General features: G+C 60.1%; 111 protein-coding genes, 1 tRNA gene, 3 pseudogenes and 2 riboswitches (2 of these 117 only partly in view). Of the genes and pseudogenes, 48 read left to right on the plus strand and 67 right to left on the minus strand.

Annotated features, from left to right (window positions below; translation table 11 throughout):
• Positions 1-413, minus strand: partial view of a transglutaminase family protein gene (locus tag QO002_RS00255; RefSeq protein ID WP_307225526.1) — the 5' portion only. It extends 532 nt beyond the left edge of the window; the window shows 413 of its 945 coding nt (coding positions 1-413); its start codon is at positions 411-413; its stop codon lies off the left edge, out of view.
• A 370-nt stretch (positions 414-783) separates the two neighbouring features.
• Between QO002_RS00255 and QO002_RS00260 the strand changes: the two genes are divergently transcribed.
• The 3 genes from QO002_RS00260 (at position 784) to ftsZ (ending at position 4,094) form a co-directional block, all read left to right on the plus strand.
• A complete protein-coding gene (locus tag QO002_RS00260; RefSeq protein ID WP_307233039.1) occupies positions 784-1,683 on the plus strand; it encodes a tyrosine recombinase XerC in 900 nt (299 codons plus the stop codon).
• A 103-nt stretch (positions 1,684-1,786) separates the two neighbouring features.
• Complete coding sequence (locus QO002_RS00265; RefSeq protein ID WP_307225528.1) at positions 1,787-2,863, plus strand: TraB/GumN family protein; 1,077 nt, start codon at positions 1,787-1,789, stop codon at positions 2,861-2,863.
• Between the two features lie 202 nt (positions 2,864-3,065).
• Complete coding sequence (gene ftsZ, locus QO002_RS00270) at positions 3,066-4,094, plus strand: cell division protein FtsZ (protein WP_307225531.1); 1,029 nt, start codon at positions 3,066-3,068, stop codon at positions 4,092-4,094.
• Between the two features lie 119 nt (positions 4,095-4,213).
• On the opposite strand, the gene QO002_RS00275 is transcribed toward ftsZ, so the two are convergent.
• The 18 genes from QO002_RS00275 to sdhC all read right to left on the minus strand — a co-directional run bounded on the left by QO002_RS00275 (position 4,214) and on the right by sdhC (position 22,289).
• On the minus strand, positions 4,214-4,525 hold the full coding sequence (locus QO002_RS00275) for an NIPSNAP family protein (protein WP_307225533.1): 312 nt from the start codon (positions 4,523-4,525) through the stop codon (positions 4,214-4,216).
• A gap of 183 nt (positions 4,526-4,708) precedes the next feature.
• Positions 4,709-6,115 carry a dihydrolipoyl dehydrogenase gene (gene lpdA, locus QO002_RS00280; protein ID WP_307225535.1) on the minus strand — a complete coding sequence of 469 codons (1,407 nt, stop codon included), beginning with the start codon at positions 6,113-6,115 and terminating at the stop codon, positions 4,709-4,711.
• 33 nt (positions 6,116-6,148) lie between these two features.
• On the minus strand, positions 6,149-6,901 hold the full coding sequence (locus QO002_RS00285) for an SDR family oxidoreductase (RefSeq protein ID WP_307225537.1): 753 nt from the start codon (positions 6,899-6,901) through the stop codon (positions 6,149-6,151).
• The gene (locus QO002_RS00290) at positions 6,898-7,386 is read right to left on the minus strand and encodes a hypothetical protein (RefSeq protein ID WP_307225539.1); all 489 of its coding nucleotides are present in this window, start codon (positions 7,384-7,386) and stop codon (positions 6,898-6,900) included. The genes QO002_RS00285 and QO002_RS00290 overlap by 4 nt, the downstream gene beginning before the upstream one ends.
• Positions 7,387-7,388: 2 nt before the next feature.
• Positions 7,389-8,030 carry a LysE family translocator gene (locus tag QO002_RS00295; protein WP_307225541.1) on the minus strand — a complete coding sequence of 214 codons (642 nt, stop codon included), beginning with the start codon at positions 8,028-8,030 and terminating at the stop codon, positions 7,389-7,391.
• Positions 8,031-8,066: 36 nt separating this feature from the next.
• Complete coding sequence (locus QO002_RS00300) at positions 8,067-8,480, minus strand: MAPEG family protein (protein WP_307225543.1); 414 nt, start codon at positions 8,478-8,480, stop codon at positions 8,067-8,069.
• A gap of 75 nt (positions 8,481-8,555) precedes the next feature.
• Positions 8,556-9,791: a 2-oxoglutarate dehydrogenase complex dihydrolipoyllysine-residue succinyltransferase gene (gene odhB, locus QO002_RS00305; RefSeq protein ID WP_307225545.1), complete on the minus strand. Its 1,236-nt coding sequence runs from the start codon at positions 9,789-9,791 to the stop codon at positions 8,556-8,558.
• A 58-nt stretch (positions 9,792-9,849) separates the two neighbouring features.
• Positions 9,850-12,846 carry a 2-oxoglutarate dehydrogenase E1 component gene (locus tag QO002_RS00310; RefSeq protein WP_307225547.1) on the minus strand — a complete coding sequence of 999 codons (2,997 nt, stop codon included), beginning with the start codon at positions 12,844-12,846 and terminating at the stop codon, positions 9,850-9,852.
• 153 nt (positions 12,847-12,999) lie between these two features.
• On the minus strand, positions 13,000-13,902 hold the full coding sequence (gene sucD, locus QO002_RS00315) for a succinate--CoA ligase subunit alpha (RefSeq protein ID WP_307225549.1): 903 nt from the start codon (positions 13,900-13,902) through the stop codon (positions 13,000-13,002).
• Between the two features lie 15 nt (positions 13,903-13,917).
• Positions 13,918-15,111 (minus strand): ADP-forming succinate--CoA ligase subunit beta, encoded by a 1,194-nt coding sequence (sucC, locus tag QO002_RS00320; protein WP_307225551.1) that lies wholly within the window; start codon positions 15,109-15,111, stop codon positions 13,918-13,920.
• 46 nt (positions 15,112-15,157) lie between these two features.
• Positions 15,158-16,120 carry a malate dehydrogenase gene (gene mdh / locus QO002_RS00325; protein ID WP_307225553.1) on the minus strand — a complete coding sequence of 321 codons (963 nt, stop codon included), beginning with the start codon at positions 16,118-16,120 and terminating at the stop codon, positions 15,158-15,160.
• Between the two features lie 206 nt (positions 16,121-16,326).
• On the minus strand, positions 16,327-17,475 hold the full coding sequence (zapE, locus tag QO002_RS00330) for a cell division protein ZapE (protein WP_307225555.1): 1,149 nt from the start codon (positions 17,473-17,475) through the stop codon (positions 16,327-16,329).
• Between the two features lie 164 nt (positions 17,476-17,639).
• Entirely contained in the window at positions 17,640-18,191 is a 552-nt protein-coding gene (locus QO002_RS00335) for a protease inhibitor Inh/omp19 family protein (RefSeq protein WP_307225557.1), read from the minus strand.
• Positions 18,192-18,413: 222 nt separating this feature from the next.
• Positions 18,414-19,193: a succinate dehydrogenase iron-sulfur subunit gene (locus QO002_RS00340; RefSeq protein ID WP_307225559.1), complete on the minus strand. Its 780-nt coding sequence runs from the start codon at positions 19,191-19,193 to the stop codon at positions 18,414-18,416.
• A complete protein-coding gene (locus QO002_RS00345) occupies positions 19,186-19,650 on the minus strand; it encodes a DUF3052 domain-containing protein (protein ID WP_307233041.1) in 465 nt (154 codons plus the stop codon). The genes QO002_RS00340 and QO002_RS00345 overlap by 8 nt, the downstream gene beginning before the upstream one ends.
• 2 nt (positions 19,651-19,652) lie before the next feature.
• On the minus strand, positions 19,653-21,497 hold the full coding sequence (sdhA, locus tag QO002_RS00350; protein WP_307225562.1) for a succinate dehydrogenase flavoprotein subunit: 1,845 nt from the start codon (positions 21,495-21,497) through the stop codon (positions 19,653-19,655).
• Between the two features lie 7 nt (positions 21,498-21,504).
• Positions 21,505-21,885 carry a succinate dehydrogenase, hydrophobic membrane anchor protein gene (gene sdhD / locus QO002_RS00355; RefSeq protein WP_307225564.1) on the minus strand — a complete coding sequence of 127 codons (381 nt, stop codon included), beginning with the start codon at positions 21,883-21,885 and terminating at the stop codon, positions 21,505-21,507.
• Positions 21,886-21,896: 11 nt separating this feature from the next.
• Positions 21,897-22,289 (minus strand): succinate dehydrogenase, cytochrome b556 subunit, encoded by a 393-nt coding sequence (sdhC, locus tag QO002_RS00360; protein WP_307225567.1) that lies wholly within the window; start codon positions 22,287-22,289, stop codon positions 21,897-21,899.
• Positions 22,290-22,594: 305 nt separating this feature from the next.
• On the opposite strand from sdhC, the gene QO002_RS00365 reads away from it, so the two are divergent.
• Positions 22,595-23,200: a hypothetical protein gene (locus QO002_RS00365; protein ID WP_307225569.1), complete on the plus strand. Its 606-nt coding sequence runs from the start codon at positions 22,595-22,597 to the stop codon at positions 23,198-23,200.
• Here QO002_RS00365 and QO002_RS00370 read toward each other — a convergent pair.
• From QO002_RS00370 to tsaD, 5 genes are read right to left on the minus strand one after another with little or no spacing between them, the layout of a single operon-like run.
• A complete protein-coding gene (locus tag QO002_RS00370) occupies positions 23,187-23,846 on the minus strand; it encodes a class I SAM-dependent methyltransferase (RefSeq protein ID WP_307225571.1) in 660 nt (219 codons plus the stop codon). The two genes, QO002_RS00365 and QO002_RS00370, sit on opposite strands and share 14 nt — an antisense overlap.
• 15 nt (positions 23,847-23,861) lie before the next feature.
• Positions 23,862-24,293: an EVE domain-containing protein gene (locus QO002_RS00375; RefSeq protein WP_307225573.1), complete on the minus strand. Its 432-nt coding sequence runs from the start codon at positions 24,291-24,293 to the stop codon at positions 23,862-23,864.
• Between the two features lie 7 nt (positions 24,294-24,300).
• Positions 24,301-24,594, minus strand: a complete 294-nt coding sequence (locus QO002_RS00380; RefSeq protein ID WP_307225575.1) for a YciI-like protein — start codon at positions 24,592-24,594, stop codon at positions 24,301-24,303.
• 17 nt (positions 24,595-24,611) lie between these two features.
• The gene (locus tag QO002_RS00385; protein ID WP_307225577.1) at positions 24,612-25,607 is read right to left on the minus strand and encodes an NAD(P)H-dependent glycerol-3-phosphate dehydrogenase; all 996 of its coding nucleotides are present in this window, start codon (positions 25,605-25,607) and stop codon (positions 24,612-24,614) included.
• The gene (gene tsaD, locus QO002_RS00390) at positions 25,608-26,705 is read right to left on the minus strand and encodes a tRNA (adenosine(37)-N6)-threonylcarbamoyltransferase complex transferase subunit TsaD (RefSeq protein WP_307225579.1); all 1,098 of its coding nucleotides are present in this window, start codon (positions 26,703-26,705) and stop codon (positions 25,608-25,610) included. It abuts the gene before it with no gap.
• Positions 26,706-26,790: 85 nt separating this feature from the next.
• Here tsaD and hemC point away from each other — a divergent pair, with 85 nt between their 5' ends.
• The 6 genes from hemC (at position 26,791) to QO002_RS00420 (ending at position 32,761) form a co-directional block, all read left to right on the plus strand.
• Complete coding sequence (gene hemC / locus QO002_RS00395; RefSeq protein ID WP_307225581.1) at positions 26,791-27,720, plus strand: hydroxymethylbilane synthase; 930 nt, start codon at positions 26,791-26,793, stop codon at positions 27,718-27,720.
• Positions 27,721-27,724: 4 nt separating this feature from the next.
• Positions 27,725-28,420 carry a uroporphyrinogen-III synthase gene (locus QO002_RS00400; protein WP_307225583.1) on the plus strand — a complete coding sequence of 232 codons (696 nt, stop codon included), beginning with the start codon at positions 27,725-27,727 and terminating at the stop codon, positions 28,418-28,420.
• Positions 28,421-28,554: 134 nt separating this feature from the next.
• On the plus strand, positions 28,555-29,835 hold the full coding sequence (locus QO002_RS00405) for a COG4223 family protein (RefSeq protein WP_307225585.1): 1,281 nt from the start codon (positions 28,555-28,557) through the stop codon (positions 29,833-29,835).
• Between the two features lie 10 nt (positions 29,836-29,845).
• Positions 29,846-31,519: a heme biosynthesis protein HemY gene (locus QO002_RS00410; protein WP_307225587.1), complete on the plus strand. Its 1,674-nt coding sequence runs from the start codon at positions 29,846-29,848 to the stop codon at positions 31,517-31,519.
• A gap of 8 nt (positions 31,520-31,527) precedes the next feature.
• Positions 31,528-32,013, plus strand: a complete 486-nt coding sequence (locus tag QO002_RS00415; RefSeq protein WP_307225589.1) for a tellurite resistance TerB family protein — start codon at positions 31,528-31,530, stop codon at positions 32,011-32,013.
• A 1-nt stretch (position 32,014) separates the two neighbouring features.
• Complete coding sequence (locus QO002_RS00420) at positions 32,015-32,761, plus strand: glutamine amidotransferase (RefSeq protein ID WP_307225591.1); 747 nt, start codon at positions 32,015-32,017, stop codon at positions 32,759-32,761.
• Positions 32,762-32,766: 5 nt separating this feature from the next.
• Here the strand turns inward: QO002_RS00420 and QO002_RS00425 are convergent, their stop codons facing one another.
• The gene (locus QO002_RS00425) at positions 32,767-34,008 is read right to left on the minus strand and encodes an MFS transporter (RefSeq protein ID WP_307225594.1); all 1,242 of its coding nucleotides are present in this window, start codon (positions 34,006-34,008) and stop codon (positions 32,767-32,769) included.
• Between the two features lie 132 nt (positions 34,009-34,140).
• Between QO002_RS00425 and QO002_RS00430 the strand changes: the two genes are divergently transcribed.
• Positions 34,141-34,437 carry a YggT family protein gene (locus QO002_RS00430; protein ID WP_075291663.1) on the plus strand — a complete coding sequence of 99 codons (297 nt, stop codon included), beginning with the start codon at positions 34,141-34,143 and terminating at the stop codon, positions 34,435-34,437.
• A 91-nt stretch (positions 34,438-34,528) separates the two neighbouring features.
• Here the strand turns inward: QO002_RS00430 and ppa are convergent, their stop codons facing one another.
• Entirely contained in the window at positions 34,529-35,065 is a 537-nt protein-coding gene (gene ppa, locus QO002_RS00435; protein WP_307225598.1) for an inorganic diphosphatase, read from the minus strand.
• A gap of 286 nt (positions 35,066-35,351) precedes the next feature.
• Entirely contained in the window at positions 35,352-35,858 is a 507-nt protein-coding gene (locus QO002_RS00440; protein WP_307225600.1) for a GNAT family N-acetyltransferase, read from the minus strand.
• A 425-nt stretch (positions 35,859-36,283) separates the two neighbouring features.
• Here QO002_RS00440 and QO002_RS00445 point away from each other — a divergent pair, with 425 nt between their 5' ends.
• Positions 36,284-37,150, plus strand: coding sequence for an RNA polymerase factor sigma-32 (locus tag QO002_RS00445; protein WP_307225602.1), 867 nt, complete (start codon positions 36,284-36,286; stop codon positions 37,148-37,150).
• A gap of 47 nt (positions 37,151-37,197) precedes the next feature.
• On the opposite strand, the gene QO002_RS00450 is transcribed toward QO002_RS00445, so the two are convergent.
• The 5 genes from QO002_RS00450 to QO002_RS00470 all read right to left on the minus strand — a co-directional run bounded on the left by QO002_RS00450 (position 37,198) and on the right by QO002_RS00470 (position 44,072).
• Positions 37,198-38,655, minus strand: a complete 1,458-nt coding sequence (locus QO002_RS00450) for a M48 family metalloprotease (protein WP_307233043.1) — start codon at positions 38,653-38,655, stop codon at positions 37,198-37,200.
• Positions 38,656-39,008: 353 nt separating this feature from the next.
• Positions 39,009-39,731, minus strand: coding sequence for a thiamine ABC transporter ATP-binding protein (gene thiQ / locus QO002_RS00455; RefSeq protein ID WP_307225605.1), 723 nt, complete (start codon positions 39,729-39,731; stop codon positions 39,009-39,011).
• On the minus strand, positions 39,721-41,349 hold the full coding sequence (thiP, locus tag QO002_RS00460; protein WP_307225607.1) for a thiamine/thiamine pyrophosphate ABC transporter permease ThiP: 1,629 nt from the start codon (positions 41,347-41,349) through the stop codon (positions 39,721-39,723). The genes thiQ and thiP overlap by 11 nt, the downstream gene beginning before the upstream one ends.
• A gap of 7 nt (positions 41,350-41,356) precedes the next feature.
• Entirely contained in the window at positions 41,357-42,364 is a 1,008-nt protein-coding gene (thiB, locus tag QO002_RS00465) for a thiamine ABC transporter substrate binding subunit (RefSeq protein ID WP_307225609.1), read from the minus strand.
• A gap of 38 nt (positions 42,365-42,402) precedes the next feature.
• A riboswitch (TPP riboswitch) is annotated at positions 42,403-42,514 on the minus strand.
• Between the two features lie 55 nt (positions 42,515-42,569).
• Entirely contained in the window at positions 42,570-44,072 is a 1,503-nt protein-coding gene (locus QO002_RS00470) for an MDR family MFS transporter (protein ID WP_307225611.1), read from the minus strand.
• Positions 44,073-44,196: 124 nt separating this feature from the next.
• On the opposite strand from QO002_RS00470, the gene QO002_RS00475 reads away from it, so the two are divergent.
• From QO002_RS00475 to QO002_RS00500, 6 genes are all read left to right on the plus strand, one after another.
• Positions 44,197-44,712 (plus strand): MarR family winged helix-turn-helix transcriptional regulator, encoded by a 516-nt coding sequence (locus tag QO002_RS00475; RefSeq protein WP_307225613.1) that lies wholly within the window; start codon positions 44,197-44,199, stop codon positions 44,710-44,712.
• A gap of 60 nt (positions 44,713-44,772) precedes the next feature.
• Positions 44,773-45,423 (plus strand): thiamine diphosphokinase, encoded by a 651-nt coding sequence (locus tag QO002_RS00480; RefSeq protein WP_307225616.1) that lies wholly within the window; start codon positions 44,773-44,775, stop codon positions 45,421-45,423.
• A 2-nt stretch (positions 45,424-45,425) separates the two neighbouring features.
• Positions 45,426-47,249, plus strand: a complete 1,824-nt coding sequence (locus QO002_RS00485) for an ABC-F family ATP-binding cassette domain-containing protein (RefSeq protein ID WP_307225618.1) — start codon at positions 45,426-45,428, stop codon at positions 47,247-47,249.
• A 51-nt stretch (positions 47,250-47,300) separates the two neighbouring features.
• Positions 47,301-47,378, plus strand: a riboswitch (SAM riboswitch).
• A 64-nt stretch (positions 47,379-47,442) separates the two neighbouring features.
• Positions 47,443-48,366 carry a homoserine O-acetyltransferase MetA gene (gene metA / locus QO002_RS00490; protein ID WP_307225619.1) on the plus strand — a complete coding sequence of 308 codons (924 nt, stop codon included), beginning with the start codon at positions 47,443-47,445 and terminating at the stop codon, positions 48,364-48,366.
• Between the two features lie 146 nt (positions 48,367-48,512).
• Positions 48,513-49,529, plus strand: a complete 1,017-nt coding sequence (locus QO002_RS00495; RefSeq protein WP_307225621.1) for an aldose epimerase family protein — start codon at positions 48,513-48,515, stop codon at positions 49,527-49,529.
• A gap of 33 nt (positions 49,530-49,562) precedes the next feature.
• Entirely contained in the window at positions 49,563-50,342 is a 780-nt protein-coding gene (locus QO002_RS00500) for an SDR family oxidoreductase (protein ID WP_307225623.1), read from the plus strand.
• Positions 50,343-50,654: 312 nt separating this feature from the next.
• Here the strand turns inward: QO002_RS00500 and QO002_RS00505 are convergent, their stop codons facing one another.
• Positions 50,655-51,053 (minus strand): hypothetical protein, encoded by a 399-nt coding sequence (locus QO002_RS00505; protein WP_307225626.1) that lies wholly within the window; start codon positions 51,051-51,053, stop codon positions 50,655-50,657.
• A 646-nt stretch (positions 51,054-51,699) separates the two neighbouring features.
• On the opposite strand from QO002_RS00505, the gene QO002_RS00510 reads away from it, so the two are divergent.
• A complete protein-coding gene (locus QO002_RS00510) occupies positions 51,700-51,954 on the plus strand; it encodes a hypothetical protein (protein ID WP_307225628.1) in 255 nt (84 codons plus the stop codon).
• A gap of 201 nt (positions 51,955-52,155) precedes the next feature.
• On the opposite strand, the gene QO002_RS00515 is transcribed toward QO002_RS00510, so the two are convergent.
• Complete coding sequence (locus tag QO002_RS00515; protein WP_307225630.1) at positions 52,156-52,635, minus strand: hypothetical protein; 480 nt, start codon at positions 52,633-52,635, stop codon at positions 52,156-52,158.
• 948 nt (positions 52,636-53,583) lie between these two features.
• On the minus strand, positions 53,584-54,471 hold the full coding sequence (locus tag QO002_RS00520) for a LysR family transcriptional regulator (protein ID WP_307225632.1): 888 nt from the start codon (positions 54,469-54,471) through the stop codon (positions 53,584-53,586).
• 159 nt (positions 54,472-54,630) lie between these two features.
• Between QO002_RS00520 and QO002_RS00525 the strand changes: the two genes are divergently transcribed.
• From QO002_RS00525 to QO002_RS30855, 4 genes and pseudogenes are all read left to right on the plus strand, one after another.
• Positions 54,631-55,527, plus strand: coding sequence for a DMT family transporter (locus QO002_RS00525; RefSeq protein WP_307225634.1), 897 nt, complete (start codon positions 54,631-54,633; stop codon positions 55,525-55,527).
• A gap of 467 nt (positions 55,528-55,994) precedes the next feature.
• Complete coding sequence (locus tag QO002_RS00530) at positions 55,995-56,882, plus strand: amino acid ABC transporter substrate-binding protein (RefSeq protein ID WP_307225636.1); 888 nt, start codon at positions 55,995-55,997, stop codon at positions 56,880-56,882.
• A gap of 189 nt (positions 56,883-57,071) precedes the next feature.
• Positions 57,072-57,491: pseudogene (locus tag QO002_RS00535) on the plus strand (ABC transporter permease subunit); the annotation flags it as partial.
• Positions 57,492-57,494: 3 nt separating this feature from the next.
• On the plus strand, positions 57,495-59,642 hold the full coding sequence (locus tag QO002_RS30855; RefSeq protein ID WP_370878432.1) for an aldehyde dehydrogenase family protein: 2,148 nt from the start codon (positions 57,495-57,497) through the stop codon (positions 59,640-59,642).
• Positions 59,643-59,903: 261 nt separating this feature from the next.
• On the opposite strand, the gene QO002_RS00550 is transcribed toward QO002_RS30855, so the two are convergent.
• On the minus strand, positions 59,904-60,665 hold the full coding sequence (locus QO002_RS00550; protein ID WP_307225638.1) for an IclR family transcriptional regulator domain-containing protein: 762 nt from the start codon (positions 60,663-60,665) through the stop codon (positions 59,904-59,906).
• A 135-nt stretch (positions 60,666-60,800) separates the two neighbouring features.
• On the opposite strand from QO002_RS00550, the gene QO002_RS00555 reads away from it, so the two are divergent.
• The 3 genes from QO002_RS00555 to pcaF are packed head-to-tail and all read left to right on the plus strand — an operon-like array spanning position 60,801 to position 63,409.
• Positions 60,801-61,508 (plus strand): 3-oxoacid CoA-transferase subunit A, encoded by a 708-nt coding sequence (locus QO002_RS00555; RefSeq protein WP_307225639.1) that lies wholly within the window; start codon positions 60,801-60,803, stop codon positions 61,506-61,508.
• Positions 61,505-62,194, plus strand: a complete 690-nt coding sequence (locus QO002_RS00560) for a CoA transferase subunit B (RefSeq protein ID WP_307225641.1) — start codon at positions 61,505-61,507, stop codon at positions 62,192-62,194. Before QO002_RS00555 ends, QO002_RS00560 begins: the two co-directional genes overlap by 4 nt.
• A 12-nt stretch (positions 62,195-62,206) precedes the next feature.
• Positions 62,207-63,409, plus strand: coding sequence for a 3-oxoadipyl-CoA thiolase (gene pcaF / locus QO002_RS00565; protein ID WP_307225643.1), 1,203 nt, complete (start codon positions 62,207-62,209; stop codon positions 63,407-63,409).
• A 108-nt stretch (positions 63,410-63,517) separates the two neighbouring features.
• Here the strand turns inward: pcaF and QO002_RS00570 are convergent, their stop codons facing one another.
• The 4 genes and pseudogenes from QO002_RS00570 to QO002_RS00585 form a co-directional block, all read right to left on the minus strand.
• Positions 63,518-64,189 (minus strand): aldo/keto reductase, encoded by a 672-nt coding sequence (locus tag QO002_RS00570; protein WP_307225645.1) that lies wholly within the window; start codon positions 64,187-64,189, stop codon positions 63,518-63,520.
• Between the two features lie 50 nt (positions 64,190-64,239).
• The gene (gene istB, locus QO002_RS00575) at positions 64,240-65,106 is read right to left on the minus strand and encodes an IS21-like element helper ATPase IstB (RefSeq protein ID WP_307225648.1); all 867 of its coding nucleotides are present in this window, start codon (positions 65,104-65,106) and stop codon (positions 64,240-64,242) included.
• Positions 65,103-66,591: pseudogene (istA, locus tag QO002_RS00580) on the minus strand (IS21 family transposase). The gene istB and the pseudogene istA overlap by 4 nt, the downstream one beginning before the upstream one ends.
• Before the next feature lie 323 nt (positions 66,592-66,914).
• Positions 66,915-67,319, minus strand: a complete 405-nt coding sequence (locus QO002_RS00585; RefSeq protein ID WP_307225650.1) for a hypothetical protein — start codon at positions 67,317-67,319, stop codon at positions 66,915-66,917.
• Between QO002_RS00585 and QO002_RS00590 the strand changes: the two genes are divergently transcribed.
• Positions 67,302-68,558 (plus strand): hypothetical protein, encoded by a 1,257-nt coding sequence (locus tag QO002_RS00590; protein ID WP_307225652.1) that lies wholly within the window; start codon positions 67,302-67,304, stop codon positions 68,556-68,558. The two genes, QO002_RS00585 and QO002_RS00590, sit on opposite strands and share 18 nt — an antisense overlap.
• Before the next feature lie 130 nt (positions 68,559-68,688).
• Positions 68,689-68,958 carry a Rap1a family protein gene (locus QO002_RS00595; RefSeq protein WP_307225654.1) on the plus strand — a complete coding sequence of 90 codons (270 nt, stop codon included), beginning with the start codon at positions 68,689-68,691 and terminating at the stop codon, positions 68,956-68,958.
• 132 nt (positions 68,959-69,090) lie between these two features.
• Here QO002_RS00595 and QO002_RS00600 read toward each other — a convergent pair.
• Positions 69,091-69,165, minus strand: a tRNA-Gly gene (locus QO002_RS00600).
• Between the two features lie 243 nt (positions 69,166-69,408).
• Between QO002_RS00600 and QO002_RS00605 the strand changes: the two genes are divergently transcribed.
• From QO002_RS00605 to QO002_RS00620, 4 genes are all read left to right on the plus strand, one after another.
• A complete protein-coding gene (locus QO002_RS00605) occupies positions 69,409-69,918 on the plus strand; it encodes a prolyl-tRNA synthetase associated domain-containing protein (protein WP_307225656.1) in 510 nt (169 codons plus the stop codon).
• Positions 69,919-69,977: 59 nt separating this feature from the next.
• Positions 69,978-70,955: a thioredoxin gene (trxA, locus tag QO002_RS00610; RefSeq protein WP_307225658.1), complete on the plus strand. Its 978-nt coding sequence runs from the start codon at positions 69,978-69,980 to the stop codon at positions 70,953-70,955.
• Between the two features lie 173 nt (positions 70,956-71,128).
• Entirely contained in the window at positions 71,129-71,809 is a 681-nt protein-coding gene (locus tag QO002_RS00615; protein WP_307225659.1) for an LON peptidase substrate-binding domain-containing protein, read from the plus strand.
• A gap of 7 nt (positions 71,810-71,816) precedes the next feature.
• Complete coding sequence (locus QO002_RS00620; protein ID WP_075291682.1) at positions 71,817-72,005, plus strand: Trm112 family protein; 189 nt, start codon at positions 71,817-71,819, stop codon at positions 72,003-72,005.
• A gap of 22 nt (positions 72,006-72,027) precedes the next feature.
• Here QO002_RS00620 and QO002_RS00625 read toward each other — a convergent pair whose 3' ends face one another.
• A complete protein-coding gene (locus QO002_RS00625; RefSeq protein WP_370878433.1) occupies positions 72,028-73,251 on the minus strand; it encodes a ubiquinone biosynthesis hydroxylase in 1,224 nt (407 codons plus the stop codon).
• Between the two features lie 187 nt (positions 73,252-73,438).
• On the opposite strand from QO002_RS00625, the gene tesB reads away from it, so the two are divergent.
• The 7 genes from tesB (at position 73,439) to QO002_RS00660 (ending at position 83,221) form a co-directional block, all read left to right on the plus strand.
• Positions 73,439-74,323 (plus strand): acyl-CoA thioesterase II, encoded by an 885-nt coding sequence (tesB, locus tag QO002_RS00630; RefSeq protein WP_307225663.1) that lies wholly within the window; start codon positions 73,439-73,441, stop codon positions 74,321-74,323.
• Between the two features lie 223 nt (positions 74,324-74,546).
• Positions 74,547-74,897 (plus strand): P-II family nitrogen regulator, encoded by a 351-nt coding sequence (locus tag QO002_RS00635; protein ID WP_075291685.1) that lies wholly within the window; start codon positions 74,547-74,549, stop codon positions 74,895-74,897.
• A 27-nt stretch (positions 74,898-74,924) separates the two neighbouring features.
• Positions 74,925-76,295, plus strand: a complete 1,371-nt coding sequence (locus QO002_RS00640; RefSeq protein WP_307225664.1) for an ammonium transporter — start codon at positions 74,925-74,927, stop codon at positions 76,293-76,295.
• A gap of 227 nt (positions 76,296-76,522) precedes the next feature.
• Positions 76,523-79,171 (plus strand): FtsK/SpoIIIE family DNA translocase, encoded by a 2,649-nt coding sequence (locus QO002_RS00645; protein ID WP_307225666.1) that lies wholly within the window; start codon positions 76,523-76,525, stop codon positions 79,169-79,171.
• A gap of 138 nt (positions 79,172-79,309) precedes the next feature.
• Positions 79,310-79,969 carry an outer membrane lipoprotein carrier protein LolA gene (locus QO002_RS00650; protein WP_307225668.1) on the plus strand — a complete coding sequence of 220 codons (660 nt, stop codon included), beginning with the start codon at positions 79,310-79,312 and terminating at the stop codon, positions 79,967-79,969.
• A gap of 140 nt (positions 79,970-80,109) precedes the next feature.
• A complete protein-coding gene (locus tag QO002_RS00655; protein WP_307225671.1) occupies positions 80,110-80,916 on the plus strand; it encodes an exodeoxyribonuclease III in 807 nt (268 codons plus the stop codon).
• Positions 80,917-81,100: 184 nt separating this feature from the next.
• Positions 81,101-83,221: a TonB-dependent siderophore receptor gene (locus QO002_RS00660; protein ID WP_307225674.1), complete on the plus strand. Its 2,121-nt coding sequence runs from the start codon at positions 81,101-81,103 to the stop codon at positions 83,219-83,221.
• Positions 83,222-83,245: 24 nt separating this feature from the next.
• Here QO002_RS00660 and QO002_RS00665 read toward each other — a convergent pair whose 3' ends face one another.
• Together QO002_RS00665 and QO002_RS00670 are read right to left on the minus strand one after the other, a co-directional pair.
• On the minus strand, positions 83,246-83,701 hold the full coding sequence (locus QO002_RS00665) for a Crp/Fnr family transcriptional regulator (protein WP_307225676.1): 456 nt from the start codon (positions 83,699-83,701) through the stop codon (positions 83,246-83,248).
• Between the two features lie 15 nt (positions 83,702-83,716).
• Positions 83,717-84,400 (minus strand): response regulator transcription factor, encoded by a 684-nt coding sequence (locus QO002_RS00670; RefSeq protein ID WP_307225679.1) that lies wholly within the window; start codon positions 84,398-84,400, stop codon positions 83,717-83,719.
• 144 nt (positions 84,401-84,544) lie between these two features.
• Between QO002_RS00670 and QO002_RS00675 the strand changes: the two genes are divergently transcribed.
• Positions 84,545-85,099, plus strand: a complete 555-nt coding sequence (locus tag QO002_RS00675; protein WP_307225681.1) for a L,D-transpeptidase family protein — start codon at positions 84,545-84,547, stop codon at positions 85,097-85,099.
• Between the two features lie 67 nt (positions 85,100-85,166).
• Here the strand turns inward: QO002_RS00675 and leuC are convergent, their stop codons facing one another.
• From leuC to QO002_RS00700, 5 genes and pseudogenes are all read right to left on the minus strand, one after another.
• Positions 85,167-86,576, minus strand: coding sequence for a 3-isopropylmalate dehydratase large subunit (gene leuC / locus QO002_RS00680; RefSeq protein WP_307225683.1), 1,410 nt, complete (start codon positions 86,574-86,576; stop codon positions 85,167-85,169).
• A gap of 268 nt (positions 86,577-86,844) precedes the next feature.
• Positions 86,845-86,913: pseudogene (locus tag QO002_RS00685) on the minus strand (BA14K family protein); the annotation flags it as partial.
• A complete protein-coding gene (locus QO002_RS00690) occupies positions 86,914-87,441 on the minus strand; it encodes a BA14K family protein (RefSeq protein ID WP_307225685.1) in 528 nt (175 codons plus the stop codon).
• A gap of 78 nt (positions 87,442-87,519) precedes the next feature.
• A complete protein-coding gene (locus QO002_RS00695; protein ID WP_307225688.1) occupies positions 87,520-88,335 on the minus strand; it encodes an amino acid ABC transporter permease in 816 nt (271 codons plus the stop codon).
• Between the two features lie 10 nt (positions 88,336-88,345).
• Positions 88,346-89,143, minus strand: a complete 798-nt coding sequence (locus QO002_RS00700; protein WP_307225690.1) for a basic amino acid ABC transporter substrate-binding protein — start codon at positions 89,141-89,143, stop codon at positions 88,346-88,348.
• Positions 89,144-89,458: 315 nt separating this feature from the next.
• Here QO002_RS00700 and QO002_RS00705 point away from each other — a divergent pair, with 315 nt between their 5' ends.
• Together QO002_RS00705 and QO002_RS00710 are read left to right on the plus strand one after the other, a co-directional pair.
• Positions 89,459-89,791 carry a hypothetical protein gene (locus tag QO002_RS00705; RefSeq protein ID WP_307225692.1) on the plus strand — a complete coding sequence of 111 codons (333 nt, stop codon included), beginning with the start codon at positions 89,459-89,461 and terminating at the stop codon, positions 89,789-89,791.
• Positions 89,781-90,731, plus strand: coding sequence for a zeta toxin family protein (locus QO002_RS00710; protein WP_307225694.1), 951 nt, complete (start codon positions 89,781-89,783; stop codon positions 90,729-90,731). The genes QO002_RS00705 and QO002_RS00710 overlap by 11 nt, the downstream gene beginning before the upstream one ends.
• Before the next feature lie 619 nt (positions 90,732-91,350).
• On the opposite strand, the gene rplS is transcribed toward QO002_RS00710, so the two are convergent.
• On the minus strand, positions 91,351-91,908 hold the full coding sequence (gene rplS / locus QO002_RS00715) for a 50S ribosomal protein L19 (protein WP_307225696.1): 558 nt from the start codon (positions 91,906-91,908) through the stop codon (positions 91,351-91,353).
• A 291-nt stretch (positions 91,909-92,199) separates the two neighbouring features.
• Here rplS and QO002_RS00720 point away from each other — a divergent pair, with 291 nt between their 5' ends.
• On the plus strand, positions 92,200-92,946 hold the full coding sequence (locus tag QO002_RS00720) for a sulfite exporter TauE/SafE family protein (protein ID WP_307225698.1): 747 nt from the start codon (positions 92,200-92,202) through the stop codon (positions 92,944-92,946).
• Here QO002_RS00720 and trmD read toward each other — a convergent pair.
• From trmD to ffh, 5 genes are all read right to left on the minus strand, one after another.
• Positions 92,928-93,620 carry a tRNA (guanosine(37)-N1)-methyltransferase TrmD gene (gene trmD / locus QO002_RS00725; RefSeq protein WP_307225700.1) on the minus strand — a complete coding sequence of 231 codons (693 nt, stop codon included), beginning with the start codon at positions 93,618-93,620 and terminating at the stop codon, positions 92,928-92,930. The two genes, QO002_RS00720 and trmD, sit on opposite strands and share 19 nt — an antisense overlap.
• A 9-nt stretch (positions 93,621-93,629) precedes the next feature.
• Positions 93,630-94,193: a ribosome maturation factor RimM gene (gene rimM, locus QO002_RS00730; RefSeq protein WP_307225702.1), complete on the minus strand. Its 564-nt coding sequence runs from the start codon at positions 94,191-94,193 to the stop codon at positions 93,630-93,632.
• A gap of 93 nt (positions 94,194-94,286) precedes the next feature.
• Positions 94,287-94,649: a 30S ribosomal protein S16 gene (rpsP, locus tag QO002_RS00735; protein WP_307225704.1), complete on the minus strand. Its 363-nt coding sequence runs from the start codon at positions 94,647-94,649 to the stop codon at positions 94,287-94,289.
• A 64-nt stretch (positions 94,650-94,713) separates the two neighbouring features.
• Positions 94,714-95,016, minus strand: coding sequence for a chorismate mutase (locus QO002_RS00740; protein WP_307225706.1), 303 nt, complete (start codon positions 95,014-95,016; stop codon positions 94,714-94,716).
• A gap of 16 nt (positions 95,017-95,032) precedes the next feature.
• Complete coding sequence (gene ffh / locus QO002_RS00745) at positions 95,033-96,598, minus strand: signal recognition particle protein (protein WP_307225709.1); 1,566 nt, start codon at positions 96,596-96,598, stop codon at positions 95,033-95,035.
• Between the two features lie 331 nt (positions 96,599-96,929).
• On the opposite strand from ffh, the gene QO002_RS00750 reads away from it, so the two are divergent.
• Entirely contained in the window at positions 96,930-97,574 is a 645-nt protein-coding gene (locus tag QO002_RS00750) for a LysE family translocator (protein ID WP_307225711.1), read from the plus strand.
• A 35-nt stretch (positions 97,575-97,609) separates the two neighbouring features.
• On the opposite strand, the gene QO002_RS00755 is transcribed toward QO002_RS00750, so the two are convergent.
• From QO002_RS00755 to QO002_RS00795, 9 genes are all read right to left on the minus strand, one after another.
• On the minus strand, positions 97,610-98,404 hold the full coding sequence (locus QO002_RS00755; RefSeq protein WP_307225713.1) for an ABC transporter ATP-binding protein: 795 nt from the start codon (positions 98,402-98,404) through the stop codon (positions 97,610-97,612).
• Positions 98,401-99,279, minus strand: a complete 879-nt coding sequence (locus QO002_RS00760) for an ABC transporter permease (RefSeq protein ID WP_307225715.1) — start codon at positions 99,277-99,279, stop codon at positions 98,401-98,403. Before QO002_RS00760 ends, QO002_RS00755 begins: the two co-directional genes overlap by 4 nt.
• A 112-nt stretch (positions 99,280-99,391) precedes the next feature.
• Positions 99,392-100,345, minus strand: coding sequence for an ABC transporter substrate-binding protein (locus tag QO002_RS00765; protein WP_307225717.1), 954 nt, complete (start codon positions 100,343-100,345; stop codon positions 99,392-99,394).
• A 92-nt stretch (positions 100,346-100,437) separates the two neighbouring features.
• Complete coding sequence (gene rlmN / locus QO002_RS00770) at positions 100,438-101,673, minus strand: dual-specificity RNA methyltransferase RlmN (protein ID WP_307225719.1); 1,236 nt, start codon at positions 101,671-101,673, stop codon at positions 100,438-100,440.
• A gap of 263 nt (positions 101,674-101,936) precedes the next feature.
• On the minus strand, positions 101,937-102,440 hold the full coding sequence (locus QO002_RS00775; protein WP_307225721.1) for an invasion associated locus B family protein: 504 nt from the start codon (positions 102,438-102,440) through the stop codon (positions 101,937-101,939).
• 423 nt (positions 102,441-102,863) lie between these two features.
• Complete coding sequence (locus tag QO002_RS00780; RefSeq protein WP_307225722.1) at positions 102,864-103,259, minus strand: YkvA family protein; 396 nt, start codon at positions 103,257-103,259, stop codon at positions 102,864-102,866.
• Between the two features lie 46 nt (positions 103,260-103,305).
• A complete protein-coding gene (locus QO002_RS00785) occupies positions 103,306-103,623 on the minus strand; it encodes a 4a-hydroxytetrahydrobiopterin dehydratase (protein ID WP_307225724.1) in 318 nt (105 codons plus the stop codon).
• Positions 103,624-103,701: 78 nt separating this feature from the next.
• Positions 103,702-104,280: an RNA 2',3'-cyclic phosphodiesterase gene (gene thpR / locus QO002_RS00790; protein ID WP_307225726.1), complete on the minus strand. Its 579-nt coding sequence runs from the start codon at positions 104,278-104,280 to the stop codon at positions 103,702-103,704.
• A gap of 120 nt (positions 104,281-104,400) precedes the next feature.
• A complete protein-coding gene (locus QO002_RS00795) occupies positions 104,401-105,045 on the minus strand; it encodes an arylesterase (RefSeq protein ID WP_307225728.1) in 645 nt (214 codons plus the stop codon).
• 84 nt (positions 105,046-105,129) lie between these two features.
• Here QO002_RS00795 and QO002_RS00800 point away from each other — a divergent pair, with 84 nt between their 5' ends.
• From QO002_RS00800 to QO002_RS00815, 4 genes are all read left to right on the plus strand, one after another.
• Entirely contained in the window at positions 105,130-105,837 is a 708-nt protein-coding gene (locus QO002_RS00800) for an ABC transporter ATP-binding protein (protein ID WP_370878528.1), read from the plus strand.
• Positions 105,838-105,848: 11 nt separating this feature from the next.
• Positions 105,849-108,389: an ABC transporter permease gene (locus QO002_RS00805; RefSeq protein WP_307225732.1), complete on the plus strand. Its 2,541-nt coding sequence runs from the start codon at positions 105,849-105,851 to the stop codon at positions 108,387-108,389.
• A 219-nt stretch (positions 108,390-108,608) separates the two neighbouring features.
• A complete protein-coding gene (locus QO002_RS00810) occupies positions 108,609-109,352 on the plus strand; it encodes a Bax inhibitor-1/YccA family protein (RefSeq protein ID WP_307225734.1) in 744 nt (247 codons plus the stop codon).
• 70 nt (positions 109,353-109,422) lie between these two features.
• A complete protein-coding gene (locus QO002_RS00815) occupies positions 109,423-109,980 on the plus strand; it encodes a GNAT family N-acetyltransferase (RefSeq protein ID WP_307225736.1) in 558 nt (185 codons plus the stop codon).
• A 10-nt stretch (positions 109,981-109,990) separates the two neighbouring features.
• Here the strand turns inward: QO002_RS00815 and QO002_RS00820 are convergent, their stop codons facing one another.
• The 3 genes from QO002_RS00820 to acnA all read right to left on the minus strand — a co-directional run.
• Complete coding sequence (locus tag QO002_RS00820) at positions 109,991-110,395, minus strand: DUF2794 domain-containing protein (protein ID WP_307225738.1); 405 nt, start codon at positions 110,393-110,395, stop codon at positions 109,991-109,993.
• Positions 110,396-110,782: 387 nt separating this feature from the next.
• Complete coding sequence (locus QO002_RS00825) at positions 110,783-111,553, minus strand: DUF1223 domain-containing protein (protein WP_307225740.1); 771 nt, start codon at positions 111,551-111,553, stop codon at positions 110,783-110,785.
• A gap of 162 nt (positions 111,554-111,715) precedes the next feature.
• Positions 111,716-113,299: the 3' portion of an aconitate hydratase AcnA gene (gene acnA, locus QO002_RS00830; protein WP_307225742.1), read on the minus strand. It continues 1,107 nt past the right edge of the window; the window shows 1,584 of its 2,691 coding nt (coding positions 1,108-2,691); the start codon falls outside the window, past its right edge — the gene reads right to left on this strand; it ends in the stop codon at positions 111,716-111,718.

The raw sequence follows: 113,299 nt of genomic DNA on the forward strand, positions 1-113,299 counted from the left end.
ATCGTGATGCAATTGCCGCGGCGCGTCGTCAAATAACGTTGCAGCAGCCGGTTCACCGGCTTTTCGCCGAGCGGATCACTGAGATCATATTGAAATGGCCAGTTACCATTCCAGGCGCCGCTCTCGTAGAGATAGCGCTTCAGAGCAATCAGTTTTTCCGAGGGCTCGGCACCATGACCGGCCATGATCTCGATATCAGCTACAATTCGGCCGATTTCTGCAGCCACAAGCTGAGGATTGGAAGACGGATCGAGCATGGAATCGACCGCAAGCTTGACGGCGAGCAGATCGTGCTCAGGCGCAAAAAGCCCCTCAACCCTCCCTCCAAAGACTGGATTTCCGGCCGCCACGGGTTGCATGACGGCGAGAACAGCTCCAAAACAGAGGAATAGCCAGATACGGAACACTCTCATCGTCCACCTGCGGATTTTCAACCATAGGTGTATCTATGAATTCGATTCGGTCAATAGGCAGGCCGCTATTTCATCCCTTCATCCAATTCCCCGATCAACCGCATGATCCCTATTTTCTCCATCGCTGCAGATGAGGTGCTTTTGTGCATGTGCGCAGTGTCGATTTTGAATGCCCGACTCAGCGTGGCAATTGAATGGAACCGTTTGGGCGGCTGGATGGAAACGAAACCGGTTGCCCGACAGCCAGCACAGCAGAAAACAAGAAGGATGTTAGGAAAAGCACAAGGGCTTTGCGTGCAGAGTTCGTATCAACGAATTGTCTCGGAGCACGCCTGTGAACGAACTCCTGATTATCGGCCATCCCGAGTTGATGACCGAGCGGCAGAACTGGCTTGGGGCGCTGGCGCAGGAACGGCGGCTTTCAGCGAAGACCGTCGAGGCCTATGAGCGCGACACGAGGCAATTCCTCACCTTCCTGACTGGACATCTTAGCGGACCGGCAAGGCTTGGCGATATCGAGGCGTTGCGCCCGGCCGATCTGCGCGGCTTTCTCGCCGCCCGCCGCAAGGATGGTGCCGGTGCGCGAACGCTGGGCCGTGGGCTTGCGGGCTTGCGTTCCTTCCTGCGCTATCTGGAGCGCAGGGGGCTCGCCAACGCCGCAGGTGCAAGCGCCATACGTTCCCCAAAACAGCCAAAATCCCTGCCGAAGCCGCTGAGCGATACGGACGCACTGGAAGTGGTGACAGAAGGCGCACAACTGGCTGAGGAGCCCTGGATCGCGGCCCGCAATTCTGCCGTGCTGACCCTGCTCTATGGCTGCGGCCTGCGTATTGCCGAGGCGCTGGACCTGACCGGTAACGACTTTGCCGGCACGCCGACGGCGCTGCGCATTACCGGCAAGGGCGGCAAGACGCGGGTGGTGCCGTTGATTTCCGCGGCGAATGACGTCGTGAACCGCTATCGCGGCCTCTGCCCCTATCATATAGACGGCGATGCCCCTCTGTTTCGCGGCGCCCGCGGCGGCAAGCTGCAGCCGGGCATCATTCAGCGGGAAATGCAGAAACTGCGCGGTGCGCTCGGCCTGCCCGATACGGCGACGCCCCACGCGCTGCGCCACTCCTTTGCGACGCATCTGCTGGCAGGCGGTGGTGACCTGAGGACGATCCAGGAGCTGCTGGGCCATGCAAGCCTGTCGACCACGCAGGTCTATACCGGCGTCGATTCGACCAGGCTTCTCGAAATCTACGATCGCGCGCATCCGCGCGCCTGAACATCCGACGTCGTGATAAGATCGCATTAACCATCTTCGTTAAGCCGGGCGTCAAGGCTTGCGCGATAGGGTCGACTATCCATTTCTCCAGACGGGGCAAGCCATGCCGCATCCCATCGTTTCCTCCGCGCGACAGGCCGCCGAATATCTCGGCGACGCCGTCGTCGCGCTGATCACGACGCTGCATCTGCTGTTTGCCCTGAGCCTGATCGCCGCATTGCTGGCCGTCTCGCAAGCCCTCGCCGCCGATGCAAGCTGCGGCGGGCGCAACCTGGTTGATGAATGGCGGGCCTCCGATCCTGCGCGGCTGGCGGCCGTCGAGAAGGAAGCGGCCGATATTCCAAACGGCAAGGGCATCTTCTGGAAGATCGAGAAGCAGGGCATTGCGCCTTCCTACCTTCTCGGCACCATGCACGTCACCGACCCACGCGTTCTCGCCATGCCGACGGGTGCACCGGAGGCCTATAGGACCGCCGGCATAGTCATCATCGAATCCGACGAGATCGTCGACGAAAAGAAGGCCGCCGCTGCCGTGATGATGCGGCCGGACCTGACCATGTTTGCCGACGGCAAGACGATCGGCGACTTTTTGAACCCGGAAGAAAAGCAGACGCTGGAAACGGGCCTGAAGGAGCGCGGCATTCCACTGGCGCTGGTCTCGAAGATGAAGCCCTGGATGATCGCCAGCTTCGTGGCGCTTCCCGCCTGCGAAATGACTCGCAAGGCAGCCGGCGCTTCCTTTCTCGACAAGCAGCTGGCGGAAGATGCGCTGAAGAACGGCAAGACGCTGAAGGGGCTGGAGACGCTGGTCGAGCAATTGCAGGCAATGGACGCGCTGCCGGCCCAGTTCCACGTGCAGGCGCTGGTCGAAACGCTCGCGCTGGGCGACACGGTGCAGGACGTCATGGAGACCACGACCGAACTTTATCTGCGCGGCGAGATCGGCATGGTGATGCCCATGATGAAGGCCGTTTCAGAACAAAAAGGTCAGGAAACCGATGATGCCGATTTCGAGCAGCGCATCATCACCGACCGCAACCACACTATGGCAATCCGCGCCCCCCCGATCCTCGAGCAGGGCAACGCCTTCATGGCCGTCGGCGCGCTGCATCTGCCGGGGGAGCAGGGCCTGGTCGAGCTTCTGCGCGCTGACGGGTTCACCGTGACGGCGGTCAACTAAAGCCCCTCATAAACCCCTTTCAGCAAGGCACGGGATAAGCATTCCCAATTGTTTTTGGCTGTTCGCAGAGGGCCACCAAAAAAGATCTGCTACTTGCATATGTGCCGCCTCTCTGCCTTTTTGCGGATCTAACCTGCAGGGCAACGCTGATTCGCTTGCGATCGATCAGCCCGCCGCAGCTTTATCCCGAGGGACACGACGAATGAATGTGAAGAAGCCCGATATCTCGGAAATGAGACCGAAGATCACCGTGATCGGCGTCGGCGGTGGTGGCGGCAACGCCATCAACAACATGATCACCGAGGGGCTTCAGGGCGCCGAATTCGTGGTTGCCAACACCGATGCGCAGGCGCTTGCCATGTCGAAGGCGACACGGCTGATCCAGCTCGGCTCGCAAGTGACGCAAGGCCTTGGCGCAGGCTCACTGCCGGAAGTCGGCCGTGCAGCGGCTGAAGAATCGATCGACGAGATCATGGATCACCTCGGCGGCACGCATATGTGTTTCGTCACCGCCGGCATGGGCGGCGGCACGGGTACGGGCGCCGCCCCCGTCATCGCGCAGGCAGCGCGCGCTGCAGGTATCCTCACGGTCGCGGTGGTGACCAAGCCCTTCAGCTTCGAAGGCAAGCGCCGCATGCAGACGGCAGACGAAGGCATCGAGCGCCTGCGTGAAGCGGCCGATACCGTGATCGTCATTCCGAACCAGAACCTTTTCCGCATCGCTGACGCCAAGACCACCTTTGCCGATGCTTTCGTGATCGCCGACCGGGTTCTCTATTCTGGCGTTGGCTGCATCACCGACCTGATCGTCAAGGAAGGCCTGATCAACCTCGACTTCGCCGACGTCAAGTCGGTGATGAAGGGCATGGGCCGAGCCATGATGGGTACCGGCGAAGCGACCGGCGAAGGCCGTGCGCTAAAGGCGGCGGAGGCCGCTATCGCCAATCCGCTGCTCAGCGAAACCTCCATGCGCGGCGCCAAGGGCGTGTTGATCTCGATTTCCGGCGGCATGGACATGACGCTGTTCGAAGTCGACGAAGCCGCAACCCGCATCCGCGAGGAAGTCTATGAAGAAGCCGACATCGTCGTCGGCTCGATCTTCGACCGCAATCTCGATGGCGTCTTCCGCGTCTCGGTCGTTGCGACCGGGCTTGATCCGAACGGCATCGGTGCAGCTACCGGGGCAGCCGTAGAGGCACCGGCAGCAACTCCGACGCGTACGCTGCAGTAAGAATTCGCTCAATCGCGCCGATGAAAACTGGCGCGCGAAAGCACGAGACCTTGAACCCGCTTGCGAAGTTGAACTTTGCGAGCGGGTTTTCTTTATACGACACTACACGTTCTTGAGGCTCATGCCGTGGGCAGAAGGGGCCGCATGAAGCTGCGTTCAAAGCTGATGATGCTGCGATTGCGCTTGTCCAGCTCGTAAGCTGCCACGCATTCCGGGTCCACGGCCATGCGCTGGCGATAATCTTCATAGGCCGCAAGGCTTGGAAAACTGAAAAGCGCCAGAGCTATGTTGTTTGCTCCCTCGCTTGGCAGGAAATAGCCGTGGTGCGTTCCGCCCATGCGGTTCACGATCGGAATCCAGAGCCGGGCATAGTCCTCAAACTCCGCCAATTTGTGGGGATCAATCACATAGCGCAGATAACAGGTGATCATTCAGGGCTGCCTTTCTTCATCGGTCACTGATTGCAAAAGCGTGTAATCCAAGCACAAGCACCCGGACAGACCGCAATCGTGCCATAGGCACGCAGGATCGTGCCAAAATGCTGCTTTGTATCGGCGGCGCAAACAAAAAAGGCGACCGAAGCCGCCCTTTCAGAAACGCAATTCTGCACCAATTTACATATGGATCGGCTTGAAGAAGGTCGCGAGCGCCGCTTCCTTGACGGCTTCCGACATGGTCGGATGTGCGTGGCAGGTGCGGCCGAGGTCTTCGGAGGAGCCGCCGAATTCCATGAGGACGGCAATCTCATGGATCATCTCGCCGGCGCCGAAGCCGACGATGTGGCCTCCGAGAACACGGTCGGTCTCCTTGTCGGCGAGGATCTTTACGAAGCCATCGGTCTGCAGCATGGCGCGGGCGCGGCCATTGGCGGTGAAGGGGAACTTACCGACCTTGTAGGCGATGCCTGCGGCCTTCAGCTCCTCTTCCGTCTTGCCGACGGAGGCGACTTCCGGCTGGGTGTAGACGACCCCCGGAATGACATCGTAGTTCACGTGGCCAGCCTGACCGGCAAGGATTTCGGCAAGGGCGACGCCCTCGTCTTCCGCCTTGTGGGCCAGCATCGGGCCACGTACGACGTCGCCGATCGCGTAGATGCCATCGACATTGGTCTTGAAGTGGCCGTCGATCTCGACGCGACCGCGGTTGTCCAGAGCAACGCCGGCTTCTTCGAGGCCGAGGCCTGCCGTGTAGGGCTTGCGGCCGGTGGCGATGAGCACGACTTCGGCTTCCAGCGTCTGAGCTTCGCCGCCCTTGACCGGCTCATAGGTAACCTTGGCGCCGGCGCCGGACTTTTCGACGCCGGTGACCTTGGCGCCAAGCTTGAAGTCAAAGCCTTGCTTCGCCAGCATGCGCTGGAACTGCTTGGAGACTTCGCCATCCATGCCACCGAGGATCGTGTCGAGATATTCGACGACGGTGACCTTGGCGCCGAGGCGCTGCCAGACCGAGCCGAGTTCGAGGCCGATGACACCGCCGCCGACCACGATCAGGGTTTCCGGAACCTTCTTCAAGGCGATGCCGCCGGTCGACGAGATGATGACCTGCTCGTCGATCTCGACCTGGACGCCGGGGATGCCCGCGACGTCGGAGCCGGTGGCAATGACGATGTTCCTGGTTTCCAGCACCTGCTCGGAGCCGTCTTCGGCCTTCACGGCAACCTTGCCGGCCGACAGGACACGGCCAGTACCCAGGATGCCGTCGATCTTGTTCTTCTTGAACAGGAAGGCAACGCCATCGGTGTTGGACTTCACCGTTGCATCCTTGTGGGCCATCATCTTGTCGAGGTTCAGCTTCGGCGTTGTGACTTCGACGCCGAGGACGTCGATGCCATGGGAAGTGTGGGCAAACACTTCCGACGCGTGCAGCAGTGCCTTGGAGGGAATGCAGCCGATGTTGAGGCAGGTGCCGCCATAGGTGGCGCGCTTTTCGACGACGGCGACCTTCAGGCCGAGCTGGGCTGCCTTGACGGCGCAAACGTAACCACCGGGGCCGGAACCGATTACAACGAGATCATAAGCCATGGGCATGTCCTTCCTTGGGGCGGCTTAGCTTGCCTAGCGGCCGCCGCTGACGTTGAGAATGGCACCCGTTACATAGGATGCCGAAGGCGAAAGTAGGTAGAGAACGGCGTCGGCGACTTCCTGTGCTTCGCCGGGCCGCTGCATCGGAATGCTGGGCGCCATGTCGCGGGCTCGGGTTGGAAGGCCGCCGGAGGCGTGGATTTCGGTATCGATGACCCCGGGGCGCACGGCATTGACGCGGATACCTTCGATGGCCACTTCGCGTGCGAGACCGATGGTGAAGGTATCGATGGCGCCCTTGGCGGCGGCATAGTCGACATACTGTCCGGCAGAACCGAGAAGCGCGGCCATGGACGAGATGTTGACGATCACGCCACCATTGCCGCCCCTGCTCTTCGACATGCGTCGCACGGCCTCTCCGGCGCAGAGGATGGAGCCGGTGACATTGACACGCAGCATGCGGTCGATGCGGGCAAAATCCATCTCGTCGATGCGCTGCGGCGAGCCAACGATGCCGGCATTGTTGACGAGACCATCTAGCCGGCCATAGGTGCTGTCGATCGTGGCAAACATCGCCTCGATATCACCGGGCTGGGCGACATCGCCGACAACCGCGATCGCCTCGCCGCCGGCATTGACGATATCCGCCACGACCGCTTCGGCTGCAGCAGCGTTTGTCGCGTAATTGACGACCACCAGCCAGCCGGCGCGAGCCGCGGAGCGGCAGATGGCGGCGCCGATGCCGCGGCTGCCGCCGGTGACCAGAACAACAGGCTTTTCCGTCATGTCGCGCATCCTTTCAAGCCAAACACATCCCAGGGCGCGACGGTGAGCTTGCCCCAGAGGGCAGAGGCCTTGATCGCGGGGCCGAGATCGGGGAGCAGTAATTGCAGAGCCGCAGCTTTCGTTTCGGCTGGCAGGAGATCAACCTTGCCGGCGGCATCAACGGAATAGATCACGCCCTGCCAGATAACGCAGGCAGCCAGATCATCGCCGGTTACATCGCCCTCCGGGCAATTGTTCATGATCATGCCATTGGCACGCTCCGGATCACCGGAAATCATGACGAAACCTTCAAGCTTCAGGTCCGCCTTGAGGGCTGCGACCTCGAAGCGATTGCTGGTCGTTGCACTCTCCGAATCGACAGGGAGGAAACGCAGCTCATAGGCACCATCTGCATCGCCGTAGACGGCTTTGCTCTGCAGGCAATCGGCCGCCTGCACCCCAAGGGGGGCAAGCGAAAACAGCACTGCCGCGGCAAGACGCTTCATCGTCAGGCCGCCTTTTCCGTTGCGAGCTTGAGGCCGAGCGCAATGAAAACGAGACCGCTGGCGCGGTCGATCCACTGGCTCATGCGCGAGAAGGTCGAGCGCATCTTCGGCGTCGTCATGAACAGGCTGACGCCGACGAACCACAGGATGAGGCAGCATGCCATGACGAGCCCATAGCCGAACTTAACCGGGATCGGCGTATGTGCCGAAACCACCGTCGAAAAGATCGACAGGAAGAAAAACACCGGCTTCGGGTTCAGCGCATTGGCCGCAAAGCCAAGGCCGAAGGCCTTGAGCGCCGACTGCTCCTTGTGGGCGCCTTCAGCATCCGCCGCCGGCACCGTCATGTCCGTCTTGCCAGCCCGAAGAGCCTTGATGCCGATATAGATGAGGTAGGCGACACCGCACCACTTGACGATATTGAAGAGGTAGATCGACTGGGAAATGATCAGCCCGAGACCCAGGATCGTGTACGTCACATGGAACATCAGCGATGTGCCGATGCCGAAGGACGTGATAACAGCGGAGCGACGGCCATGAACGATCGACTGGCGCATGACCATGGCAAGATCTGCACCGGGCGAGACGATCGCGAAGGAGAAGATCGCCATCAGCGAGGCGAGTTCGAAAAGATAGGGATGCATGCAATTACTCCGGCAGGAAGCTCAGCCCGTCTTCTATCAAAAGATAAGCCGCGAAACCATGATCAGCAGGCCAATGAGAGAGCCGACCCAGACCAGCGAGCGGATATAAGGCACGCCGGCGAGATAGAGCGGAATGTAGACCAGACGGCATATGAACCACGTCCATGCGCCGATCAGACCCCAGCCGCTCGGGTCCCCCACCGTCGCCAGGGCCAACGCCAGGCCAACGAAGGCCGGATAGGTCTCGCGGAAATTTGCCGATGCCCTGTCAGCACGCCCGGCGATCTTGCCGGACGGCTGCTGATGGTCGTCACGCGGACCGGCATTCCAGGCCGATCCGAGCTCTATCGTCGCAAGCTGGCCCTGCAGTCCGATATGGAACACCAGCAGCACGACGCTCCATCCAAGAAGCGTCAGGAACGGCGAGCCTGCCAGTGCTGCTGCGTCCATGATCAGGTGTCCCTCAAGCGATTCCAGCAAAAGTGCGAAGCGGTTTTGCGTCCGGAATCGCGTTAAACAAAAAGCCTAGAGATCGAGAACCAGACGTTCCGGATCTTCCAGGCTTTCCTTCACGCGCACCAGGAAGGTCACGGCTTCCTTGCCGTCGACCATGCGGTGATCGTAGGACAGCGCGAGATACATCATCGGACGAATGACGATCTGGCCACCGACAACCACCGGACGGTCCTGGATCTTGTGCATGCCGAGGATGCCCGACTGGGGCGCATTGAGGATCGGGGAGGACATCAGCGAACCGTAGACGCCACCATTGGTGATGGTGAACGTGCCGCCCTGCATGTCGGCCATCGACAGCGTGCCATCGCGGGCAGCCTTGGCGAGACGACCCAGATCCTTCTCGATCTCGGCAACCGTCATCTGGTCGGCGTCACGGATAACGGGAACGACAAGACCCTTGTCGGTGCCGACGGCCATGCCGATGTGGCAGAAGTTCTTGTAGATGATGTCGGTGCCGTCTATCTCGGCGTTGACGGCCGGCAGTTCCTTCAGCGCGTGCGTCACGGCCTTGGTGAAGAAGCCCATGAAGCCGAGCTTTACGCCATGCTTCTTCTCGAAGATGTCCTTGTACTTTGTGCGCAGCGCCATGACGGCCGACATGTCCACCTCGTTGTAGGTGGTCAGCATGGCCGCCGTGTTCTGCGCATCCTTGAGGCGGCGCGCAATCGTCTGGCGAAGACGGGTCATCTTGACCCGCTCTTCACGCGGCGCGTCTTCAGCCGGCGACGGCGCACGGGCGACGACCTTGGCCGGCTCGGAAGCGGCAGGCGTCGAAATGCCCTTGGCAACAGCAGCAATGACATCGCCCTTCAGCACCTGGCCACGCTTGCCGGAGCCATCGACGTCGGAAGCGGAGAGGTTGTTTTCAGCGAGCAGCTTTGCGGCAGCAGGAGCAGCCGGCATTGCGGAAGCGACCTGCGGAGTGGCCGGAGCAACAGCCGGTGCAGAGGCGGCAGGCGCGGCGACCTTCTTTTCGGCAGCCGGCGCCGGAGCGGCAACGCCTGCTCCGCTTGCGGAGATCTGGCCAAGCAGCGCGCCGAGGCCCACCGTTTCGCCGGCAGCGGCGACGATTTCGGCGAGAACACCGGCGGCAGGCGCCGGAACTTCGATCGTCACCTTGTCGGTTTCGAGTTCCAGGATCGGCTCATCGGCCTTGACCGTATCGCCGACCTTCTTGAACCAGGTACCGACGGTGGCTTCGCTGACGGATTCGCCCAGGGTGGGCACGCGGATTTCTGTAGCCATGATTTTAAAGTCCGTTCTTCGGGTATCGGTTTCAACTACGGGGAGAGCGGGAGGCTTTTCAGCCTCCCAGCGCGTCTTCCAGGAATGCCGCGAGCTGCGCGAGGTGCTTCGACATCAGGCCGGTAGCGGGCGATGCCGCGGCCGGACGGCCGGTGTAGCGCACGCGCTGGTACTTGGCGTCGATATGGGCAAGCACCCATTCCAGATAGGGATCGATGAACGACCACGCACCCATGTTCTTCGGCTCTTCCTGGCACCAGACCATCTCCGCATTGCGGAAGCGCGAGAGCTCGTTGATGAGTGCCTTGGCCGGGAACGGATAGAGCTGTTCGACACGCAGCAGGTAGACGTCATCGACGCCGCGCTTTTCACGCTCTTCCAAAAGGTCGTAATAGACCTTGCCGGTGCAGAGCACGACGCGGCGGATTTTGGCATCCTTCTGCAGCTTGATCGGGCCATCCTTGATGACTTCGGCATCATCCCACAGCAGGCGGTGGAACGAGCTTTCGCCGGCCATTTCCGAAAGGCTCGATACGGCGCGCTTGTGGCGCAGCAGCGACTTTGGCGTCATCATGATCAGCGGCTTGCGGAAGTCCCGCTTCATCTGGCGGCGAAGGACATGAAAATAGTTCGCCGGCGTCGTGACGTTGGCAACCTGCATGTTGTCTTCGGCACACATCTGCAGCCAGCGCTCGAGGCGGGCGGAAGAGTGCTCCGGCCCCTGACCTTCGTAGCCATGCGGCAGGAGGCAGACGAGGCCGGACATACGAAGCCACTTGCGTTCACCAGACGAGATGAACTGGTCGAACACGACCTGCGCACCGTTGGCGAAGTCGCCGAACTGGGCTTCCCAGAGGGTCAGCGCATTCGGGCGGGCCAGCGAATAGCCGTATTCGAAACCAAGTACAGCCTCTTCGGACAGCATCGAATTGATGACTTCGTAACGCCCCTGCGTCGGTGAAATATTGGCAAGCGGAATGTAGCGATCTTCGGTCTCCTGATCATAGAGAACCGAATGGCGCTGCGAGAAGGTGCCGCGTTCGCAATCCTGACCGGAAAGCCGGATCTTCGTACCTTCGGCGCAGAGCGTGCCAAAGGCCAAAGCCTCCGCCATCGCCCAGTCGACACCCTCGCCAGAGGTCACCATGCCGGCACGGTTATCCATGAAGCGCTGGATGGTCTTGTGGACGCGGAAGCCTTCGGGAACTTCCGACAGCTTGCGGCCGATTTCCTTCAGGCTCTTCATCGGCACCGAGGTCTTGCCGCGGCGCTGTTCGTCCTGATTGTCGGCGGCACGCAGGCCTGACCAGGCACCGTCCAGCCAGTCGGCCTTGTTGGGCTTGTAGGACTGGCCGGCCTCGAATTCCTGCTCCAGGTGGGCGCGCCAATCGGCCTTCATCTTTTCAAGGTCGCCGTCGGTGATCAGTCCTTCGGCAATCAGGCGCTCTCCGTAGACCTGCACGACCGGCTTGTGAGCGCGGATGACCTTGTACATCTTCGGCTGCGTGAATGACGGCTCATCGCCTTCGTTGTGGCCGAAGCGGCGGTAGCAGAACATATCGATCACGACCGGCTTGTGGAACTTCATCCGGAATTCGGTCGCGATCTTGGCAGCGTAGACAACCGCTTCCGGGTCATCGCCATTGACGTGGAAGATCGGCGCTTCGATCATCTTGGCGACATCGGACGGATAGGGCGACGACCGTGAGAAGGCCGGATTGGTGGTGAAACCGATCTGGTTGTTGATGATGAAGTGCACGGTGCCGCCAACACGATGGCCGCGCAGACCGGACAAGCCGAGAATTTCCGCGGTAACACCCTGGCCGGCAAACGCCGCATCACCGTGCAACAGCAGCGGCATGACCTTGGAGCGTTCCTTCAAAGGGATAACATCGCCTTCGAAGACAGTCGCCATCTGGTCCTGCTTGGCACGGGCCTTGCCCATGACGACGGGGTTGACGATTTCGAGATGCGACGGATTTGCCGTTAGCGACAGGTGAACCTTGTTACCATCGAATTCGCGGTCGGAAGACGCACCGAGATGGTACTTCACATCGCCCGAACCTTCGACATCATCAGGCGCATAGGAGCCGCCCTTGAACTCGTGGAACACGGCGCGATGCGGCTTGCCCATGACGTTGGTCAGAACGTTCAGACGGCCGCGATGGGCCATGCCGAGGATGACCTCCTTTAGGCCTTCCTGACCACCGCGCTTGATGATCTGCTCCAGCGCCGGGATCAGCGATTCGCCACCATCGAGACCGAAGCGCTTGGTGCCCTTGTACTTGACGTCGATGAACTGCTCGAAGCCTTCGGCCTCAATGAGCTTCGACAGGATGGCCTTCTTGCCTTCAGGTGTGAAGGCGACGCCCTTGTCCGGACCCTCGATGCGCTCCTGTATCCAGCCTTTGATTTCTGGATCGGAGATATGCATGAACTCCACGCCGAGCGTGGAACAATAGGTGCGCTCGAGGAGATCGACGATCTCGCGCAGGGTCGCGTATTCGAGACCGAGCACATTATCCAGGAAAATCGGGCGATCCATGTCTTCCGGACCGAAGCCGTAGTTGGACGGGGAAAGCTCGTGATAATCGTCCACCGGAGCGGCAATGGCAAGCGGGTCGAGCTTGGCATGAAGGTGGCCGCGGGCGCGATAAGCGCGGATCAGCATGATGGCGCGGACGCTGTCGCGGGTCGCCTGGTGGACGTCGGCGGAAGCAACGGCAACGCCGGTTACGGCAGCCTGCTCCTCGGCCTTGGCCTTCACCTTCTTTTCGATGACCTTCTCGACCGTGCCCCAATCGCCGTCGAGCGCGGAAACCAGTTCGCTGCGCTCGGTGACGGGCCAGTTCGGCTTCTTCCAGGAGGCGCCCTTGGCGGCCTTCACGACATCGCCCGGCTCGTCCTGCAGCGCCTTGAAGAAGGACTGCCACTCACCGGAAACCGACGACGAGTCGCTTTCATAGCGCGCATAAAGCTGTTCGATATAGCTGGCGTTCGCTCCGTCGAGGAACGATGTCAGCAGGAATTGTTCGTTGGCTTCTTGCCTTGCCATTGTGTACCGCGGACCTGTCCGTCCGCCTCCTGACTGGTTGGTACCGTCCGGTCCGTCCGGGCGGTTTTGCGCCACAAAAGCGCGAGCATCCGATGCTTAGATGGTGCGAATGAGGCGAAACGACAGTCTCGCCCCATTCGATTTCGTGGTGTCTCAGCCCTTGAGGACTTCGACAAGGGTGGTGCCGAGGCGCGCCGGGGACGGCGACACCTTGATGCCGGCCGCTTCCATGGCCGCGATCTTGGATTCTGCATCGCCCTTGCCGCCGGAAACGACAGCGCCGGCGTGGCCCATGGTGCGGCCCTTCGGAGCCGTACGGCCCGCGATAAAGCCAGCCATCGGCTTCTTGCGGCCCTTTTTGGCCTCGTCGATCAGGAACTGGGCTGCATCTTCTTCAGCCGAGCCGCCGATTTCGCCGATCATGATGATTGACTTGGTTTCGTCGTCGGCGAGGAACAACTCGAGCACGTCGATGAACTCGGTGCCCTTGACCGGGTCGCCGCCGATGCCGACAGCCGTGGTCTGGCCAAGGCCTTCGTTCGAGGTCTGGAACACGGCTTCATAGGTGAGCGTGCCGGAGCGTGAAACGATGCCGACCGAGCCCTTGCGGAAAATCGAGCCCGGCATGATGCCGATCTTGCACTCTTCCGGCGTCAGGACGCCCGGGCAGTTCGGGCCGAGAAGGCGCGACTTGGAGCGATCAAGGCGAGCCTTGACGCGAACCATATCCATGACCGGGATGCCTTCGGTGATGCAGGTAATGAACGGGATCTCGGCTTCGATCGCCTCGATGATCGCATCCGCAGCACCGGCCGGCGGAACATAGATCACGGACGCATCGGCGCCGGTCTTTTCCTTGGCTTCGGCAACGCTTGCGAAGATCGGCAGGGTTTCGCCCTTCGAGCCGGTCCAGGTTTCGCCACCCTTCTTCGGGTGGATGCCGCCGACCATCTGCGTGCCGTAATAGGCAAGCGCCTGCTCGGTGTGGAAAGTACCGGTCTTGCCGGTCAGGCCCTGAACCAGGACCTTGGTGTTCTTGTTGACGAGAATCGACATGAGTAGGTCCTTCAATTAACCGTTGATCGCAGCGACGATCTTCTTGGCAGCGTCGTCCAGATCGTCAGCGGCGGTGATTGCCAGACCCGACTCGTTCAGGATTTTCTTGCCAAGCTCGACATTGGTGCCTTCGAGGCGAACAACGAGCGGAACCTTCAGGCCGACTTCCTGCACGGCTGCGACGACACCTTCCGCGATGACATCGCATTTCATGATACCGCCGAAGATGTTGACGAGAATGCCCTCGACCTTCGGATCGGCCGTGATGATCTTGAAGGCTGCAGCAACCTTCTCCTTGCCGGCGCCGCCGCCGACGTCGCAGAAGTTTGCCGGCTCCTTGCCGTAAAGCTTGATGATGTCCATGGTCGCCATGGCAAGGCCAGCGCCATTGACCATGCAGCCGATGTTGCCGTCGAGCGCCACGTAAGCGAGATCCCACTTGGAGGCCTCGATTTCCTTGGCGTCTTCCTCGGTCTCGTCGCGCAGCGCCTTGACGTCGTCATGACGGAAGATCGCATTGCCGTCGAACGACATCTTGGCGTCGAGAACGCGCAGATGGCCATTCTTCATGACGATCAGCGGGTTGACCTCAAGCAGGGCCATGTCCTTGTCGTTGAAGGCCTTGTAGAGCAGCGGGAAGAGCGACTTCGCGTCTTGGGCAGCAGCACCGGCAAGCTCAAGCGCCTTGGAGATCGCGGCGATATCCGCATCCGTCACGCCGGCTTCCGGATCGATGGCGATGGTGTGGATCTTCTCGGGCGTGTCGTGGGCGACGGCCTCGATGTCCATGCCGCCTTCCGTCGAGACGACGAAGGCAACGCGACCGACGGAACGATCGACCAGCAGCGAGCAATAAAGCTCGCGGTCGATATCGGCACCGTCTTCGATGTAGAGGCGGTTGACCTGCTTTCCGGCTTCGCCGGTCTGCGCGGTCACCAGCGTGTTGCCGAGCATGTCCTTGGCATGGGCCTTGGCTTCCTCGATCGAGAAGGCCAGGCGAACGCCGCCCTTGGCATCCGGGCCGAGTTCCTTGAACTTGCCCTTGCCGCGGCCGCCCGCATGGATCTGGCTCTTGACGACGTAGAGCGGGCCTGGAAGCGACTTTGCCGCAGCTTCTGCCTCATCGGCGGAGAAGATGGCGACACCTTCAGCAACCGGCGCACCAAAGGTCTTCAACAGAGCCTTGGCCTGATATTCATGAATGTTCATGGGAAACTTTCCTGTTTAGGCTGAACGGCGACTATTTGAGGCGCAATTACTTCAGGCTGGGGGCAATGGCGACGCAGGCTTCGCAAAGACCGGCGACGGAGGCGACCGACTTTTCGAAGGCTTCCTGTTCGGCCTTGTTGAATTCGACTTCGATGATGCGCTCGACGCCCCCGGCACCGATGATGGTGGGAACGCCGACATACATGTCCTTGACACCATACTGGCCAGTGAGGTGAGCGGCGCAGGGCAGAACGCGCTTCTTATCCTTGAGGAAGGATTCAGCCATCTCGATCGCTGAGGCGGCCGGTGCGTAATAGGCGGAACCGGTCTTCAGCAGGCCGACGATTTCGGCGCCACCATCACGGGTGCGCTGGATGATTTCTTCGAGGCGCTCCTTGGTGACCCAGCCCATCTTAACCAGATCGGTCAACGGAATGCCGCCGATGGTCGAGTAACGGGCAAGCGGCACCATGGTATCGCCATGGCCGCCGAGCACGAAGGCGGTGACGTCCTGAACGGAAACGTTGAATTCTTGGCTGAGGAAGAGACGGAAACGGGCTGAATCGAGCACGCCGGCCATGCCGACGACCATGTTCTTCGGCAGGCCGGAGAACTTCTGCAGCGCCCAGACCATCGCGTCGAGCGGGTTGGTGATGCAGATGACGAAGGCGTTCGGGGCATATTTCTTGATGCCGGCGCCCACCTGTTCCATGACCTTGAGGTTGATGCCGAGAAGATCGTCGCGGCTCATGCCCGGCTTGCGGGCGACGCCGGCGGTGACGATGCAGACGTCGGCCCCTTCGATGGCGGAATAGTCACTGGCGCCGGTGAGATTGGCATTGAAGCCTTCGACAGGGGACGATTGGGCGATGTCGAGGCCCTTGCCCTGCGGGATACCGTCGGCGATGTCGAACAGAACGATATCGCCCAGTTCCTTGAGGCCGGCGAGATGCGCCAGCGTTCCACCAATCATTCCAGAACCAATGAGTGCGATCTTGTTGCGCGCCATGAAAGTGCTTCCTTTGCGATCAAATCTGACAAGGCCTGAAACGAGGGCGCGTTCTCAAGACGTGCGAGCGCCAAACCTTACGCGGCAAGGACTTAAGACGCAAATTCTAAAATATCAACTAATACTTTCGAGGGGAACGATTTCAATCGGTTAGATCATAAATTTCTTACGTAAACGTAAGAAATTCTGTCGCGATTTTGTCAAAATCACGCCGCGTCGGAGGTGGTGCGCTGCGCGTATTCCTCACTCTGCATCTCGATCAGTCGAGAAACCGTGCGCGCGAATTCGAAACCTTCGGTATCCTTCCTGGCCGTCAGGAGATCCCCCGGGAGAGCCGCAGCCGACGCGAAGAAGCGCGCGCCCTGGTCGTAGATCGTATCGATCAGCAGAATGAAACGCTTGGTTTCATTGCGCCGCTCGGGGCCGAGATGAGGGACATGATCAAGGAAGATAACGCGGTAATGTGACAGGATCGCGAGATAGTCTGCCGCCGCAAGGGGCTTTTCGCAAAGGTCCGAAAACGAAAACCGGGCGCAATCGCCTGCCGCCTGCGGAACCACGATCGTGCGACCCTTGTGCTGGATTTCGGCCGGTGCAACAGCAAGCCCCGCTGTCGCCTGCTTCCAGGAACGATCCATCACCGCATCCGCCTCAGGCCCCATCGGCGCCGACCAGACGGGGAGGCCGGATGTCTTCAGCATGCGATAATCAGTCTGGGTATCGAGCGGCACGATCTCGGCATGGGCGCGCAGAAGATCGATGAAAGGCAGGAAGAGACCGCGATTGAGCCCATCCCGGTAAAGATTGGAGGGCTCGACATTCGATGTCGCCACCAGCACGCAACCGCGAGAGAAGAGCTCACCGAACAGCCGCGACAGGATCATTGCATCGGCAATATCCGTGACCGTGAACTCGTCGAAACACAGAAGGCGCGCCTCGGCAAAAATCGCCGAAGCGACCGGCGGGATCGGATCAGCCTGCTTGGTTTCGCCGTTTTTCAGCTTCTGGCGATGCTGGAAGATGCGATCGTGAACATCGGCCATGAATTCATGGAAATGCGCCCGGCGTTTGCGCTGGATGGCAACCGTCTCGAAGAACAGGTCCATCAGCATGGTCTTGCCACGCCCGACGCCGCCGTAAAGATAAAGGCCCTTGATGGGAACGTGATCCGGGCGGCGCGCAGCAAAGAGCCATCCGAGTGCACTCGACTTGCGCTCGCCGCGGCTCGCCGTAAGATCGCTCGCCAGGCGATCGAGCTTGCGTGCGATCACTTGCTGCGCCGGATCAGAACGCATTGCACCCTCGGCGATCAGCGCTTCGAGTTTTCGCGAGATGCTATCTTCGGAGTTCGGCACGGATGGCCCCGGTTGGTCGCTCTAGAGAATTCAGGTGAAAAAATATTCCCCAAAATGCTCTGTCTCTTTGTTTTCACGCAATGCAGAAGGCAAGACCGCTTCGCATTTTGACTGGAACGGCTCTTGCCGGCGACAAAAAAGCCCGGCTGATACCGGGCTTGGTCTCAGCGGCTGAGGCTCACGGGCTGGCCGCCATTGGTCGAGCCGTCAAAGCGGGCATCGGCGCTCTTGTAAAGGCGGGCGAGCGGATTGCCGTTGCGGTCCTTCAGGATAACCTGCTTGCCGGCCACTTCCCACGAACCCATCTGGGTGAGCTCGCCTGCGCAGCCGCGCGTGCCGCCGCGCGAACCGCTGCCAAGGTTGGTCAGCGTCAGGAACATGTCACAGGAACTGCCGCCATTCGAAACACGCCAGTTGCCGACCATCGATTCTTTGGTCACATCCAGACCTGCGGTTGCCGCAGCGGTATCCGTTGCACCCGGCACGACGCCGCCGACTGCGGCGGTACCGCTCACCGGTGCTGCCGGGAACTGCGAGGAGTTGGCAGCCGCATTGGCTGTTGGATCGGGAAGCTGGCTCGAGGAAACACCGCCAACAGGCTGAGCCTGGAGAGGAGCCGGCTGCGACATGCTGCTATAGTCGTTCATGGATGTCCGCTGACATCCCGTCAGCGCCAGCACCACTGCCAGACCTGCTGCCGCATGGATTACCCGCATGTCGTAACTCCCGATTACCGCTGATTGCGTGCCCGATAGGAATATAGGCGCCATTAACTTAAAACTACCTTTTCAATCAAGCCTAAGCATGAATCTTTGCCTTGATGTGGCGCGATTGAAACGATTCCGGGACGATATCCGGGCAGGCAATTCCTGCAACCACTCGATATGACAACGCCGGGCAAGCCCGGCGTCTGTTTTGATGACAGCAAAAGACGCGGATCAGACCCGGCGCTCGACCATCATCTTCTTGATTTCACCGATCGCCTTGGCAGGGTTCAAACCCTTCGGGCAAGTCTGGGCGCAGTTCATGATCGTGTGGCAACGATAGAGGCGGAAGGGGTCTTCGAGATTGTCGAGACGCTCGCCCTTGGCTTCGTCACGACTGTCGATCAGCCAGCGATAGGCCTGCAGCAGCACGGCAGGACCAAGATAACGGTCGCCATTCCACCAGTAACTGGGGCACGAGGTGGAACAGCAGGCGCAGAGAATGCACTCGTAGAGACCGTCAAGCTTGAGGCGGTCCTCATGGCTCTGCTTCCATTCCTTGGCCGGGGTCGGCGAAACGGTTTTGAGCCAGGGCTCGATCGAGCGATGCTGGGCATAGAAATTCGTGAGATCCGGAACGAGATCCTTGACAACAGGCAAATGCGGCAGCGGATAGACCTTCACCGAACCCTTCACCTCGTCCATGCCCTTGGTGCAGGCGAGCGTGTTGGTACCGTCGATGTTCATGGCACAGGAGCCACAGATGCCTTCGCGACAGGAGCGGCGCAGCGTCAGCGTCGGGTCGATCTTGTTCTTGATGTAGAGCAGCGCATCGAGAACCATCGGACCGCAATCATCGACATCGATATAGAACGTATCGATCGACGGGTTCTTGCCATCGTCCGGGCTCCAGCGGTAGACGCGAAATTCGCGGGTATTGGTGGCCCCGGCCGGCTTCGGCCAGACCTTGCCTTCAGTCATCTGCGAATTCTTGGGGAGAGCGAGTTCAACCATTCGACCTGTCCGTTCTTTCCTTGCGCCGATCCTTGCGGATGACCAGCTTCAGCCCCGACCATACCGGGTCGATCGCTGCGACCTTCACATCCACCAGATCCAGATCGAGGGCCGTCAAGCGCACGACATCCTCGGTCACATCCGTCCTAACCTTCGAAGCTTTCTTCGGCCATGAGACCCAGATCATGCCATCCGGCGTGATCCGGTCCTGCAGCCCGGAGAGCTCGTTCTCAATCTCCGCCCGCACCATCGTGAAGGCATGGATCGCATCATAAGTCTTGCCCGCTGCCCGCATCGCTTCCCAGGACGGGAACCGGTCACAGGCAGCGAAATCGGCCGAAACCACCAGCTCCACCAGACTGTCCGGCAGCGCGATGAAGGCCGCCGTCATTCCAGACTTGAAGCCCAGCTTCTTTGGAAGAGGCGTGCCGGAATATCCCGTCTCCGCCGCTGCCATCATCAATACACGCGTGCCTTCGGCGCGATCTTGTAGGGATCGATGCCCTCGGCAATGAGATCGGTGTGAACCGGGCGGTAGTCGAGGGTCACTTCGCCCGCTTCGTTGACCCAGGACAGCGTATGCTTGCGCCAGTTGACGTCGTCGCGACCGGAAAATGCACCTTGAGTATAGTCCTCGCGGGCGTGGGAGCCGCGGCTCTCCTTGCGAGCTTCGGCGGCGTAGATGGTAGTGATGGCGTTGGCCATCAGGTTTTCCAGCTCCAGCGTCTCGACCAGATCGGAGTTCCAGATCATCGAGCGGTCGGTGACCTTGATATCAGGCAGTTCCTTCCAGATCGCACTCATGCGGCGGCAGCCGTTTTCGAGCGATTCCTGGGTGCGGAACACGGCGGCGTCTTCCTGCATGGTGCGCTGCATCTTCTCGCGCAGAACCGCTGTCGGCGTGCTGCCATTGGCATGACGCAGGCGGTCGAAGCGTTCCATGATCTTGTCGCTTGCCTTTTCGTTGATAGCCGGCACCGGCGACGCGCGATCGATGACCTCGCCGGCGCGGATTGCGGCGGCGCGACCGAAGACCACGAGGTCGATCAGCGAGTTGGAACCGAGACGGTTTGCGCCATGCACCGAGGCGCAGCCGGCTTCACCGACGGCCATCAGGCCGGGGATGATCCGTTCCGGGTTATTGCTGTCGGCATTCAGCACTTCGCCCCAGTAGTTCGTCGGAATGCCGCCCATGTTGTAGTGGACGGTCGGCAGGACCGGGATCGGCTCGCGGGTCACGTCGACACCGGCGAAAATCTTGGCGCTCTCGGAGATGCCCGGCAGGCGCTCGTGCAGCACCTTTGGATCGAGATGGTCGAGATGCAGGTAGATGTGGTCCTTGTTCTTGCCGACGCCACGGCCTTCGCGGATTTCCATCGTCATGCAGCGGGAAACAACGTCACGCGAGGCAAGGTCCTTGGCCGACGGAGCATAGCGCTCCATGAAGCGCTCGCCCTCGGAATTGACGAGATAGCCGCCTTCGCCGCGCGCACCTTCGGTGATGAGACAGCCGGCGCCGTAGATGCCGGTCGGATGGAACTGGACGAACTCCATGTCCTGGAGCGGCAGTCCGGCGCGTGCAATCATGCCACCGCCGTCACCGGTGCAGGTGTGCGCCGAAGTCGCCGAGAAATAGGCGCGGCCGTAACCGCCGGTCGCCAGCACCACCATCTTGGCGGCAAAGCGGTGGATCGTGCCGTCGTCGAGGTTCCAGGCAACGACGCCGGTGCAGCGGCTACCGTCATCCGACATGATGAGGTCAAGCGCGAAATACTCGATGAAGAATTCGGCGTTGTTCTTCAGCGACTGGCCGTAGAGCGTATGCAGGATGGCGTGGCCAGTACGGTCGGCAGCGGCACAGGTGCGCTGAACCGGCGGGCCTTCGCCGTAGTTCTGCATGTGGCCGCCAAACGGGCGCTGGTAGATCTTGCCTTCCTCGTTTCGCGAGAAAGGCACGCCGTAGTGCTCAAGCTCATAGACCGCCTTCGGCGCTTCCATGGCGAGATACTGCATGGCATCGACGTCGCCGAGCCAATCGGAACCTTTGACGGTGTCATAGAGGTGCCATTGCCAGCTGTCAGGGGTCATGTTTTGCAGCGAGGCCGCGATACCGCCCTGCGCTGCAACCGTATGGGAGCGCGTCGGAAACACCTTGGTGATGCAGGCGGTGCGGAAACCCTGTTCGGCCATGCCGAGCGTTGCGCGCAGACCCGCGCCACCGGCGCCAACGACGATCACGTCATAGGAGTGATCGACATACTTGTAGGCTTTGCCGCCAACGGCAGGAGATGTGGTGGTTGCCATTTTTGAATTACCCTGCAAACGCGATCTTCAGGATGGCGAAAAGACAGAGCCCGCCCACCACGATCGCAAAAAACATGTTGAGCATGACGAGCAGCACCTTAAGCGCTTCCCCGTGCACGTAGTCCTCGATGATCACCTGCATGCCGAGCTTCATGTGAATGAGGCCGGACATCACCACCAGCCCCATGATGACAGCAACGAAGGGATTGGAAAGGGCGACAATGACTTCTTCGTAGGGAGAGCCCGCATGGGTCATCACGAACAGAATGAAAAAGATGAGAAGCGGAACGTTGGCGACGGCCGTCACGCGCTGACGCCAGAAATGCTCGGTGCCATCCTTGGCCGAGCCGAGGCCGCGAACCTTGCCAAGGGGAGTGCGCATATCCATGGAATATCCCTTCAGCGGATCGCGTAGCCGACGATCCAGATCAGGAGCGTCAGGACAACCGAGCCAACAGCATTGGCAATGGCGAGCTTGGTGGAAAAATGCTTGTCGTAGCCGTGGCCGAGGTCCCACATGAAGTGGCGCAGGCCGCCAAGCAGATGGTGCACCAGCGCCCAGGTATAACCGAACAGAACGATCTGCCCGATGATGGTGCCGAAGAACCAGCTGACCCATTCATAATAGGCCGGCCCGCTGGCCGCGGCGATCAGCCACCAGGCGACCAGCAGCGTGCCGAAATACAAGGCGGCGCCAGTGATGCGGTGCATGATCGACATGACCATCGTGGGTATCGGCTTATAGATTTGAAGATGCGGCGACAAAGGCCGGCTTTTGGTGACATCCGTCATCGGAACCTCACGGAACAACCGGCTCTCAAATGCCCAAAAACTGGACTAATTTTATCCGGTATTGCACCTGATTGTGCACAATTCAGTTAGCCGACCTTTAATCACCATAATCGTTAACGACAAGTGTGTTTGCACTGCAAAATCATTTTAATCGATTAGAGAAAACAAGGCCTCCGTACACCGGTGGGGCTGGCCGCCCGTTAACGATAGATCGCCTTTTTCCGGGCATTTACGTGACTTTTGCAACGATCTGCCCCAAATTGCCCTTTAAGGATTTGTTAAGAGTTATCCGGAGGGCCGCCCAAATGCGTCCGACTAGTCTCCTGAGTGCGACCAAAGTACTAGCGACCGTCATCGTCCTGATCTTCGGGATGGTTGACCTGGCAGCCGCCCGTGACATCGGGGAGCGCACGATCTACCGGCGTGGCCATTATGATCGCCTTTCCCACTCGCGTCCTGACCACTCGCGCCCGGAATTTTTGAGCAGGAACCGACATCGCTATGACGATCGCCACGATCGGCATAGCGACCGGCGCTTTGCGCATCGTCGTGATCGCCAATGGCGTGCGGATAACCGTCGCGACCGTCGTTACGATCGACCTCGTGAATTTGTTCGCGAATACAGCGGACCGAGAGGTCGGGGTAACGTAACGATCTATGGTGGAGACGGCTTCCCTTCGCCGATCCCAGGCATCGGCACCTATGCAGGCGGCCTTTCGGCCTGGCGTGATCCGGGCAACGGCATCTATTTCAGTAATGAGAATTACGGCAGCTATGGCTATGGCGACGTGAGCATTGACGTCGATCTCGGGGCCTACATGGGTGGGCCGCAGATCCTCGACGTAGACCCTGCCGCAGTCGATAACGCCTGCTCCTACGAGAAGGGTGTCTGCGTCATCAGGCGTCGGTAAGGCCGCCGAAGCGCCAGACAGTCGTGCGCTTGACCTCGCTGTCTTCGAGCGCGCGCGTCACGGGCACCTCGTAGGTTGCAAGTGGCTGCATCAAATCCCGGGGGCAATAGGCGCGTCCGGGATCTCCAACCAGCACCGTACCGCCGTGGACAACGATTTCCGAAAACCACGGGACGAGAACGTCGGCAAAGGCCTTGTCGTAAAAGACGTCGCCGGCCAGCAGCACAGCGCCAGGCTTGACCTCACCCACGATGTCGCGCCCGGTGAAAGCGATATTTGCGCCGTTGAGCTTGGCATTGAGGCGCACGGCCGTCTCGGCCCAGGGATCGATATCGGCCGCAAGCACGGACGCGGCCCCGGACTTTTCCGCGGCAATCCCCACCAGCCCCGACCCGGTGGCAAAGTCGATGACGTCATGGCCGCGCACCACCTCGGGATGATCAAGGATATAGCGGGCCAGCCCCTGCCCGCCCGCCCAGGCAAAGGCCCAGAATGGCGGCGGCAGTCCAATCTCTTCCAGCTCTTCCTCCGTCTTCAGCCAGAGGTCATGCGCCTCACTGGCCAGATGAAGCGCAATCTCCGGCACATGTGGCGGCGCGAGAATGCCGGTATTGGCGAGGATGAAGGTTTCGGGATCGGTTTTCAAAACAAGCTTCCGACGTCAGCGCGGCGGATTTTCAAGACCGCCCATGCGGCAGACTTCGAGATATTCCTCTTCCGTCACCGCCTGTACCGAAAGACGCATCGACGTGACGAGCTGCATCTTTTCGAGCGTCGGGGTCACCTTGATCTCCTTCAGCGACACCGGACGCGGCAGATCACAGACGGCGCGGATATCGACGCAGTCCCAGCGGGCATCTCCGTCGGCTGTCGAATCAGGATGGGAGAGAGCGCAAACCTCGGTGATGCCGACGATCTCTAGCCCTTCGTTCGAATGATAGAAGAAGCCCTTGTCGCCGATCGTCATGGCCCGCATGTTGTTGCGAGCAAGATAGTTGCGCACGCCGGTCCATTCAGTACCAGTCGCGCCGACATCCTTCTGCATCGCCCAGGACCATTTGAACGGTTCGGACTTGTAAAGCCAATATCCCATCCCAGCCTCATGCCTGCGGATTGTTGAAGACCCAGTTCCAGGGCTTGATATCGACTTCGGCGAAGAGGCCGGCCTTGGCATATGGGTCAGCGGCGGCCGTCGTCTTGGCTTCCTCGATCGTATCGAGCTTGAAGACCACGAGACTGCCATTCGGCTTGCCGGCGTCGTCAAGGAAAGGGCCGGCGAAGGCGAGCACGCCCCGGGCGTTGAGATCATTGAGGAAGGCGACGTGCTCGGACCGTGTGTCCATGCGCAGCTGCAGCGAATCGGGCTTGTCCTTGCAGAGAACGGCAAAAAGCATCGGGTTTTCTCCTGAGATTATTCCTGGCGGATGGGGCGGGTCATAAGCTGTTCGAGTGCTGATTTCACGTCCAGCCGACCGTCGATGATCGCGGCAACGGCATGGGTGATCGGCATCTCGATGCCAAGTTCTGCGGCAACGGAAGCGGCGACGGAAGCTGCAAAGGCGCCTTCCACCAGCTCCCCGGTCTCCGTTCGTGCACGGCCTTCGCGGCCGATGGCAATGCCGTAGCGCAGATTGCGCGATTGATGGCTCGTTGCCGTCAACACAAGATCACCGAGGCCCGATAGACCGCGCACCGTTTCGGCATCGCCGCCACGCGCAGCAATGAGGCGCGACATTTCAGCAAGGCCACGGGAGATCAGCGCTGCGCGGGCCGAATCGCCAAGTCCGGCGCCCTCGACGATGCCGCAGGCAATCGCCAGCACGTTTTTCAGCGCACCGCCCAGCTGGACGCCAATGCGATCAGCCGACGGATAAAGCCGGAAGGTGGGGCTGGAGAGCGCTTCCGCAAGATATGCGGCGCGATCCATCGTCTCGGCGGCGACGGCCATCGCGGTCGGCAGCCCCCTGGCAATATCGGCGGCGAAACCCGGCCCGGACAGCACGGCCACATTGTGCAGATGCAGCTCTTCAGCCACGACATCAGTCAGGAGCCGGCCGCTCGATCGCTCAATACCCTTCGCGCAGATCACGACATCGGTGCCGGGACGGATAAACCCGAAGAGCGAGCGGGCCGCCTCGCGCTGCGCCTGCGATGGCATGGCGAAGAGCACGATATCGGCTCCTTCCAGCACGGAAGGATCGATGGAAACCTGAAGCGATTGTGGCAGGTCGATATCCGGCAATGCATCGTCATTGCGCCCGGACGTCTTGATATCGTCTACCACGCTTTCACGTCGCGTGAGGAGCGTCACCGGCACCTTGTCGGATGCCGAGGCGACGGCGGCCAGTGCCGTGCCGAAAGCGCCGGAGCCGACGACAACGATGCCCTTTGGTGTTTCTGCTGTCATCTAGGCTTTTGCTCCCCGTTTTCCCGAGCCGAGCAGGGTTTGCGCCGTCGCATCAAGCGGCCAGCGCGAGCGCGGTGCAACCGCCAGATCGTCCGAAGGCAGGCCGGCTGCCATGCGCTCGGCGCCAGCCCAGGCGATCATGGCGGCGTTGTCGGTGCAGAGCTGAAGCGGCGGCGCGATGAAGCGGAAACCATTGGCATCGCAGAGCGACTGCAAGGTTGTCCTTAGCGCCTGATTGGCTGCAACACCGCCGGCAACGACCAGCGCAGGCTCGCAAGAAAGGTCTGAAAATTCCGTCTTGAAGCGCTGGAGGCCGCGGCCGATGCGATCTTTCAGCGTGCGCGAAATCGCCTTCTGGAAGGAGGCGCAGATATCGGCAATGTCCTGCTCTGTTACCGGTTCGATCGATTGCGCAGCCTGACGCACGGCCGTCTTCAAGCCCGAAAAGGAGAAGTCAAGTCGGGCTTCTCCCACCAGCGGTCTTGGAAAGACGAAGCGATCCGGGTTTCCGCTGCGGGCAGCCCGCTCCACCGCCGGACCGCCGGGATAGGGCAGGCCGAGCAGCTTCGCCGTCTTGTCGAAGGCTTCACCCAGCGCATCGTCGATCGTCGTGCCCCAGCGCTCGTATTCGCCGACGCCGCGCACGAGGATGAGTTGTGTATGGCCGCCCGAGACAAGCAGCATCAGATAGGGAAAGGCGAGACCATCGGTGAGGCGCGCTGTCAGCGCATGACCCTCGAGATGGTTGACGGCATAGAGCGGTTTGCCGGCGGAGCGGGCGATGGCCTTGCCGGTCATCAGGCCGACAAGCAAGCCGCCTATCAGGCCAGGGCCGCTGGTTGCGGCGATCGCATCGATATCCTTCAACGTCTTGCCTGCGCGGGCAAGCGCCTCCTCGATCAGCGTGTCCAGCGCCTCGACATGGGCGCGGGCTGCGATCTCGGGCACGACGCCGCCATAGACGCTGTGCTCTTCCAGCTGGCTCAGCACCACATCGCCGAGGATCTCGCCATGGCCGTCCGCATCGCGCAGCACGACGGAAGCTGCGGTTTCATCGCAGCTCGTTTCGATGCCGAGGATGGTCAGGGGCGCGGACATGGGGGCTCGGATATGAGGGACTCGAATGTTGCGGTCGCGGATAAAGGTGGGTACACGGAACTCCGGTAACAATGGATCGCTGTTGATGCAAACAAAACCTTTCCGGATCGGCACGCGCGGCAGCACGCTGGCGTTGGCGCAGGCCCACGAAACCCGCGACCGGCTGATGGCGGCTCATGGCCTGCCCGGTGACATGTTCGAGATCGTCGTGCTGTCCACGGCCGGCGACCGCATCACCGATCGCTCGCTTTCGGAACTTGGTGGCAAGGGCCTGTTTACGCAGGAAATCGAGGACCAGCTTGCCTCCGGCGATCTCGATTTTGCAGTTCACTCCTCGAAGGACATGCCGACAAAGCTGCCGGACGGCCTGTTTCTGTCAGCCTATCTGCCGCGCGAAGACGTGCGCGATGCGTTTATCGGCCGCACGGCCGGCAAGCTCATGAACCTGCCCGATGGTGCGACAATCGGCTCGTCATCGCTGCGCCGGCAGGCGCTGATCCGTAGGCTTCGACCCGATATCAACGTCATCACATATCGCGGTCTTGTTGAGACGCGGCTGCGCAAGCTTGCCGAAGGTCAGGTGGACGCAACACTGCTCGCCTTTGCCGGCCTGAAGCGGCTCGGCAAGCAGGATGTTCCGACCGAACTGCTGGATGAAGCCGAATTTCCGCCGGCACCGGCGCAGGGCGCGATCTGTGTCGAAAGCCGGATCGGCGACGACAGGATCAACAGCCTGCTCGAAACCATCAACGATATCAGGACCCACGAAGCCGTCACCTGCGAGCGCAGTTTCTTGTCAACGCTCGACGGTTCCTGTCGCACGCCGATTGCCGGCCATGCGGTCTCGGACGGTACGACACTGCGCTTCTTCGGCATGATCCTGACACCGGACGGCAGCCGCTATCACCGGATTTCGGCAGAAGGCAAAGCAAGCGATGCCGCTGCTATCGGCGAAAAGGCGGGCGCGGAAATCCGGGCTGCTGCCGGAGCGGATTTCTTCGCAAGCTGGACTTGAAGCCATGCGCGTCCTTGTCACGCGCCCCGAAACTTCCGCCGCTTCGACGGCGGAGAAGCTCGCAGCGCTTGGCCATCAGGCGCTGCTGCTGCCTTTGGCAAAGCCTGTGCATAACTCCGCCATTGCAGAAATGGCCCTTGCCCAAGAGCCTGGCGCCGTCGCGGTGACAAGTGGCGAAGCGCTGCGTGCTCTGACAGCCGAAAGCATTGAAAGCAATCGGGATATCCCGCTTTTTTGCGTAGGGAATGCAACGGCTCGGGTTGCTAAAGACCTCGGTTTCAGGCGTGTCATTTCCGGTTCGGGAACAGGGCGAGAACTCGCAAAAATCGTCGTCGATGCCAACCCTGGAAACCTGCTCTATCTTGCTGGCAGACCGCGCTCGCAGGATTTCGAGCAGCTTCTGGCGCAAGCCCAAGTCCCGTTTCGCACGGTCGAGATCTATGAGATGATCGCAATCAACCATGACGCCACAGTGATCAACGAACGGCTGCGCCGCGAAAGGCCGGAAGTGATCCTCCTCTATTCCCGCGAGACCGCACGACGATTTTTCGATCTCGCCGATATCGATACCCTCATCGCCTTGAAAGACCTGCGCTTCCTCTGCATGAGCGCCTATGTCGCAGGCGCCGTTCCCGATGGCGTCGGCGAAATCGAAATTGCGGAAGAGCCGAGCGAAAGAGCGCTTATGGCCCTTGTCTGAGACCGCAGTGACCGCTGGAGCCGTGTCATGTCGCGTTGTGGATCAAGGAATTATGCGATTGGGGCTTTTCCTGATCACACTCGGTGACTAGGTTTAACCAGATGGAATGGATGCGATAACCGGAAGAGATGACCATGGGACCCGAAGACCCTCCGCGCCGCTCGAAATCCGAACAGGAGCCGTTGACGATCGATCTGGAAGCAAGCCGCCTCCCCTCCGATGAAACGGTTAAGGCCGGTGCAGAAGAGATCCCTCCGGCTGATGAGCCTGCTGCGGTAGAAAGCGGTGTCGCCAGCGAGGACATATCTTCGAGGATTGCCGAGGAGAATTCTGCGGAAGTGGCCGAGACAATTGAGGCCCCGCGGGCTGATGCAGACACGACCGACGATGCGCGCACGGAGGCAGCCGCAGCCGCCTTTGCCGAGGAGCCCAATCATACCGAATCCTACAATCGACCCACCTTTGACCAACCTGCCCCCCGACCGTCCAATTCCAGCGCACTTGCCGCCGGTATTCTCGGTGGCTTGATCGCTCTGCTCGCTGCTGGTGGCCTGCAATATGCTGGCATTTTCCCGTCGCTCGCTCCGAGCGGCACGGCAACCGATAGCGGGCTCTCGGCAGAAATCGAGGCGATCAAGACGCAACTGGGTCAGTCACCTTCGCCATCCGTCGATCTTGCGCCGCTCGAAAGCCGGCTCGCAGCTTTGGAGAAAGCTTCCACTGGCGACGCTTCGGCGGCCAGCGCCGATGTTTCCGGATTGGAAGCCCAGATCACCAATCTGACAAATGAGCTGACCGGCCTCAAATCCGAACTCGCCGATGCTCGCCAGAGCACGCAGGCCTCTGCGAGTGAACTGGCAAGCCGTCTGGACGCCGCAGAAAAGAAGATCGAAGAGCCGGCAAGCGACGTGCAGCTCGCACGCGCAGTAGCCGTCACTGCGCTCAAGACCGCGATCGACCGCGGCGGACCTTTCCTCGCAGAACTTGATGCGCTGAAGAGCGTATCGGCCGATGATCCGGCCGTCAGCGGTCTCACCGGCGATGCCGCGACGGGTGTTGTCTCGCGCGCCGATCTGGTGCGCGACTTCCCGGATGCCGCCGACAGCATGCTTGCAGCCATCAATGGCACCGACCCCAACCAGGGCGTCTTCGCCCGCCTGATCGACAGTGCCTCCTCGGCGATCCGTGTCCGCCCTGTGGGCAGCGTTGAAGGCACCGGACCGGAAGCGGTGGTTGCCCGCATCGAGAACAAGCTTTCCAATGGCGACCTCAAGGGCGCATCCCTGGAATGGGAGACCTTGCCAGATCAGGCGAAATCCGCCGACAATGGCTTCAAGGCAAAGCTCGACCAGCGCATCCGCGTCGAGGGACTGATCGACAGCGCCGTCTCGGGCGCCATGACGAAGCAGGGCTGAAGGAGACCCCATGATCCGCATTCTTTCCTTCGCCGTCGTCGTTCTGGCTCTCGCAGCCGGCTTCGCCTGGCTTGCCGACCGGCCGGGCGAACTGTCACTGATCTGGCAGGGCCAACGCATCGAGATGAGCCTGATGGTTGCGGCCACCCTGCTCGCTTCACTGATCGCGATCATCCTGATTGCCATCTGGATCGTTCGTGTCGTCTGGCTCTCGCCCCATTCGATCTCCCGCTATTTCCGCGCCCGCAAGCGTGACCGCGGCTATCAAGCGCTGTCGACCGGCCTGATCGCTGCCGGCGCGGGTGATGCCGCGCTTGCGCGCAAGATGACGGCTCGTACCCGCGGCCTGATCAGCGCCGACCAGGAGCCGCTGATCCACCTCTTGGAAGCCCAGACGGCGCTGATCGAGGGCAAGAACGACGATGCCCGCAAGAAATTCGAGCTGATGGCCGATGATCCCGAAACCCGGGAACTGGGCCTGCGCGGCCTCTATCTCGAAGCCAAGCGGCTTGGTGCAAACGAGGCCGCCCGGCAATATGCCGAACGCGCCGCCGACAAGGCACCGCATCTGCCCTGGGCGACGCTGGCGACGCTCGATTATCGCAGCCAGTCCGGGCACTGGGACGAGGCGATCAAGCTCCTCGACCAGAGCCGGGCATCGCACGTCATTGAACGCCACGAGGCCGATCGGAAGAAAGCCGTGTTGCTCACCGCGCGCGCGAAAGACAAGCTCGAATCGGATCCCAAGGGTGCACGCGACGATGCGCTGGCGGCCTTGAAACTCTCTGAAAACCTCATACCTGCCGGACTGATTGCCGCCAAGGCGCTTTTCCGCGAGGACAATCTGCGCAAGGGTGCTTCGATCCTCGAAAAGCTCTGGAAGCACGAGCCGCAGGCTGAGATTGCAAAGCTCTACGTGCGTGCCCGCAGCGGCGATTCCGCCGTCGATCGCCTGAAGCGCGCAAGCAAGCTGGAGGCGATCCGGCCCAACAACGCCGTTTCGCTGGCGGCTGTTGCCGAAAGCGCGCTGGAAGCCCGCGAACTGTCGCTCGCACGCAGCAAGGCCGAGGCCGCGGCCCGTATCCAGCCGACGGAAGGCATCTTCCTGCTGCTCGCAGATATCGAGGAAGCCGATACCGGCGATGACGGCCGCATCCGCCACTGGATGAACCAGGCGCTGAAGAGCCCGCGCGATCCGGCATGGACCGCGGAAGGAATGACCTCTCCCGAATGGCTGCCGGTGTCACCGGTCAGCGGCCGGCTCGATGCCTTCGAATGGAAGATGCCCGTCGCCCAGATCGCAGGCCCGGTCGAGGAACATGCAGAAGAAACGGCAAACGCCGCCATTCGCAGCCTGCCGCCGGTTTCCGCCAAGCAGCAACCGGAATCTGTAAGGCGCACGCCGGAAACGATTGTAAAGGTGGAAACGGTCAAGGAAGAGCCGATCACCCGCACCATCGCCGTGCCGGCACCGAGCGAATCCGTGCTCGTGCCGGAAACGGTGGTCGTCGGGACCACGACCGTCACGACATCGGAGCCGAAATCCGAGAAACCCAAGGCGATGCCGCGCCGGCCGGAAGACGAGGACGCCGCACCTGCCGAACCCTTCTTCGGGCGACCGCCGGATGATCCGGGCGTCCGCGAGGTGCCATCGGCTGAAAAAACCAATTTTCGACTGTTCTAGGAGCTCGTATGTTCGAACGTTTCCGTAGCTTTATTGAAAACCTCGCCGGAAACGGAACAGACAAAATAGCCCCCGACGACCCGCGCATTGCCGTGATGGCGCTCTGCATTCAGGTGATGGAAGCCGATGGTGAAATCCTTGAAAGCGAGCGCCGCAAAGTGCGCACTATGATCAAGGATCACTATGATCTTGACGATGCGGCACTCGACGCCCTGATCGCGGCCGGCGAAAATGCCGAAAGCGAGGCGATCGACTTCTTTCGCTTCACCTCCGAGATCAAAAGGCATTTTTCCGAGGAACAATGCATCGACCTCGTCGGCATGTTGTGGGAGATTGTCTATTCGGACGGCAAGCGCAGCGAGATGGAAGATCACGTCATCTGGCGAATTGCCGATCTTCTCGGGGTTTCCGGGCGGGATCGTGTGCTGAAGCGGCAGGAGGCGGCCGCCAAACTGGATGTTGCGGAGGAGACCACGGCGCAACAGGACGAGTGACATGCTTTTCGACGGTCGGTTGATCGGCAACCCGAAGACAAAGCCGATCCTCATTGTGCTTCACCAGGAGAAATCGAGCCCCGGCCGCGTCGGGCAAATCCTGCTGGAAAAGGGACTGAGCCTCGATATCTGCCGCCCGGTGCGCGGCGATCTCCTGCCCGCCACGCTTGAGCAGCATTCCGGCGCTATCGTCTTCGGCGGTCCCATGAGCGCCAACGACGAGCACGATTTTATCCGCCAGGAGATTGACTGGCTCTCCGTTCCGCTTTCCGAGAACAAGCCTTTCCTCGGCATCTGCCTTGGCGCGCAAATGCTTGTTCGCCATCTCGGCGGCATAGTGGCCCCGCACCAGGAGGGGTGGACGGAGATCGGCTGGTATCCGCTCATCGCCACGGAGCGCGGCAAGGCGCTGATGGACTGGCCGGACATGGTCTACCAGTTCCACCGCGAGGGTTTCAACCTCCCTGATGGTGCAGAACTACTGGCCAAAGGAGATCACTACCCCAACCAGGCCTTCCGCTATGGCGAAAACGCCTGGGGCATCCAGTTTCATGGCGAGCTAACCCGTGCGATGATGCAGCGCTGGGTGGTACACGGAGCGCATCGCTTCGAACTGCCGGGTGCGCAGCTGGGCCAATTTCATCTCGATGGGCGCATGAGCCATGACGCGCCATTGCGCGCCTGGATAGACCGCTTCCTCTCCCACATTTTCCTGCGCAAAGGCGAGCCAATCGCCGCCTGCGCCTGAAAGGCCTACTCTGCGTGTTGCGGTGCGTTGAGTGTATCGATGCGGCGCAGTTGCGGGAAACCGATCGACCATAGAAGCGCGACCAGCAGCGTACCTGCGCCACCGAAGACCACCGCATGCACCGCGCCGAAACCAGACGCCATCATGCCGGCGCGGAACTCGCCAAGCTCGTTCGATGCCCCGACGAAGACCATGTTGACCGCATTGACGCGACCACGCAGCTCGTCCGGTGTCCACAGCGTGATCAGGATCTCGCGGACATAGACGGAGATCATGTCGGCCGCGCCCATGACGACGAGCGCCGCGATAGAAATCCACGGCGTCGCCGAAAGCCCGAAGATGATGGTGCCGAGGCCGAACAGCGCGACACCGATGAACATCAGCACACCGGCGCGGTGGCGGATCGGATGGGCGGCGAGCCAAATGGCCATGCCGACGGCGCCGATGCCGGGTGCTGCCCGAAGCAGACCGAGCCCCCACGGACCGAGATTGAGAACATCACGCGCGAAAACCGGCATGAGCGCCACCGCGCCGCCGAGCAGCACGGCAAAGAGATCGAGCGAGATCGCGCCGAGCACGATCTTTTCCGCCTTGATGTAGCTGAAGCCGGCGGTGATCGTGTTCCAGCTCTGGGCCGCGGCGCTCGTGCGTTGCGCCGGCTTCGGCACGGCAAAGACCATGACAGCACTAGCGGCAAAGAAGCAGAGCGCGACGACGTAAGGAACAGCAGCACCCAGCGCATAGATCAGGCCGCCGGCAACCGGGCCGACGATCATCGCCGTCTGCCAAGACGTCGAATTCCAGGCGATGGCGTTGGGCAGATCTTCGGCCGGCACGAGATTGGGCGCAAGCGACTGGGATGCCGGCGCCAGAAACGCCCTTTCGATGCCGAAGACGACGAGAATGCCGTAGACCGGCCAGGGCGAGAAAGTCCCGGTGAGCGTCAGGATAAGCAGCCCTGCGGCACAAAGCGTGCTGACCATCATGCAGAGAGCCATGATCATGCGGCGATTGTAACGGTCTGCGACCGAGCCGGTAACGAGGATCAGCACCAGCGACGGCAGGAACTGGAAAAGCCCGATCAGGCCCAGATCGAAGGGATCGCGCGTCTGGTCATAGATCTGCCAGCCGACGGAGACGCTGATGATCTGGATGGCGAAATAGGCGAGGAACCGGGCGAAAAAATACCGTCTATAACCCGCATGTCGAAAGGCTGCGAAGCGATGGCCTTGATGGGGCGCTGACATATGCGTTTGCTCCTGGACCGCTGCGAAGACCCAACAGCCGCATTAAACATGTTCGTCGCCCTGCAGTTCGCCGGACTTGCCGGTTTAGTCGCCAATGTCTACATGTCTGTCAATAACGAATTGGAGACTGGCATGCTTGCTGTCATTGGCACCCTGAACTTCATCATCAACATCGCGTGGTTTCTGATCATCGCCTCGGCCATCTTCTCGTGGCTTTACGCGTTCAACGTGATCAACGTGAACAACCAGGCGATCAACATGATCGGGCGCTCCCTCTACCAGCTCACCGAACCGCTTTACCGGCCGATCCGCCGCGTGTTGCCGGACATGGGCGGCGTCGATCTCTCGCCGCTGGTCGTGCTGGTCATCCTGTATTTCATCCAGCTGTTCCTGAACACAACGATCGCGCCGGCTCTGCTCGGGTACTGACCGCCGCAACGCACGCTCAAAACAAAACCTCCGGAACGCTGCCGTTCCGGAGGTTTTTTATATTTGCCTGACGCCGTGTGCGGAGAGAAGCTTACTTCTTGTCCTGCTTGGCGCGCTCGATCGCCTCGACGATGAGCTGACGGGCTACGCCCGCATCCTTCCAGCCAAAGATCTTGACCCACTTGCCGGGCTCCAGATCCTTGTAGTGTTCGAAGAAGTGCTCGATCTGCTGCAGGGTAATTTCCGGCAGGTCCGTGTATTCCTTGACCTTGTCGTAACGCTTGGTCAGGTGATAGTTCGGTACGGCAACGATCTTCTCGTCCTTGCCAGAATTGTCTTCCATCATCATGACGCCGATCGGGCGCACATTGATGACGCAGCCCGGAACCAGCGGACGGGTCGAGGCGATCAGCACGTCGATCGGGTCGCCATCATCGGACAGCGTGTGCGGCACGAAGCCATAATTGCCCGGATAGGTCATTGGCGTGTAGAGGAAGCGATCGACGACCAGCGTACCGGCTTCCTTGTCCATTTCGTACTTGATCGGATGGCCACCGACCGGCACTTCGACGATCACGTTGATATCTTCCGGCGGATTCTTGCCGATGGAAATTGCATCGATGCGCATTGGGGCTCCCCAGCTGTCGTGTTTGGATGGCCAGTCCGATAACGGGAAATCTGCGGCAACGCAACATGACTTTCAGTTGCCGAACCGAGCCGCGGGAAGCATGGAGACCATTAGCGATGAAAATGAGACCGCGTGCGGGATGCCAACGCGCTTGCCCGCAAGATTGCGCCGTCATTTAAATGTGGCCGTCAGACACCTGTCTATCATGGGAATCGCGGCCCAAGAGCGGCCGAACCGGGTCTCTATCTGCCCGAAGAACCGACGAAGTGACGGACTTACCGGATCGTCAGTTCCAGATATAGCCGACCTTTTTCAGATGCTTTTCGCCGAAATCTTCCATGCCTTCGCAGATATCGCGACCACCGGCCATGCGGAAAAACCGATCGGCATGATGGCTGTCTTCGAGGCACCAGACGACAAGGCCCTGGCAGCCCAGCGAACGCAATAAGTTCTTGGCTTCACCGAAGAGAATGCGGCCGAGACCGATGCCCTGATATTCCGGTCTGAGATAAATCTCGTAGACCTCGCCTTCCTGCGGCAGGGAGCGGGCACGGTTGAGACCAAGCGTCGCGTAACCGGCGATAACCCCGGCGACGTCGATAACGAGAAGCGTTGCCGGCCCGCGCGTCGCCTTACGCCACCACGCTTCGTTACGACGGTCCACCATCTGATTGAGCGGGCGATGCGGGATCAGGCCAGCATAGGCTTGCAACCATGACACCCGATGCACATCCGAGATGGCAGCAGCGTCTTTGGGCTCGCCTGGGCGCACCTCGATAGACAATGTTTTCATAGCGCAACTCTAAACCGGTGCCGTGCAAACAGGAATCCCGCGCCAGGCGCGATCACCGTCAACTCACAGACAAGTTCAGACGGCGACCGGTAAAAGTTAACGCAATTTTAACTTTCCCGGCAAGCACCAAAAATTACGGCACACAACAAAGGCGCATCAGAGCCAGCAGCTCGCGAATGCGAAACGGCAAAAAAATTTGCTGAAAGCACACGGAACCTTTTTCGGCCCGAGGCGTTGAGACATGTCCGGTTGCGCGCGTCAGCGCGTCTTTCTATGCCGGATGCGCGTCACAGCCGAACCTTTACGGCTGTCGGTCAACCAGGAAGTAGGGCGTTTCGAGTGCTGGTCAAGCTTCTTTCACGGAAATCAGCCAGTCGGGGGAACCCTATCCCGCCAAGGGGCATGGCCCCGCCATGGAGCAGCCGATGAAAAATTTCTCCGCAGACAGGCGTATGATCAAGATTGCAATGGCCGCTCCCTATCTCGAGCGTCAGGAAGAACAGCAACTTGCACAGGCTTGGAAGGAAAATCACGATCAGGAGGCCCGCAACAAGATTGCGATGTCCCATATGCGGCTGGTCATTTCCATGGCCTCCAAGTTCCGCAATTTCGGTCTTCCGATGAGCGATCTTGTTCAGGAAGGCCACCTTGGCCTTCTTGAGGCCGCCGCCCGTTTCGAGCCAAGCCGCGAGGTCCGGTTCTCAACCTACGCCACCTGGTGGATCCGGGCATCAATGCAGGACTATGTGCTGCGCAACTGGTCGATCGTCCGCGGGGGAACAAGCTCAGCGCAGAAAGCGCTTTTCTTCAATCTCCGCCGCCTGCGCGCCAAACTGGCCCAGGGCGACAAGCACCTGACGGCCCAGGCCGTACATGAGGAGATCGCTACGGCCCTTGGCGTCAGCCTTGCGGACGTGCAGACCATGGATGCCCGGCTTTCCAGTAACGATACCTCGCTTCAGGCGCCGATATCTTCGGGAGATTCCGACAGTGGCGAGCGACTGGACATGCTGGCCTGCAGCGCGCCTCTACCCGATGAGCAGGTTTCGGAAATGATCGACCAGGAGCGCCGCAGCATCTGGCTGCGCCACGCCCTCAGCAAGCTCAACGAACGCGAAATGAAGATCATTCGCGCTCGTCGCCTTTGCGAGGATAGCGCGACACTCGAAGAACTCGGCGTCGATCTCGGTATCTCCAAGGAAAGAGTGCGCCAGATCGAAACGCGCGCATTGGAGAAACTAAAAATTGCCCTGGTCGCCCAGGCCCCTGTGCTGGCAAGCATGCCGCACTGAAGATTTCGCCACTGAAAAAGCCCGCCGATCGGCGGGTTTTTTATGTTCTATTCCGAAATGATTTTCAGCTTGTCACCCGGCTGGATCATCGACGTCATCTGCAGAGCGTTGATCATGCGGAAGAGGTCAAGCTTGCGATCGGTGCCCTGCATGCGGGCGGACAGGGTGGCAAACGTATCCCCGGGCTTTGCCGTGATTATACGGATCCGCAGGGGCTTGAGCGCTGCGATCTCCTGTGGAGTCATTCGCCGGAAGGATGCGCGCAAGGCATCCGCGGTTGGTTCCAGTGAGGCCGCGCCCTTCGGCACCGCCGTCAGGAACCGGTAGATCTGGGTATCGATGCGGATCACGGTGACATCGAAATCCCACCGTTCTGCCGAGGCACGCGCGGTTGCGGCTTCAAGACCATTGATGTCGATCGCCCGGATGGTGTCCGGCTGCAGACCGGTCACCCAGCCGCTCGCGATATAATCGGTGAGGCTGCGATGCTGTGCGTCGGCCACTCCATCGAAGCGGATAGCGACGTCACCGGGTCCGGTCGCCAGAACAGCTTCCGCCTTGTTGTCGATCTGGAAGCCCGTCGGAACATCGAAGCGAATGCCGAGCTTGCCATGCAGGAAGGTCTGGCCCCGCACATAGCCTTCTTGGGGACTGTCACCGTAGAGCAGGCCGTCGATGCCTGCGAGATAGTAGTCGCGGCCCCGATCGCCGACACCTTCAGGCCCGAACGCCCGCGCATGACGGCGGGCAAGATCGACGCGCTGCGGCGCACTGGGATGGCTTGAAAGGAAGTCGAGGCTCTGGTCGGCATCGGGATCGACCGAGGAGAAGCGCGCGTAAGCCGCCATCGAATCGAGGAAGCGGGCCGCAGCATAGGGATCGTAGCCGGCTTCGCCGAGCATGCGAACGCCGATAACGTCGGCTTGCAGTTCCTGATTACGGGAAAAGGCGGCGAGCCGTAGCTTTCCGCGGGCGAGCGCCTGCTTGCCGGCGAGATCGCTGGAAAGGACCTCCGACACGACCCGGCTGGCAATGACCTCGGCCTCTTCCCGCTGTTGGCGCTCGATACCGTGATTGGCGGTAACGTGGGCCATTTCGTGGGAGAGTACGGCCGCGACTTCCGAGGCGTCGTCGGCCAGTGCAAGCAGACCGCGCGTCACATAGAGATAGCCGCCGGGCAATGCAAAGGCGTTGATCGCGGGGGAATTCAGGATGGTGATGCGATAGGACTGGTTCGGATTTTCCGAAACCGCGGTCAGCGCGCCGGCGATGCGGGCCACAAGCCGCTCGGTCTTGGCATCCTTGTATTCGCCGCCATAACTCGCAACGATACGGGGGTGCTCACGGGCGCCCATCTGGGCACGGGGGTCGTTTTTCTGGACTTCATCGACGATCTGGGGTGTCGATGAGGGAGCGACCTGGGGCTCATAGGTCTGTTCGATGACCGACTGGCAGCCGGCCATGAGCGGCAGCAGGAGCAGGGCTACGCAAACGCGCAAGGACATACCGGCGCGCTTCACGGATGATCCTTGATCTGCGCCTGCCCCTGACTTCATCCCTAAGCCTGCTTCCCGTCTTTAAAAATCAGCCCGTAAATCTGTCACGTCCGCGCGGCACACGACAAATTTGTCATACTTTACAGCCGTATAAATAGGCGTGGCATCCATTTCGACAATAGAATTGCTCTAACCTATTCACAGCGCCCATGCCTAGACCAAGCACCGGTCCCACGCCCTAGAATTAGTTGCTCCGTGGTATCACAGCAACGGATGCGCGCATTTGTCGCCCAATCCAGCCGAGGGCTCGCATAGGGTGGCGTTCAAATTGTGGCGGAAGCGGCGGCCGGGACGTGCCCGTTTCATTTTTCCAGAAACCGCGCGATCTCCGCCGGGGCGGCACGCTCGAGAAAGGCCACCTTGGGCTCCTGCACAATGATCGCACCCTGTTCGAGGAAGACGACGCTGTCAGCCAATCGGCGCACATCCTCCGGATGATGCGTTACCAGAAGGATCGTCACCTCCTCGTTGCGCCTGAGATCGAGAATAAGTGCACCCATGCCGGTGCGAAGCGCCGGATCGAGTGCGGCAAAGGGCTCATCGAGAAGCAGGATCGGCCGGCGACGCACCAATGCCCGGGCAAGCGCAATCCGCTGACGCTCGCCGCCGGAGAGCGTGGCCGGCATGCGCTTGGCAAACCCGTCCAGGCCCACCCTCAGCAGGGCCGCGGCAATCCGCGCCTTGTCGGCCACATCAAGCTTGAGGCCGGGATCGATCCCGAGACCGACATTGGTGCCGACGTCGAGATGGGTGAAGAGATTATGATCCTGGAAGATAACACTGACGGGGCGTTCGCCCGGCGCGGTGTCCGTCATGTCGCGTCCAAGGATTACGACGCGACCCCTGTCCGGCCGTTCGAAACCCGCCACGATATTCAGCAGGGTCGACTTGCCCGAACCGGACGCACCCGTCACCGCAACAATCTCACCCCTCTGAAAGGCGCAGGTGAAGGAAAGCCGTGTCTTGCCGAAATCCACCCGGACGCTGTCCAGAAAAATGGCTGGATTGTCGTTCTCAACGGTCATCAACGCGCTCCGATTGCCCCTCTACCGGCGTTCCCGCAATCGTCAGAATGAGGCAAACGAACCCGAGCAGGAGCGCAAGCCCCGCAGCATCCATTGTCCGGTAGCTGCCCATGCGGCTGTAGAGCAGATAGGGCAACGTCACCATATCCTGCGATCCGAACAGCGCGACGGCGCCGAGGTCGCCCAGCGACAGCGCACAGGCGAAAGAAAGCGCCATCAGGATCGGCCGCCGCAACCCCGGCCAATCGACCAGGTGCAGCCGGTTGAAAAACTGCAGGCCGAGGCTCTCCGACAGAACCTCGGTGCGGGCACGGTGGCTGGAGATTGCCGGATCGAGGATGCGGTAGGCGAACGGAAGGGCCATCAAGGCATTGATGACGATCACGATCAGCGGCGCGAAACGCGCTACGTCTCCGAAAGGGCGCAGCAACAGAAACCAGCCTGCACCCAAAACAACAGGTGGTACCAGCAGGATGAGCGAGGAGCCGCCAGCGATGCCGGCGGCAAGACTGCGAGCCCCCCGTCCAGGCCGTCTCGGTCGAAGGGCAGTCTGGCGCGCGAAAACCATGGAGAGTGTGCCGGCAACACAAAGCAGCGCCGACGCAAGAGCGATCGTGGTGCTCGTCACAACAGCGCGTTGGACAACCGGATCTGTCGCTAACCTCAGAAGGTCGGATTGCAGACCTGAGACAACGACTGCGGCCAGCGGCAGGGCAACGAAGCCTGTACAGATCGCGATGCCGAAGCCATCCACAAGGCGTCCGGCAACATCGCGACCGTCGAAGCGCCGAGCACTGCGGCCAAGGGTCACCGATTCCGCCACCCGCGGCGTCAATAGCCGCGCAATCACCAGCAAAAGACCGGTCATCGCGATTTGCAGCAGGCTAAGCGCAATCACCCGCGGCGGATCGAAGTCGAAGCGCAAGGCCTGATAGATCGCCACTTCGATCGTACTTGCAGCAGGGCCGCCTCCGAGCGTCAGAACAAGCGTGAAGCTCGTCGCGCACAGCATGAAGATGAGACCAGCGATGCCCGGGATGAGACCGCGAATGACCGGCCATTCGATGAAGCGGAAGAGATGGAACCGCCGCATGCCGAGATTGACACCGATCAGCCAATATTCACCCGGCAACCGCTCGAGCCCGGCAAGCATCAGCCGGGCCGCGAGCGGCAGGTTGAAGAAGACATGGGCGATCAATATACCGGCCAGACCATAAATGCTGAGCGGCTGTGCGAGACCGATGTCTGCCAGAAGCGAGTTCACGACGCCTTGACGCCCCCACACGCCGATCAGGCCAAGAGCGGCCACCAGAGCCGGGAGACCGAGCGGCAAAGCCAACAGCCGCACGATCCAGATGCGTCCCGGAAAGGTGGACTGGCGAAACAGCGCCAGCGCCAGAGGGATGGCAAACAGGATCGACAATGCAGTGGATAGCAAAGCCTGCAGCAGCGTGAAGCGTGTCACGCGCCAGACATAGGCGTCGAAAATAACCCGGTCGGAGCTGCCACCTATATCAACGGTCAGGAGCGCATAAGCCGCCAGACCGACGAACAATGCGATGCCGCCGAGGATCGAGACCCCGACAGCAAGCGTTATCCGTCGTTCAGGCAGCGCCATGAGTGGCTCAGTTCTGGCTCATGGCCGACAGCCATTCGTCGATCCAGGCCTTGCGGTTTGCCGCGACCTCATCCGGCGACATCAGAAAGGTCTTTTTCGGTGAAACGAGCTTGCTGAAAGCATCAGGCAACGGTTCCTTGCCGGCGGCGACCGGCATCATCCAGTTGGTGGTCGGAATGATCGACTGGAAATCCGGTCCTGTCATGAAGGCGAGGAAGGATTTTGCAAGCTCCGGATCATGAGCACTCTTGGTCATGCCCGCCACTTCGATCTGGATATAGTGACCTTCGGAGAAGGCGGCTGCCTGATAGCGCTCGGTATTTTCCGCGATCACGTGATAGGCGGGCGAGGTCGTGTAGGAGAAGACCATCGGTGCTTCGCCTTTGGTGAAGAGGCCATAGGCCTCCGACCAGCCGGGCGTGACAGTCAGCACGCGGCCCTTGAGCTTCGCCCAGGCGGCAGCGGCCTCATTGCCATAGACCGACTTTACCCAGAGCAGCAGGCCGAGACCGGGCGTGGACGTGCGAGGATCCTCGATGACGATCTTTTCGTTCGGATCGCCTTCCACCAGCTCCTTCAGGCTCTTCGGCGGGTTCTTCACCGTCTCGGTGTCGTAGATGACCGCGAAGTGGGCATAGTCATAGGGTACGAAGACATCGTCGCTGAAGCCGCCAGGCACCTTCGCAGCCGAACCGTCGAGACCGTGTGGCGCAAAATAACCGGTGGCCTTCGCTTCGGTAATCAGGTTGGTGTCGAGGCCGAGCACGATGTCGGCCTTGGACGAGGCGCCTTCGAGCTTCAGGCGCGTGAGAAGTTCGACCCCATCGGCAACGCTGACATAATCGACCTTGCAGGCGCAGGTTTTCTCGAAGGCTTCCGCCACCTTGGCCCCGGGGCCCCATTCGCTGGTGAAGCTCTCATAGGTATAGACGGTGAGCGTCTGGTCGGCAGCCGAAGCGGCCGAGAACGAAAATACGGCTGCGGCCGCCATCAGGGAAAACAGAATTCTGCGCATCAGCGCCTCCTCTTCGATTATGAATGGGAATAGGGCGCTGAAGTGTGCCGTCTAATCCCTCCGCCGGTACAAACCGGATCAGGTTCCGCGGGTTGGCCGAAGCCTCTCAGCCGATGTCCTGGAAGGACAGCGGCACCCCGTTAGAGCGACAGCAGATTTAGACGCGAGCGCGGCCCTTGGCAAGAGCCGCGTTCGGGTAGCTTTGTCAGGCGGCAACCTTCTGGGGCAGGTGAACCGACTTCAGGCAGATGGCGCAGACAAGGCCTGTCAGCGCAATGATGGCTGCTGTCACAAAGAGCGGATGGAAGGCCTGTGTGTAATAGTCGGCAACCATCTGGCGCGATGCCTCCGGCAAGGCGGCAAGTATCTGCGGCGTCATCTTCTCGATCGACTCGAGGCCGGGAATGGCAAAATCCTGACGCGCCAAACCCGCGGCATTCGTCGCCCCGTAGATGGAAATACCGATCGAAGCGCCACCCATGCGTGCCAATGTCACGGAGCCCGTTGCCGCCCCGACATCGCGCTTCGGGGCGCTATTCTGTACGCCGAGCACCGGCACCTGCTGGCCGAGACCGATACCAATGCCGTGCAGGCCCATGATCGCGCCGATCAGGAAGATCGATGTACCCGGCTGCACCTGGCTCATCAGTAGCAATGACAGGATGGCGATTCCGGGGCTAGCGATAGCGAACGGCTTGTAGCGGCCGGTCTTCGAAATCATCCGGCCCGCCGAGATCGATCCGCAAACGATGCCGCCGGTCAGCATCACGAACATCAGGCCGGCAAGCGAAGGCGTGAGCCCCGTCGTAGTCTGCAGGAAAAGGGCAAAATAATTGACAAGCCCGATGCCGATCGCGCCGCTTGCCAGCGAAATGATCAGAAACAGGCTGAAGGTCGAATTGGCAAACAACGGCAGCGGCACCACCGGTTCCGGCGCACGCCGCTCGACGATCACCCAGGCAACAGCACACAGCAGACCGAACGCAATGACGGCAAGGCCGCCCGTCGAGAGCAGCGATCCGAAAAGCTCCGAACCGTCAGCCAGCAGCACGACACTGGTGATCGCACCGGCAAGCAGCAATGCGCCCGCATAATCGATCTTCGGCACCCGCGTCGGGCGGCGATAGGGCAGGAAGACCATCAGGCCAGCGATCACCAGCACACCGATCGGGATATTGACGAGAAAGATCGAGCGCCAGCCGAACAGATCGCTCATAGCGCCGCCGAGCACGGGGCCGATGGCGCCGGACGCCATCAGGACCAAGCTCGAATAACTCTGGTAGCGGGCACGTTCGCGCGGCTCGAACAGATCGGCATTGATCGCGAAGATCGACACCATGATGCCGCCACCGCCCAACCCTTGGAGAACGCGAGCGGCGATCAGCGTGTTCATCGAAACGGCAAAACCGCAGGCGATCGAGCCGACCGTGAAGATCAGGATCGCCGACAGCATCACGTATTTGCGGCCGAAGAGATCCCCCAGCTTGCCGTAGAGCGGCATCACTGCGCAGGTGGCCAGCAGATAGGCCGAGCCCACCCAGCCGAAACGCTCCATCTGGCCGAATTCGCCGACAATGGTAGGCAGTGCGGTGGAGACGATCTGGTTATCGAGCGTCGCCATGAACATCGCCGACATCAGGAAAAGAAAAAGCGTGAGCCGGAGCGCCTTGCTCTCGACGAGCGGCGCGGGCGCGACGTGCATGTCCATGGAAAATATCCTGTTTGACGTTGCGGCGATTTTATGTGCTAATAGCATATAAATGTCAAACGCATATTTATGAACGCGGCATATTGAACTTGGAAGGGGCGGCACGAAGCTGCTATTGTCACGCATGGACAGACTTGAAGCCACCCGGGACCCCCAGACCGATCGTGACCGTATCAGCGGCGCGCTGACCCGTATGCGCATGCTGATCGGGCGGCGCGTCATCGCGCGGCTGGCGCTCGACTCCGTTGCCCCGGGGCTGGAGATATCTCATGTCGACGTACTCGACGTGGTGAGGCGCGCCGATGACGGCCAGGAAGTCACCGTTGGGATCATCGCCGAGAAGCTGCGCATCGATCCTTCCCGCGCGAGCCGGATCGTATCGGAGATGGTAACGCGCGGCGTGCTGCGCCGTGAAGCATCGCAGGCGGATGCGCGCCGCATCGTGCTCGTCGTGACAGAGATAGGTGCCCGGCTCGTGGCCGAGATGCACCGCGTCAAGCAGGCGATCATCGCCGACATCGTTGCCGACTGGTCCGAAGAGGAGATTGAAATCTTTTCCCATCTGTTCGATCGGTTCACGGCTTCCTTCGAGAAGGCTTACGAGGCTCGGCAGAGCGCCGGCATTGAAGCGGCCGAATAGGCCTCGAATCGCGCCGCCGCCCCTTCCCCTGATAATCACTTCGCGCTATGGCCTTGCGCCATGACCGATCAGGCTTTCACGATACTCATGGGCGGGCCTCTTGCCGCCACCGACCGGCTGCTCGGACGCCTGAAGGATACGCGGGTCATCGCGGCCGACGGCGGCATGCGCCACGCGGCCGTTATCGGCATCACGCCTGAACTCTGGGTTGGCGATTTCGACTCGACGTCGGCGGAACTGATCGCAGCGTGGCCGCGGGTTCGCCGCGAGCCCTATCCGCCAGCCAAGAACGAGACAGACGGCGAAATCGCTGTCGAAGCCGCCCTTTCCCGCGGCGCCCGCTCGCTGATTTTTGCCGGCGCACTCGGCGGCGAGCGCAGCGACCATGCCTTCATGCATCTGATCTATGCCGTCAGGCTTGCCGAAACCGGTCTCGCCGTGCACCTGACTTCGGGCGAGGAGGAAGCGACGCCACTTCTGCCGGGGACACTGGACCTCGACCTGGCGAAGGGCAGCCTCTTTTCCATTCTCGGCCTCGATACGCTCGAGGGTCTCTCTATCGAAGGCGCGCGGTATCCGCTCTCGAATTTCCATCTGCCCTTCGGCTCCTCGCGCACGATTTCCAACGTCGCTGAAGGGCCGGTGCGCTTTACCCTTTCCTCCGGCAGGGCAGTCGTTCTTGCCCGCCCCTATGACCTGACGGGAGCCTGACCATGGCGCCACCCATTCTGAAACTCGACGATATCTTCCTCTCCTTCGGTGGCACGCCGCTTTTGGCCGGTGCTGCCCTGCAGGTCGAGCCGGGCGACAAGATCTGCCTTGTCGGGCGCAACGGCTCCGGCAAGTCGACGCTCTTGAAGATCGCCGCAGGTCTTGTCGAAACGCAATCGGGCGAAGTCTTCCGCCATCCCTCCTCCACCGTGCGATACCTTGAGCAGGCACCGGACTTTGCCAGCTATTCGACTGTGCAGGCCTACGCCGAAGCAGGTCTTGGGCCGGGCGACGACCCCTACCGCGTGACCTATCTGCTCTCCCATCTCGGGCTGACAGGCCAGGAAAGTCCCAACGATCTTTCCGGCGGCGAAGCCCGCCGCGCGGCCTTGGCCCGCGTCATGGCGCCGGAGCCCGATATTCTCCTTCTCGACGAACCCACCAACCATCTCGACCTGCCGACGATCGAATGGCTTGAAGGCGAGTTGATCAAGAGCCGCTCGGCGCTCGTGGTCATCTCCCACGACCGGCGTTTCCTCGAAAAGGTCTCCAATTCCACCGTCTGGCTCGATCGCGGCCAGTCACGCCGTCTCAATCAGGGATTTGCCTTCTTCGAAGCCTGGCGCGACAAGGTGCTGGAAGAGGAAGAGATCGAACAGCACAAGCTCGGCAAGGAAATCGAGCGCGAGGAACACTGGCTACGCTACGGCGTGACGGCCCGGCGCAAGCGCAACATGCGCCGCCTTGGCGCGTTGCAGGATTTGCGTGCCAAACATCGCGGCCATAGCGGCCCGCAGGGCTCGGTCCAGGCGACGGTTTCCGACGCCCGCGAATCCGGTAAACTGGTACTCGAGGCAGACCAGATCACCAAATCCTATGGCGAGCGCACCATCGTCGCGCCCTTCTCGATCCGCGTCCATCGCAGCGATTGCATCGGCCTCGTCGGCCCGAACGGCGCCGGCAAGACGACGCTCCTGAAGATGCTGACCGGCCAGATCAAGCCCGACAGCGGTTGGGTCAAGCTCGGCACGAACCTCGAGATCGCCACGCTCGACCAGCGCCGCGAGGACCTGAACCTTGAGGACACGCTGGCCCACTACCTCACGGACGGCCGCGGCGAAAACCTGCTGGTCAACGGCGAGCAGCGCCATGTCACCGGTTATATGAAGGAATTTCTCTTCCAGCCTGAGCAGGCGCGTACACCGATCAAGAACCTTTCCGGTGGCGAGCGCGCCCGGCTGATGCTGGCGCGCATCCTCTCGCGCCCGACCAACCTTTTGATCCTCGACGAACCGACCAACGACCTCGATATCGAGACGCTGGATCTCCTGCAGGAAATCGTCGCCGGCTTTTCCGGCACCGTGATCCTCGTCAGCCACGACCGTGACTTCCTCGATCGCACCGTGACGTCAACGATCGCGCCCGCCAATCCGGATGCACCGGACGGCCGCTGGATTGAATATGCCGGCGGTTATTCCGACATGATGGCCCAGCGCAGGGGCGCCCAGGACGAAAAGCGCAAGGCCGAAAAGGCCGAAAAAGCGCGTTCCGCACCTTCTACCACCGCCGACACCCCGAAAGCAGCAAGAGGCAAGCTCTCCTTCAAGCAGAAATTCGCACTCGAAAACCTGCCGAAGGAAATGGCGAAGGCCGAGGCGGACATCGCCAAACGCGAAACCGAAATGGCCGACCCCAATCTGTTTTCGAAAAATCCGGCCCGGTTTTCCACACTTGCTGCCGAACTGGAGAAACTGCGCGCCTCTGTCACCAAGATGGAAGAGGACTGGCTGGAACTGGAAATGCTGCGAGAGGAGCTGGAGGGTTAAGCCGCTCCAGCGATTTTTCCGGGCATTGCATTTGCCCGGAAGCAGCGCTATTTAAGCATTCGTGGTGATTTGGCCGGCCGGCTTGCAGCCACGTTAAACAAGTCGCTAAAGGGCCGTGGGTGAAGCGGACCGGTTGCGATATTTTTCGTTGCCGGTTTTTTGTTTTCCGGCTCTTGTTCGTCGAGTGAGAACCATGCCCATCAAGATCCCCGATACGCTGCCCGCTTTCGAAACCCTCACCAAAGAGGGCGTGCGGGTGATGACCGAGACGATGGCTATCCGCCAGGATATCCGCCCTCTGCAGATCGGACTCCTGAACCTCATGCCGAACAAGATCAAGACCGAAGTGCAGATGGCGCGCCTCGTCGGCGCCTCGCCACTGCAGGTCGAGTTTTCCCTGATCCGTCTCGGCGGACACAAGGCGAAGAACACGTCCGAAGAGCACCTGCTTGCCTTCTACGAAACCTGGGAAGAGGTGAAGGCGCGCAAGTTCGACGGCCTGATTATCACCGGCGCGCCTGTGGAATTGCTGGATTATGAGGACGTGACCTATTGGGAGGAGATGAAGCAGATCTTCGACTGGACGCACACCAACGTGCACTCGACGCTCAATATCTGCTGGGGTGCGATGGCGGCGATCTATCATTTCCATGAGGTGCCGAAACATGCCTTGAAGGAAAAGGCGTTTGGCGTCTATCGCCACCACAATCTCAATCCGTCATCCGTCTATCTCAGTGGCTTTTCCGATGACTTCCAGATCCCCGTCTCCCGCTGGACAGAGGTTCGCCGCGCCGATATCGAAAAGGTCGACGGCCTGGAAATCCTGATGGAATCGGACGAAATGGGTGTCTGTTTCGTGCATGAGAAAACCTGCAACCGGCTCTACGTCTTCAACCACGTGGAATATGATTCGACCTCGTTGTCTGACGAATACTTCCGTGATGTCGATGCCGGCGTGCCGATCAAGATGCCGTTCAACTACTTCCCGCATAACGATCCAAGCCTGCCGCCGCAGAACCGTTGGCGAAGCCACGCGCATCTGCTTTTCGGCAACTGGATCAACGACATCTACCAGACCACCCCTTATGAGCTTTCAGCTATCGGCAACGACGACTGAACCGACAGAGGGCAGATATGATGCTCATGAACACCCGGAAACGTTGTGGGTGTTCATGAGCCATGAATTGTATGACTTTTTGGTTGCCGCGCCTTCGGAAATGGCGCAGTTTGCGCCAAACGGGTGCCAGGAGGAGACGCAGGGCCGTGGAAGCATTGAATAAAGAATTCGGCCGACTGCCATCCGGCGAGCCTGTCCATCAGCTGACGATCAAGGGTGGCGGCCTGACGGCCCATATCCTGACCTGGGGCGCCGTGATCCAGGATCTGCGCCTTGAAGGCCACGCGGCGCCGCTCGTGCTCGGCTTCGAGCGCTTTGAGGATTACCTCGCCCATTCCCCCTATTTCGGTGCAACGCCCGGCCGCAACGCCAACCGCATCGGCGGCGGACGCTTCAGCATCGATGGCAACGACTACCAGCTTGAATGCAACGAAAAGGGTGTGACCCACCTGCATGGCGGCAGCGACGGCGTCGCCAAGCAGCTCTGGAGCGTGGTTGAGCACGCACCGGATCGCGTCGTTCTCGAAATCGTCGATCCGGAGGGCCGCGCCGGCTATCCCGGCAACTGCGACATCCGCTGCACCTACGAACTCAAGGACGGCGGCGTCCTTAGCGTCAGCTACGCATCGACAACGGACAAGGCCACCATCGCCAATGTCTGCCAGCACAGCTACTTCAATCTCGACGGCGGCCCCGATGCGCTCGACCACGACATCATGATTGCCGCCGGCCACTATCTGCCGACGGACGAACGGCAGGTGCCGACCGGCGACATCCGCCCGGTGGATGGCACCGCCTTCGATCTGCGCAGCATGACCTCAATGCGCCGGCAGATGGAAGGCGACAAGATCGGCTACGACCACAACTTCTGCCTCTCGCCCGCCCGTGGTCCGAAGCGCTCCGTCGCACTGGTGCGCAGCGTCAATTCGGGTGTCGCATTGGAACTTCGCACCACTGAACCGGGCGTGCAGTTTTACACCGGCTTCAAGATGAAAGTGCCGGTGCCGGGGCTTGAAGGCAAGACATATGGCCCCTTTGCCGGCTTTTGCCTGGAAACCCAGATCTGGCCGGATGCCGTCAACCACTCGAATTTCCCTGAAGGCATCCTTCGCCCGGGCGAGACCCTGCTGCAGGAAACGGATTACGTCTTCAGCCGCAGCTAACGGCAAGGCAGCGTCGATCGGGAGGGGATGGATATGGCAGGCACACGGGATAAATCCGCCGGTGGCATCGCGCTGGTGACAGGGGGCGGCACCGGTATCGGGCGGGCCATCACATCGGCCCTTCTGGCACAGGGCTATACGGTGGTCATCGCCGGACGTCGTACCGATATCCTTGATATCGCAGCCGGTGAGCTTGCGTGGGAAAATCCTGAAAGCACCGTGCGGGCCATTGCGGCCAACATCGGTGATCCGCGCTCCGTCGAGGCGCTGTTTGCGAGGATCTCTGCGGAATTCGGCCGGCTCGACTTGCTCGTCAACAATGCCGGCCGAGGGTTACCGGCCGTCCCGATGGAAGATATTTCCTTCGAGGACTGGAACGACATCGTCGCCGTCAACCTGACGGGCGCTTTCCTGTGCACCCAACAGGCAATGCGCATGATGAAGGCACAGACCCCGCGCGGCGGCCGGATCATCAACAACGGCTCGATCTCGGCCTCGACACCCCGCCCGCTCTCAGCGCCGTATACAGCAACCAAACACGCAATCAGCGGCCTCACCAAATCCACCGCCCTCGACGGCCGCCCCTTTGACATCGCCTGCGGCCAGATCGACATCGGCAATGCCGCGACCGACATGACGGCGCGCATGAGCAAGGGCGTGCTGCAGGCCAACGGCGAGACGGCAGCGGAAGCAACCATCCCCGCCCATCTCGTTGCCGACGCGGTCATCTATATGGCCGGACTACCACTGTCAGCTAATGTCCTTACCATGACGGTGATGGCGACACAGATGCCCTATGTGGGTCGGGGATAACCTCCAATATCAGCATCGACATATGAGAAAATCGAACGCGCAGAGATGATGTCCGGTTCGGATTGAACGAGACATCCCTAGATTCTTTTGTTTTCGTTTGCCTTTTCGGAAAACCGGTTCCCACTGTTCCCTGACAAACTCTAGATAACGTATGACCGTTCCAAGTCCGGGTGACCGATAAGGATCAAGACAAACCAGACATTTCTCGCCGTCCCATTTCAGCACTTCTTCCCGACAGTCGGATAAGGAGCCGGGAAGGACCTCGTAAGAGGGCGGGCCGTCGAGTCCAACCAGGGCGGGGCAAAAACGGGCTCAGTTTCCAATTGTGGAAACAGCATGTACCTGCATGTCGTCTCGCACCTCGTAGAACTTGTTTCCATCGGTGTAGATCATATGGCAGGTAGGTTTTTCACCTTTGCTGGTGGAGCACGCCTTGTCGCCCTCGAAAGACAGCTTCGTCTTCACATTGATTTTCTTGCCGTTCACGCTGGCCTTGCCGGTGATGGTCTTTTTTGCCCAACTCCACGTCAGGTTGGCGGTAACAGGAGTGCCCAGATCAAAGATCTCAACTGAAACCGGTTTACTATCGGCGAGTGACTTAAAGTCTTCCATCGAGACTTTTTTGGCATCCTTGGGTAAGTCCATCGCCCAGGCGCTGGAGCACGCTGCTGAGACGAGTAGAAAACAACCGAAGATCACTGTCTTGCGCATGGAAGCCCCCCCGACAACGAAATTTAGCAGTTTCTTGTATCAGTAAATGTGAAGGCGAACTATCTAGCGGGTACCCCCTGAAGGGTGGTGTCAAGCACCACGCCTTCAGCCGAAAGAGGTGGCTACGCTACCTATTCGTGAACAGACCTGATCCTTCCATACGTGCTTTTAGAGTTTGTCAGCGAAAAGTGGAAACCGGTTTTCCCGAAAAGACAAACAGAAACAAAAGAAGTTAGAGGATGTCTGGTTCAATCTGAACCAGACATCCTCTAACTGGCGGCAGATTGGAGGACACCCGAAAATGTCACCCGGCAATTGACTCTCGAAGGTGGTCTATCGATCATTCAAGTATGATCCGCACTACCGACTTCATTGCTGACCTGATCAGGGCCGCGAACGAGGTTGAGAAACTTGGCGCGCCCGAGAAAAGACGTCTGCTTCTGCGGGCCATGCGACGCACGATCTACGACTTGTGCGCATGGCGCGGATGGTGCCGGGCACAATGTTTGCGGACGCTGCTGACCGTATCAGGACGGCTGAAAACAAGCAATCACGTGCTATTGGCGCCGCTCCTGGCGATCAATGTTATAAGCACACTCAAGTTTGTAGCGGACGCAAAGGATGAGATTATCAAGGAGCAACCAAGATGCAAAAAAACCGTGCATTGATTTCCGCCGGAGCCGTTGCTCTTTCGGCCTCGGCAACGGTAGCAGCTCTGATGGCCCATCTTCGACGAATAGGCGCCGTCAGCGAGCAGGCTGAACGTGCAATCTACAAGGATGCATTGCTGATGCTTGAGGAAGGCCAGGCCGACGATGCGAGCGGAGTATTCGCCGCCGCCAGAGAGCTTATCGAAAAGCAATTGGTGATCGACGAGGGTGTGCGAGGTGAAGGAGGATGAGCAAAAACCGTCCATTACCGCACAAGCTGCCACTGTGACCCCCGAACGTTCCCGCAGCAACCCGGATTAAATGTATTCAAATTTGAACGCATCTTCCTGGATCTCGGATATTCCCGACGTCGGAAAAATTTCACCTCGCGTGCGCCTAAAGCTGTCTTCGTGATCCACCTAACGACTATCTTGCCGTGGGATGAAAGCACCCTATGATTCCCAGCAGATGATGTGCAGACCACGGATGTACTGGCTGCGGATCGACACGGAAGGCTGGGTTTTTACCCAGCCTTTCTGTATGCCGATTGTCGCGACATACAGGCCCGCTGGCGAGCGATCGCCAATACGCTGAACAAATGGGGACGCCTGATGTCTGAGAACGAAGTTGTCGTGAAGTCCGGAAGAACGCTGGCTGTCGGTAACGACTTGTGGGAGATAAGAGACAATGGGATGCCCGTTACCTATGTCGACATGCTTACCGAGCTGCGCCATCACAACAACGTTATCTATCTGAGCCTCGGACAGGCGATCATCGACGGGAAGAATGAGCCTATCGTCAACATTACGGCGCGGCATCGCATCGATCTTGGAACCGCGAAAAACCTGCATCGTCTTCTCGGAGAGATGATCGCGGATATCATCAAACCTGACGCTAAATCCCAGGCGAATTAAACGGATGAGGGTGATCATGCTGCACGCTCCGCAGACGCGAAGTACACGTCAAAAGCCTCGGCTTTCGTGACGGGCGACCAACGTCATCAGGCCAGATTGCGCCTTCTGACCGGTTTTCGAAGAACCAGACCAAAGCGCTATCGTATCGGCCAACGGTGATGTCCGCACCGCGGCGGATCGCACAGGGTTACTTACTGTCTTGGAAAACACGGCTGCTGATAGTCTTGTCTTCGAACTCCGTGGCTTTTCGGTACGCGTCGGCGATTCACTGAGGATTCGAAACGGTTGGCCGGAGGCTGGCTTTGGCCACGATCCCATTCCGATGAAGACGTGCGGAGCCATCAGATGGTGAGGATCTCACAGCAATGGACACACCTGGGCGCTGGCCAGGTCTCGGCTGAAGTATCTCCCTCGGCTATTTCCGGTGGAATTGCCGACACCTCGCGCACCAGTCGCGAAGCGACAAACAGAAGCCGTGCGTCGTCACGTCAACGTTTCATCGGCGCAGAGTCGTATTAACCGACACGACAGCCAGCCGACGGTCCAAAAACCTGCCAAAGGTGCAAATCACGATAGACCCGGCCGAAAATAGGCGGAAATGCTGCCAAAACGCACAAAAGCCCCGGCGAACCGAAGCTTGCAGCGTCTTGGAGAAAATGGAGCGGGTGAGGCGATTCGAACGCCCGCCCCCGACCTTGGCAAGCGAGAAATTACGCTGTCGAGGCATTCAAGAAGAATATCGTAAATTTCGTTGCAGTACGTAAGAGTGTTCGTTCTTCCCGGATTCGCAGAATTGGCTGCTCATAACGGGACGATACCGGCCATGGAGGTCGTCATTGCGCCCGCCTGAAAGCAGACATCGTCTTGTAGCGGTGTCACGGCGTCCGTGCGCCAACAGCGGCCTATCTGTCGGCGTCAGAAGAGACCGGGATGCGTCAATCCTTGCTCGTCGTTGCCTCGCGGCCATCAGCCTGCGAGAGCCAAAGTACCATGACGGCCGGTGTCCTTTTCAATCTCGCCGACCAGGCTGTCTAGCGCCGGATTTCTCGATTTCCGTGCGCGGCGGACGACATATGCCAATGCCGGTGGCCGGGGCAACCGGTCAATGACGACATGCATCTCGCCACGGATGTGGCGGTCACTCAACAGCGCAACGCCCATCGCCGCATTGACTGCCGAGATGATTCCGGCGGCACTCGAGCACTCGAAGATGGTTTCGAAAACCGCATCGTCCTGCCCGATCTCGAGCGCCCACTGGCGGTAGAAACACTCGTCGTCGAACGACAGGAACGGAATAGGCCCATCCTGCGGCAGCGCCAGATCCGGATGCTTCACCCAGTGAAGGTCTTCACGATAGAGGACGACGTCGGTCGGGCGTACCTCGTGGCTGAAGATCTGGACGATCGCGGCATCCAGTTCACCGCGTTCGAGCATCGCGCGCAGAACGAGGCTCATGCGAACCTTGGTTCGAACCGAGACATTTGGATGCAGACGCCGAAACCGACCCAGAATGCGGGCGAGGTCCGTACAAGCCGTGTCTTCTGTGAGACCCAGGGTGAGCCGGCCTGCGAGCGGAGTTTTCGAAAGGCTGAGAAGAGCCTCGTCGTGCAGCCCGAGGATGCGGTTGGCGTAGTCAAGCAGGTCTTCTCCCGCTGCCGTGAACATCGGTCCGCCCGACTTGCGGCCAAGCAGCTCGCAGTCCAGACTGACTTCCAGCCTTTTGATTTTGTGGCTTACCGCGGACTGTGAGAGGCCCAGAGCGAGGGCTGCCCGCGTCACGCCGCCATGATGGCGGATTGCCGAAAGCGCACGCAATGCGTCGATCTCGAGGCGCCGGCTGTTGAGTTCGTTCATGGCCATCTCCCTTCGTTCACGTCACGAAGAGCCATACCACAGAACACTCCGATCATGACACTGATCTGCTGAATGTCATGATACCATCGAAATTTGTCATGTGCATACTCGGTGAGACCCGCCTATCGGTAGTCCGAATTGCTGACACCAGAGCACCTTATGACCGACATCCCGCTTGATACCCCCGCGTTGCGCCGCCATCCCTTGTTATGGCCATTGCTCGCCACCCTCCTGATCATCGGATGGAGTTCAGGCTTCGTCGGTATCCGCTATGCAAATCAGGAGGCCAGCGTCATGCTCCTCCTGTTCTGGCGGACGCTGCTTTCAGGCCTGATCCTTCTGCCCTTCGCGTTGCTGATCGGCCCGAAAATATCCATGCGTGCGGTCAGGGACCAGGCCCTGTTCGGCATCATGGCCGTGTTCCTGTATCTGGGAGGCTTCGCGCTGGCGATCGAGCAAAAGGTGCCTACGGGGCTGGTCGCGCTCATCGCTGATCTGTTGCCGCTGGCGATTGCTGCACTTTCACAACCCGTCCTCGGCGAACGGCTGGCTCCGCGGCAATGGCTCGGAACCGCGATTGCCGTCCTCGGGGTTTTAATCGTGTCCTTTGACAGCCTCAGTTTTGGTACGGCCCCTGTGTGGGCGTACGGCCTGACTGTCGGTTCGATGCTGGTATTTGCCGTCGCTTCGGTCCTGCACAGGCAGTGCAAGACGCAGCATATGCCCGTCCACCAGAGCCTTTGCATCCAGACGTTGATGGGCTCGGTACTCTTCGGCCTCTGCGCGTTGACGCAAGGCAGCCTCGCGCCACCCTTGACCCGCGATTTTGCGGTCGGGATAATCTGGCTCGTTTTGATCGCGACGTTCCTCGCCTACGCCGTCTACTACACCAGCCTGCGTCTGTTTCCGGTGGCCAAAGTCAGCGCGGCGATCTACCTCAGTCCTCCCGTGACAATGCTGTGGGCATGGATGCTGTTTTCAGAGCCTTTGACAGTTGCGATGTTCGTGGGGCTGGCGGTGACGCTGGTGGGCGTATGGATGACATCGCGCGAGTAAGTAAGGGCATGTCCCTGCCATTTCACGACATTTAGCATCGTCAGACTTCGCAAGCCATGCGACTGTCGCTGCGCGATGGGATTGGTTCGCTTTGGGCCGACAGCGGAAATGATTTCCGCTTGGCCCCGCCATTTCGGCCCGTCACACCACCTGCTGAAGTTCCTGAAAGTCGTCCGTCCGTGTCGCTAAAGTGGGTCGCGATCTTTCAGATTCGCTTCCTACGCTGTAGCTCTTTGTTTTTGCGCATGTCGTTATCGCAAAACCGCTGCACACTTTTGCGCGACATGCTCTGGTGTGGCCCCGTCCGGAACGCGCCGTCATTGCGGTCATAGGCCCTGACCTGCCATGATGCGAGGCCGCCAAGCGGCGCCAACGTCTCCGCGATTGACAAATGGGGGGCAGCCCATAAGCTGAAGGAACGCCTTAAGATCGGAGATGAGGATCATGCAGGTGCCTAGCAGACACACATGGCCAAGCACATGAGACGGCTACTGCTGGCGGGTCTGGCCTTTTGCCTTTCGGCCTTCTCAGCGGGCGCTGCAACGCTCGATACGATTGGGGAGCGCGGAAGCCTGCGCATCGGCTATATCTCCGACGAAGCGCCGTTTTCGTCCAGCAAGCCAGGAGCCGAACCGGTGGGATACGCCATCGACCTGTGCGACAGGATCGCTGATGAAATCGAGCATCAACTTCCCCAACTGAAGCGCGAATATGTCGAAATGACTCTCGCCCACGGCTTCGATGCGGTGAAGAATGAAGAGATCGACTTGCTTTGCGGTTCTATTACCGTGAATTTGGACAGACGGGAAACCGTCGACTTCTCACAACCTATCTTCCTTACCGGGGCAAGCGCGCTGCTGCGCAAGGATTCACCGAACTACCTGCAGACGCTCTTTCTCGACGGACCTGTGGTTCACACCGTCGGCGGGCGCGCTCCCACGGCTCCCACAAATGTCATCGGTATGCGTGCAAACACCACGACGGCGGCGGCGCTTCGCGAGGCACTTGCAATTCAGGTGTCGAAGACGAAACTCGCCGATTTCAACACGCATGAGGACGGGCTCAAGGCGCTGGAGGATCACAAGATCGATGCTTACATCGCCGATCAGGTACTGCTCATCAGCCTGGCCAAGCGGGCGCGCGATCCGTCCTCTCTCGATGTCGGCGATCGTCTGCTCACACACGAACCCTATGCGATCGCGTTGCGCCGCGACGACGCCGACTTCCGCCTGCTGGCGGACCGCGCGCTGACGGATTTATACCTGTCAGACGATTTTATGCCATTGCTCGAAAAATATTTCGGAGCCGAGGCGGCGATGCTGCACACGCAAATCATCATGCAGCATGTGCCATAGTTAGTGTGAGTCGAGCGGAACCAGCTTGCCTGAAGATTGTTTGCAGGATGCCTGCTTTCCGCCCCAGACGTGCCAAGCCCCGATGCGCCCTTATTTCGGTCGTCGAGGATTCCTCAGAGGCACCCCGAAAGCGGACATCACGGTGAGTTGGCAGCGGTATTTGCGCACAGAGTAGCCCTGCCATTTTCCGACCAATCTACCGCCGCCGCCACCCTCGGTGTCAACGTGGTTGCGACGAAGCGAATTCTGTTTGTTCTTGCCGCCTTCGGGACTGGGATTGCCGGCGCAGTTTGGCTTGCAAGTGCGACGAGCTTCCAGCCGAAGACATATTTTTCAGTCCAATGGACAGCGTACATGATCTTCATGGTGCTGGTGGGCGGGCTCGGCCGCTTCGAAGGGGCAATCCTCGGAGCCGTGATCTTCTTCGCAATCGAAACGGCGTTCGGCGCGATGGGCGTCTGGTATCTCATCGGGCTGGGCCTCGTGGCGCTCTTGTTTTCGCTCTTTCTTCCTCGCGGCCTCTGGGGCGCAGTCGAGGAACGGCTGGGCATTTCGCTTATGCCTGTCGGGTACAGGCTGGAACTCAAAGCTAAGAAAGCAATGGAGTAGGCAATGCTATACGGAAAGACCGTAGTCATCACCGGCGTGTCAGCCGGCATTGGAGCCCGGACGGCGGAACTCGCGGTGTCTCTTGGAGCTGACGTTGTCGGCATCGACCTCAACGAGCCGAAGGTACCAAGTGCCAGCTTCATCAAGGGAAACCTCTCCACGCCCGAAGGTGTCCTCGACGTCGTTCAACAATTGCCAAAGTGCTTCGATGCGCTGCTTAACGTTGCAGGCATATCTGGGACGGTAGGAGCCGAAGCGACACTGGCTGTCAACTTCTATGGGTTACGGGCTCTTTCCGAAGCCGTGGCGCCATCGATCCGCGAGGGCGGAGCGATCGTAAACGTAGCCTCGGTCGCGGGCTACGGTTGGCGCGCCAACCTGGAGCGCGCGAAGGCGATGGTCGGGGTGCCGGGCTTTCCGGACATCAAGGCAGTTATGCAGGAAAACGGCATCCCCGATGAAATAGGGTATCCGCTGTCCAAGGAACTGCTCATCCTCTGGACGCAGAAGGCCGCTCAGCAAGCCCTGTTCAAAGACCGTGGGATCCGGGTGAACGCCGTGAGCCCAGGACCCGTCGAAACGACCATCCTCAAGGAGTTTCGCGCCGTGCTCGGCGATAAGAAGGTCGATTCCGACATAACGCGGGTAGGACGCGCGGCAACGCCATCCGATATCGCGCCGGTCATACTGTTCCTTGCCTCGGACGGTGCCCGCTGGATCAATGGCGCAAACATTTCAAATGATGGCGGCCTCGAAGCCTCCATCAACGCCGAAGTGCTCGACACCGGTAAGATCGCAAGCCGTGCTCCAGCGTCCGGCCTGGACGACGTTAAGGCTGCGGTGTCCGCCGCGGCGGAAGCTTTCCCCGCATGGTCGAAAACCGGCCCTGGCGAGCGCCGAGCCTTACTGTTCAAAGCCGCCGACGTCCTCGCGTCAAAGGCGGACGAATTTGCGAAGATCATGATCGAGGAGACGGGCGGTACCGCTCCCTGGGCTGGCTTCAACACGATGCTCGCCGCCGGGATCCTTCGCGAAGCCGCGAGCATGACGACCCAGATCCAAGGCGAGATCATTCCCTCGGACAAGCCGGGCACTTTGTCTATGGGCGTGCGACAGGCCGCGGGTGTATGCCTGGGCATCGCTCCCTGGAACGCGCCGGTCATTCTCGGCACCCGCGCTATCGCGATGGCGCTCGCTTGTGGCAATACCGTGATTCTCAAGGCGTCGGAGGCCTGCCCAGGACTGCATCTGCTCATCGGCCGCTCGCTCGTCGAAGCGGGCTTTCCCGATGGCGTTGTGAATGTTCTCACGAACGCGCCTCAAGACGCCGCCGAAATCGTGGAGGCCCTGATCGCCGCCCCCGAAGTGCGCCGGGTGAACTTCACAGGCTCCACCAAGGTGGGCCGCATCATCGGCGAACTTTGCGGCCGGCATATCAAACCGGCGCTGCTTGAGCTTGGCGGCAAGGCGCCGTTCATCGTCCTGGACGACGCGGACATCGAAGCTGCAGTGAACGGAGCGATCTTCGGAGCGTTTGCGAACATGGGGCAGATCTGCATGTCGACTGAACGCATCATCGTCGACGAAAAGATTGCAGATGAGTTTGTCGAAAAGCTCGCAGCGCGCGCTCGCAAGCTCCCTGCAGGCGACCCTCGCGGTCACGTCGTCCTTGGCTCGCTCGTTACTCAGGAAGCCGCTGCTAAGATGGAAGAACTGATCGCAGACGGTGTCGGGAAGGGCGCAAAACTGGTTGCCGGCGGCAAGCGCGAAGGATCGGTTGTCGAAGCGACCCTGCTCGATCACGTCAAGCCGGGGATGCGCAGCTTCGAAGAGGAATCATTCGGGCCAGTGAAGCCGATTATCCGCGTGAAGGATGAAGCCGAAGCGATCAGGATAGCCAACGAATCCGAATACGGCCTTTCGTCCTCGGTCTACAGCCGCGACGTACAGCGAGCCATGGCGGTCGCGGAGCAGATCCAGTCCGGAATTTGCCATATAAATGGACCGACCGTGCACGACGAAGCGCAGATGCCGTTCGGCGGTGTGAAGAACTCCGGGTACGGGCGCTTTGGCGGCAAGGCGGCGATCAACGAATTCACGGACCTGCGTTGGATTACCATCGAAGATCCGCACCAACACTATCCGTTCTGAAGCGAGCCGGCTGGAGGTCGTTGGATCTCTGGCCGACTAGAGGATGTCTGGTTCAGATTGAACCAGACATCCTCTAGATTCTTTTGTTTTCGTTTGTTTTTTCGGGAAACCCGGTTTCCATTTTTCCCGGGCAAACTCTAAGCCCATCAATCGATCCTGTCCTGCGTGCCAATCTCCCAGGCGTGAAGCCATCGCGACCCTGTAAAATTCCAATGAAGGGATTGGAGGCGTCGTGCATTCACACAGCTTCCTTTGCCGATGTTATGCGAGAATGCCAGCCAGTTCGTTGCTCACGTCCAGGAGCGGATGGAGAAATCTTCCGACGATTGCGGACATGGGCTCGTCGGAAGCAGGCAGGCCTGTATTGAGGGCCGCCACGACCGAACCGCGCGCGTTCTTCAGTGGTACCGCGATCGAGCGAAGTCCAATTTCGACTTCCTGGTCGACGCATGCGTAGCCCTGGTGACGCACCTTGGCGATCTCCTGTTCGACAGCCTCCGGATCGGTGAGCGTGAACTGGGTCCTGGGCGTCATCGGGAAGCCCTCAAGGAGCGCTCGCGCGTCTCCTCCGGGAAGGCTGGCCAGCAATACCCTTCCCATGGATGTGCAGTATGCGGGAAGCCGGGAGCCGGGCATGAGGGCGATGGACATGACCTTCCTCTGCGCAGCGCGGGCGACGTACACGATTTCGCCTTCGTCGAGAATTGCCACGGAGGTGCTCTGGCCGATCTTCTCCGAGAGCTGGTCAAGCCATGGCTGAACAATACGTGGCAATGGCATGGAGGCCAGGCACCCGGTTCCGAGCCGCAGCACCCGCGGCGTCACGGTAAAGTACTTCCCGTCGTAGGCGCAGTAGCCGTGCTCGAAAAGTGTTAACAGGCATCGGCGCGTAGTCGCTCGGTCCAAACCCGAAATGGATGCAGCCTCAGAAATGCTGAGGCGAGGGGTGTCCGCCGTGAAGGCTTCGATGACACGCAGGCCTTTCGCAAGTCCGCCCATCATGTCGCTCTGCTTCGTTTCCATAGGAGTTCGATCCGCTTTGTGCGATATGTCAACAAAGTATTCATATCGCACAAAATCGTTGCCGTCGATGCTTTCGAGAGGTAGAAGCGCGCAAAGGCTCCGGTCTCGGATCGAGCCTCTCGATGGAGGATTTTCATGGACAAGACGAAGATGAGCACCGCCGCGGCGGTAGAGCAGATCGGCGACGGCGCGACCGTCATGATTGGGGGCTTCGGTGGCTCTGGAGCCCCAATCGAGCTCATTCACGCGCTGATCGACAAGGGTCCCAGGAACCTTACCGTGATCAACAACAACGCGGGTAACGGACGAATTGGCATCGCTGCCATGATTGATGCGGGCATGGTCAAGAAGATGATCTGCTCGTTCCCGCGTTCCTCCGACCCACGCGCTTTCACCGACCGTTATGTCGCAGGCGAGATCGAGCTTGAGCTCGTACCGCAGGGAACGCTTGCAGAGCGCATTCGCGCTGGCGGTGCGGGAATACCGGCATTCTATACACCGACAGGCTACGGGACCGAACTGGCTGAGGGAAAACCGATCGAAGTCTTCGATGGACGCCACTACGTTCAGGAGCGTTGGTTGAAAGCTGACTTCGCCATCGTCAAGGCGCAGCTTGGCGACATCCACGGGAACCTCACCTACAACAAGGCCGGTCGGAATTTTAATCCGCTGATGTGCATGGCGGCCGCCAAGACCTTCGTACAGGTTTCCAGGATCGTGCCCCCGGGTGGCATCGATCCCGAGCAGGTAATCACGCCCGGTATTTTCGTGGACGGCGTGGTCGAAGTCCCAAATCCGCAACAAGAAGAAGACCTTATCCGGGCTGGAGTGGCATACGCATGACCATCGACACGCGCGACGACATCAAACTTTCAAACGCCCAGATTGCATGGCGGGCGGCGCAGGACATTGAGGATGGCGCCTACGTCAACCTTGGTATCGGGTTTCCGGAGATGGTTGCCCGCTATCAGCCTCCAGGCCGCCAGGCGATCTTCCACACGGAAAATGGAATCCTCGACTTTGGCGAGCCGCCAGCAGCAGGTGAAGAGGACTGGGATCTTATCAATGCCGGCAAGCGGGCCGTAACACTGAAACCAGGTGCCGCTTTCTTCCACCATGCGGACAGCTTTGCCATGGTTCGCGGCGGTCATCTCGACGTCGCCATTCTCGGCGCCTATCAGGTAGCCCAGAACGGTGATCTCGCAAATTGGCGCGTTGGCAATAAGGGCGTGCCGGCGGTTGGCGGGGCGATGGACTTGGTCCACGGGGCCAAGCAGGTCTTCGTCATCACCGAACATGTGACCAAGGACGGCAAACCGAAACTCGTCGGCGAATGCACTTTTCCCCTGACGGGCGTCGGCTGCATCACGCGCGTGTACACGAGCCATGCCGTCATCGACATCGTCGATGGGCGTTTCGTCGTGCGCGAGAAGTTGGCCGCAATGACGATGGAGGAACTTCAGGCGATGACTGGCGCGCCGCTCCATGCCGACGGTCTCGTCGTCGATCTCGTCGTTCCACAACTCTGAGAGAACTTTCCCATGAGCGAAGTCTTAATCTGCGACTATATCCGCACGCCGATCGGCCGCTACGGCGGCGCGCTCTCGTCGGTGCGAGCCGACGACCTTGGTGCGGTTCCGCTCAAGGCGCTCATGGCACGCAATGCCAGCGTGGATTGGGAGGCCGTCGATGATGTGATTTTCGGCTGCGCCAACCAGGCAGGGGAAGACAATCGCAACGTTGCGCGGATGTCGCTTCTGCTCGCGGGCCTGCCGGTAAACGTGTCGGGCACGACCATCAACCGCCTCTGCGGATCGGGCATGGATGCGGTGTTGACGGCAGCACGGGCGATCAAGGCGGGCGAGGCCGAGCTTATGATCGCCGGCGGCGTCGAAAGCATGTCCAGAGCGCCATTCGTAATGCCCAAGGCCGATGCCGCTTTCTCCCGAGCTGCGGAGATCTATGACACGACGATCGGCTGGAGGTTCGTCAATAAGTTGATGAAGGCCCAGTATGGCGTCGACTCGATGCCTGAAACCGGGGAAAACGTGGCTGAGGATTTTGGTATCAGCCGTGAGGATCAGGACGCCTTTGCACTGCGCTCCCAGGCCAAGGCAGCGGCTGCGCAGCAGGATGGCCGGCTTGCTCGGGAGATCACGCCCGTCTCGGTCGCGCAACGAAAAGGCGATCCAATCCTCGTGGAGAAGGACGAACATCCCAGAGCAACAACCATGGAAGCTCTAGCGAAACTGCCGACACCGTTCCGCAACGGCGGAACCGTCACGGCTGGCAACGCAAGTGGCGTCAACGATGGCGCGGCTGCACTTCTGCTTGCATCGCCTGAAGCTGCGAAAAAGTATGGTCTCGTGCCGATCGCGCGCGTCGTTGGTGGAGCGACCGCGGGCGTGCCACCGCGGATCATGGGCTTCGGTCCAGCACCGGCCTCAAGGAAGCTGCTTGCGCGCCTGGGATTGTCGCAAAAGGATATCGACATCATCGAGCTCAACGAGGCTTTCGCCTCTCAAGGATTGGCCACGCTGCGTGATCTGGGTATTGCCGATGACGACCCGAGGGTGAATACCAAGGGCGGGGCGATTGCTCTTGGACATCCGCTTGGAATGTCTGGAGCTCGTATCACGGGGACAGCCGCGCTAGAGCTCCAGGCGAACGGTTTGCGGCGGTCTCTGTCCACGATGTGCATCGGCGTCGGCCAGGGCATCGCCGTCGTTCTGGAGCGCGTCTAGGATTTTGGCATTCTGCGCAATCGCGAGCCCATGGCTGTACGTGCTCTACAGCATACGGTTAGTCCGGTTTGTATTCGCGGTGGGCTTCCGGATCTCTTACGGCGTAACTCAACGCGCCGAGTTCGCTCCATACATCCGAAGGCAGGGACGCTTCAGTCCAGTCCAAGGTCTGGAGTATTCGTCGGGGTTGCGAAACGCCCACGACCGTCGACTGTATTCGGGGATCACGAAGCGAGAACTGCAGGCCGCTGCGCCGAGCGGAACAGATTGCTTTGAACAAATTTGCTCGATGCTTCGCACCGGCTCAAGATCTCGCTCGTTGGCCTCTTGATAGGTTAGTCTCTGCACCTGCGAACTTCCCTTTGCAAGGACGCCTCCCGCAAAGGGAGCTGCATTCAGGATTGAGATGCGATTGGCCGACGCAAATTCGAACAGTGCGTCCGCGTTCCGGTTCAACAAGGTGTATCGATTGTGGCTGAGAATAAGATCAAATGGATAATCTTTCACGAGCGAGAGCATTAGATCGACGCGGCCCATCGCAAGACCGACGGCTGTCGCCAATCCTTCCTCTTTCATTTTAAAGAGCGCGTCTAACGCTCCTCCCGGACGTGTCACCTGTTCAATATCTTCCGCGTATTCCGGATCGTGCAGATGCAGGACCTGCACGTGGCCGGGGATACGGCGCGTGCAGCAACCTCCGACCAGTGTCAACGGCGGAGCAAAAGCAGGCCAGTGCGGCGGAGTAAAACCAGGCCAGCGGCAGGGCTGTGTTGCCGACATGGAAATGGCCCCGATCGGGGCCATTTCCATGTCGGCGGCGGTGATTTCGATCAGGGTGTGAGGATTTCGCCGGTATCGGGGTCGACGGTTTGGGTGGCCTGGTTTTGCTCCGCCCCTGATGACGGATTGCGGCGGCGGGCGGCGGACTGTTTCAGCCGGTAGCTGTCACCATTCATGGTTAGGATGCTGACGTGGTGGGTCAGCCTGTCGAGCAACGCACCGGTCAGCCGCTCGGACCCTAGCACCGACGTCCAGTCCTCAAACGGCAGATTGGACGTGACGATCGTCGAGCCGCGTTCGTAGCGTTGCGAGAAGGTCTCGAACAACAGCTCCGCTCCGGTCGATGACAAGGGGACATAGCCGAGTTCATCGATGATCAGCAGTTTTACCGAAGCCAGATCGCGCTGCAGCTTGAGAAGCCGCCGCTCGTCACGCGCCTCCAGGAGCTGACTGACCAACGAGGCTGCAGTGGTGAACGTGACGGTGAAGCCTTTCTGGCAGGCGGCGAGGCCCAGAGCGAGCGCGACATGGGTCTTGCCGGTGCCACTGTTGCCGAGAGCGATGATGTTGTCGCGCCGCAGGATGTATTCGCAACGGGCAAGCTCCAGGACAAGCATCTTGTTCAAGCCGGGTATGGCCGTGAAGTCGAAGGTGTCGAAGCTTTTGACCGCCGGGAAGCGAGCCGCGCGAATGCGCCGTTCGACTGTCCGGCGTTCCCGGTCGATCAGTTCCAATTCAATCAGGCGCAACAGATAGCGGGGATGGTCGACGCCGCTCTCGGCGCATTCCCGTGCTACCTTCTCATACTCGCGCAACACCGTCGGCAGTTTTAATTGCTTGAGATGGTGGGACAGAAGGATTTGCGGGGTTCCACCCGTTGTGCCTGATGGCATCGTGTCGCTTGCTGTGCGGGTCATGCTGCCAACACCGAATAGTCTGCCGCCAAGGTAATCTTCACATCCATCTTCGGCAGATGCGGATAGGCAGCAAGATCAAGTCGGGCTGGACGACGTTCGATACGTGCCAGTGCAATCAGTTTGACCGCATCGAAGCCGGCTGCGCCCAGATGGATCGCTTCGGTCACAGCAAAGGTGACGACGTCCTTTGGCATTGCCTCCAGAAGCCGCAGCACCTGGATGAACTCACGCTTACCCCGATTGCCCATTCGCGCTTCCAGCAAATGGCGCAGATGCTGGAACACCTCCGGCAGGTCCCACCCCTGCAAGGCGGCTGCCTGGTCGCGCGCATTGGGCTTCATCTCGATCAGCGCCAGATAATGCAGCGGATTGGAGACGAATACGCCTTCGCCATAGGACCGTGGGTGGCGTGCGATCTCCTGGCCTCTACACAGGATGACGACCTCCTCGACAAAGCCCTTCACCACAATATCCTGGAAGCCGTAGGCGGTCGGCACTGAATAGTCGTTGGTGCGATAGCGCACCAACGACATTGATGAGACACGACCGGCACGCTTCTCGCAGGGTTCAAGCGGCACGGCCGGGAGGCGGCGCAGTGCCGCGGTATCGGCCACCAGACGTTCACCAATGGTCTCGGTGTGCCGACCGGCGCATTCACTCTGGCGGCCCCGACAACGGTCTTCGAGCATTGCGTTCAACGCCTCGAAGCTTGCCACCTGCGGGATCGGCACCATGAAGTTGGCACGCGAGAACTTCACCAGCCCCTCGACCTTGCCCTTGTCGTTGCCCTTGGCCGGTCGCCCGAACCGGTCCCGGAACAGGTAGTGACTGACGAGTTCGGTGAAGGCACGGGTTCGATCGCGTTTGCCGTCGCCGCAGATTTTGGCCACCGCGATCTTGAGGTTGTCGTAGAGGATCGAAAGCGGCACGCCGCCAAAGAATGCAAAGGCCGAGACATGCCCATCGAGGAATGCCTCCGTCGTCTCGCGCGGATAGGCCTTCACGAAACACGCATCCGACTGCGGGATATCCATGCAGAAGAAATGTATCTTCTGGCGCACACCGCCGATGATGGCGATCGCCTCGCCAAAGTCGACCTGTGCATGTCCCGGCGGATGCGATAGCGGCACGAACGTCTCTCGACCCTTGGATCGGCAAATCCTGACGTAGTCCTTCACCACCGTGTAGCCACCGCCAAAGCCATGTTCGTCACGCAACCGTTCGAATATCCGCTTGGCACTGTGTCGTTGCTTCACCGGCCCGGCCTGATCCGACTGCAAAATCTCATCGATGACTGGAAGCAAACATTCCAAGCTTTGGCTTGCCTACAGGCTTCGTGCGCGTATAGCCCGGTGGAAGCGAGAATCGGCACATCTTCGAAACCGTCTCACGGCTTAAACCGAAGACCCGAGAGGCCTCGCGGCGGCTGTGACCCTCAACGAAAACAAACCGGCGAACGGCGGCGTAACTCTCCACGACAAACATCCCCGGCCGCCCTCAAAAAGAGGACAGCCTACCACTGGCTGGATTTTACTCCACCCCGCCAGGCAATATGCCGGCGTTCACTGGTAGACTTTGTCACCGCCCTGCCCATAATCAGGATGAAAATTGCAACGCAATGAAGAACGCAAAATCGGCGGCGACCGGTCAGGATATCGTGTGGGGACCGGTAACCTCGTCGGAGGAGTCCGATAAAAACAAGTTCAGTGGAAAGGTTACCTATAATTATCACTGCAGTGCTCAAGCATCCTGGGCCCCGATTTACAGCCTCGCAAGAAGTTCGGAGTGTGGAGAGTCGCCGCCAACTCCTAGAAACGAGCAAATGCCGAAATCATGTGGAAGCCGCCGGCCAAGCGACCGAAGACACCGCGCTCGAACCCTACGCCCGCATCGCCGGCGCAGTGATGGGAAATGCAGGCGTCGCGGCGGCACGATCGGCCAGTACGCCAGAAAGCGTTATCAGACGCGCCGTCGGTAACGCCGATGACATCGACTGAGAACGCGCCGTTCAACTGCAAAACAACGGCCGAGGCGTGCGGTTGACCGGCCCCGAGGCGATCACTCAGGCGCAGAACGGTGCGACCGCACTTCCCAACCTGCAGCGCGTTGTGGAAGGCTCTGCGGACGGCCGCGCGAGAACCGCCCCATTCTTCAGCGCACGACCTGGCCAGGTCCACAATGCAGTTGACGAGGTCTTGAACCTGATCGCGCAACAAAGCGACAATCCGTCCTTACTAGGGCAGCGCGCTTCGGAGGCGGCGACGTCGGCAATTCGCGATGTCGAACAAGCCCGCACCGCGGCCGTCAATCCCGCCTACAGAGCCGCCGGCGCTGACCGCGTGCCGGTGGAAGGCGTTCAAGCACTGCTTGACGATATTGCCGCGATGACGGCCGCTGACACGACTGGTGTGCTATCCGGAACGCTCAACGATCTCCGCAATCGTTTGACCGCACGGCCCGCGCAGGCGGGCCGGCCCGCGACCCGTACTCCGGTCATGGGACCGAACGGTCAGATCATCCGCTATAGGCAGACCCCGGCCGTGGACGCCGTCCCCGCGCTACCAAGTACGGATATCGAGAACCTTGACCGGACACGCAAGTATTTCCGCGACCGGATGGACCTGCCACAGATCGGGCAGGATGCGATCACCAAGGAACAGAACGCCGCGGTAACCGGCATGCTTACGCGGCTCGATGACTTGATGACACAGCACAGTTCGAATTTCGCCGCTGGCAAACAGCAGTACGCAGATATCACGCGCGACGTGGTCGAGCCGGTAGCCCTCGGCCCGCTCGGGAAGGTGGCCGCCGCCCAAGAGACGACCGCTGCGGGCAACGCCATCTTGCCAGCCAATCCGCTGACCGGCTCGCGCGACGAGACGATCGACGCGATCACCCGGCTTATGGATCAAGACCCCGCCACGACAACCGGATTGATCCGGCAGAACCTCGCCGATCGTTTCCACAGCGCCGCCACGGACACGCAGGAAGGCGCGAACGAATTCGTCGGCTCGAAATACCACAAGGACATTGCCGGCAATGAGCCCCGCCGCCAGACCCTGGACGCGGCGTTGTCCGCACTGCCCGATCAGCGCGCAGCCACGACGATGCCCGAGCTGCTGGACGTTCTCCAGGCGACCGGCCGACGCAAGCCGATCGGCAGCGCCACAGCGTTCAACAGCGCCTTGCAAAGTGAGTTGGGCACTGGATCGTTGTTAGCGACGCCGTTCCGGACAGGCGCAAAAACCATTTCAAGCTTTGGCACAAATATCGGCAACGCTTTGACGCAGGCGACCCAACGCAACAACATGCGTCAGCTGGCCGATTTATTTACAGACCCCAATTCAGTAGAAATGATACTCTCTGCCATGACCCGCCGGCCGGGCCTGGCGATAGGCGAAACCCTTCGGCGCAGTGGTGCGCAGTCCGGTGCCGCCAGCATTGATCAGTAGGGATCACGCCGGCGTTAACGGGGTCGTCCCATCAAGGGAGACGCAGATGCGATTTAGGATAGCGCTATTCAGCGCATTGACGATGTTCGGAAGCGCGAAGGCTCAAGAGGCCGAAACCCTCGGCTGGTTCATGAAGGGCGCATATGCGGGTGAATTTCAAGCCGCTATGGTTTTCGCCAGCGGTGAAACCCTCGCTTCGTTCAATGTCCTGCTGAAGGATCGCGGCGAACCGCCGCTATATTGTCCACCGCCGGCACTGCAGATCACGCAAGAGCAATATGTCAGCATCCTCGCAAACTACCTGAAGTCATCAGAAACGGCGACGTCGAAAGACGATTATCGCGCCTTTCCGGTCTATGTCAGGGAGGCCTTAAAGGCGACTTTCCCCTGCAAAGCTTGAGTTTAACGCGAAAATTCCGACGCACGATGCTCTAAAAACCGTGCTACCCGCGTGCAACCCAACGTCCTAGACACAGTCTCGTTCGGGGCTGCCAAACGGCAGTTATCTAATTGATTTCGCTGGAAGAAAAAATGGAGCGGGTGAGGCGATTCGAACGCCCGACCCCAACCTTGGCAAGGTTGTGCTCTACCCCTGAGCTACACCCGCTCATCGTCGTCGGCCTGGGGTAGTTGGTGGCCGAAGGTCGCTGCGTTGCGGCGACGGGCGCTATATGGCCCATGGCCTTTTCAAATGCAACAGGGAAAACGCGCATTGGTCGAAAAATTTTGCGGATCGCGCTGCAAGCCCCTGAAAACAGGGCTTTCTTGCTTTCATCAATCCGACAAGATTGAAACCTTCAAGCCTTCGGCGTAAGGACGAAACGCATTTTGAGACGATGAGGAAGCTTTCATGAGCGATATCAAGCCGAAGACCGCTGACGATCTGTTTTCCTTTCTCGACAGTCTCGGGATCGCCCATACGACCAAGCGTCATGCTCCCGTCTTCACCGTCGCCGAATCAGTCTCGCTGCGCGATGAAATTCCAGGCGGCCACACGAAGAACCTGTTCGTGAAGGACAAGAAGGACAATTATTTCCTTCTGACCGTCGAAGAGCACGCAACCGTGGACCTGAAGACGGTGCATCACGTCATCGGCGCGGCGAGCAAGGTTTCCTTCGGCAAGCCTGAGAAGCTGATGGAATATCTCGGCGTCATTCCGGGAGCGGTCACCGCCTTCGGCGTCATCAACGACACCGACAAGAACGTCGCGATCATCATCGACGAGGAGCTGATGCGTGACGAGATCGTTAATTGCCATCCCCTCTCCAATGACGCGACGACATCCATCGCCTCCACGGATCTGCTACGCTTCATCGAGGCGACTGGCCACGCGCCGCTTGTCTTGAAAGTGACAGCCTGACATACGATCTTTGCGGCAGAAAACAGTGAACCGGACCAAATGTCCGTGAGGAGCAGATCATGAGTGGCAGCAACCCCTATCAAGGATCCTTCGGCAGCCAGATGACGGGCCAGGCGACCTACGGGACAAGCGCCGCTCCAACAACGGCAGCGCCCGTCGGCGATCTCATCAAGGACACCACGACAGCCACTTTCGCGCGCGATGTTCTGGAAGCTTCCCGCCAGCAGCCGGTCCTCGTCGATTTCTGGGCCCCCTGGTGCGGCCCCTGCAAGCAGCTGACGCCGATCATCGAGAAGGTGGTGACGGAAGCAGCGGGCCGCGTGAAGCTCGTTAAGATGAACATCGACGACCATCCCTCGATCGCCGGCCAGCTCGGCATCCAGTCCATTCCGGCCGTGATCGCCTTTTCCGGCGGGCGCCCGATCGATGGCTTCATGGGTGCCGTGCCGGAAAGCCAGATCCGCGAATTCATTGACAAGGTCGCCGGTCCGGTGGTCGATGACCACAAGGCCGAGATCGAAGCAGCATTGGGAGATGCCAAGGCATTGTTCGATAGCGGCGATCTCGAAAATGCCGGTGGCCTCTATTCGGCAGTTCTGCAGGCCGACCCGGAAAACGCGACGGCACTTGCAGGCCTTGCCAATTGCCTGATCGCCATGGGCCAGACAGCGGAAGCGCGCCAGGTCCTTTCCGATCTCCCGGAGGCCATGGCGGCAGACGCCGCTGTTGCTGCCGTCTCCAAGAAGCTTGACCAGATCGAGGAAGCCCGCAAGCTCGGCGATCCGCAGGCCCTAGAACAGGCACTTGCCACCAATCCGGACGATCACGAAGCGCGCATGAAGCTCGCCAAGATCCGCAATGTCGAGGGTGATCGCACGGCAGCAGCCGATCATCTTCTGGCGATCATGAAGCGCGACCGGACTTTTGACGACGATGGTGCACGCCGCGAACTTCTGGCGTTCTTCGACGTGTGGGGTGCCATGGATCCTGCCACCCTTGCGGCACGCCGCAAGCTCTCGTCTATCCTGTTTTCGTGATGGCACCCACGTCGCTGTTCCGCTTCTGATGACGGCGATACGATCGTTCCCTTGAGTTTTTGCAAGGCCGCACCATCTTTCCTTGCTCGGACGGCATTGCTGAAGGATGGCCGTCCAGGGCGGCAGAGGAGCCGCGCGATCGGCCGAGCCGAGAGACAACGGGGAACGCACGGATGCAAGTGGGCAATGCACGCTATCTCAAACCGCAGGACCTGCCGGAAGTGCTGCCGGTATTTCCCTTGACGGGCGTGCTGCTGCTTCCAGGCGCGCAACTACCGCTGAATATCTTCGAGCCCCGCTATCTCGCCATGTTCGACGATGCATTGGCCGGCAACCGTTTGATCGGCATGGTGCAGCCATCCTTCGACGACAGCAATCACGAGACAGCCAGCAATCCGCACCAGCCGCTATGCCAGGTCGGTTGCGTCGGCAGGATCACCTCCTTTGCCGAAATGGAGGATGGCCGCTACCTGATTTCGCTGACCGGCATCTGCCGCTTCCGGCTGCTGACCGAAGCTCATCTCGTCAAAGGCTACCGCACCTTCAAGACGGCACCGTTCGCAACTGATCTTTCCCAGGGCGAGGACGACGCGCAGGTCGATCGCGACGCACTCCTTGCCGCCTTCAGGGCCTATCTGGAAGCCAACAAGCTGGAAGCGGACTGGGAGAGCGTGGAGCGGGCGAGCAACCGCACCCTTGTCAATTCCATGGCGATGATGTCACCCTACGGTCCGGCCGAAAAACAGGCTCTTCTGGAAGCGCCGGACCTGAAGACACGCGCTGAAACGCTGATCGCCATTACGGAGATCGTGCTGGCGCGTGACTTCGGCGATATCGGACATCTTCTGCAGTAGAGGCATGATGGAAGACAGAACCAGCCGGGTCGATCCCAAACTGCTCGAACTGCTCGTCTGCCCGCTGACGAAGGGCCGGCTCAGCTACCATGCGGACGCGGGAGAGCTCGTTTCGGAAAAGGCAAGGCTCGCCTACCCGATCCGCGACGGCATTCCCATCATGCTGATTTCCGAAGCCCGCAAGATCGAGGACTGAGCAGGCTTGGAGCCTTCAAAGGTTAGATCGGCTGCCCGCCCAGAAGCTTGGGATCGCGTTCGCTTGCAAGACCCTCGGCCTGGCGAATGAAAAAAGATTTCAGCGCTGGCAGACGATCCACGAGACCAAGTCCAAAGTCGCGCAAGGCCCGGACCGGCGTGATATCGTTCGAGAACAAGCGGTTGAGCACGTCCGTCGTCACGCCCATGCGAAATGTATCGAACCGGCGCCAGCTCTGGTAGCGCTCCAGAACCGCGAGCGAACCGATATCGAGGCCCAGCCGGTCGGCATCCACAATGGTTTCGGCAAGCGCCGCGACATCCTTGAAACCGAGATTGAGGCCCTGGCCGGAAATCGGATGAATGCCGTGCGCTGCATCACCGGCGAGTGCAAAACGCGGCGCGATGAATTCGCGCGCCAGTGTCAGCCCGAGTGGAAACGCCCGCCGCCCGCCGACGACCTTGAGTGTGCCGAGCTTGTGGCCGAAGCGGCGTTCCAGTTCTTCCTCGAAGACAAGATCGTCGCCAGCCACCAGCCGATCGGCATCGGCGGTGCGCTCGGTCCAGACCAGCGAGGAACGGTTGTTGCGCAGCGGCAGCGTCGCGAACGGGCCAGCGGGCAGGAAATGTTCTTCCGCCGTGCCATTGTGTGGACGCTCGTGCTCCACCGTCGTAACGATGCCTGACTGGCCGTAATCGAAATCCACCGTCTTGATGCCGGCTGCGGCCCGCAGCTTCGAGCGCACACCATCGCAGGCGACCAGCAGTCTTGCCTCGATCGGCTGTCCCGCCGCGACATCGACGGCAACGGAGTGATCGCCGCTCTTGAAACCATTGACCGGGGTCGACTGGCGGATATTGACACCAAGACGCTCGGCCTCGCCACGCAAGGCGCCGACCATGACGACATTGGGAACCATATGGGCGAAAGGACGGCCACTCTCGACCGCGTCGCCAGCACCTTCGAACGTCAGAAAAACCGGACGAACCGGATCGGCCGTTTTCGAATCCGTGATGACCATGCGCCTGATGGGTTCGGCCTCCGGCTCGATGTCGCCCCAGACCCCCAAAGCCTCCAGCATCTGCGATGCGGCAGATGCGATCGCGGACGCCCGCTCGTCCTTCTTCCACACCCCTTCGGGGGCTCCATCGACCAGCGTCACGGCCAGATGCGGCGCTGCCGATTTGATCGCCACGGCGAGCGACAGCCCGACATATCCGCCGCCTGCAATCAGCACATCGATCATCCGCCTACTCCCATCGCTCTTGAGCATTTGTTTTTGCCTATATAGAGCATTGATCTGCCCGTTCCTACCGCCTCGACCCTCGAAGCGGGGCCGCGCGCGCCACAAGCGCGCAAAGGTCGCAGGAAAGAATATCTGCGTTTGCCGCCCACGCCATCTGGGCGCCAACGCGATGAAGTGGAGAATAAAGATGTCCGATCCCGCTGGAAATGTCGCTCCGATGGATGTGCTTCTGAAGACGCTCGATCTGGAGAAGCTGGAGGAAAATCTGTTTCGCGGCCTCTCGCCGCAGGTCGGCTGGCAGCGGGTTTTTGGTGGGCAGGTTATCGGTCAGGCATTGGTCGCAGCCCAGCGTACCGTTGACGAAGGCCGCTACGTGCATTCGCTCCACGCCTACTTCATGCGGCCGGGCGATCCGTCCGTCCCCATCATCTACGAGGTCGATCGTATCCGCGACGGCTCAAGCTTTGCCACCCGCAACGTCATTGCCATCCAGCATGGCAAGGCGATCTTCTCGATGTCGGCATCCTTCCAGTATGATGAAGGCGGCTTTGATCATCAAGTCGCAATGCCCGACGTAAAACAGCCGGAGCAATTGCTGGGCGAGCAGGAGATCAAGGCAAAGTTTCTCGTCAACGCACCAGACGCGATCCGGCGCTACTGGGAGCGCCCACGCCCCATCGAGATACGCCCCGTTTCGCTGTCCCACTATTTTTCACGCGACAAGCTCGATCCATCCCAGAACGTCTGGGTGAAGACGGTTGGAAGCGTGCCCGACGAACGCCACATTCAGGCGGCGGTACTCGCTTATATCTCCGATATGACCTTGTTGGACACTGCACTTTACGCCCATGGCACCTACGTGTTCGATCGCAATCTGCAGGTGGCGAGCCTCGATCATTCGATGTGGTTCCACCGCCCGTGTCGCATGGACGACTGGCTGCTTTACACCCAGGACAGCCCCAGTGCGTCTGGCGCGCGAGGCATGACGCGCGGCGGCCTTTTTGACCGCGCGGGGGCGTTGATTGCCTCGGTCGCCCAGGAAGGGTTGATCCGCAAAAAGGCATCTGAATAACTATTAGGCAAATTTTATTTTTTGCTTATTTTTTAGCCGCTTAAATTGACGATTTTTTTACCCTCCGCCGGCCGAAGCTGGCGGAATAGGACTTTTTCATGTCTTTTCATGGAGTTACCCAGCCCATCCGAATCTGGCACGCGCCTTGAATATAAAAAGCGCTGCCGTTGGGGGAACTCAGTTCAACGGCGAGGAGACGGCACCGAGCCGCTGATGAACAAGGATGGGAAACCAGATGAAAATTGTAATGGCCATTATCAAGCCGTTCAAGCTCGATGAGGTTCGTGAAGCCCTCACCGCTGTTGGCATCCAAGGCCTGACCGTGACCGAAGTGAAGGGTTATGGGCGCCAGAAGGGGCATACAGAAATCTACCGCGGCACCGAATATGCCGTCAGCTTCCTGCCGAAACTGAAGATCGAGATCGCCGTGGCGTCCGAGATCGTCGATACAGCCGTGGAAGCCATCGCTTCGGCCGCAAAGACTGGCCAGATCGGGGACGGCAAGATTTTCGTTTATTCGATTGACCATGCTGTGCGTATCCGCACCGGCGAAACCGATACTGAAGCGCTGTAATTCACGGCCGTTAGGGAGCTCTATTCAATGTCAGACTTCAAACTTTCCACCTCGCTTGGACGCATCGGCGCCGCAGCCGCAGCGCTGCTCGCCCCTGTCGTTGCCTTCGCGCAGGAAACGGCACCCGCAGCAGCCGACGCCGCAGCAGCAGTCGCTGCCGCCCCGGTCCCGAACAAGGGCGATACCGCCTTCATGTTCCTTTGCACCATCCTGGTTCTGTTCATGCTGGTTCCGGGTCTTGCGCTGTTCTACGGCGGCCTGGTTCGCGCCAAGAACATGCTCTCCGTCCTCATGCAGTGCACCGTGATCGGTGCGACTGTCATGCTGATCTGGGTGATCTACGGCTATTCGTTCGCCTTCGGCGGCTCCGATAGCGCCTATTGGGGTGGTACTGCCAAGCTGTTCCTGTCCGGCGTAACGCCTGACAGCACATCGGCAACCTTCTCCGATGCTGTCATCCCGGAATATATTTTCATCCTGTTCCAGATGACCTTCGCCGCCATCACCCCCGCCCTGATCATCGGCGCCTTCGCCGAGCGCATCAAGTTCTCGGCAGCCGTGCTGTTCTGCGCACTCTGGGTCACGTTCGTCTACTTCCCGGTCGCACATATGGTCTGGGATGCAAACGGCCTGCTCTTCAAAATGGGTGCGCTTGACTTCGCTGGCGGCACGGTCGTTCACATTAACGCCGGTATCGCTGGCATCGTGGGCGCAATCATGGTCGGCAAGCGTACAGGCTTCGGCAAGGACATGATGGCCCCGCACTCGATGACGCTCACCATGGTTGGCGCTTCTATGCTCTGGGTCGGCTGGTTCGGCTTCAATGCCGGCTCCAACCTCGAAGCCTCTGGTGGCGCTATGCTCGCAACCGTTAACACCTTCATCGCGACGGCTGCGGCCATCGTTTCCTGGTCGCTGGTTGAAACGTTCACCCGCGGCAAGGCTTCGATGCTCGGTGGCGCATCCGGCATGGTTGCCGGTCTGGTTGCCATCACGCCGGCTGCCGGCATCGTCGGCCCGATGGGCGCGATCGTTCTCGGTCTGCTCGTCTCGCCGCTTTGCTACTTCTTCGTCTCGGTCGTGAAGAACAAGGTCGGCTACGACGATACGGCTGACGTGTTCGGCGTTCACTGCGTCGGCGGTATCTTCGGCGCGCTTGCCACGGGTATCTTCGCCAGTGCATCGCTCGGCGGCATCGGTTATGCAGAAGGCGTCACCATGGGCGGTCAGTTCGCCACCCAGGCAACGGCCGTCATCATCACCATCCTGTGGTGCGGCATCGGCTCGGCGATCCTCTACAAGATCGTCGACGTGATCGTCGGCCTGCGGGTATCTGTCGAAGCCGAACGCGAAGGTCTCGACCTCTCGTCCCATGGCGAGGCCGCTTACCACTCTTGAGAAATTCGGGAAGCCGGGCCAACCGGCTTCCTGTCCAGTCCCGTCGCGGTTCCGTGTGGCACGGAACCGTCCTTGGCCCGGATGCTTGCATCCGGGTTTTTTTATGCGCCTGAATGCCATTCGGCAATAAACGAAGCGTCAAGGTTAATGTCGCATTAACTCTGCCCGGTTTACGATGAAAGCATGTGCACTAGGCGCTTTGCAGACAGAAACGGGCAGCAGGCAACATGAGCAGAAGCAATCAGGCGGTCTTCGACAACCGCTCCAACAGGTTTGTGCTTTCCACATTCGTATGGCGCCAGATCACAAGCCTTCTCGGCTTTTCGATCTTCGCCGGGCTTGGGCTGATCATTGCCGCCCTATCGACCTGGAACGTCGCCGATCCCAGCCTGTCTTACGCAACCGTCAATAAGCCGACCAATATTCTCGGCTATAACGGGGCCGCGATCGCCGATCTCTTCATGCAGTTCTTCGGCATTGCCAGCGTGGTGGCGCTTCTGCCCGTCGTCGCCTGGGCACTCGTCCTGATCTTTGCAAAGCCTTTCGACAAGATCCTGAAGCGCGCCGCCGCCTGGTTCTGCGGCTCCGTACTGGCATCCGCCGCCCTCAGCTGCATTCCGGTGCCTGTAACCTGGCCATTGCCCAATGGGCTGGGCGGGGTGTTCGGCGATATGATTCTGCGCTTTCCCGCGCTGTTCACCGGTGCTTATCCCACCGGCACCTTTGCCCTGATCGTTGCCGGTGTCATTGCCGTTCCTTCCGCGTGGCTGCTGATCTATGCTGCCGGCTTGATTGGTGTTGCCGATCCGGAAGATGAAATCGACGAGCCTGTGCCCACACCCAGCAAGGCCCGCACCATCCGTGAGGAACTCGACGAGGACGACAAGGAAAGCATCTTCATGGTGCTGGCGGGCGCAGTCACCCACATGCGCTACACCGCTCACGCGCGCATGCGGCGCCTCTTTGGACTGTCTTCCCGCAAGATCACCCGTGACTATGACGAACCCTATGATTTCAACGGGGACGAATTCGGCACTCTCAACGAGCCGTCGCGGCCCAAGGCGATTTCGCGTACCGAGCGCGTGGAACCCTCGCTCGACCGCTCTGAACGTCGCGTCGTCAGCGCGCCCTCGATCTCCATCGATGAGGACGAAGACGACGACTATGATCTCGATGGCTCCGGCCGCGCACCGGCAGGCATCATCGATGATATGGATGATGATCCGGCAGCCGACTGGGCGCCCATGCCGGCGCCGCGTAAGCAGATGCCGCCCGCCACGACGGGGCGCGTCACATCGCCTGCTCCACGCCCGAAAGCAAGCCCTCGCATAGACCGTGAAGCGCAGGCCTCGCTGGTTACCGATGATAGCGATTTTGTCCTGCCGCCGTTGCATTTCCTGACCGAACCGAAGAGCGTTACCCGCGACGCCACACTCTCGGCCGATGCGCTGGAGCAGAATGCTCGCATGCTCGAAGGCGTGCTGGAGGACTTCGGCGTCAAGGGCGAGATCATCCATGTGCGTCCTGGCCCGGTCGTCACGCTCTACGAACTGGAGCCGGCCCCCGGCATCAAGTCGTCGCGCGTTATCGGCCTTGCCGACGATATTGCCCGCTCGATGAGCGCGATCGCCGCCCGCGTCGCCGTCGTTCCCGGCCGTAACGCGATCGGCATTGAACTCCCGAACCAGCGCCGCGAAACCGTCTATCTGCGCGAACTGATCGGCAGCCGCGATTTCGAGCAGAGCAAGGCAAAGCTTGCCATGGCGCTCGGTAAGAACATCGGCGGCGAACCCGTCATCGTCGATGTCGCCAAGATGCCGCATTTGCTGGTGGCCGGCACCACCGGCTCGGGCAAATCCGTCGCCATCAACACCTTCATCCTGTCGCTGCTCTATCGCCTGACGCCCGACCAGTGCCGCCTGATCATGATCGACCCGAAGATGCTCGAACTTTCGGTCTATGACGGCATCCCGCATCTTCTTTCGCCCGTTGTCACCGATCCGAAGAAGGCAGTCGTCGCGCTGAAATGGACCGTGCGCGAGATGGAAGAACGCTACAAGAAGATGTCGAAGATCGGCGTACGCAATATCGATGGCTTCAACAGCCGCGTCGAACAGGCGCTGGCCAAGGGCGAAACCATCAGCCGCACCGTGCAGACAGGCTTCGACCGCCAGACGGGCGAAGCGACCTACGAGACCGAGGAATTCGATCTCTCGCCCATGCCCTATATCGTCGTGATCATCGACGAGATGGCCGACCTGATGATGGTGGCCGGCAAGGACATCGAAGGCGCCGTCCAGCGCCTCGCCCAGATGGCGCGTGCCGCCGGCATCCACGTCATCATGGCAACCCAGCGCCCTTCGGTCGACGTCATCACCGGCACGATCAAGGCCAACTTCCCGACGCGCATCTCCTTCCAGGTGACCTCCAAGATCGACAGCCGCACGATCCTCGGTGAACAGGGCGCCGAACAGCTGCTCGGTATGGGCGACATGCTTTACATGGCGGGTGGCGGCCGCATCCAGCGTGTCCACGGTCCGTTCGTTTCGGACACGGAAGTCGAGGAAGTCGTCTCCTATCTCAAGACCCAGGGGGCACCGCAATATCTCGACGCCATCACCGAGGATGATGACGAGGATAACGATGGCGGCGGCCCAGCCGGCACCGGTAATCTCGGCGAATCGGACGATCCTTATGATCAGGCGGTTGCGATCGTGCTGCGCGACGGCAAGGCCTCCACCTCCTACGTCCAGCGCCGCCTCGGTATCGGCTACAACCGCGCCGCCTCCCTGATTGAACGTATGGAGCAGGAGGGCATCATCGGCCCGGCCAACCATGCCGGAAAGCGCGAAATCCTTGTACCGACCGAAAGCTGAATTGTTGGCCGAAGGCCAGCCCCAGGGGGTTGGCGCAAGCCTTGGCGGGTTGCGCGCCAACACATGATTGTGCATGGGCCGCGCCTTGACGTCGCCGCAGTTGCGCGCCACATCACAGGCACCCAGAAGGAGACCGAAATGACGAAGACCGCCGACGCAAGAAACGACCAAGCCCATGCTCCGGTTGAGCTGTCGAGACGCGCTTTCGTCTGTGGTCTTGCGGTTTTCGCAGCGCTGGCCGCAACCGGCCTTCCGATGGGCGAGGCTCACGCGCAAAGCGCGGTTGCCCAGAAGATTGCCGATCACTTTGCTTCCGTCAAAACCATGGCCGGCGAGTTCGTGCAGTTCGGCCCGCGCGGTGAACAGACCGGCGGCAAATTTTATATCAGCCGCCCCGGCAAGATCCGCTTCAACTACGAAGCCCCCTCGCCGATGCGGGTGATCGCCGACGGCAAGGTCGTGGTGATCGGCAACCAGAAGCTCAAGACCTGGGATCTCTATCCTCTGTCAAAGACACCGCTGAAAATATTGCTTTCCGATACGATCGACCTGTCGAGCAAGATGGTGCGCGACGTGCGCGAGGAGCCCGATCTCATCACCATCGTTCTCGGCGACAGGAGCATCTTCGGCGATGCGACCATCACCATGATGTTCGACCCCAAGACCTATGATCTGCGGCAATGGACAATCACCGACGCCCAGAAGAAGGATACGTCGGTGATGATCTTCAACGTCCAGACGGGACTGCCGATGGACGATGCCGTCTTCAAGGTTCCCTACGACGAAATCCGCAAGTAGGCCTGTCTCGGCATCCGCTGCAAATTCCAGAAACAAGCCTTTTGTGGACAGGCTATTTCCGTGCAGGACAGCAATCTCTGACGGGTTGTAGCCCACCGTCAAACTTGCTTAAACAGGCCTTCTCTTGAAGGACTTTTTGAATGGCATTGTCGATTGCGACCTGGAATATCAACTCCGTGCGGCTGCGCATGCCGTTGGTGGAACACCTCCTGAAAACCTGGGCGCCCGACATCCTTTGCCTGCAGGAAACCAAGTGCCCGAACGACCAGTTCCCGTCGTCGCCCCTCAAGGCGCTGGGCTACAAGCACATCGCCATGCACGGCCAAAAGGGTTATCACGGGGTCGCAACCATCTCTCGCCTGCCGCTGCATGAGTTGGTCGACCGGCGTGACTATTGCGGCGTCGGCGATGCCCGCCACCTTTCCGTTGTCTTCGAGAAAGCAGGCAAGAAAATCCGCGTGCACAATTTTTATGTGCCCGCCGGTGGCGACGAGCCTGATCGCACGATTAATCCAAAATTCGGCCACAAGCTCGATTTCATCGAGGAAATGAAGCTGCTGCATGCTGAAAGCGAGGCCGGCATCTCCTCCGTTCTTGTCGGCGACCTCAACATCGCGCCGCTGGAGCATGATGTCTGGTCGCACAAGCAGCTCCTGAAGATCGTCAGCCATACGCCAGTCGAGACCGAAGGCCTGACCAGCGTGATGACAGGCGGCGCCTGGGTCGATCTGATGCGCCAGCATACGCCCTCGCCAGAAAAGCTCTACACCTGGTGGAGCTACCGCGCCAAGGATTGGGCAGCCGCCGATCGCGGCCGCCGCCTCGACCATGTCTGGTCGTCTGCCGACCTCTCCCCCCATCTGACAAACGTGGAAATCCTCAAGGAAGCGCGCGGCTGGGAACGCCCCTCGGACCACGTTCCGGTAATCGTTCACTTCGATCTTTGATGAGAAAAATATAATATGACAAAAAAAGTCATATTATATTTGATCTGCCGCGCTTAACCTTTTATTGGTTGCTTCGGCGGCGGGGACCTCGCCCGGCGGCACGTTGCTGCTGTTCCATTAATTTTCAGATTTTCCGCTCTGGCTGAAGCCGGAGGGTTTTCGCTTGTCTTGAAGGGGCCGGACGATGCCACTTATTCTTCTCAATTCTCCAACCTCCCGCGCCTTACGCAGCTCCACGATGCTGTTCGGCATCATGGCGGCTCTTGTTCTGCCGTCGCTTGGCTTTGCGCAAGACGCGGACGATCAGACGACCAGGCTCGAGACTTTGCGCGTGAACGGCGACGGCAACGGCGAAGCCCAGACAATCAGCGAAGACAATGACACTGTCGTACCGACCCGCGCCATCTCGGCCTTGAAGACCGATACCCCGCTTATCGAAACGCCGCGCGCCGTTTCCGTCGTTACCCGAAAGGAGATCGAAGAGCGCGGCGCGACCGACATGATCCAGGCGGCCCGCTATTCATCCGGCGTCACCACGGGCGCCTTTGGCTACGATCCGCGCTTCGACCAGATCTACATCCGCGGCATTGAAACCACCACCACCGGCGACTTCCGCGACGGTCTTCGCCAGCCGATCATGACCTATGGTTCATTCGCAACGGAAGTTTACACGCTCGACCGCATTGAAATCCTCAAAGGTCCGGTATCGGTCATATACGGCGCGGCAAGTGCTGCCGGCATCGTCAACCGTATTTCCAAGCTGCCGCTCGAAGAGACCCATCGGGAAATCGAGCTGCAATATGGAACGATCGGCCGCAAGCAGGCTGCCTTCGACTTTGGCGGGCCGATCAATGACGAGATGTTCTACCGGGTCGTCGGTCTCGCCCGCGACGGCGAAGGCAGCTACGACATCGCAGACGACCGCTATCTCCTGCAGCCATCCTTCACCTGGAAGCCGGACGACAGCACAACGTTCACGATCTACGGTCTTGCCCAGAAGGGCGAAACCGCAGCAAGCGCCTGGAGCTTCGAGCGTGATGGAAACATCTATCTCTACACGGATCCGGACTACAACAGCCAGAAGGTGGAGCAGTATCAGCTCGGCTACCAGCTCGAACATGAATTCGACAACGGTCTGACCTTCCGCCAGAACGCCCGTGCGGGCGACGTCGATCTCAAAGCCCATTATCTCAATCGCGTCTTCACCAATCCGGACGGTAGTTGGCCGACGACTGCCGTCACAGACTCGATGCGCACCTACCAGATCGACAACCAGCTCGAAGCCAAGTTCGATACCGGTGCCATCTCCCATACCCTGCTCACAGGTCTCGACTATACCTGGGTGACGTCTGATTTCGCCATGGGTTCTGCCTCCATACTGCCCGGTAGCGCCGCCAACGCAGCGATACCGACGCTCGACTACTTTACTGGCAGCGACCTGAACCAGACCGGCCTTTATGCCCAGGACCAGATGGAACTCGGCAACTGGCGCTTCGTGGGCGGCCTGCGCTACGACTGGGCGCGTCAGGAATCCACCGTCAAGGGTTCCGGCTCGACCGACACCAAGGATGATGGCGTGCTGTCCGGCCAAGCCGGCCTGCTGTATCTCTTCGACAACGGCATTGCGCCCTATGTGAGCTACGGCACGTCCTTCGTACCGTCTACCGCGCTTTCGGCCGACGGCACGGTTCTTGACCCAACCAAGGGTCGCCAGATCGAGGCGGGTATCAAATATCAACCCGAAGGCGAGAACTACTCGCTGAGTGGCGCCGTCTACCGATTGGTTGAAACCGGCAAGCCGCAATACGACCCCAGCTTCCTCTTCTCCGAAAATTCGGGCGAGAATACCTATACCGGCTTCGAACTCGAAGGCCGAACAGAGTTCGACAACGGTATCAGCCTGATTGCTGCGTACACCTATGCCGACGCTGAGATCACCGACAACATCGATCCTGCTTTGATCGGCAACACGCCTTCGACGGTGCCCCGCCACGTCGCTTCCCTTTGGGTCAACTACCTGATGCCCGACGACACGGCGTTGACCGGCGTCAGCATCGGCGGCGGCATCCGCGCAACGAGCGGATCGTTCACCAGCGATGCCAATACGGATAAAAATCCTGGCGCCTTTTATTTTGACGCATCACTCTCTTACGATTTCGGCGTGAAATCTCCGGAATTGCAGGGTCTGTCTCTTGCCATCAGCGCAACCAATCTTGCCGACAGGCGCGAGCAGGTCTGCACCGACGGGTACTGCTACATCGGGCAGAGCCGCACGGTCATCGGTTCGTTGAAGTACAAGTGGTAAAAGACTGAAAGCTGGCGCCGGAGTTCACGCGAATTTCGGCGCCAGGCGCTCCATCTTGCGGATCATCGACTGGAGGCTTTCGCGAATGCGAGCCTCGACCACCGCCGCAACCTCCGGGTATTCTTCCAGCATGCGGCGAAACAGCGGGCGGTTGATGCGGATGACTTCGCTGTCTTCCTCCGCCGTCGCCGTGAACTTTCGCTCGACCAGCGAAATCATCGCCAGTTCTGAAAGCAGCGTACCAGGGCCGACTGTGTCGAAGACGGCCGCCGAGCCATCAACCAATGTGCGAGACAGGGAAAACGAGCCACTCGCAATAGCAAAGGCGCAATCGGCCGGCGCACCCTCGCGAAAGAGCTGCTGGCCTCGGCTCAACCGACGGCGCTCGGCGCCAAAAGCGATCAAACGCAGCTTGTCTTCATCGATCTCCGCGAAGAGCGGCACGAGAGACAGAAGCGCGATATCGTCATTGAGCGCCAAGCGACAACCCTTGTATTACGGTACGATCTTGTAGCCACCATTCTCTGTCACCAAAATCTCCGCATTGGAAGGGTCGCGTTCGATTTTCTGGCGCAGACGATAAACGTGGGTTTCGAGCGTATGGGTAGTGACGCCGGAATTGTAGCCCCAGACTTCCTCGAGCAGGACATCACGCGTAACGACCTTCTGGTCCGCCCGGTAGAGGTAACGGATGATCGCCGCTTCCTTTTCCGTGAGCCGGATCTTCTGGCCGTTTTCGAGCGTGAGCAGCTTCTGCCCCGGCTTGAAGGTGTAGGGGCCGACCGTGAAGGTCGCATCCTCGCTCTGCTCATGCTGGCGCAGCTGGGCGCGGATGCGGGCGAGCAGCACGGCAAAGCGGAAGGGCTTGGTCACATAATCATTAGCCCCGGCCTCAAGACCCAGGATCGTATCCGAATCGGTATCATGGCCGGTCAGCATGATGATCGGCGACTTGAACCCGCCCTTTCGCAGCAGTTTCACCGCCTCGCGACCGTCCATGTCCGGCAGGCCGACGTCCATCACCAACAGCGCCACAGGCTGGCTGCGCGCCGTCTGCATGCCCTTGGTCGCCGTCGGCTCCTGAAGGATGGTGAACTCATCATAGAGCGAAAGCTGCTCGACCAGCGTTTCACGCAGATCGTTATCATCATCGACGAGAAGAATGGTACGAGCCGACATGCCGATGCTCCTGTTGCTTCCGGTCTGAAACTAGCTCACCTGCTGCATTTGGCAAGCAATGGTAGCCTTCACCCGTTTGTTACATCATGTGACGTGCTATGGTGAGCTTTGCTATCACGGGCAACGCAAAAATCTGTGAGTAAAATGCGCGTCAAAGTCAGTCCTCTTCCGCGACCTGCCCGAACGATCACCGTACGCCGCAAACCAGGCCATCCAACTCGCGCTCTTCTTGCCTTCGCCGGCCGTACCGAAGAAGCCGCCATAGGCCGCGGTGGCATGTCATCGCGCAAGCGCGAAGGCGATGGCGCAACGCCGATCGCATCCATGCGGCTGGTGGGCGGCTATGTCAGACACGACACGCGCATGGCCAAGCTGCACACCCGGCTGCCGCTTCGTTTCACGCCGCAGGATCTGCTCTGGTGCGACGAACCGCGCCACGCGCTCTACAATCGCCCGGTATCGGCACCCTTCAGGCCAAGTCACGAAAAGATGCGCCGCGAGGACGGCCTCTACGATATCTGCATCATCATGGACTGGAACTTGCGCCAACGGAAGCGTTTCGGCGGCTCGGCCATTTTCTTCCATATCGCCAAACCCGGCTATCCGCCAACGGAAGGTTGCGTGGCCATCAGCCTGCCTGCGATGCAACGACTTCTCGCTTTCCTCGGACGGGATACGATTTTGCGCGTGCTGCCGTGACTCAATAAAAAGGGGCGCCAAGCGCGCCCCAAAAAGAGCCGCATCGTGCGGCGGGGAAGCAAGATACTTACTGCCAATCGCGAATATCGACGAAGTGACCCGAGACGGCAGCAGCCGCAGCCATGGCGGGCGACACGAGATGCGTACGGCCCTTGAAGCCCTGACGGCCTTCGAAGTTGCGGTTCGAAGTCGAGGCGCAACGCTCGCCCGGCTTCAGGCGGTCGTCGTTCATGGCAAGGCACATCGAGCAGCCCGGCTCACGCCAGTCAAAGCCGGCCGCCTTGAAGATCACATCAAGACCTTCGGCTTCCGCCTGCTCCTTCACGAGACCGGAACCCGGCACGATCATGGCAGAGACGGTGGACGCAACAGTCTTGCCCTCTACCACCTTGGCGACTTCACGCAGGTCTTCGATGCGGCCGTTTGTGCAGGAACCGATGAACACACGATCAACCGCGATGTCGGTGATCTTGGTGCCCGGCTTCAGGCCCATATAATCCAGCGCCCGCCACTTGGAGGCGCGCTTGTTCTCGTCCTGAATCTCGTCCGGGTTTGGAACGATGCCCTGAACGGAGATTACGTCTTCCGGCGAGGAGCCCCAGGAAACGATCGGCGGCAGCTTGGACGCGTCGAGGACGACGACGCGGTCGAAATGCGCGCCTTCTTCGGTGTTGAGCGTCTTCCAGTAGGAAACCGCCTGCTCAAGGGCTTCGCCCTGCGGCGCTCGCGGCTTGCCCTTGATATATTCGAAGGTCTTTTCATCCGGCGCGATCAGGCCCGCGCGGGCGCCACCTTCAATCGTCATGTTGCAGATGGTCATCCGGCCTTCCATCGACAGCGAGCGGATGGCTTCGCCGGCAAATTCGATGACGTGGCCGGTGCCACCGGCCGTGCCGATCTCGCCGATAATGGCAAGGATGATGTCCTTGGCGGTAACGCCTTCCGGCAGTTGGCCATCGACACGCACCAGCATGTTCTTGGCCTTCTTCTGGATCAGCGTCTGGGTCGCGAGCACATGTTCGACCTCGGACGTGCCGATACCATGCGCCAGCGCGCCGAACGCGCCGTGCGTGGACGTGTGGCTATCGCCGCAGACGATTGTCATGCCCGGCAGGGTAAAGCCCTGCTCCGGCCCGACGATGTGGACGATGCCCTGGCGCTTGTCGCTGGCCGAATAATATTCGACGCCGAACTCAGCCGCGTTCTGAGCAAGCGCCTCGACTTGGATGCGGCTTTCCTCGTTCTTGATGCCGAGATGGCGATCCGGCGAGGTCGGCACGTTGTGATCGACGACGGCAAGCGTCTTTTGCGGAGCACGCACCTGGCGGTTCGCCATGCGCAGGCCTTCGAACGCCTGCGGGCTCGTCACTTCGTGAACGAGATGGCGATCGATATAGAGAAGACAGGTTCCGTCTTCCTGCTGATTGACGACGTGATCGTCCCAGATTTTGTCGTAGAGGGTCCGTGGTGCGCTCATGGCTTTGCATCCGATGTGAAGAAAAAGATCAGGAAAATCTCCGGCAAGAGGCACCGGCAGCCGGTCGGGTTCACCCCGACGGTCAGATAAGTCGGCTGCTAAGGGCGCCGAAAACGCACGCAAAAAACCGTGCCGGCAGACGCTTGTGGTCCTGCAGCACGACGATTTTCCGCTCGTAACATCCGAATTTGGATTCCATGAGCGCGATATAGCAATTTCCGAGGGTTTCGGCAATACGGTCCGGAAGCGACGTGCGCTCCCGTCAGGATCAATAGGAGTGCGCCACACAGACCCGCCGCGGCCCCGAGAACGGCTGGTAGGTGTTGTCAGATGCGCGTTAGGAGCGATACTGCAGCCTGCACCAGGTGTTGGCGTCGAGTTCCGCTGCCTCCTGCGCTTCAACCTGATAGGTGATAGCTTCTGGCGCCTCTACGGCCTCGACACCTGCGGACGCGCCGCCATAGGGAGATTCGCATGTGCGGCGTGGGCTGCCATAGGGTTGGTAGGTGTTGTCACTGGGCTGATACGAGCGATACCGCGCCATGCACCAGTCGGTATGGGCTGGGTTTGCTGCGGTGGCAATGATTGTCGAAATCTGCGTGGCGCCACCAGTATCTGCGCTGGCGTCTGCAACGACCGCATCCGCCGGACTGGTCGGGTTACGGCCGAACCGCGCCTCGACCTGGCTCAGCGTCATGTTACCCCGGTCGAGGTAGGTCGGCTCGGATTTCCAAAGCGGCTCGCCGATATGACGAAACGCGTGCGGCTCATCATCGTCGATGAAGGTTGATGCCGCATAGGTAACGGACAGGAAGGACAGCGCGGCAAACGCTGTACCCGAAAGAAGCAGAAAAGCGGATTTCATCAGTCATCTCCCGGTTATCCCGTTGGGAGGATGAATGCCGAAGCCGTGAACTGGTTCCCTGGATTTTGACAAAAAAGGCTACTTGAGCGTGTTTCTCCGCAAACGCTGCTCCAGTGCCCTCAAAGCCAGCGACAGCCCGATCGTCAGGAAGAGATAGATATAGGCAACAATCGAATAGGTTTCGAAGAAGCGGAACGAGCCGGACGCATAGACCTTCCCCATCTGGGTGATATCGGCGACGCCGAGCACCGAGACAAGGGATGAATCCTTGACCATGGCAACGAAATCATTGCCGAGCGGCGGCAGGATGACGCGGACCGCCTGCGGAAAGATAACGAGCCGAAACCGCTGGTATCGTGACAGCCCAAGTGCCTTGGCCGCTTCCACCTGTCCCTTGTCGACCGACTGGATGCCGGCGCGAAAAACCTCGGCGATGAAAGCCGAATAGCCGATCATCAGCGCAAGGATCGCCCGCCACATCAGCGATAGGTCGCGCACCAGCATCGGCTCCATCACGCCAGACGATATGAGCGGCGAGCAGATGGCATTGATCAGCCAGACAAGGCCAGGCGCTCCGACAAAGGCGATATAGAAAAGCAGCACCAGGATCGGAACGCCGCGGATCACCTCGGTATAGAACCGCGCAACCTGCCGCAGCAGCTTGCTTTCGCTCAGCGCCATCAATGCCGCGGCAAGACCGAGCACGGTCGCAAGCACAAACCCGACGAGGGTGACGAAGACGGTGACACCGATCCCGGCGGCGGCGACCTTGAAGACCTGCGAATAGAGATCATTGGTAATAATGACCACGGCGATGCCAGCCGCGATCACGGCAAGGGCGACCAGCCACCAGGGATAGTCGCCCTTTTCAGAGTGTGAAGGAGCAGGCGTCATGTCAGGACGATCATTGGCCCATCTTGTAATCGACGAACCACTTCTGGTTCAGCTTGTCGAGCGTGCCATCGGCCTTCAAGGCGGCGATCGCAGCGTTGACGGGCGCGACAAGATCGGAGCCCTTCTTGAAGATGAAGCCGAAATCTTCCGTGCCGAGCGGACCGCCGACGACCTTGAGGCCGCCGCCGGAGGCATCGACATAGCCTTCGGCGGCCACGCTGTCGGTCAAGACCGTATCGACATCGCCTGCCTTGAGCGCCTGCACGGTCGCGCCAAAGGTCTCGAACAGCTTGATACGCGGGTTCTGCTCGTTGCCATCGAGGATTTCATAAACGGCGGTGTAGAACGGCGACGTGCCGGGCTGAGCGCCGACAAGGCCATCCTCGACCGCGGCGAAGCTCTTGGCGTCGGTAAAGCGGCTCTCATCGCCGCGCACCAGCATGAATTGCTGCGACCGCATATAGGGGTCGGAGAAATCGACCTTCTCCTTGCGATCGTCCTTGATGGTGATGCCGGTCATGCCGATGTCATACTGACCGTCCGAAACCGCCTGGATCATCGCATCCCAGCTGGTGTTCTGGATTTCCAGCTTGAAGTTCAGCCGCTTGGCGATTTCGGTCATCGCGTCATATTCCCAGCCGATCGCCTGGCCGCTCTTCGGATCGACGAACTGCAGCGGTGGGTAGGCGTTCTCGGTCACGACAACGACAGTCTTTCCACCGAGATCCGGCAGATCTGCGGCAAATGTCGCTAGGGGCGAAAGAACGAGGGCGGTCAGCCCGGCGAGAACAATGCGGCGGGAAAGCATGGAGAACTCCTGAATTGTGGCAGCCGGAAACTGTCACATCTTCGAAGGCGCTGGCAAGGGCGCTTTTGCCGGTTGGGTACTGGCCAAGGAAAATGCTTTTCCGCAAGCCCGCCCGCAAGCTTGGGAGCTCGCTGCTTCATGGACCGGCTTCCCTGGTCGAGATCGGAGAAATCGACTTCGCACGGCAGGTTTCAAAAGCGCTAGGATGCAAGCCGTCCGAAGTATGCGTTTGCGGTATGGCGGTATATAAATCCCGCCCGATTGAAAACCTAACCAGATGGTCCACTCTGAACGCGCCTAGCTCAGGAGGGTGGAATGTCGATTGACCAGCGTTTCGGCAGGGAACTCGGCCTCGGTGGCCGGTATGCGGATGAGCAGGCCTTTCAGATCGTCAACGATGCGCATCACCGCTTTCTCGTGCTGACATCCCGTTTGATCGATCTTGAATATGGCCCTCACGGGGATGCCGTCACAGCCAATTCCCTATGGCCCGAAATTGACAAGCAGAACAGCGATCTCGCCGAAGCGCTTTCGACCATGGGGGGCAATGCTGTCCGTGCTGCAGCGTTGCTGGAAGACATGACCAGGCTCAATGAACGGGTTGACGCCCTTGTCGCTGCCATCGGGGGGCTCTCCGATGAACTTTGACCATGTACAATCCACCGGTCCGCTCAGGATGTCTCCGGGGGAGATGAAAAATGTCTTTGAAAAGAGGGTCGTACGGGACTTTGACGCCACCGGACCTCCCAACAGAGATCCGACCTTCGTCATGGTTGGAGGCGCACAGGGCAGTGGCAAGAGCACGACGATCTGGCAAGCGGAAACCGAACTATCGGGTACGACGCAGAAAATCATTCCTGACAACGGCGCTGCCTGGGTCCGTGGCTACGATAAACTGGCGCGCGTCATGCCTGCCGATGCTTTCAAGTATGCACGCGAAGCCGGCGCGGGTTCTTTTGGTGCCGCGCTTGCGAGCCGAGCACGTAAAATGAAAGCGCACATTATCCTGGAGCGTGCTCCTCCGCTTGACGTTGCGGAAGACAGCGCTTTCTACCGAAGGCAGGGATATCGTACTGAACTGCATGTTATTGCCACGCCGCGCAGTCAAAGCTTGACGGGTGTGTTCGGCCGCGTTGAGAAGGCGCTACGTGATGATGGCCATATCGGCACGAATGTGGTCGTTTCGCGCAGCACGCATGATGAAGCCTATGCCGGCTGGGCTCGGGTTGTTTTTGATACCGAACAACAAAAGCAATTTGATCGTATCGTGATCAAGCAACGGGATGGAACGGTCCTGCACGACAACGAGTTGATCCGGCGAAGGGACGGAAGGATCGCCTGGAAGAATGCTCCGGTTGCGCTTGAGGCTCTGCTTTCCTCGAGGCACAGAGCGATTGGCGGTAGCGAAGCTGCCGAAATGAACAAGACCTGGAAGCGGATCGTGAAAAGCCGCCACATGAAATCTGACCCCTACCTGAGAAGTTTGCCGTTGAAAGACTACCGGGACGAGATGAGATATGCCGTTGAAAGACCCGGCAGTCGGGTCATTGTCGAAAATGATCTGGTTTTACCCGAGACAGTTCAGTAAGGCAGTTTGGCAGGTCGGACGAGTTCGATAATCGAATAAAAGCGTATGGCGAGACATTGATTACGGCAGCGAGTAAAAATATGCAGCCGTTAATGCGCACCGGCAGATTAAAAACGAACCGTCCCGAATGCTGGAAGGCCCGATATCCGACGCCGGCCAGGCGAAGCACTCTCGAATAAGAGCGTATGGCGGGAGATTGATTGCGGCGGTCAGTGAAAAATACGCCGCTGCACGCCGGCAAACTGAAAAGGCCCCCTCTCAGACACCGGAAGCGGATCCGAACGTTGCTTCACGCGGAGTAAAGGATAAGCGTGATCAACTGGATAACGAAAACACTTCCAGGCTGCAGGCGCCTTACAACCTGACACCCGACGCCACTCGAGCGATACGCCCCAAACCGGTGCGTCCCGCGCTGGACAACCGTCAGCGAGACTTCGGCCGCTAGAGTTTGTCAGGGAAAAGTGGAAACCGGAGAATATGGAGCATGTCTCGCAAACGTGTGCGACGGCTCTGCGCGCTTGACGTATTGTTGCGACCTGCAAATCGATCGCCGGATCATCTCCGGCGATCGATAGTGATGTGAACGGCCAAACCAGAGGGTTCAGCTATCGTCCAAAACTTATTCCGCTGCCGGTTCTGCTGCGGCAGCTGCTGCCGCTTCTTCAGCGGCCTTGGCTGCTGCAGCTTCTGCTGCTGCGGCTTCGGCGGCTGCCTTTTCGGCGGCCAGAGCCTGGGCTGCTGCAACCTTTTCAGCTTCCAGACGTGCCTTTTCTTCGGCAACGGCCTGACGCTCGGCGTCGTTCAGCTTGCGGGCGCGAACGCCGGTGTCTTCGACGATACGAGCCGACTTGCCGCGGCGATCGCGCAGGTAGTAGAGCTTGGCGCGACGGACCTTACCGCGGCGAACGACTTCGACGCTTTCGACGAGCGGCGAGTAAACCGGGAATACGCGCTCGACGCCTTCGCCGTAGGAAATCTTGCGAACGGTGAAGCTTTCATTGATGCCGCCGCCGGAACGGGCGATGCAAACGCCTTCATAGGCCTGTACGCGGGTACGGGTACCTTCCGTCACGCGGACGTTGACGCGCAGCGTGTCGCCAGCGGAAAATTCCGGCAGGGTACGCTTGGCTTCGATCTTGGCGGCCTGTTCGGCCTCGAGCTGCTGGATGATGTTCATTGTCTAACCTTCTCAAGTTTTTCTAAAACAGCCAGAGCGCTCATTTTTGACTTTTTGGGCATGCCGCCAAGTGTTGCCTCCTCGGAAAGGAGGCAGGAGCGAATTCACTATTCTTTGGTTTCCGGTCGACGGGAGAGTCCCGAGCCGGACGCGCGAATACACCATATGCCGGCACTTGTCACCCCCGAGGCCATATTTTCTGGCGTCGGACAGGGCTGAATTGCCGCTTTCTCAAGGCTTGCCGCCCCAACCCTGGCAGGTTATGTCCTGACATCGCTCGGGAGGAGCCTTATGACAATCAGCACCGCCATCCTGCTTTTTCTGGCAGGCTTCCTGTCGAGCGCCGTCAATGCGATTGCGGGCGGCGGTACTTTCCTGACCTTCGGCGCGATGACGCTTGCCGGCTTGCCGCCGATCGTCGCCAATGCCACGTCCTCGATCGTGCAGTTCCCCGGATACGTCACCTCTGCATTGGCGTATGCGAAGGAAATCCGAAAGGATACTCGCGAGGTGATCCTGCTCGGTATCATTTCCGCCATCGGCGGGCTCGCCGGCGCGCTGATTCTTCTGTCGCTTTCCAACCCTTCATTTCGGGCAATGGTGCCGTGGCTGTTGATCGCCGCGACCACCATCTTCGCCGCTGGCCCCTTGCTGCGACCGACCCGCAACATGGAGGGCGCTCCCATCGGGATGGGCGGCATAATCGGGCAGTTCGTCACTTCCATTTACGGCGGGTTCTTCGGGGCCGGCATGGGCATCATGATGCTGGCCGTACTCGGGCTCTCGACCGGCGGCGACTACCACCGTGTCAATGCGCTGAAGAATTTTTTGGCCATGGTGATCGCCGGCATCGCCATCGTGGTTTTCGCCAGCGGCAATGTAGTGGGCTGGCTGCATGCCGCCGTGATGATCCCCGGTGGGGCGCTCGGCGGCTATGCCGGCGTCTGGCTCGCCCGCCGCGTGCCGCTCGTCATCATCAGAAGCTTCGTCGTCGCAGTCGGGTTGCTGCTCGCCGTCTATTATTTCGTAACAGGCTGATTGAGCAGATCGGGACGTCGTTCAGCCGTCAGCTTCTCGGCCTCGCCCCGGCGCCATTTTTCAATCGCGCCATGATTGCCCGAGGTCAGTACGGCTGGAATTTCGGTACCTTCGAAAACCTGCGGGCGTGTGTAATGCGGATGTTCCAGCAGCCCACCCTCAAAACTTTCATAGACGCCTGAAAGCGCATTACCCATAACGCCGGGCAGGATGCGCACGATGGCATCGAGCAGGATCATCGCCGCAGGCTCGCCGCCCGAAAGGATGTAGTCGCCGATCGAGACTTCCTGAAGGCCACGCCCATCGATCACCCGCTGGTCGACACCCTCGAAACGGCCGCAGACGATGATCACACCGGGGCCATCAGCGAGTTCGCGAACACGCTCCTGCGTCAACGGCCGGCCGCGCGGGCTCATCAGGAGGCGCGGCCGCTCATCACCGGCCGAAACATGATCGATGGCACGCGCCAGCACGTCCGGCTTCAGCACCATCCCGGCGCCACCACCAGCAGGCGTATCGTCGACGGTGCGGTGCTTGTCTTCGGCAAAATCCCTGATCTGCACGGCATCAACGGCCCATTGCCCGCGCTCCAGCGCCTTGCCGGAGAGAGAATGACCGAGATGGCCGGGAAACATCTCCGGATAAAGCGTCAGAACTGTCGCGCGAAAACTCATCGCGTGGCCTTACTTGCCCTTGGGGTGGAACTGGGCGGAAGGATCTTCGTCCTTGTCATCGACAAGACCGGCGGCAAGCGGATCGACCAGCATCGTGCCTGCTTCCAGATCGATTTCGAGCACTGACCATTCGGAGAAGGGGATCAGAACCGGACGGCGGCCCGGGCCTTTCAGTTCCAGCAGATCACCCGCGCCGAAATCGAAGACGCCGGTGACTGTGCCGTAGCTTTTGCCTTCGGCATCCCGTGCCTCGAGGCCTTCGAGATCGGCATAGAAGAATTCGTCCTCGTCGAGATCGTCATCCGGCAGGTTGTCGCGCTCGACGAAAAGCTCAAGGCCGTTCAACGCCTCGGCGGCATTGCGGTCATTGATGCCACGGAAACGGACGATCACGACATTCTTGGCCTCGCGCACTTCCAGCACTTCGAAGACACGGCCGTCTTCGCTGTAGAGATTGCCGTAGTCACCGACGGCCGTGGCTTCCGCCGCGAAGGATTTGACGCGCACTTCGCCGCGCAAGCCCTGGGCTCCGCCGATCGTCCCCATCAGGACAGGATTTTTAAGTTTGCTCATGCGCCTTCAGCCTTCGAGAACCTGCGATGCCAATAAACGAAAACGGGCGGCATGAAAACGCCGCCCGTCTCGAAATCCTGCAGTCGTGACTGCTTATTCAGCAGCGGCAGCTGCTGCGTCTTCAGCCTTCTGCTTGGCTTCGGCAGCGCGTTCCTGCGCCTTCTTGCCCGGCAGACCCTTGGTCAGGTTGGAGCGGGCGTCGCGCTTCGCGAGGCCGGCTTCGTTGAGGAAGCGCAGAACGCGGTCGGTCGGCAGCGCGCCGTTTGCCATCCAATGCTGGATGCGCTCGTTGTTCAGCTCAACGCGCTTTGCGTCGTCCTTGGCGAGCATCGGGTTCCAGGAACCGACCTTCTCGATGAAGCGGCCGTCACGCGGGCTGCGCACGTCAGCAACGACGATCTGGTAGAACGGGCGCTTCTTGGAACCACCGCGGGCGAGACGAATTTTCAGTGCCATGTCATGTACTCCTTGAGATAGTGTCTTAACCGCTCTGCGAGCGGTCTTATTTTCAGTTTTTCCGTCAATCCTTGAGATCGGCGGCGATTGCTTCATGATGCCGGATGACTTCCTTGATGATGAAGTTCAAGAACTTCTCGGCGAAATCCGGGTCCAGATTGGCAGCCTTCGCCAAATGGCGGAGGCGTTCGATCTGGTATTCCTCGCGCGCCGGATCGGCCGGCGGCAAACTGTATTTGGCCTTCAGGACGCCCACTGCCTGGGTGCAGCGAAACCGTTCGGCCAGCATGTGGACCAGTGCGGCATCAATGTTGTCGATCGATTGCCGATAGCCCGAGAGTTCCTGTTTCACAGCAGGATCAATCATTCCGTGTCCCCGTCCCTTACTTCTTTTTCGGCAGGCCGGGCAGACCCGGGAAACCACCGCCAGCCAAACCCGGCAGCTTGCCGAGGCCGGGCAATCCGCCCCCACCGAGGCCCGGCATTCCCTTGCCGAGGCCCGCAGCTTCGGCCTGCTTCTGCAGGGCTTCCAGCTGCTTCGGGTCCATCTTCGACAGATCGGGCATACCGCCCATTCCGCCGCCCATGGCACCAAGACCCATCTTGCCGGCAAGGCCGCCCATCATCTGCTTCATCATGCCGCCACCCTTCTTGCCGCCCATCATTTTCATCATGTCGGCCATCTGGCGGTGCATTTTCAGGAGCTTGTTGATGTCGGCCGCATCGGTGCCGGAGCCGGCCGCGATGCGTTTCTTGCGGGAATGCTTGAGGATATCGGGATTGGCGCGCTCAGCCTTGGTCATAGAGGAGATGATCGCGAGCTGGCGGCCAAACAGCCTGTCGTCGAGGCCGGCAGCGGCCATCTTGTCCTTCATGCCGGACATGCCGGGCATCATCCCCATGATGCCGCCCATGCCGCCCATCTTCTGCATCTGGCCCAACTGATCGGCGAGATCATTCAGGTCGAACTTGCCAGTCTTCATCTTGGCGGCCATGGCCGCCGCCTTCTCGGCATCGATGTTTTCGGCAGCCTTCTCGACCAGCGAGACGATGTCGCCCATGCCGAGGATACGGTCAGCGACACGGCGGGGATGGAATTCTTCCAGCTCCGACATCTTTTCGCCGACGCCGATCAGCTTGATCGGCTTGCCGGTGACGGCGCGCATCGAAAGCGCTGCACCGCCACGGCCATCGCCGTCCATGCGGGTCAAGACGAGGCCGGTGATACCGACGCGTTCGTCGAAATTGCGGGCGAGGTTGACGGCGTCCTGGCCGGTCAGCGCATCGGCGACCAGCAAGATTTCATGCGGGTTCGAGCGGCGCTTGATCTCGGCCATCTCGATCATGAGGGGCTCGTCGATATGGGTGCGGCCGGCGGTATCAAGGATGACGATGTCGTGGCCGCCAAGCTTTGCTGCCTGAACGGCGCGCGCCGCGATATCGGTCGGCGACTGGCCGGCGATAACAGGCAGCGTGTCGACGCCAGTCTGGGCGCCGAGCTGGCGAAGCTGTTCCTGCGCTGCCGGGCGACGCGTATCGAGCGACGCCATCAGGACCTTCTTCTTGTCCCGCGTCTTCATGCGAAGGGCGATCTTGCCCGTCGTCGTCGTCTTGCCCGAACCCTGCAGACCGACCATCATGATGACGACCGGAGCGGCAGCATTGAGATCGATCGGAACGCCTTCCGAGCCGAGCATGGCAACAAGCTCATCATGGACGAGCTTGACGACCATCTGGCCGGGCTTGATCGACTTCAGGATTTCGGCGCCGACTGCCTTCTCGCGAACCTTGTCGGTGAAGGAGCGGACGACTTCAAGCGCAACGTCGGCTTCCAGAAGCGCACGGCGAACCTCGCGCAGGGCAGCCGATACATCGGCTTCCGACAGCGCGCCACGGCCGGTCAATCCATTCAGGATTGACCCAAGGCGGTCCTGGAGACTTTCAAACATCGGCTCTTCCTTTTTGTTTCCGGGTTCCGGAAACGTGGTATCCGCAACTGTGAAAACAAGACGCAAAGTCAAAAGCACCCGAGGGCGCAACGCGCTGTCGGGTGTTGACCTCCGGGATCTCTTTATACCTTTGCGGGTCCCGGTCGGCGGCTTCAAGTTGTCACTTGTCAGCAGATTTCCGCGCATAAACAGGAAAGCCGCTGCAAAGTCAACCCAACGGCCTAAGAAAGCGGGGCTTGCGCCTTTGCAGGAGACTCCAAGGATATCGCTTCCGCCATGGAGATATGGTAGCACGCCGACATCATCGACGCTGCCGCGAAAGACTTGACCCATGGATTTCCTGCCCTCGCTCCCGACGCTTCTCGCCTTCACCGCAGCAACACTGCTGCTTGCGGCAACACCGGGTCCGGACATGACGCTTTCGATCAGCCGCGCGCTGTCGCAGGGCAAGGGTGCCGCCATGTTCGTCGTCGTCGGCACCAGCCTCGGCTGCCTCGTGCACACTCTGCTTGTCGCCTTCGGCATCTCGGCGCTGATCACGGCCTCGCCGACCGCCTTCATGATCCTGAAGACCGGTGGCGCTGCCTATCTCTTCTGGCTCGCGGTGCAAGCGATCCGCTACGGCTCGACGTTGACGGTAAAGAAGGAGAACGATGCCGGGGGAACTACTCCGCTGGCCAACATCTCGACGGGCCTTTGGGTCAACCTTCTGAACCCCAAGGTCATCATCTTCTTCATGACCTTCCTGCCGCAATTCGTCACCGCCCATGATCCGGCGGTTACGCAAAAACTGCTGTTCCTCGGCGTCTTCTTCATCGTCGCGGCAATGCCGGTCAACATCGCCGTCATCCTGACGGCCGACTGGCTGTCGGGCTGGTTGCAGCAGCGCAAGAGCGTACTGCGCACCATCGACTACGTATTTTCCGGCGTCTTCTCGATCTTTGCCGTCAAAATCCTGTTCACGCAGGCCCGCTGACATCGGTATGCGCTCCTGAACTGAATATCGACAGTCTAGCCGATCAGCAGCGCGTCGTCGTCCAGCGTCTGTCCGCGCATCTTGCGGAACATTGCGATGAGGTCTTCGACCTGCAGGTCCTTCCGGCTGTCTCCGGCAACATCGAGCACGACCTCGCCGCCATGGAGCATCACCGTGCGATGGCCGTAGTCCAGCGCCTGACGCATCGAGTGCGTGACCATCAGCGTCGTCAGCTTTCGTTCGGAGACGATCTTCTGCGTCAGACCCATGATGAACTCGGCCATGCCGGGATCGAGCGCCGCCGTATGTTCGTCGAGCAACAGAACCTCGGAGCCCGCAAGCGTCGCCATGACCAGAGAAACCGCCTGACGCTGGCCGCCGGAAAGCAGGTCCATCCGGTCCTGCATGCGGTTCTCAAGCCCAAGGTTGAGATCGGCGATGCGTTCGCGGAAATGCTCGCGGCGCTTAGGACCGAGAGCAGAGACCAGTCCGCGACGCTCGCCGCGGCGGGCGGCAAGGGCAAGGTTCTCCTCGATCGACAACGGGCCGCAGCTTCCTGTCAGCGGATCTTGAAAGACGCGGGCGACGAGGCCGGCGCGGCTTGCCGTCGTGCGGCGGGTAACATCGGTCGTGCCGATCAGTACCTGGCCTTCGCTGGCTAGCACGTCGCCGGCGAGAACACCGAGCAGCGTCGACTTGCCGGCACCGTTGGAGCCGATGACGGTGACGAAGGAACCTTGTTCGATCGTCAGGTTGACGCCGTTCAGGGCCTGCTTTTGCAGCGGGGTTCCGCGGCCGAAGACGACCTTGATATCCTTGAGCGAGATCATGCGGCACCTCCGCGGCGAAGACGGGGAAGGATGAGCGCAAATGTCACCAGCACGGCCGTCACGAAATTGAGGTCGGAGGCCTGCAGACCGAGAATGTCAGTCGAGAGCGCCAGCTGGATGGCGATGCGGTAAAGGATCGAGCCTACGACGCAGCCGATCAGCGCAATCAGGATGCCACGTGTGCCCAGCAGCGTTTCGCCGATGATGACGGCAGCAAGGCCGACGACGATGGTGCCGACGCCGGAGGTAACATCGGCAAAACCGTTGGTCTGGGCAAACAGCGCGCCGCCGAGCGCGACCAGTGCGTTGGAGATCGCGATACCCAGATAGATCTGCCGGTCGGTGTTGATGCCCTGCGCTCGCGACATGCGGGCATTGGCGCCGGTGGCGCGCATCGCAAGGCCGGCATCGCTTTCAAGGAAGCGCCAGACGAGGATGACGGCGAAGATCACCAGAACGCCGATGAAGAGCGGGCGGACGTAAAAATCCCTGAGACCATGGCCGTAAAACGGGCTCAGCATCGTATCGGCGTTAATCAGCGCGACATTCGGCTTGCCCATGACGCGCAGGTTGACGGAGAAGAGTGCGATCATTGTCAGGATCGAGGCGAGTAGATTGAGGATGCGAAACCGCACATTGAGCATCGCCGTCACCAGGCCGGCCGCAGCTCCGGCCATCATCGCGACCCCGGAGGCAAGCCACGGATTGACGCCCGCAATGATCAGCACGGCCGCCACGGCAGCACCCAGCGGAAACGAACCATCGACCGTCAGGTCCGGAAAATCCAAGACGCGGAAGGCAAGGAAAACGCCGAGCGCAACAAAGGCATAGACCAGCCCCAGCTCCACCGCACCCCATAAGGCAATCTGACTCAAGGCTCTCGCCCTTTCGTAAATCTCGCCCCGCCAGTTGCGGGACGCTGTCCATCACATAACACGAAACCGCCCCCGTCAGACGGCGGCGGCACTCAACCCCTGCAGGGAAAACTTATTCTACAACGCGGTTGGCGCGCTTCAGCACGCTTTCCGGGAAGGTCACGCCCATCTGGGCAGCGGCAGCCTTGTTGATCACGAGATCAGAACCCGCCGCAACGCGAACGGCGATATCGCCGGGGTTCTCACCCTTGAGGATGCGAACGACGACTTCGCCGGTCTGCTTGCCGACGTCGCGATAGTTGAAGCCGAGGGCTGCGAGCGAACCACGCGAAACAGAATCGGTATCGGCGGTGAAAAGCGGAAGCTTGGATTCCTCCGCAACGGCAATAGCACCTTCGAGAGCGGAAATGATCGTGTTGTCGGTCGGAACGTAGATCACATCGGCGCGGCCGACGAGCGCGCGGGCAGCGCCCTGCACTTCAGCCGACTTGGTAGCCGCGGATTCGACCACGGTCAGGCCGGCCTTTTCGGCTTCGGTCTTCAAGACCGCGAGCAGTGACACCGAGTTAGCTTCACCGGAATTGTAGAGATAGCCGATCGACTTGGCGGACGGTACGATTTCCTTGATTAGCGCCACATGCTCGGCAACCGGCGACATATCGGAAATGCCGGTGACGTTGCCACCGGGTTTTTCCATGTCGGTGACCAGCTGCGCGCCGAGCGGATCGGAAACGGCGGTGAAGACGACGGGGATATCGCGGGTGGAGGAAACAACAGCCTGCGCCGAGGGCGTGGAGATCGGAACAATAACGTTCGGACCTTCGCCGGCGAACTGGCGGGCAATCTGGGCAGCCGTTGCGGAGTTGCCCTGCGCCGACTCGTAGAGGAAGGTGAGGTTTTCGCCTTCCTTGTAGCCGGCTTCCGCCAGCGCATCCTTGACCCCGTCACGAACGGCATCAAGCGCCGGATGTTCGACGATGGCGGTCACGGCAACCGTGACATCATCGGCGCGAGCCGGCATGGAAAGGGCGACGGTCGCCGCAAGAGCGAGCAGAATGGAACGCATGAATGTCCTCCGTGATGATTTTTTAGGCGTTCTAGGAAAGCCCGCCCGTTAAATCAATCGCGGAATTGTCGCAGTCCCATCAAACTTCGTGATCAGTCGTCCGCGCCATGATTGGCGATCATCATGGCTTCGAAGGCCATGCGATCGACCTTGCGCATGCGCTCGGATTCCGACTTCAGCTGGCCGCAGGCGGCGAGGATGTCGCGGCCGCGTGGCGTGCGGATCGGCGAAGCATAGCCGGCCTGGTTGATGAAGTCGGCGAACTTCTCGATCTGCTCCCAGGAGGAACACTGGTAGTTCGTGCCCGGCCAGGGGTTGAAGGGGATCAGGTTGATCTTGGCGGGAATGCCCCGTAGCAGGCGCACCAATTCCTTCGCATCCGCCAGCGTGTCGTTGACGCCGTCGAGCATCACATATTCGAAGGTGATGCGGCGCGCATTCGACAGGCTCGGATAGGCGCGGCAGGCGTCGAGCAGTTCCTTCAGAGGATACTTCTTGTTGATCGGCACCAGCATGTCGCGCAGGTCGTCTCGCACGGCATGCAGCGAAATCGCCAGCATGACGCCGATTTCCTCGCCGGTGCGGTAGATTTCCGGCACGATACCGGAGGTCGAGAGCGTAACGCGGCGCTTGGACAGCGACAGGCCGTCGCCGTCGGTCGCGATCAAGAGCGCCTTCTTGACGCTTTCGAAGTTGTAGAGCGGCTCGCCCATGCCCATCATGACGACGTTCGTGACCTTGCGGCCTTCGGCGGGCACGATGGCTCCGGCCGGCGTGTCGCGATCCGGGAAGTCACCGAGGCGATCGCGGGCCAGAAGCAGCTGCGCCAGAATTTCTTCGGCCGTCAGGTTGCGCACCAGCTTCTGCGTGCCGGTGTGGCAGAAGGAACAGGTGAGCGTGCAGCCAACCTGACTGGAAATGCAGAGCGTGCCACGGCCTTCTTCCGGGATATAGACGGTTTCGATCTCCACCGGTCGGCCGGCACCGCGCGGCGGAAAGCGCAAGAGCCACTTGCGGGTGCCGTCGCTCGAAATCTGCTCGTCGACGATTTCCGGCCGGGCAATGGTGAAATGCCGGCGCAGGATTTCGCGCATGTCCTTCGAGATATTGGCCATGTGATCGAAATCGGACACGCCGCGCACATAGAGCCAGTGCCAGAGTTGGCTGACGCGCATCTTGACCTGACGCTCGGCAACGCCGACCTCAATCAGCGCCTTGCCCATCTCCTCACGCGAAAGGCCGATCAGCGTCGGCTTCTCCGACAGCAGAGCCGGGCGCACGGACGTAGAGATCGGGCGTTCCAGGTTGAGCGTTTCAGTTGCAGCCATTCCAGCCATTTCCCATCCTTGAGACAAGCACGATGCATTCGAGCGCTTCATGCGCCAGTCATGCGGTCGTGATGCTGATCAGAATTCATGGCCGCATCCGGGATCGAACCGATCCTCGCAGCCGTCTTTGGCGGCGCTTTAGCACGGTTTTTGCCGCGCGTCACCCTTATGCTCTTCACGGCAGCCCTGCAGCAACGCCATGACATCAAAAATCCCGCCGATCGAAAGACCGGCGGGATTTCTCAAACTGTTTCGCCCAACGCTTACTTGCAGGATTCGATCTGCTTCAGCGCTGCCGAAATGCCGGAGAGCGAATAGGAGTAGTTGGTGGCAGTGCCCTTGCGCGACTTGGCCGCAACAGACATCGCCTTGCCGTTCTTCATCGCGGCAACGAGCGCAGGCTCTTCAGCGGCGTTCTCCACCCAGGCGGAGTTGCCCTTGGTGAACATCACGAAGCTCTTGTCATCGATGGTCACCGTGACCTTGGAGTTTTCCTGCAGCGGATAGCCCATCATCGCCTGCGGCTCATAGGAAATATTCTGGCCGGGGCGCTGCGACACGAGGAAGAAGATATCGCCATGATCGACAGATGCTGGCGTCTTTTCCTTCGGAACGGAGAGCACGTAGCAGACCTTGCCGGCACCCGCCTGATAGGAATAGGCACCCCAGGCATTGAACTGCTGGATGCGCGTCGGCGACTGGGCCGAAGCCGCGCCGGCGCATGCCATTACGATTGCGAGTGCGGTGGTGAGCTTTCTTACAAACATCTTGTCCTGCCGGTTTCTTGCTAGCCAACGCCCGTTCAGCTTTTAAGCCGGGCAACGCATGATTAGATTTATTTTGACTTAATTCAGGTTACCAAACCGTCAACATCAGCCGAATTCGTCACCCCTTCGCTTTAATACGGAACAGATTGCGACGCAAATCGAGGTATCAAGGCCATTATTCGCCCACACCGGTGCAAAACCGCCGGCATGGCAAGGTGAAAGGATTAGGAGACGTTTCCGGGGAGAGATCACCGGACCGGAGCCCGCCGGTCTGTCCCGTACCTCCGATCTTGCGTAAAAGATCGGAAAAGCTTTTGGAAACGCGCCCAGCGCGCGTTTATGGGAGCAAGAATCAGGCAAGAGTTTGACGCTGGTAGCCCCACGCCATCACAACCGCAAAAGTGGCGCTCTGAGACGGGGCATTTACCGCTTCGCCGTGCCGCCTTCGGCTATCTCATCCGTCAAGGCATCGTCAGCCCTGATATAATGCTCTTCCTTGATCTGCCCACTGATCGCGGCAAAGGCCGCCGTCAGCACGGCGATGTCATCGGAAAACCCGACAAACGCAAAAACATCGGGGATGACATCGAAAGGCAGCACGAAATAGGCCAGAGCCCCGAGCAGGATACCGCGCGTGCGCATTGGCGTCGCCGGATCCATGGCGCAATAATATGCGGCGACCACGTCGCGGCTGAACGGCAGTTGCCGCATCGCCCGCTTCATGGTCGGCCAGAAACGCCGACGCACTTTGCTGGCGCGCGCTTCCTGTTCGCTTTCCTCGCCCGGTAAGAGAATTTCCCCGATCTTGACGTCGTCCATATTGCCCGGTCCGTTTTCCATGCTCCAGATATGGGAAGGTCGCTTTCTATTTCAAATGATCCGGCATTCGGCCGGCCGCCGCCTTATCCATTTTTTCTGCGAGCTTGAAATCGAGATCCGTCAATCCATTGGCCGAATGGGTGGTCAGCGTAACATCCACCTTGTTGTAAACGTTGAACCATTCCGGATGATGATCGAGCTTTTCGGCGCTCAGCGCCGCCTCTGTCATGAAACCGAAGGCCTCGACGAAACTCTTGAAGCGGAATGCCTTCCAGATCGAAGCGCCGTCGTCGGCAAGCACCCAGCCGTTCATCACCTTCAGGCGCTCGGCAACATCCGCAGCCTCAAGCTTTTCCCGTGTCATGGCAATTCCTCCTGTCGCATCATCGTGCGAAGCAGAATGAAGCTGACCGTTGTCAGAGGCAATAGGTCTCAGACGGTATCAGAGAGGGTGCAGATCGCCGTTGGAAAGCCCGGTCGAGAGCGGCTCCTGGAGCGGGAATATCTCTTCCGTGAGATAAGGTCCGCCGCCGATCGAATCGCGCGACGAGAGAAGGACAAACCGTGAAACGGTAAACGAGTTCGTATGGAAGCCGCCGCGGCCTGAGAGATAACGAACGACATCTTCGACGCGCGAATTGCGCAAACGCGCCAGTGTCACATGCGGGGTAAATTTGCGCGGATCGGCAGGAAGGCCAAGCCTCTGGCAGATCCGTTCGACCTCGGCCTGCAGGGCATAAAGCTCCGGCGGATTGCTGACCCCGGCAAAGATGGAGTGCGGTTTCTTCGAGCCGAAGGCACCCATGCCGGTCAGCTGCAGCTGGAACTCCGGCCGATTGATCCGGTCCAGCCGATCGACGATCTCGTCGGCGGTTCGTCCGTCGACGTCACCGATGAAGCGTAAGGTTATGTGGTAATTCTCTACGTCGATCCAGCGGGCACCGGGAAGACCACCCCGCAACAATGACAAACTCATCGCGGCATTACGCGGTATCTCGAGGGCGGTGAAAAGTCTCGGCATGTCGAGCTCCCCGAATCTCTTTCAGATACCTCAGCGAATCACGGCCGAGGCCTCTGCGCAACTGTAATTTCGCACCTGCAATATTTCTCCAAACCATTTAAGAAGTTCTGCACATCCAGTTCAAGGTTTCGTTTCCCCGATCTCTTCGAGAAATCGCTCGGCGTAGGGAAGAAATTTATCAACCATGACCTGAACCCCCTCGGCATTCGGGTGCATGCCATCCTCGATCTTCAATGCCGGGTTCTCGACAACACCGTCCAGAAAGAATGGATAGAGATCAACAAAATATGTTGCAGACAGGTCCGGATAGATCGGATTGAAGCGCTTGGCATAATCTTCGCCCATATTCGGCGGCGCGAGCATGCCGACCAATAGCACCGGAATTTTGCGGATGCTCAGCTTCTCGATCATGGCAACCAGGTTCTTGCGGCTTTCCTCGGGCGGGATGCCACGCAGCGCATCGTTGGCGCCGAGCTCGAGGATGACACCTTTCGTCCCATCAGGTACCGACCAGTCGATGCGGGCAAGGCCGCCGGAGGTCGTGTCTCCGGACACCCCGGCGTTGGTGATCACGATGTCGTGACCCTTGGCCTTCAGAGCTTTCTCAAGCCGCGCGGGAAAGGCATCTTCGGCAGGCAGCTGGTAGCCGGCCATGAGACTGTCGCCAAAACCCACCATCTGCAGGGTCTCAGCTTGGGTCGCGGACGTTACGGTAAAGCCAACTGCAAGCGTCAACAAAAATGCTGCAAACCCTTTAATGACCATGCTTTCGTCCCTAAGTCGGCGGAAGATCGAGCCTTCCGGGCATTTGATATTTTACATATAGGATGGATTTTCTTGCCAAGAACCATGATCGCGCTGAAAAATGCGGACCTCACCCTCGGCCAGGCGGCAGCCTCGGTTCATGTGCTCAAATCCATGACACTCGACATCGAAGCCGGTCAGTCCGTGGGCATTGTCGGACCTTCCGGCTCCGGCAAGTCCACCCTGCTGATGGTGCTGGCGGGTCTTGAACAGCTTGATTCGGGCGAAATCGTCATTGACGGCACACCGCTTCACGGCCTGAGCGAAGATCGGGTTGCCGCCTTCCGCGGGCGCAATATCGGCATCGTCTTCCAGTCCTTCCACCTGATCCCCAATATGACCGCGCTTGAAAATGTCGCCGTGCCGTTGGAACTCGCCGATGTGCGGGATGCCTTCGACATCGCCCGGCGTGAGCTCGTCTCCGTTGGTCTTGGCGAACGGCTTTCGCACTATCCAGGCCAGCTTTCGGGCGGTGAGCAGCAGCGCGTGGCCATCGCCCGCGCCTTGGCGCCTTCACCGAAGCTTCTGATCGCCGACGAGCCGACCGGCAATCTCGACGCAGAAACCGGAAGACAGATTGCCGATCTGATCTTTTCCAAGCAAGCCGAGCGGGACATGACGCTGGTGCTCGTGACCCACGATCCGGCGCTTGCCGATCGGTGCTCGCGGCAAGTGCAGGTGCGCTCCGGCGAAATCGTCTCCTCCGGGCACAAGACGGAAAATTCGGTCCGCTCGGAAGCCCTCTCCGCATGAGGACGCTCTCAATGCCCGACGGATTGCGTCTTTCGCTGGCCTTTCGACTGGCGCTTCGCGAGATGCGTGGCGGCCTCAGAGGTTTTTATATTTTCCTCGCCTGTATCGCGCTTGGAACCGCGGCCATTGCGGGGGTGAATTCTCTCTCTCAGTCGATCACGGGTTCGATCGCCTCCCAGGGGCAGGGCCTTCTCGCCGGCGACATGCGTTTCGAGTTGAACAACCGCATGGCAAGCGAAAGCGAACGCGCTTTCATCGACAGCCTTGGCGATGTTTCGGTCTCCGTCGGGCTGCGCTCGATGGCGCGGTTGCCGGATGGCTCCAACCAGGCGCTCGTCGAGCTGAAGGCCGTCGATGGCGCCTATCCGCTCTATGGCGCACTGGAGAGCGAGCCGAAAACCCCCTTGAAAGACATGCTGGCCACCAGCGGCGACCGACACAAGGCGCTGGCCGCACCGCTTCTTCTGGAGCGTCTCGGCCTTGCCGTCGGCGACGAACTGCTGCTCGGTAAGGCGCGCATCATCATCGCTGGCACCATCGTCACCGAGCCTGATGCACTTTCGGACGGTTTCGGCTTTGCCCCACGCCTGTTGGTTTCCTCCGATACGCTTGCCGCATCCGGCCTCGTGCAGACGGGCAGCCTGGTGGAATATGCCTACAAGGTGAAGGTTTCCGATCCGACATCAGTGCCCGCGCGCGTCAGCCAGGCCCAGGAAAAATTCCCGCAGGCCGGCTGGTCGATCCGCACCAGCCGCAACGCAGCACCATCGTTGACCGCAAACATCACCCGCTTTTCGCAGTTCCTGACCCTCGTCGGCCTGACCGCCCTGATCGTCGGCGGGGTTGGGGTCGCCAATGCTGTGCGGGCCTATCTGGATTCCAAGCGTGGCGTCATCGCAGCCTTCAAATGCCTAGGCGCCCCCGGCTCGCTGATCACCACCATCTACCTGACGCAAATCCTGATGATTGCCGCGATCGGTATCGTCATCGGCCTCGCTCTCGGCATGCTCATTCCCTATGTCGCCGCTCAATTTTTGGCGGGCATGTTGCCGGTATCCACCGATTTTGCGCTCTACCCCTCTGCGCTCGGTCTGGCTGCCCTCTTCGGCATCCTCACTGCGCTCGCCTTTGCCTTCCTGCCGCTTGGTCATGCGCGCAACGTGCCGGCGACGGCGCTCTTTCGCGAGCAGAGCTTCGAGCGACAGGCATGGCCGCGCTGGCCCTATATCGTTGCTACCGTCGGCTGCCTTGTCGCCCTTGCCGGGCTTGCCGTATTCACCGCCTATGACCGGACGATTTCCCTGACGTTCCTTGGTGCAATCGCCTTCTCCTTCGTCGTGCTGCGCGGCGTTTCGATCGTCGTTGCCTTGCTGGCAAGGCGTGCACCACGGGTGCGCTCGCCCGCGCTGAGACTTGCCATCGGCAATATTCATCGTCCGGGTGCCCTCACCCCGTCCGTTGTCCTTTCGCTTGGGCTGGGTCTCGCGCTTTTGGTGACATTGGCATTGATCGACGGCAATCTGCGTCGGGAATTGACCGGAAATCTACCGGAACGCGCGCCGAATTTCTTCTTCGTCGATATCCAGGGCAGCGAGATCGAAGGGTTCCGCAACCTGCTCCAGCAGAACCTGCCCGATGGCAAGATCATCGAAGTGCCGATGCTGCGCGGCCGCATCCTCGCCTTCAACGGCCAGGACGTCAGCAAGATGAAGGTGCCACCCGCCGGCCAGTGGGTGCTGCGAGGTGACCGCGGCATCACCTATGCCAAGAACAAGCCGGAGAACTCAAGCCTTTCCGAAGGCGAGTGGTGGAGCGGGAATTATTCCGGAAAACCGCTGGTCTCCTTCTCTGCGCAGGAGGCCGGCGAGCTTGGCCTCAAGCTCGGCGATACCGTCACCGTCAATGTTCTCGGCCGCAACATCACGGCGAAGATCGCCAACTTCCGCCGCGTCGAGTGGGAATCACTGTCGATCAACTTCGTCATGGTGTTTTCGCCCAACACGTTCGCCGGCGCGCCGCATGCCTGGCTTGCAACCGTCATCGACCCGAAAGCAACGGCGCAAGCGGAAGCAACGACGCTGCGGGCGGTCACCAACACCTATCCGACGATCACCAGCGTGCGGGTGAAGGACGCGCTCGACATCGTCAACGAACTGGTTGGGCAACTCGCCACCGCAATCCGGGCAGCCGCCGCCGTGGCGCTTGTCGCCTCGGTGCTGGTACTCGCAGGCGCCCTGGCTGCCGGCAACCGGGCACGCGTCCACGACGCCGTGATCCTGAAGACGCTCGGTGCGACCCGGCGGACGCTCATTCGCGCCTTCTGCTACGAATATGCGATACTCGGCCTCTCGACCGCCGTCTTCGCCCTCTTTGCCGGCGGCGTAGCGGCCTGGTTCGTGGTCAGCCAGATCATGACACTGCCATCGCGTTTCCTGCCGGATGTCGCCATCGCGACCATCGCAATTGCGCTCGTCGTCACTGTCGGCATCGGGCTTGCGGGAACATGGCGCGTGCTCGGGCAGAAAGCGGCACCCGTCCTGCGCGAATTGTAAATGCGTTACAAATCGTTAACGTTGAGGCTGAAAAGGATGATTACGCCGCTTTTCGGCCGATTCGGCCGCCGAATGGTCTTGTGCGGACCCCATTTCAACATCATATTCTCTTCAGGCATGCTGGAGCCCCGCAGCGGCGCCCGGTCCTTGTAGAGGTTTCATCCGAGATGCGCAGGACCGAACACCGTATTTTCACCCGGAGCTTATTAAGAGGAACCAATGTCCGATCCTAGAAACTACCAAACCCGGATGTCGCCTGCCGGCGCACAGGCGGGGGCTGTTATCGATCAGGGCCTGCGCAGCTATATGCTCAAGGTCTATAACCTGATGGCCCTTGGTCTGGCGATCACCGGCATTGCGGCCTATGCGGCCTTCACCTTTGCTTTCGCTGACGGCCAGCTGACCGCCTTCGGTCAGGCGATCTATCTCAGCCCGCTGAAGTGGGTCGTGATGCTGGCGCCGCTGGGGCTCGTCCTCTTCCTGAGCTTTCGCATCAACTCGATGAGCGTATCGGCCGCGCAAACGACCTTCTGGGTCTATGCCGGCCTGATGGGTCTGTCGCTGTCGTCGATCTTCATGATCTATACCGGCCAGAGCATCGTCCAGACGTTCTTCGTGACCGCAGCCTCCTTCGGCGCGCTGTCGCTGTTCGGCTACACGACGAAGCGTGACCTGTCGGCCATGGGTTCGTTCCTGATCATGGGTCTTTTTGGCCTGATCATCGCCTCCATCGTCAACATTTTCCTCGCCTCCTCTGCCCTTGATTTCGCAATCTCGGCCATGGGTGTGCTGATCTTCGCAGGCCTTACCGCCTGGGATACCCAGAAGATCAAGGAAATGTACTTCGAAGCCGATGGTGCCGACGTTGCCGGCCGCAAGGCGATCATGGGCGCGCTGACGCTCTATCTCGACTTCATCAACCTCTTCCTGTTCCTCCTGCGCTTCCTCGGAAACCGCGAGTAACAAAACGAGTAATATTCATGGAAAGGCGGCTTCGGCCGCCTTTTTTCATTCAAGCCGGTTACCTGATCCCATGACCTTCATCCTGCGTGACGCCACTCCCTCCGATGTTCCAGCCATCACCGCGATTTATCGGGAATCGGTTCTGAACGGGACCGCAAGCTATGAGATCGATCCGCCACAGGAGGAGGAGATGGCCAAGCGCTTTTCGGCGACAACGGAAAATGGCTATCCCTATATCGCCGCTGTGGATGAAGCCGGCACGCTCATCGGCTATGCCTATGCATCCGCTTTTCGCACACGTCCCGCCTATCGCTTTCTCGTGGAGGATTCGATCTATCTTGCGCCCGAGGCACAAGGCCGGGGCCTTGGCAAGGCGCTGCTCCAGGCGCTCATCATCCGCTGCACGGCACGCGGCTTCCGCCAGATGGTTGCCGTGATCGGTGGTGCGCATCCAGCTTCAGTCGCTCTCCATGCGGCCCTGGGATTTCGCGATGCGGGTATCCTGAAAGGCGCTGGCTACAAGCACGGCCGCTGGCTCGATACAGCCTTCATGCAGATCGAACTCGGCGACGGGTTTCAAACGGAACCGGAAGCGGGCAGCTATCCCGACACGCTCTACCGCCGCTGACGCAATGGGGTTACGACTTGACCAGCTTCAGTAGCTTGTCGAACACCTTCAAAACCTGCTTGAGATCGTGACCGCGCTTCAGAATCATGCCGTGGGCGTTGACCACGCTATAGGCACCTTGCTTGGCGGCAAGCTTCGGGTTTTTCTCGATGCGATAAAGCGGCATCTCCCCCGAGCGCTTGAACACGGAAAATACGGCCTTGTCGATCAGGTGATCAAGGGCGTAGTCGCGCCAATCCCCGTCGCCCACCATGCGGCCATAGACCCACAGGATCTGATCGAGTTCGGTGCGGTGAAAGGTAATCGGCAGCGGATCCCTGGCGCCGCGGTAGCTGTTCAGATCGACGACGCCTTCAGGTGTCGCATGGCTCGTCGATCGTGTTGCGCCGTTGTGCAAATCCGGCTCATCGCTCATCAGTATTCCGGCCTTTTATTGTGACAGGACAGTTACAGTGTGCCTGAGCTTCATTGAAAAGCAAGCAGTGAAGATCATCGGTGGTTTTTGACGCTTGCCTCAATTCAGCCAAAACCACGCCCCAATTGCGCGAAACACTCATCCCCGCTGGTACCCGATCCCCCTACTTCAATCAGGCGCCGGCACGCACACGGGAAAGCGTGAATATACGCTCCCCATGTGAAACTGATCCGCAGTGCCGTTCTACTCGTGCCGTTCGGCGCGCGGCCGCGGAAGCGTTCCACGTCCCGGCATCGTTCCGGATGAGGACGCACGCTCGGTCCGGCAACCTCGAACCCTAAGCCCCAGCCCCTCGGCGTTGCCGGACCGGGCCTCTAAACAGAAGCGTTAGTTCGCAGCATTGTTCTTCAGGCTATCCGACGTCAGCGTGGTGGCGCCGATGATTGGACCGGGCGTCTCGCCATCCTTCATCCGCTGCAGCAGAACGGCACAGCCGCCGTTGCGTGCTTCATCGAGCACCATCGCCGGCAGCACGAAGTTTGCCGGCTGACCATCCCACATGCCGATCGTCTGCACGTCGTTGACGGAATGGAGGTAGGAAATCGTCTTGCCGCCGTTCTCGCCGCTCTCGACGTTCACCTGCTGCTGGCGATTGAAATAAACGACAACGACATTGGCCTTGCCTTGCCCCGAGCCGACGCGAATATCAATCTCGTCGCTGCGGCGGGTGGCGGTGATCGGCACCGTCATACCCTTGCCGGAGCTATCGAGGGTCGCAAGCTTGCTGCGAATGCCAGGAAGGTCGGCACCGTTGAGATGGGCACGCCCGTTAAGGATCGCTTGAGGGGTATACACTCCGCTCCGACCCAGCATGCGAGCATAGGCGTACTGGCGGGCAGTGTTTTCCTTGGACGCAAGCGTATCGGCCCAGCCGAGGTAATTCCAGTAATCGACATGATAGGCCAGCGCCACCACTTTGTCTTCGTCGATCAAATTCTTGAGCGCTGCGTCCGCCGGCGGACAGGATGAACAGCCCTGGCTGGTAAACAGCTCCACCACGCCTTTCGGCGAAACCACGTCGCCTGCTGCAACCGGCAGTGCCGCGAGCCCGAAGGCGCAGCCCAGAAGCATACGGCGAAGATGGCATGAGAAGGACATCAGGTTTCTATTCCCAGGGCAGTCGTAAGAGTAAAGGCGCTTCTACATACGCCGCCGTGCTTTCAACAGGAAGTCACGTTGGAGTGAAACTCGCGGCACCGGAAAATTGCGCATGAAAAAGCCGGGGCACAAGACCCCGGCTCGATATTCCAGCAAGATGCTTTACGCTGCAAGATCGCGCAGAACGGTTTGCAGGATGCCGCCATTGTTCATGTAGGTCACCTCATCGAGTGTATCGATACGGCAGATCAACGGAACTTCCTTCACCGAACCATCGCCGTAAGTGATTTGGGCGATGCGCTTTTCGCGCGGCTGGACGTTGGAGAGATTGTCGATGGTGACGATCTCGTCGCCCTTGAGGCCAAGCGTCTCCCAGGTCGTGCCTTCCTCGAAGACGAAAGGTACGATGCCCATGCCGACGAGGTTGGAGCGATGGATGCGCTCGAAGGACTGGGCGACCACAGCCTTGACGCCGAGTAGGTTGGTGCCCTTTGCGGCCCAGTCACGCGACGAACCGTTGCCGTATTCGACCCCGGCGAAGATGACGAGCGGAACACCCTCTTCCTTGTACTGCATGGCCGCGTCGTAGATCGACATCTCTTCCTTCGACGGATAGTGGATGGTGAAGCCACCTTCCTTGCCGTTCGGGCCGAGCATGTGGTTGCGGATGCGGATATTGGCGAACGTGCCGCGCATCATCACTTCATGGTTGCCACGGCGCGTGCCGTACTGGTTGAAGTCGGCAACGGCGACGCCGTGGCCGGTCAGATACGCGCCAGCCGGAGACGCAGCCTTGATCGAGCCGGCCGGCGAGATGTGGTCGGTGGTGATCTTGTCGCCAAACAGGCCAAGCACGCGCGCGCCCTTGATGTCGGAGATGCCCGAACCGGTCTTGCCCATGCCGACGAAGTAAGGCGGGTTCTGGACATAGGTCGAATCGTCGTCCCAGGCGTAGGTCTGACCTTCGGGAACCTGAACCGCCTGCCAGTTCTCGTCGCCCTTGAACACATCGGCGTACTTCGACGCATAGAGTTCGCGGGTGACGTACTTGTAGATGAATTCCTGGATTTCCCTCGAGGTCGGCCAGATGTCCTTCAGGTAGACCGGATTGCCATGCTGGTCATCACCGATCGGGTCCTTGGTCAGGTCCTTCTGCACCGTGCCGGCAAGCGCGTAGGCGACGACCAGCGGCGGGGAAGCGAGATAGTTCGCCTGGACGTCAGGCGAGATACGGCCTTCGAAGTTGCGGTTGCCCGAGAGAACCCCAGAAGCGATCAAGCCCTTGTCGTTGATCGTCTTCGACACCGGCGCCGGCAGCGGGCCGGAGTTGCCGATGCAGGTCGTGCAGCCGAAGCCGACGAGGTTGAAACCGAGCTTGTCGAGATCGACCTGGAGGCCGGACTTGGCGAGATATTCGGCAACCACCTGCGATCCCGGTGCAAGCGAGGTCTTGACCCACGGCTTGGTCTTCAGGCCCTTGGCGACCGCGTTGCGGGCGAGCAGGCCGGCAGCGATGAGGACCGAGGGGTTCGACGTGTTGGTGCACGAGGTGATCGCGGCGATCGCCACGTCACCATGGCCGAGATCGAAATCGGTGCCTTCGACCGGATAACGGTTGGCGAGCTGACCGGGCTTCTTGTAGTCCGTTTCAAGCGAAGTCGCAAAACCGGAAGCGATGTTTTCCAGCGGGATGCGGCCTTCCGGACGCTTCGGGCCAGCCATGGCGGGCACGACATCACCGAGATC

The organism is Pararhizobium capsulatum DSM 1112 (assembly GCF_030814475.1).
GTDB classification, from domain to species: domain Bacteria; phylum Pseudomonadota; class Alphaproteobacteria; order Rhizobiales; family Rhizobiaceae; genus Pararhizobium; species Pararhizobium capsulatum.

Coding starts and splice junctions, on each gene's coding strand:
- QO002_RS00260 (WP_307233039.1), top strand. CDS start 784: ATGACCGAGCGGCAGAACTGGCTTGGGGCGCTGGCGCAGGAACGGCGG.
- QO002_RS00265 (WP_307225528.1), top strand. CDS start 1,787: ATGCCGCATCCCATCGTTTCCTCCGCGCGACAGGCCGCCGAATATCTC.
- ftsZ (WP_307225531.1), top strand. CDS start 3,066: ATGAATGTGAAGAAGCCCGATATCTCGGAAATGAGACCGAAGATCACC.
- QO002_RS00275 (WP_307225533.1), bottom strand. CDS start 4,525: ATGATCACCTGTTATCTGCGCTATGTGATTGATCCCCACAAATTGGCG.
- lpdA (WP_307225535.1), bottom strand. CDS start 6,115: ATGGCTTATGATCTCGTTGTAATCGGTTCCGGCCCCGGTGGTTACGTT.
- QO002_RS00285 (WP_307225537.1), bottom strand. CDS start 6,901: ATGACGGAAAAGCCTGTTGTTCTGGTCACCGGCGGCAGCCGCGGCATC.
- QO002_RS00290 (WP_307225539.1), bottom strand. CDS start 7,386: ATGAAGCGTCTTGCCGCGGCAGTGCTGTTTTCGCTTGCCCCCCTTGGG.
- QO002_RS00295 (WP_307225541.1), bottom strand. CDS start 8,030: ATGCATCCCTATCTTTTCGAACTCGCCTCGCTGATGGCGATCTTCTCC.
- QO002_RS00300 (WP_307225543.1), bottom strand. CDS start 8,480: ATGGACGCAGCAGCACTGGCAGGCTCGCCGTTCCTGACGCTTCTTGGA.
- odhB (WP_307225545.1), bottom strand. CDS start 9,791: ATGGCTACAGAAATCCGCGTGCCCACCCTGGGCGAATCCGTCAGCGAA.
- QO002_RS00310 (WP_307225547.1), bottom strand. CDS start 12,846: ATGGCAAGGCAAGAAGCCAACGAACAATTCCTGCTGACATCGTTCCTC.
- sucD (WP_307225549.1), bottom strand. CDS start 13,902: ATGTCGATTCTCGTCAACAAGAACACCAAGGTCCTGGTTCAGGGCCTG.
- sucC (WP_307225551.1), bottom strand. CDS start 15,111: ATGAACATTCATGAATATCAGGCCAAGGCTCTGTTGAAGACCTTTGGT.
- mdh (WP_307225553.1), bottom strand. CDS start 16,120: ATGGCGCGCAACAAGATCGCACTCATTGGTTCTGGAATGATTGGTGGA.
- QO002_RS00335 (WP_307225557.1), bottom strand. CDS start 18,191: ATGCGGGTAATCCATGCGGCAGCAGGTCTGGCAGTGGTGCTGGCGCTG.
- QO002_RS00340 (WP_307225559.1), bottom strand. CDS start 19,193: ATGGTTGAACTCGCTCTCCCCAAGAATTCGCAGATGACTGAAGGCAAG.
- QO002_RS00345 (WP_307233041.1), bottom strand. CDS start 19,650: ATGGCAGCGGCGGAGACGGGATATTCCGGCACGCCTCTTCCAAAGAAG.
- sdhA (WP_307225562.1), bottom strand. CDS start 21,497: ATGGCAACCACCACATCTCCTGCCGTTGGCGGCAAAGCCTACAAGTAT.
- sdhD (WP_307225564.1), bottom strand. CDS start 21,885: ATGGATATGCGCACTCCCCTTGGCAAGGTTCGCGGCCTCGGCTCGGCC.
- sdhC (WP_307225567.1), bottom strand. CDS start 22,289: ATGACGGATGTCACCAAAAGCCGGCCTTTGTCGCCGCATCTTCAAATC.
- QO002_RS00365 (WP_307225569.1), top strand. CDS start 22,595: ATGCGTCCGACTAGTCTCCTGAGTGCGACCAAAGTACTAGCGACCGTC.
- QO002_RS00375 (WP_307225573.1), bottom strand. CDS start 24,293: ATGGGATATTGGCTTTACAAGTCCGAACCGTTCAAATGGTCCTGGGCG.
- QO002_RS00380 (WP_307225575.1), bottom strand. CDS start 24,594: ATGCTTTTTGCCGTTCTCTGCAAGGACAAGCCCGATTCGCTGCAGCTG.
- QO002_RS00385 (WP_307225577.1), bottom strand. CDS start 25,607: ATGACAGCAGAAACACCAAAGGGCATCGTTGTCGTCGGCTCCGGCGCT.
- tsaD (WP_307225579.1), bottom strand. CDS start 26,705: ATGTCCGCGCCCCTGACCATCCTCGGCATCGAAACGAGCTGCGATGAA.
- hemC (WP_307225581.1), top strand. CDS start 26,791: ATGCAAACAAAACCTTTCCGGATCGGCACGCGCGGCAGCACGCTGGCG.
- QO002_RS00400 (WP_307225583.1), top strand. CDS start 27,725: ATGCGCGTCCTTGTCACGCGCCCCGAAACTTCCGCCGCTTCGACGGCG.
- QO002_RS00405 (WP_307225585.1), top strand. CDS start 28,555: ATGGGACCCGAAGACCCTCCGCGCCGCTCGAAATCCGAACAGGAGCCG.
- QO002_RS00410 (WP_307225587.1), top strand. CDS start 29,846: ATGATCCGCATTCTTTCCTTCGCCGTCGTCGTTCTGGCTCTCGCAGCC.
- QO002_RS00415 (WP_307225589.1), top strand. CDS start 31,528: ATGTTCGAACGTTTCCGTAGCTTTATTGAAAACCTCGCCGGAAACGGA.
- QO002_RS00420 (WP_307225591.1), top strand. CDS start 32,015: ATGCTTTTCGACGGTCGGTTGATCGGCAACCCGAAGACAAAGCCGATC.
- QO002_RS00425 (WP_307225594.1), bottom strand. CDS start 34,008: ATGTCAGCGCCCCATCAAGGCCATCGCTTCGCAGCCTTTCGACATGCG.
- QO002_RS00430 (WP_075291663.1), top strand. CDS start 34,141: ATGCTTGCTGTCATTGGCACCCTGAACTTCATCATCAACATCGCGTGG.
- ppa (WP_307225598.1), bottom strand. CDS start 35,065: ATGCGCATCGATGCAATTTCCATCGGCAAGAATCCGCCGGAAGATATC.
- QO002_RS00440 (WP_307225600.1), bottom strand. CDS start 35,858: ATGAAAACATTGTCTATCGAGGTGCGCCCAGGCGAGCCCAAAGACGCT.
- QO002_RS00445 (WP_307225602.1), top strand. CDS start 36,284: ATGAAAAATTTCTCCGCAGACAGGCGTATGATCAAGATTGCAATGGCC.
- QO002_RS00450 (WP_307233043.1), bottom strand. CDS start 38,655: ATGTCCTTGCGCGTTTGCGTAGCCCTGCTCCTGCTGCCGCTCATGGCC.
- thiQ (WP_307225605.1), bottom strand. CDS start 39,731: ATGACCGTTGAGAACGACAATCCAGCCATTTTTCTGGACAGCGTCCGG.
- thiP (WP_307225607.1), bottom strand. CDS start 41,349: ATGGCGCTGCCTGAACGACGGATAACGCTTGCTGTCGGGGTCTCGATC.
- thiB (WP_307225609.1), bottom strand. CDS start 42,364: ATGCGCAGAATTCTGTTTTCCCTGATGGCGGCCGCAGCCGTATTTTCG.
- QO002_RS00470 (WP_307225611.1), bottom strand. CDS start 44,072: ATGGACATGCACGTCGCGCCCGCGCCGCTCGTCGAGAGCAAGGCGCTC.
- QO002_RS00475 (WP_307225613.1), top strand. CDS start 44,197: ATGGACAGACTTGAAGCCACCCGGGACCCCCAGACCGATCGTGACCGT.
- QO002_RS00480 (WP_307225616.1), top strand. CDS start 44,773: ATGACCGATCAGGCTTTCACGATACTCATGGGCGGGCCTCTTGCCGCC.
- QO002_RS00485 (WP_307225618.1), top strand. CDS start 45,426: ATGGCGCCACCCATTCTGAAACTCGACGATATCTTCCTCTCCTTCGGT.
- metA (WP_307225619.1), top strand. CDS start 47,443: ATGCCCATCAAGATCCCCGATACGCTGCCCGCTTTCGAAACCCTCACC.
- QO002_RS00500 (WP_307225623.1), top strand. CDS start 49,563: ATGGCAGGCACACGGGATAAATCCGCCGGTGGCATCGCGCTGGTGACA.
- QO002_RS00505 (WP_307225626.1), bottom strand. CDS start 51,053: ATGCGCAAGACAGTGATCTTCGGTTGTTTTCTACTCGTCTCAGCAGCG.
- QO002_RS00510 (WP_307225628.1), top strand. CDS start 51,700: ATGCAAAAAAACCGTGCATTGATTTCCGCCGGAGCCGTTGCTCTTTCG.
- QO002_RS00515 (WP_307225630.1), bottom strand. CDS start 52,635: ATGATCACCCTCATCCGTTTAATTCGCCTGGGATTTAGCGTCAGGTTT.
- QO002_RS00520 (WP_307225632.1), bottom strand. CDS start 54,471: ATGAACGAACTCAACAGCCGGCGCCTCGAGATCGACGCATTGCGTGCG.
- QO002_RS00525 (WP_307225634.1), top strand. CDS start 54,631: ATGACCGACATCCCGCTTGATACCCCCGCGTTGCGCCGCCATCCCTTG.
- QO002_RS00530 (WP_307225636.1), top strand. CDS start 55,995: ATGGCCAAGCACATGAGACGGCTACTGCTGGCGGGTCTGGCCTTTTGC.
- QO002_RS30855 (WP_370878432.1), top strand. CDS start 57,495: ATGCTATACGGAAAGACCGTAGTCATCACCGGCGTGTCAGCCGGCATT.
- QO002_RS00550 (WP_307225638.1), bottom strand. CDS start 60,665: ATGGAAACGAAGCAGAGCGACATGATGGGCGGACTTGCGAAAGGCCTG.
- QO002_RS00555 (WP_307225639.1), top strand. CDS start 60,801: ATGGACAAGACGAAGATGAGCACCGCCGCGGCGGTAGAGCAGATCGGC.
- QO002_RS00560 (WP_307225641.1), top strand. CDS start 61,505: ATGACCATCGACACGCGCGACGACATCAAACTTTCAAACGCCCAGATT.
- pcaF (WP_307225643.1), top strand. CDS start 62,207: ATGAGCGAAGTCTTAATCTGCGACTATATCCGCACGCCGATCGGCCGC.
- QO002_RS00570 (WP_307225645.1), bottom strand. CDS start 64,189: ATGTCGGCAACACAGCCCTGCCGCTGGCCTGGTTTTACTCCGCCGCAC.
- istB (WP_307225648.1), bottom strand. CDS start 65,106: ATGACCCGCACAGCAAGCGACACGATGCCATCAGGCACAACGGGTGGA.
- QO002_RS00595 (WP_307225654.1), top strand. CDS start 68,689: ATGAAGGGCGCATATGCGGGTGAATTTCAAGCCGCTATGGTTTTCGCC.
- QO002_RS00605 (WP_307225656.1), top strand. CDS start 69,409: ATGAGCGATATCAAGCCGAAGACCGCTGACGATCTGTTTTCCTTTCTC.
- trxA (WP_307225658.1), top strand. CDS start 69,978: ATGAGTGGCAGCAACCCCTATCAAGGATCCTTCGGCAGCCAGATGACG.
- QO002_RS00615 (WP_307225659.1), top strand. CDS start 71,129: ATGCAAGTGGGCAATGCACGCTATCTCAAACCGCAGGACCTGCCGGAA.
- QO002_RS00620 (WP_075291682.1), top strand. CDS start 71,817: ATGGAAGACAGAACCAGCCGGGTCGATCCCAAACTGCTCGAACTGCTC.
- QO002_RS00625 (WP_370878433.1), bottom strand. CDS start 73,251: ATGATCGATGTGCTGATTGCAGGCGGCGGATATGTCGGGCTGTCGCTC.
- tesB (WP_307225663.1), top strand. CDS start 73,439: ATGTCCGATCCCGCTGGAAATGTCGCTCCGATGGATGTGCTTCTGAAG.
- QO002_RS00635 (WP_075291685.1), top strand. CDS start 74,547: ATGGGAAACCAGATGAAAATTGTAATGGCCATTATCAAGCCGTTCAAG.
- QO002_RS00640 (WP_307225664.1), top strand. CDS start 74,925: ATGTCAGACTTCAAACTTTCCACCTCGCTTGGACGCATCGGCGCCGCA.
- QO002_RS00645 (WP_307225666.1), top strand. CDS start 76,523: ATGAGCAGAAGCAATCAGGCGGTCTTCGACAACCGCTCCAACAGGTTT.
- QO002_RS00650 (WP_307225668.1), top strand. CDS start 79,310: ATGACGAAGACCGCCGACGCAAGAAACGACCAAGCCCATGCTCCGGTT.
- QO002_RS00655 (WP_307225671.1), top strand. CDS start 80,110: ATGGCATTGTCGATTGCGACCTGGAATATCAACTCCGTGCGGCTGCGC.
- QO002_RS00660 (WP_307225674.1), top strand. CDS start 81,101: ATGCCACTTATTCTTCTCAATTCTCCAACCTCCCGCGCCTTACGCAGC.
- QO002_RS00670 (WP_307225679.1), bottom strand. CDS start 84,400: ATGTCGGCTCGTACCATTCTTCTCGTCGATGATGATAACGATCTGCGT.
- QO002_RS00675 (WP_307225681.1), top strand. CDS start 84,545: ATGCGCGTCAAAGTCAGTCCTCTTCCGCGACCTGCCCGAACGATCACC.
- leuC (WP_307225683.1), bottom strand. CDS start 86,576: ATGAGCGCACCACGGACCCTCTACGACAAAATCTGGGACGATCACGTC.
- QO002_RS00690 (WP_307225685.1), bottom strand. CDS start 87,441: ATGAAATCCGCTTTTCTGCTTCTTTCGGGTACAGCGTTTGCCGCGCTG.
- QO002_RS00695 (WP_307225688.1), bottom strand. CDS start 88,335: ATGACGCCTGCTCCTTCACACTCTGAAAAGGGCGACTATCCCTGGTGG.
- QO002_RS00700 (WP_307225690.1), bottom strand. CDS start 89,143: ATGCTTTCCCGCCGCATTGTTCTCGCCGGGCTGACCGCCCTCGTTCTT.
- QO002_RS00705 (WP_307225692.1), top strand. CDS start 89,459: ATGTCGATTGACCAGCGTTTCGGCAGGGAACTCGGCCTCGGTGGCCGG.
- QO002_RS00710 (WP_307225694.1), top strand. CDS start 89,781: ATGAACTTTGACCATGTACAATCCACCGGTCCGCTCAGGATGTCTCCG.
- rplS (WP_307225696.1), bottom strand. CDS start 91,908: ATGAACATCATCCAGCAGCTCGAGGCCGAACAGGCCGCCAAGATCGAA.
- QO002_RS00720 (WP_307225698.1), top strand. CDS start 92,200: ATGACAATCAGCACCGCCATCCTGCTTTTTCTGGCAGGCTTCCTGTCG.
- trmD (WP_307225700.1), bottom strand. CDS start 93,620: ATGAGTTTTCGCGCGACAGTTCTGACGCTTTATCCGGAGATGTTTCCC.
- rimM (WP_307225702.1), bottom strand. CDS start 94,193: ATGAGCAAACTTAAAAATCCTGTCCTGATGGGGACGATCGGCGGAGCC.
- rpsP (WP_307225704.1), bottom strand. CDS start 94,649: ATGGCACTGAAAATTCGTCTCGCCCGCGGTGGTTCCAAGAAGCGCCCG.
- QO002_RS00740 (WP_307225706.1), bottom strand. CDS start 95,016: ATGATTGATCCTGCTGTGAAACAGGAACTCTCGGGCTATCGGCAATCG.
- ffh (WP_307225709.1), bottom strand. CDS start 96,598: ATGTTTGAAAGTCTCCAGGACCGCCTTGGGTCAATCCTGAATGGATTG.
- QO002_RS00750 (WP_307225711.1), top strand. CDS start 96,930: ATGGATTTCCTGCCCTCGCTCCCGACGCTTCTCGCCTTCACCGCAGCA.
- QO002_RS00755 (WP_307225713.1), bottom strand. CDS start 98,404: ATGATCTCGCTCAAGGATATCAAGGTCGTCTTCGGCCGCGGAACCCCG.
- QO002_RS00765 (WP_307225717.1), bottom strand. CDS start 100,345: ATGCGTTCCATTCTGCTCGCTCTTGCGGCGACCGTCGCCCTTTCCATG.
- rlmN (WP_307225719.1), bottom strand. CDS start 101,673: ATGGCTGCAACTGAAACGCTCAACCTGGAACGCCCGATCTCTACGTCC.
- QO002_RS00775 (WP_307225721.1), bottom strand. CDS start 102,440: ATGTTTGTAAGAAAGCTCACCACCGCACTCGCAATCGTAATGGCATGC.
- QO002_RS00780 (WP_307225722.1), bottom strand. CDS start 103,259: ATGGACGACGTCAAGATCGGGGAAATTCTCTTACCGGGCGAGGAAAGC.
- QO002_RS00785 (WP_307225724.1), bottom strand. CDS start 103,623: ATGACACGGGAAAAGCTTGAGGCTGCGGATGTTGCCGAGCGCCTGAAG.
- thpR (WP_307225726.1), bottom strand. CDS start 104,280: ATGCCGAGACTTTTCACCGCCCTCGAGATACCGCGTAATGCCGCGATG.
- QO002_RS00795 (WP_307225728.1), bottom strand. CDS start 105,045: ATGGTCATTAAAGGGTTTGCAGCATTTTTGTTGACGCTTGCAGTTGGC.
- QO002_RS00800 (WP_370878528.1), top strand. CDS start 105,130: ATGATCGCGCTGAAAAATGCGGACCTCACCCTCGGCCAGGCGGCAGCC.
- QO002_RS00805 (WP_307225732.1), top strand. CDS start 105,849: ATGCCCGACGGATTGCGTCTTTCGCTGGCCTTTCGACTGGCGCTTCGC.
- QO002_RS00810 (WP_307225734.1), top strand. CDS start 108,609: ATGTCCGATCCTAGAAACTACCAAACCCGGATGTCGCCTGCCGGCGCA.
- QO002_RS00815 (WP_307225736.1), top strand. CDS start 109,423: ATGACCTTCATCCTGCGTGACGCCACTCCCTCCGATGTTCCAGCCATC.
- QO002_RS00820 (WP_307225738.1), bottom strand. CDS start 110,395: ATGAGCGATGAGCCGGATTTGCACAACGGCGCAACACGATCGACGAGC.
- QO002_RS00825 (WP_307225740.1), bottom strand. CDS start 111,553: ATGTCCTTCTCATGCCATCTTCGCCGTATGCTTCTGGGCTGCGCCTTC.